Source organism: [Clostridium] citroniae WAL-17108 (assembly GCF_000233455.1).
Lineage (GTDB): Bacteria > Bacillota > Clostridia > Lachnospirales > Lachnospiraceae > Enterocloster > Enterocloster citroniae.
In genome coordinates this window covers 57,672-144,770 of the sequence record NZ_JH376432.1, presented here as the reverse complement: position 1 = coordinate 144,770, position 87,099 = coordinate 57,672, and the positions used below count along the sequence as shown (strand labels likewise).

The 87,099-nt window shown below is 48.4% G+C and carries 82 protein-coding genes, 6 tRNA genes, 1 rRNA gene and 1 pseudogene (1 of these 90 cut by a window edge); 67 read left to right on the top strand and 23 right to left on the bottom strand.

The window, feature by feature from the left end; genetic code table 11:
• From HMPREF9469_RS28530 to HMPREF9469_RS28495, 8 genes are all read left to right on the top strand, one after another.
• Positions 1-373: ribosomal RNA gene (locus HMPREF9469_RS28530) — 23S ribosomal RNA — on the top strand; the annotation flags it as partial.
• 75 nt (positions 374-448) lie between these two features.
• A tRNA-Asp gene (locus HMPREF9469_RS28525) sits at positions 449-522 on the top strand.
• 36 nt (positions 523-558) lie between these two features.
• Positions 559-631: transfer RNA gene (locus HMPREF9469_RS28520), tRNA-Val, on the top strand.
• A gap of 43 nt (positions 632-674) precedes the next feature.
• A tRNA-Tyr gene (locus tag HMPREF9469_RS28515) sits at positions 675-756 on the top strand.
• A gap of 52 nt (positions 757-808) precedes the next feature.
• Positions 809-882: transfer RNA gene (locus HMPREF9469_RS28510), tRNA-Met, on the top strand.
• Positions 883-909: 27 nt separating this feature from the next.
• A tRNA-Lys gene (locus tag HMPREF9469_RS28505) sits at positions 910-982 on the top strand.
• 6 nt (positions 983-988) lie between these two features.
• Positions 989-1,061 (top strand) — tRNA-Phe (locus HMPREF9469_RS28500).
• A gap of 172 nt (positions 1,062-1,233) precedes the next feature.
• Positions 1,234-3,033 carry a hypothetical protein gene (locus HMPREF9469_RS28495; protein WP_007870726.1) on the top strand — a complete coding sequence of 600 codons (1,800 nt, stop codon included), beginning with the start codon at positions 1,234-1,236 and terminating at the stop codon, positions 3,031-3,033.
• A 6-nt stretch (positions 3,034-3,039) separates the two neighbouring features.
• Here HMPREF9469_RS28495 and HMPREF9469_RS28490 read toward each other — a convergent pair whose 3' ends face one another.
• The 7 genes from HMPREF9469_RS28490 to HMPREF9469_RS28455 form a co-directional block, all read right to left on the bottom strand.
• Positions 3,040-3,966 (bottom strand): alpha/beta hydrolase, encoded by a 927-nt coding sequence (locus HMPREF9469_RS28490; protein ID WP_007870725.1) that lies wholly within the window; start codon positions 3,964-3,966, stop codon positions 3,040-3,042.
• 114 nt (positions 3,967-4,080) lie between these two features.
• The gene (locus HMPREF9469_RS28485; RefSeq protein ID WP_007870724.1) at positions 4,081-4,323 is read right to left on the bottom strand and encodes a hypothetical protein; all 243 of its coding nucleotides are present in this window, start codon (positions 4,321-4,323) and stop codon (positions 4,081-4,083) included.
• Positions 4,320-4,733 carry a DUF3842 family protein gene (locus tag HMPREF9469_RS28480; protein WP_007870711.1) on the bottom strand — a complete coding sequence of 138 codons (414 nt, stop codon included), beginning with the start codon at positions 4,731-4,733 and terminating at the stop codon, positions 4,320-4,322. The genes HMPREF9469_RS28485 and HMPREF9469_RS28480 overlap by 4 nt, the downstream gene beginning before the upstream one ends.
• A 217-nt stretch (positions 4,734-4,950) precedes the next feature.
• A complete protein-coding gene (locus HMPREF9469_RS28470) occupies positions 4,951-6,174 on the bottom strand; it encodes an FAD-dependent oxidoreductase (RefSeq protein ID WP_007870709.1) in 1,224 nt (407 codons plus the stop codon).
• A 171-nt stretch (positions 6,175-6,345) separates the two neighbouring features.
• Positions 6,346-6,894, bottom strand: a complete 549-nt coding sequence (locus HMPREF9469_RS28465) for a YeeE/YedE thiosulfate transporter family protein (RefSeq protein ID WP_007870708.1) — start codon at positions 6,892-6,894, stop codon at positions 6,346-6,348.
• 19 nt (positions 6,895-6,913) lie between these two features.
• On the bottom strand, positions 6,914-7,141 hold the full coding sequence (locus HMPREF9469_RS28460) for a sulfurtransferase TusA family protein (protein ID WP_007870707.1): 228 nt from the start codon (positions 7,139-7,141) through the stop codon (positions 6,914-6,916).
• Positions 7,142-7,169: 28 nt separating this feature from the next.
• Entirely contained in the window at positions 7,170-7,886 is a 717-nt protein-coding gene (locus HMPREF9469_RS28455; RefSeq protein WP_007870704.1) for a YeeE/YedE thiosulfate transporter family protein, read from the bottom strand.
• Positions 7,887-8,106: 220 nt separating this feature from the next.
• Between HMPREF9469_RS28455 and HMPREF9469_RS28450 the strand changes: the two genes are divergently transcribed.
• Entirely contained in the window at positions 8,107-9,006 is a 900-nt protein-coding gene (locus tag HMPREF9469_RS28450; protein WP_007870694.1) for a LysR family transcriptional regulator, read from the top strand.
• Between the two features lie 6 nt (positions 9,007-9,012).
• Here the strand turns inward: HMPREF9469_RS28450 and HMPREF9469_RS28445 are convergent, their stop codons facing one another.
• Positions 9,013-9,228, bottom strand: a complete 216-nt coding sequence (locus HMPREF9469_RS28445; protein ID WP_007870692.1) for a sulfurtransferase TusA family protein — start codon at positions 9,226-9,228, stop codon at positions 9,013-9,015.
• A 139-nt stretch (positions 9,229-9,367) separates the two neighbouring features.
• On the opposite strand from HMPREF9469_RS28445, the gene HMPREF9469_RS28440 reads away from it, so the two are divergent.
• The 5 genes from HMPREF9469_RS28440 to HMPREF9469_RS28420 are packed head-to-tail and all read left to right on the top strand — an operon-like array spanning position 9,368 to position 15,189.
• Entirely contained in the window at positions 9,368-10,516 is a 1,149-nt protein-coding gene (locus HMPREF9469_RS28440; RefSeq protein ID WP_007870690.1) for an aminotransferase class V-fold PLP-dependent enzyme, read from the top strand.
• A 31-nt stretch (positions 10,517-10,547) separates the two neighbouring features.
• The gene (locus HMPREF9469_RS30905) at positions 10,548-12,638 is read left to right on the top strand and encodes a glycosyltransferase (protein ID WP_007870679.1); all 2,091 of its coding nucleotides are present in this window, start codon (positions 10,548-10,550) and stop codon (positions 12,636-12,638) included.
• 24 nt (positions 12,639-12,662) lie between these two features.
• On the top strand, positions 12,663-13,637 hold the full coding sequence (locus HMPREF9469_RS28430) for an ABC transporter substrate-binding protein (protein WP_007870678.1): 975 nt from the start codon (positions 12,663-12,665) through the stop codon (positions 13,635-13,637).
• A 28-nt stretch (positions 13,638-13,665) separates the two neighbouring features.
• Complete coding sequence (locus HMPREF9469_RS28425; RefSeq protein WP_007870677.1) at positions 13,666-14,442, top strand: ABC transporter permease; 777 nt, start codon at positions 13,666-13,668, stop codon at positions 14,440-14,442.
• A 27-nt stretch (positions 14,443-14,469) separates the two neighbouring features.
• Positions 14,470-15,189, top strand: coding sequence for an ABC transporter ATP-binding protein (locus HMPREF9469_RS28420; RefSeq protein WP_007870676.1), 720 nt, complete (start codon positions 14,470-14,472; stop codon positions 15,187-15,189).
• Positions 15,190-15,194: 5 nt separating this feature from the next.
• Here the strand turns inward: HMPREF9469_RS28420 and HMPREF9469_RS28415 are convergent, their stop codons facing one another.
• Positions 15,195-16,775 (bottom strand): glycosyltransferase family 39 protein, encoded by a 1,581-nt coding sequence (locus HMPREF9469_RS28415; protein WP_082197815.1) that lies wholly within the window; start codon positions 16,773-16,775, stop codon positions 15,195-15,197.
• Positions 16,776-17,039: 264 nt separating this feature from the next.
• Here HMPREF9469_RS28415 and HMPREF9469_RS28410 point away from each other — a divergent pair, with 264 nt between their 5' ends.
• On the top strand, positions 17,040-17,954 hold the full coding sequence (locus tag HMPREF9469_RS28410) for a sulfurtransferase (RefSeq protein WP_007870674.1): 915 nt from the start codon (positions 17,040-17,042) through the stop codon (positions 17,952-17,954).
• 66 nt (positions 17,955-18,020) lie between these two features.
• Positions 18,021-19,013, top strand: a complete 993-nt coding sequence (locus tag HMPREF9469_RS28405; RefSeq protein WP_007870672.1) for a rhodanese-like domain-containing protein — start codon at positions 18,021-18,023, stop codon at positions 19,011-19,013.
• A 54-nt stretch (positions 19,014-19,067) separates the two neighbouring features.
• On the opposite strand, the gene HMPREF9469_RS28400 is transcribed toward HMPREF9469_RS28405, so the two are convergent.
• Positions 19,068-20,063 (bottom strand): MBL fold metallo-hydrolase, encoded by a 996-nt coding sequence (locus tag HMPREF9469_RS28400; RefSeq protein WP_007870668.1) that lies wholly within the window; start codon positions 20,061-20,063, stop codon positions 19,068-19,070.
• Positions 20,064-20,297: 234 nt separating this feature from the next.
• Here HMPREF9469_RS28400 and HMPREF9469_RS28395 point away from each other — a divergent pair, with 234 nt between their 5' ends.
• The 4 genes from HMPREF9469_RS28395 to HMPREF9469_RS28380 are packed head-to-tail and all read left to right on the top strand — an operon-like array spanning position 20,298 to position 25,404.
• Positions 20,298-21,209: a glycyl-radical enzyme activating protein gene (locus HMPREF9469_RS28395; RefSeq protein ID WP_007870667.1), complete on the top strand. Its 912-nt coding sequence runs from the start codon at positions 20,298-20,300 to the stop codon at positions 21,207-21,209.
• 29 nt (positions 21,210-21,238) lie between these two features.
• Positions 21,239-23,497, top strand: coding sequence for a pyruvate formate lyase family protein (locus HMPREF9469_RS28390; RefSeq protein ID WP_007870665.1), 2,259 nt, complete (start codon positions 21,239-21,241; stop codon positions 23,495-23,497).
• Positions 23,498-23,512: 15 nt separating this feature from the next.
• Positions 23,513-24,283: a hypothetical protein gene (locus tag HMPREF9469_RS30900; protein WP_007870663.1), complete on the top strand. Its 771-nt coding sequence runs from the start codon at positions 23,513-23,515 to the stop codon at positions 24,281-24,283.
• A gap of 23 nt (positions 24,284-24,306) precedes the next feature.
• A complete protein-coding gene (locus tag HMPREF9469_RS28380; protein ID WP_007870661.1) occupies positions 24,307-25,404 on the top strand; it encodes a type I phosphomannose isomerase catalytic subunit in 1,098 nt (365 codons plus the stop codon).
• An 11-nt stretch (positions 25,405-25,415) separates the two neighbouring features.
• On the opposite strand, the gene HMPREF9469_RS28375 is transcribed toward HMPREF9469_RS28380, so the two are convergent.
• Positions 25,416-26,276, bottom strand: coding sequence for a helix-turn-helix transcriptional regulator (locus HMPREF9469_RS28375; RefSeq protein WP_007870659.1), 861 nt, complete (start codon positions 26,274-26,276; stop codon positions 25,416-25,418).
• Positions 26,277-26,554: 278 nt separating this feature from the next.
• Between HMPREF9469_RS28375 and HMPREF9469_RS28370 the strand changes: the two genes are divergently transcribed.
• The 4 genes from HMPREF9469_RS28370 to thrS all read left to right on the top strand — a co-directional run bounded on the left by HMPREF9469_RS28370 (position 26,555) and on the right by thrS (position 31,549).
• Entirely contained in the window at positions 26,555-27,565 is a 1,011-nt protein-coding gene (locus tag HMPREF9469_RS28370) for a C4-dicarboxylate TRAP transporter substrate-binding protein (protein WP_007870658.1), read from the top strand.
• Between the two features lie 24 nt (positions 27,566-27,589).
• Positions 27,590-28,111 (top strand): TRAP transporter small permease, encoded by a 522-nt coding sequence (locus HMPREF9469_RS28365; protein WP_007870655.1) that lies wholly within the window; start codon positions 27,590-27,592, stop codon positions 28,109-28,111.
• The gene (locus tag HMPREF9469_RS28360; protein WP_007870653.1) at positions 28,108-29,394 is read left to right on the top strand and encodes a TRAP transporter large permease; all 1,287 of its coding nucleotides are present in this window, start codon (positions 28,108-28,110) and stop codon (positions 29,392-29,394) included. Before HMPREF9469_RS28365 ends, HMPREF9469_RS28360 begins: the two co-directional genes overlap by 4 nt.
• Before the next feature lie 400 nt (positions 29,395-29,794).
• Positions 29,795-31,549, top strand: a complete 1,755-nt coding sequence (gene thrS, locus HMPREF9469_RS28355; RefSeq protein ID WP_007870650.1) for a threonine--tRNA ligase — start codon at positions 29,795-29,797, stop codon at positions 31,547-31,549.
• 82 nt (positions 31,550-31,631) lie between these two features.
• Here thrS and HMPREF9469_RS30895 read toward each other — a convergent pair whose 3' ends face one another.
• Positions 31,632-32,339: a Crp/Fnr family transcriptional regulator gene (locus HMPREF9469_RS30895; RefSeq protein WP_007870648.1), complete on the bottom strand. Its 708-nt coding sequence runs from the start codon at positions 32,337-32,339 to the stop codon at positions 31,632-31,634.
• A 169-nt stretch (positions 32,340-32,508) separates the two neighbouring features.
• Here HMPREF9469_RS30895 and deoD point away from each other — a divergent pair, with 169 nt between their 5' ends.
• The 4 genes and pseudogenes from deoD to HMPREF9469_RS33950 all read left to right on the top strand — a co-directional run.
• Positions 32,509-33,231, top strand: coding sequence for a purine-nucleoside phosphorylase (gene deoD / locus HMPREF9469_RS28345; RefSeq protein ID WP_007870645.1), 723 nt, complete (start codon positions 32,509-32,511; stop codon positions 33,229-33,231).
• A 37-nt stretch (positions 33,232-33,268) separates the two neighbouring features.
• Positions 33,269-34,462: a phosphopentomutase gene (locus tag HMPREF9469_RS28340; protein WP_007870644.1), complete on the top strand. Its 1,194-nt coding sequence runs from the start codon at positions 33,269-33,271 to the stop codon at positions 34,460-34,462.
• 213 nt (positions 34,463-34,675) lie between these two features.
• A complete protein-coding gene (locus HMPREF9469_RS32220; RefSeq protein WP_007870643.1) occupies positions 34,676-34,876 on the top strand; it encodes a hypothetical protein in 201 nt (66 codons plus the stop codon).
• A gap of 279 nt (positions 34,877-35,155) precedes the next feature.
• Positions 35,156-35,269 (top strand): annotated as a pseudogene (locus HMPREF9469_RS33950) (ABC transporter substrate-binding protein); the annotation flags it as partial.
• Between the two features lie 121 nt (positions 35,270-35,390).
• On the opposite strand, the gene HMPREF9469_RS28325 reads toward HMPREF9469_RS33950, so the two are convergent.
• A complete protein-coding gene (locus HMPREF9469_RS28325; RefSeq protein WP_007870640.1) occupies positions 35,391-36,029 on the bottom strand; it encodes a GntR family transcriptional regulator in 639 nt (212 codons plus the stop codon).
• A 351-nt stretch (positions 36,030-36,380) separates the two neighbouring features.
• Here HMPREF9469_RS28325 and HMPREF9469_RS28320 point away from each other — a divergent pair, with 351 nt between their 5' ends.
• From HMPREF9469_RS28320 to HMPREF9469_RS28280, 9 genes are all read left to right on the top strand, one after another.
• Positions 36,381-36,878 (top strand): L-2-amino-thiazoline-4-carboxylic acid hydrolase, encoded by a 498-nt coding sequence (locus tag HMPREF9469_RS28320; RefSeq protein WP_007870638.1) that lies wholly within the window; start codon positions 36,381-36,383, stop codon positions 36,876-36,878.
• 28 nt (positions 36,879-36,906) lie between these two features.
• Positions 36,907-38,085, top strand: coding sequence for an ABC transporter substrate-binding protein (locus HMPREF9469_RS28315; protein WP_007870635.1), 1,179 nt, complete (start codon positions 36,907-36,909; stop codon positions 38,083-38,085).
• A gap of 126 nt (positions 38,086-38,211) precedes the next feature.
• Positions 38,212-39,099: a branched-chain amino acid ABC transporter permease gene (locus HMPREF9469_RS28310; protein ID WP_007870632.1), complete on the top strand. Its 888-nt coding sequence runs from the start codon at positions 38,212-38,214 to the stop codon at positions 39,097-39,099.
• Positions 39,096-40,112: a branched-chain amino acid ABC transporter permease gene (locus HMPREF9469_RS28305; protein ID WP_085952490.1), complete on the top strand. Its 1,017-nt coding sequence runs from the start codon at positions 39,096-39,098 to the stop codon at positions 40,110-40,112. Before HMPREF9469_RS28310 ends, HMPREF9469_RS28305 begins: the two co-directional genes overlap by 4 nt.
• Positions 40,109-40,930: an ABC transporter ATP-binding protein gene (locus tag HMPREF9469_RS28300; RefSeq protein WP_007870622.1), complete on the top strand. Its 822-nt coding sequence runs from the start codon at positions 40,109-40,111 to the stop codon at positions 40,928-40,930. Before HMPREF9469_RS28305 ends, HMPREF9469_RS28300 begins: the two co-directional genes overlap by 4 nt.
• On the top strand, positions 40,923-41,633 hold the full coding sequence (locus tag HMPREF9469_RS28295) for an ABC transporter ATP-binding protein (RefSeq protein WP_007870620.1): 711 nt from the start codon (positions 40,923-40,925) through the stop codon (positions 41,631-41,633). The genes HMPREF9469_RS28300 and HMPREF9469_RS28295 overlap by 8 nt, the downstream gene beginning before the upstream one ends.
• A 33-nt stretch (positions 41,634-41,666) precedes the next feature.
• A complete protein-coding gene (locus tag HMPREF9469_RS28290; RefSeq protein WP_007870615.1) occupies positions 41,667-42,461 on the top strand; it encodes an SDR family NAD(P)-dependent oxidoreductase in 795 nt (264 codons plus the stop codon).
• Positions 42,458-43,465, top strand: coding sequence for a dihydroxyacetone kinase subunit DhaK (locus HMPREF9469_RS28285; protein WP_007870613.1), 1,008 nt, complete (start codon positions 42,458-42,460; stop codon positions 43,463-43,465). Before HMPREF9469_RS28290 ends, HMPREF9469_RS28285 begins: the two co-directional genes overlap by 4 nt.
• Before the next feature lie 72 nt (positions 43,466-43,537).
• Complete coding sequence (locus HMPREF9469_RS28280) at positions 43,538-44,098, top strand: dihydroxyacetone kinase subunit L (RefSeq protein ID WP_007870612.1); 561 nt, start codon at positions 43,538-43,540, stop codon at positions 44,096-44,098.
• Positions 44,099-44,220: 122 nt separating this feature from the next.
• Here HMPREF9469_RS28280 and HMPREF9469_RS28275 read toward each other — a convergent pair whose 3' ends face one another.
• The 5 genes from HMPREF9469_RS28275 to HMPREF9469_RS28260 form a co-directional block, all read right to left on the bottom strand.
• On the bottom strand, positions 44,221-44,718 hold the full coding sequence (locus HMPREF9469_RS28275) for an L-2-amino-thiazoline-4-carboxylic acid hydrolase (protein ID WP_007870611.1): 498 nt from the start codon (positions 44,716-44,718) through the stop codon (positions 44,221-44,223).
• 157 nt (positions 44,719-44,875) lie between these two features.
• Entirely contained in the window at positions 44,876-45,016 is a 141-nt protein-coding gene (locus HMPREF9469_RS32215) for a hypothetical protein (protein ID WP_007870610.1), read from the bottom strand.
• A gap of 390 nt (positions 45,017-45,406) precedes the next feature.
• On the bottom strand, positions 45,407-46,150 hold the full coding sequence (locus HMPREF9469_RS28270) for a GntR family transcriptional regulator (RefSeq protein ID WP_007870609.1): 744 nt from the start codon (positions 46,148-46,150) through the stop codon (positions 45,407-45,409).
• A gap of 101 nt (positions 46,151-46,251) precedes the next feature.
• Positions 46,252-47,277 (bottom strand): uroporphyrinogen decarboxylase family protein, encoded by a 1,026-nt coding sequence (locus HMPREF9469_RS28265; protein ID WP_007870607.1) that lies wholly within the window; start codon positions 47,275-47,277, stop codon positions 46,252-46,254.
• 258 nt (positions 47,278-47,535) lie between these two features.
• Positions 47,536-48,288, bottom strand: a complete 753-nt coding sequence (locus HMPREF9469_RS28260; RefSeq protein ID WP_007870605.1) for an ATP-binding protein — start codon at positions 48,286-48,288, stop codon at positions 47,536-47,538.
• Positions 48,289-48,553: 265 nt separating this feature from the next.
• Between HMPREF9469_RS28260 and HMPREF9469_RS28255 the strand changes: the two genes are divergently transcribed.
• From HMPREF9469_RS28255 to HMPREF9469_RS28245, 3 genes are read left to right on the top strand one after another with little or no spacing between them, the layout of a single operon-like run.
• Positions 48,554-49,000: a DUF2975 domain-containing protein gene (locus tag HMPREF9469_RS28255; RefSeq protein WP_007870603.1), complete on the top strand. Its 447-nt coding sequence runs from the start codon at positions 48,554-48,556 to the stop codon at positions 48,998-49,000.
• A 15-nt stretch (positions 49,001-49,015) separates the two neighbouring features.
• Positions 49,016-49,243, top strand: coding sequence for a helix-turn-helix domain-containing protein (locus tag HMPREF9469_RS28250; protein WP_007870602.1), 228 nt, complete (start codon positions 49,016-49,018; stop codon positions 49,241-49,243).
• Complete coding sequence (locus HMPREF9469_RS28245) at positions 49,209-50,798, top strand: DUF4153 domain-containing protein (protein WP_227884770.1); 1,590 nt, start codon at positions 49,209-49,211, stop codon at positions 50,796-50,798. The genes HMPREF9469_RS28250 and HMPREF9469_RS28245 overlap by 35 nt, the downstream gene beginning before the upstream one ends.
• Positions 50,799-50,988: 190 nt before the next feature.
• Here the strand turns inward: HMPREF9469_RS28245 and HMPREF9469_RS31675 are convergent, their stop codons facing one another.
• Positions 50,989-51,153 (bottom strand): hypothetical protein, encoded by a 165-nt coding sequence (locus HMPREF9469_RS31675; protein WP_082197814.1) that lies wholly within the window; start codon positions 51,151-51,153, stop codon positions 50,989-50,991.
• Positions 51,154-51,355: 202 nt separating this feature from the next.
• On the opposite strand from HMPREF9469_RS31675, the gene HMPREF9469_RS28240 reads away from it, so the two are divergent.
• From HMPREF9469_RS28240 to HMPREF9469_RS28230, 3 genes are read left to right on the top strand one after another with little or no spacing between them, the layout of a single operon-like run.
• Positions 51,356-51,898 carry a P-loop NTPase family protein gene (locus HMPREF9469_RS28240; protein ID WP_007870597.1) on the top strand — a complete coding sequence of 181 codons (543 nt, stop codon included), beginning with the start codon at positions 51,356-51,358 and terminating at the stop codon, positions 51,896-51,898.
• A gap of 20 nt (positions 51,899-51,918) precedes the next feature.
• A complete protein-coding gene (locus tag HMPREF9469_RS28235) occupies positions 51,919-53,502 on the top strand; it encodes an aminotransferase class I/II-fold pyridoxal phosphate-dependent enzyme (RefSeq protein ID WP_040417639.1) in 1,584 nt (527 codons plus the stop codon).
• A gap of 42 nt (positions 53,503-53,544) precedes the next feature.
• Positions 53,545-54,141 carry a guanylate kinase gene (locus HMPREF9469_RS28230; RefSeq protein ID WP_007870592.1) on the top strand — a complete coding sequence of 199 codons (597 nt, stop codon included), beginning with the start codon at positions 53,545-53,547 and terminating at the stop codon, positions 54,139-54,141.
• Positions 54,142-54,307: 166 nt separating this feature from the next.
• Here HMPREF9469_RS28230 and HMPREF9469_RS28225 read toward each other — a convergent pair whose 3' ends face one another.
• A complete protein-coding gene (locus tag HMPREF9469_RS28225) occupies positions 54,308-55,114 on the bottom strand; it encodes a helix-turn-helix domain-containing protein (protein ID WP_007870589.1) in 807 nt (268 codons plus the stop codon).
• A gap of 277 nt (positions 55,115-55,391) precedes the next feature.
• Between HMPREF9469_RS28225 and HMPREF9469_RS28220 the strand changes: the two genes are divergently transcribed.
• From HMPREF9469_RS28220 to HMPREF9469_RS28200, 5 genes are read left to right on the top strand one after another with little or no spacing between them, the layout of a single operon-like run.
• A complete protein-coding gene (locus tag HMPREF9469_RS28220) occupies positions 55,392-56,576 on the top strand; it encodes a TolB-like translocation protein (protein ID WP_007870585.1) in 1,185 nt (394 codons plus the stop codon).
• 14 nt (positions 56,577-56,590) lie between these two features.
• Positions 56,591-57,994, top strand: coding sequence for an ABC transporter substrate-binding protein (locus HMPREF9469_RS28215; protein ID WP_007870584.1), 1,404 nt, complete (start codon positions 56,591-56,593; stop codon positions 57,992-57,994).
• 9 nt (positions 57,995-58,003) lie between these two features.
• A complete protein-coding gene (locus HMPREF9469_RS28210) occupies positions 58,004-58,921 on the top strand; it encodes a carbohydrate ABC transporter permease (RefSeq protein WP_007870581.1) in 918 nt (305 codons plus the stop codon).
• A complete protein-coding gene (locus tag HMPREF9469_RS28205) occupies positions 58,908-59,759 on the top strand; it encodes a carbohydrate ABC transporter permease (RefSeq protein WP_007870579.1) in 852 nt (283 codons plus the stop codon). Before HMPREF9469_RS28210 ends, HMPREF9469_RS28205 begins: the two co-directional genes overlap by 14 nt.
• A 54-nt stretch (positions 59,760-59,813) precedes the next feature.
• Positions 59,814-61,583, top strand: coding sequence for a glycoside hydrolase family 2 protein (locus HMPREF9469_RS28200; protein ID WP_007870576.1), 1,770 nt, complete (start codon positions 59,814-59,816; stop codon positions 61,581-61,583).
• 126 nt (positions 61,584-61,709) lie between these two features.
• On the opposite strand, the gene HMPREF9469_RS28195 is transcribed toward HMPREF9469_RS28200, so the two are convergent.
• A complete protein-coding gene (locus HMPREF9469_RS28195) occupies positions 61,710-62,630 on the bottom strand; it encodes a LysR family transcriptional regulator (protein ID WP_007870573.1) in 921 nt (306 codons plus the stop codon).
• Between the two features lie 198 nt (positions 62,631-62,828).
• Here HMPREF9469_RS28195 and HMPREF9469_RS28190 point away from each other — a divergent pair, with 198 nt between their 5' ends.
• From HMPREF9469_RS28190 to rsmI, 14 genes are all read left to right on the top strand, one after another.
• A complete protein-coding gene (locus HMPREF9469_RS28190; RefSeq protein WP_007870570.1) occupies positions 62,829-63,665 on the top strand; it encodes an MBL fold metallo-hydrolase in 837 nt (278 codons plus the stop codon).
• A gap of 18 nt (positions 63,666-63,683) precedes the next feature.
• Positions 63,684-64,964: an SLC13 family permease gene (locus HMPREF9469_RS28185; protein ID WP_007870567.1), complete on the top strand. Its 1,281-nt coding sequence runs from the start codon at positions 63,684-63,686 to the stop codon at positions 64,962-64,964.
• 323 nt (positions 64,965-65,287) lie between these two features.
• The gene (locus tag HMPREF9469_RS28180) at positions 65,288-66,421 is read left to right on the top strand and encodes an enolase C-terminal domain-like protein (RefSeq protein ID WP_007870565.1); all 1,134 of its coding nucleotides are present in this window, start codon (positions 65,288-65,290) and stop codon (positions 66,419-66,421) included.
• Between the two features lie 72 nt (positions 66,422-66,493).
• The gene (locus tag HMPREF9469_RS28175) at positions 66,494-67,372 is read left to right on the top strand and encodes a carbohydrate ABC transporter permease (protein WP_007870562.1); all 879 of its coding nucleotides are present in this window, start codon (positions 66,494-66,496) and stop codon (positions 67,370-67,372) included.
• Entirely contained in the window at positions 67,372-68,226 is an 855-nt protein-coding gene (locus HMPREF9469_RS28170; RefSeq protein WP_007870560.1) for a carbohydrate ABC transporter permease, read from the top strand. The genes HMPREF9469_RS28175 and HMPREF9469_RS28170 overlap by 1 nt, the downstream gene beginning before the upstream one ends.
• Before the next feature lie 136 nt (positions 68,227-68,362).
• Positions 68,363-69,730, top strand: coding sequence for an ABC transporter substrate-binding protein (locus HMPREF9469_RS28165; protein WP_007870558.1), 1,368 nt, complete (start codon positions 68,363-68,365; stop codon positions 69,728-69,730).
• Positions 69,731-69,814: 84 nt separating this feature from the next.
• On the top strand, positions 69,815-70,951 hold the full coding sequence (locus tag HMPREF9469_RS28160) for a mandelate racemase/muconate lactonizing enzyme family protein (protein WP_007870555.1): 1,137 nt from the start codon (positions 69,815-69,817) through the stop codon (positions 70,949-70,951).
• Between the two features lie 4 nt (positions 70,952-70,955).
• The gene (locus HMPREF9469_RS28155) at positions 70,956-72,092 is read left to right on the top strand and encodes a mandelate racemase/muconate lactonizing enzyme family protein (protein WP_007870552.1); all 1,137 of its coding nucleotides are present in this window, start codon (positions 70,956-70,958) and stop codon (positions 72,090-72,092) included.
• A gap of 51 nt (positions 72,093-72,143) precedes the next feature.
• On the top strand, positions 72,144-75,155 hold the full coding sequence (locus HMPREF9469_RS30890; protein ID WP_007870549.1) for a glycosyl hydrolase: 3,012 nt from the start codon (positions 72,144-72,146) through the stop codon (positions 75,153-75,155).
• Positions 75,156-75,181: 26 nt separating this feature from the next.
• The gene (locus tag HMPREF9469_RS28145) at positions 75,182-77,101 is read left to right on the top strand and encodes a sigma-54-dependent Fis family transcriptional regulator (protein WP_007870548.1); all 1,920 of its coding nucleotides are present in this window, start codon (positions 75,182-75,184) and stop codon (positions 77,099-77,101) included.
• An 80-nt stretch (positions 77,102-77,181) separates the two neighbouring features.
• Positions 77,182-78,171: a DNA polymerase III subunit delta' gene (holB, locus tag HMPREF9469_RS28140; protein ID WP_007870546.1), complete on the top strand. Its 990-nt coding sequence runs from the start codon at positions 77,182-77,184 to the stop codon at positions 78,169-78,171.
• A 154-nt stretch (positions 78,172-78,325) separates the two neighbouring features.
• The gene (locus HMPREF9469_RS28135) at positions 78,326-79,255 is read left to right on the top strand and encodes a PSP1 domain-containing protein (RefSeq protein ID WP_007870544.1); all 930 of its coding nucleotides are present in this window, start codon (positions 78,326-78,328) and stop codon (positions 79,253-79,255) included.
• Between the two features lie 54 nt (positions 79,256-79,309).
• Positions 79,310-80,038, top strand: a complete 729-nt coding sequence (locus tag HMPREF9469_RS28130; RefSeq protein WP_048931083.1) for a tRNA1(Val) (adenine(37)-N6)-methyltransferase — start codon at positions 79,310-79,312, stop codon at positions 80,036-80,038.
• Between the two features lie 42 nt (positions 80,039-80,080).
• Complete coding sequence (rsmI, locus tag HMPREF9469_RS28125; protein ID WP_007870541.1) at positions 80,081-80,926, top strand: 16S rRNA (cytidine(1402)-2'-O)-methyltransferase; 846 nt, start codon at positions 80,081-80,083, stop codon at positions 80,924-80,926.
• Positions 80,927-80,983: 57 nt separating this feature from the next.
• On the opposite strand, the gene HMPREF9469_RS28120 is transcribed toward rsmI, so the two are convergent.
• Positions 80,984-82,162 (bottom strand): sugar diacid recognition domain-containing protein, encoded by a 1,179-nt coding sequence (locus HMPREF9469_RS28120; protein ID WP_007870539.1) that lies wholly within the window; start codon positions 82,160-82,162, stop codon positions 80,984-80,986.
• A gap of 245 nt (positions 82,163-82,407) precedes the next feature.
• Here HMPREF9469_RS28120 and HMPREF9469_RS28115 point away from each other — a divergent pair, with 245 nt between their 5' ends.
• Genes HMPREF9469_RS28115 through HMPREF9469_RS28100 form a run of 4 tightly spaced genes read left to right on the top strand, consistent with a single transcriptional unit; the run spans position 82,408 to position 86,214 of the window.
• Positions 82,408-83,295 (top strand): alpha/beta hydrolase, encoded by an 888-nt coding sequence (locus HMPREF9469_RS28115; protein WP_007870537.1) that lies wholly within the window; start codon positions 82,408-82,410, stop codon positions 83,293-83,295.
• Positions 83,296-83,313: 18 nt separating this feature from the next.
• Positions 83,314-84,408, top strand: coding sequence for a sialic acid TRAP transporter substrate-binding protein SiaP (locus HMPREF9469_RS28110; protein WP_007870527.1), 1,095 nt, complete (start codon positions 83,314-83,316; stop codon positions 84,406-84,408).
• A gap of 34 nt (positions 84,409-84,442) precedes the next feature.
• Positions 84,443-84,940, top strand: coding sequence for a TRAP transporter small permease (locus HMPREF9469_RS28105; RefSeq protein WP_007870524.1), 498 nt, complete (start codon positions 84,443-84,445; stop codon positions 84,938-84,940).
• Positions 84,940-86,214, top strand: coding sequence for a TRAP transporter large permease (locus HMPREF9469_RS28100; RefSeq protein WP_007870521.1), 1,275 nt, complete (start codon positions 84,940-84,942; stop codon positions 86,212-86,214). Before HMPREF9469_RS28105 ends, HMPREF9469_RS28100 begins: the two co-directional genes overlap by 1 nt.
• A gap of 103 nt (positions 86,215-86,317) precedes the next feature.
• On the opposite strand, the gene HMPREF9469_RS28095 is transcribed toward HMPREF9469_RS28100, so the two are convergent.
• The gene (locus tag HMPREF9469_RS28095; protein ID WP_007870516.1) at positions 86,318-86,581 is read right to left on the bottom strand and encodes an AbrB/MazE/SpoVT family DNA-binding domain-containing protein; all 264 of its coding nucleotides are present in this window, start codon (positions 86,579-86,581) and stop codon (positions 86,318-86,320) included.
• 270 nt (positions 86,582-86,851) lie between these two features.
• Here HMPREF9469_RS28095 and HMPREF9469_RS28090 point away from each other — a divergent pair, with 270 nt between their 5' ends.
• Positions 86,852-87,099 carry the 5' portion of a beta-ketoacyl-ACP synthase III gene (locus HMPREF9469_RS28090; RefSeq protein ID WP_007870513.1) on the top strand. Its footprint extends 715 nt past the window's final position, so only the first 248 of its 963 coding nucleotides appear in the window; the start codon lies at positions 86,852-86,854; its stop codon lies off the right edge, out of view.

The window sequence follows — 87,099 nt, the reverse complement described above, 5'->3', positions numbered from 1 at the left end:
GGGGCTGTAGCAGGTCCCAAGGGTTGGGCTGTTCGCCCATTAAAGCGGTACGCGAGCTGGGTTCAGAACGTCGTGAGACAGTTCGGTCCCTATCCGGCGCGGGCGTAGGATATTTGAGAGGAGCTGTCCTTAGTACGAGAGGACCGGGATGGACAGACCGCTGGTGTATCTGTTGGCTTACCAAGGCCATGGCAGAGTAGCCAAGTCTGGACGGGATAAACGCTGAAGGCATCTAAGCGTGAAGCCCCCCTCAAGATGAGATATCCCATCGCAAGAGTAAGACCCCTTGAAGAAGACGAGGTAGATAGGTTAGAGGTGGAAGTGCAGTAATGTATGTAGCTGACTAATACTAATCGGTCGAGGGCTTAACCAAAAGGTTTAGGGAAAAGAAGAAAGTTTCAATTCGGTTTTCAATATGTGGTTTTGAAGGTATGTATATGCCTTTAATGGCCCGGTGGCTCAGCTGGTTAGAGCGCCGCCCTGTCACGGCGGAGGTCGACGGTTCGAACCCGTTCCGGGTCGTTTTTCTTTCATATACACGCTGAAGAAAATACCTATGGGGTCTTAGCTCAGCTGGGAGAGCATCTGCCTTACAAGCAGAGGGTCACAGGTTCGAGCCCTGTAGGCCCCACTAACGTATTTTTCTTAGAAATGTGTATATACTAACTTAATAAGGGCGAATTCCCGAGTGGCCAAAGGGGACAGACTGTAAATCTGCTGGCAATGCCTTCGGTGGTTCGAATCCACCTTCGCCCATTTAAAATGTTTCTTGACAAAACATTTTAAAACATTTATAATTATATATTAGCGCGGGGTGGAGCAGTCTGGAAGCTCGTCGGGCTCATAACCCGAAGGTCGTAGGTTCAAATCCTGCCCCCGCAATTTTTTTTGCAAAAACTTAAAAACTCTGGGCGTGTAGCTCAGTCGGTAGAGCACTTGACTTTTAATCAAGTTGTCCCGGGTTCGAACCCCGGCACGCTCATCAGATGCCCAGATAGCTCAGTTGGTAGAGCAGAGGACTGAAAATCCTCGTGTCGCTGGTTCGATTCCGGCTCTGGGCACGCAGCACTTATCCTTTATGGGTGGGTGCTTTTTTTGTTTTTTGTATTATTGTAAGATTTCCTTCATTGTAAAACAAAGCGAAGTCTGATACTATAATTATGTTTCAACATTTAAAAGTATTTTTGAATAGAACAAATGGCAATGAAACAAAAGAGACCAGAGGAAAATCAGATGAACAGACAACGTAAAAAGAAAGAGTCGGCAGTTAAGATGATATTTCTGATTCTCATAGCTGTTTTGGTTATGACAGCCGCCATCTATGTGGTGGTCAGAGTATTTGGTAAGATCAGCTCCGATTATAAGGAACTGGATTTTTCAAAGGCTGAGGAGACGACCCACATTGAGATTGATACGGACGAGGGTCCAAAAGCAGGATGGTATGAGACAGATGAGGGGTGGAGGTATTATCTGGATGAAAAGAATTTTGTTACAGATGCGTGGAAAGAGATTGGAGGATATCTGTACCATTTCGGTGAAGACGGTTTTATGATCACAGGGGAATGGAAACAGGAGGGACAGATATTTACATTCCATGATACAAAGGGTTATTTAAAGAAGATCGAGACGGATCTGGATTATGTGCCGGAGAGCACGGGAGAGAACCTGGACAGTTTGGTGCGCACCAATGCCTTCTGGTGCTTTTTAAAAGATGAAGAGGGGACAGGTCTTTTTAAGACCATCATGTACCGCAGGACAGTTGAGAATAAGATCATGGTGCTGGGGGGAGAATCGGCACCAGAACGCACTACAAAGAATTCTATGAGAGCTTACGGCGATTACGTATATTTCCTGCCTAAGGTCAAAGAAAGCCAGCTGTCACGTCTCAGTGAGGCTGAGAAGGGACTTTGTAATAAATTGTTCCGCATGATGCCGGGAAGGAATACAAAGGAGCTGATTGCAGAGAACGTAGAAGGGTATCTGGTCCTGGATGATATTATTTATTATTCCCAGGGAGGGAAGATCCTTTCCGCCACCTCGGGTACGGAAATGGCAACCGGTGAAGCCAGGTATTCTGTGGTCATTAAGGATGACAGCTGTTATCTGGTGGATGAGATAGGCAATCCGGCTGTGGCTGAAAGCGGAAACAGTGTGAATGTTGGGGACCGTATCTACAGGATCGAGGAAGACGGCCTGATCAAATATGTAAAACATGGACAGCTGACCATTGACGGCAAAACATATTATCTGGGAGGAAGCGGTACGAATACATCTGTGAATGTGAAGCAGGATGGAAGGGATACGGGGATTATCAAGGAAACCTATGGTGTACAAAGTTACTGTATTGTGGATAACCAGATCTATTACAGCAGTTATGTGGAAAAAACAGCCAGCGGAGAGTGGTACAGTCAGATATTCAAGACAGACATGGATGGGCAGAATAAGCAGGCTGTATCGGAGCGTTTCCCGGGAGTGATGCAGAATATGTATTACTATGAGGATGAGGGCCAGATCTATGGGGAATACCATCCTGCAATCTGGAAACAGGCATATGGTGTGGCTGCCGTTATTTCCCGCGATGGAAATATTTACAGGATCAATGACAGTTCCGCCAGAACAGGAAAGCATGTGGATGGCAATGACATGCTGGAGATCGTGATGGCCAGGGACGGTAAAGTCATCTGTTTGTGGCATGACTGTGACTGGAACAGAAGCAGCGGGATCACCAGCGTGCTTTGGAGTAAGGCTATTGAGTTAAACAGCGGGGATCGGGTACTTATTGATATGGCGGCCGGTACCGCACCGGAGGAAAGCAGTGCTACGGAGGAGACGGACGCAATTGTACAGCCCATTATTACTCCGCCATCCGACATATCACCATCCAATACCCCCACGGTGGCGCCTGTTAATCCCTCCATAAATAATGACCCGCTTATCAGCACGGATAAGCCGGGTCAGGAGACACTTCCCACGCCAACGGTTCCTCCTGTTTCAGAGCCTTCGGGCAATGTGCAGATTATACCCATTGGGTAGGATTGTTTATATATAGCTGTTGATAAATTGGAATACCTTGTTCCAGTATGCTGGGCCGCCAACCATGGCAGATCTTACATGGACGGCGCCTTCTACTGCAAGGTATTCCTTTTCGCTTTTACACGCATCATAGAGCATTCTGCACATTTCAAAGGGGACAAACCGGTCCTCTGTTCCATGGATGAACAGTATGGGGAGTTTTGTCCTGGACACGCTTTTCAGGGCATCAGCTTCCTTTAACCCGTAACCGGCTTTCAGACGGGTCATCAGGCCCGCGCAAGTGAGGGCGGGAAATGCAGGAAGGTGGAACTGGGCTTTTAACTGGTATTTCAGGACATCCCATGCAGATGTGTATCCGCAGTCCTCCACCGCAGCCTTTACATGATCAGGGAGTGGTTCCCCTGCAGCCATCATTACGGCGGCAGCACCCATGGATACGCCGTAAAGGACGATCTTAGCACGGGAATCCTGACGGATGATCCAATGTATCCAGTTTATAATATCCAGGCGGTCATGCCAGCCCATTCCCACATAAGTACCCTGGCTTTTTCCATGTCCCCTGGCATCGGGCAGGAGAAGATGAAAACCCTGTCTGTAAAATGCAAGGGCTTCCTCATGAAACCACAGACCCGAGTCGTCATAGCCATGTACCAGAATGGCCCAGCGATCTGTATCCTGGGAGGATCCTTTTTGTGTGCACAGGTATCCGTGGAGTTTTAGGTGGTCAAAGGATAGAATTTCCACATCCTGGTACTGCTCCCTAAGCTTTTTGCTTTTCTCCAGGTCCAGGGGGTGTCTTTGGGGAACCGGATTGGCGTGGGGAGAAGGCTTTAAAAGCCCGGATTTGTCTGTATGTGCATCTAGGGCCATATGGTACAGGCATGTACCTGTGATCAGGCAGGCAGCGCCTGCAGTCAGGGACGTTGCCAGCAATGATTTGGCCGCCTGGGATTTCCTGTGTTTTTGAAACTGCTTTATGTTTCATACCCCCTTTGTTTGCCGGCGGTTTGATTGGTATAGGGTACCAGGTTTGATTGGTACAGGGTATTAGTCAGGCTCATCCTCATCAAAGTCCACGATCACGTAGAATCCCCTGGAATTTTCACGGATATCCTTTACAATGCCGTATTCGGATTTGATGCGGTAGCGTGCGGCAAAACAGCCGGACATGGCCACTGCCGGGTCAATGATATAACTGTAGCTGCTGGTACCCTCGCGCTCAATGATCCTAACCTTGTCGCCTTTGTTTACAAGGCCCTGGCGTTCCATTTTAAATTCTATGGTCCTCATTTGGAATTCACTTCCTTTCCAACCTCATCACAAACCATATTGATATAATCGGATAAGGTACTGTTCTGACAGCCGACAATATAGTGATTGCAGCGGTTAACCGGAATCAGTATCTTATATGCGCTGCTGGACCCTATGGCTGTGGCCATGGCAGGGGTGATCTCGCCTAACAGGGAATTGGCCATGACAATGCCGATGGGACCTATAATGATATTGGCATCATGGGAATTTACGATCACTGGATTTTCACCCGTGGCTCCGTAAGTGGCCCCTGCCTTCAGCATGGCGGATGTGGCAATGCTGTTGGTGCCTATGGCATAGGTCTCCAGATCAGGAAAACGCTTTTTCAACTGCTCGATCACGGATTTTCCCATTTTGCCGCCCTGGCCGTCTATGATTACAATTTTCATGGTGTCACCTTCTTTTGTATTATGTTTTGCCCGAATGATAACAGGCTTTCTGAGGATATATTTTAACAGAAATAAGAAGGAAAGTAAATGTTATCCACAATTTGAACGGTATTTTACTCACACCGGTGGAAAAGTTATAAAAACAGCCCTGGATCTGTGTGCGGGAATAAGGGATCCGCAGGGCAGAAAGGGCTGTATGGATTTATATGTGGTAATACTATAAAGCAGCTTTAAGCGCTTCTTTTGTAATGTCCTCCGTAAGGACTCCTGCAAGTTTGCCGTCCTTGATAAATGCTACGCTGGGGACCGTGGTAATGCCCAGGCGGTTGGCAATGCCGGCAGATTTATAAATGTCCACCTTGGTCACCTTAACACTCCGGCCGTGTTCCTGCTCAAATTCCTCAATGACAGGCAGAAGGCCGCGGCTGGCAGTTTCTACCGCGTTCCAGATGTACACAAGGCCCGGAAGGGACGGGTCCATGATCTGATTTTCAAATATTTCGCTTTCTGCAAGGTATTTCTCAGCTGCATATCCTGCAATTGCACCATCGCCCACCGCGGTGGCCACCTGCTTTAAGAATTTGTCGCGCACATCCCCTGCTGCAAATACGCCGGGCATATTTGTTTCCATCTTCTCATTGGTAAGCACATAACCGGAGCGGTTCATGTCAATGATACCCTTAAAAATTTCAGTGTTTGGAACATAGCCGATAAACAGGAAACAGGTGTCCACAGGCACATCGATTATTTCGCTGGTCTTTAAGTTTTTCAGCGCCACGCTGTGAAGGTGTTCCTCATCGCCTCTGAATTCCTCAGGCAGGGTATTCCAGATAAACTCCATCTTGGGATTGGCCAGGGCTTCCTCCCTTGCAATCTCATTGCAGTCCATCTTTCCTTCCTCATGCATGACGCTGACGATCACCTTGCTGGCAAATTTGGTCAGGAACATGCCTTCCTCTATGGCCGCGTCACCGGAACCAATGACCATTACGGTTTTACCTGTGTTGGCAGCCGCGTCACAGGTTGCGCAGAAGGAAATTCCCTTGTCATAGAGGAATTTGTCCTCACCCGGCGCCCCTGTAAGCCTTGGTTTTCCGCCGCTGGCAATGATGACGCTGCGGCATTCATAGTTGGTGCGGAAGGTTTCCACCACCTTAGTGTCCCCTTCCAGCTGTACGGCGCGCACATCGGTGAGCTTAAATTTTACGCCGAATTTTTTAGCCTGCTTGTGGAACAGCTCCATCAGGCCAAGGCCGGTGCTGCCCTCGGGAAATCCCGGATAGTTTTCAATCTCATTGGTGTATGTGGCCAGTCCGCCTACCAGCGCTTTTTCAATTACCAGGGTCTTTAAACGGGCGCGCCCGCAGTAAATGGCAGCGGTGAGACCGGCTGCACCTCCTCCTATAATCACAACGTCATATTGTTCAGTCTTTTTTTCCAATGTTAAAACCTGCCTTTCAAATAAGATCGCCCAACTGGTCATGAATGAGATCATAAACCGAAAAGGCTTAAAATGCGTAATGAAATACAGACACAAAATATAGCGGCTTTTTCTACATTCTGTGTCTGCATTGATGTCCCCATATTTTAAGGTTTTGGGTTATCCCGTTATTTACATGAAGAATTTTGCCAGCAGCTTGCTTCCTATAAATGCCCCGATAAAAAGAAAGAACGCAAATACCCAGCCGGATACGGACATGGAGCCAATGGCTGAAAACAGCGCTCCGATATTGCATCCTCCGGCGAGACGGGCGCCATAACCCATGAGAAGCCCTCCAAGGGTTGCGGCAATTACCTGTTTTAAGGATTTGATCTTCTTAAATTTAAACTGGGATGCCAGCAGGGCCGCTGCCAGGGCTCCCGCGATGATGCCGAAATTCTGCCAGGAGCCGGGATGGTTCATGATCCCTGCGTTTAATGTGCTCTGGGCACCTTCAGAGGAAAAGTAATACCATTTATCCACGTTCCCGCCTACCAGCCGGTACAGCCATGCGCCCCAGTTGGCAAAGATCCCTGACACTCCCCAGGGAGAGCCGGTGGATGCAAACATGGCGATCTGGAAAATGGATAACAGGACAGCGCCGGTTACATATGTAAATGGATTTTTGAAAATTTGTTTGTAATATGGGTTAGAACTTAATTTATCCCAAAAAGCTTTCAAAATACCACCTGTATCCTTTCTATTTTGTCTTTTCGATCACAATCTCCCACTCGCCGTCATCCACTTCCTCGATTTCAACGTTATATCCCTGATTTCTTGCCCACTCGGGAACATTTTTCATTGCGCAGCTGTGGTCGATCTGTGCAACCAGAACATCACCAACCGCCATTTTTTCAATCTGTTTCTGAACCTTCATTAAAGGTACGGGGCAAGCCTCGCCTAAACAATCAATTGTAAATTCTGCCATAATAATCTCCTTTCATGAACACAGGGCCTTAGTCCTCTGTGTTTCCCATACGTTTTTTTTCGTACAAATCAGCTGCAATGTAGAGCAGCCCGATGATCACTAACTGTAAGACCACTGCGCCCGCCCATCCGAACACATCCGGAAGAAAGATCCTGGGAGCAGTCGCAATAAAATTCTCGGTCCACCATCCCATGTGGCCCGCGCCAATGAGGGAACCGATGACAAAGAACAAAAGACTTAACATCTGCATGGCAAATCCTTCGCCGACACGCATCAGGGTTCCGGACGCACAGCCGCCGGCAATGACCATACCGACCCCGAACATAATGCCTCCAACTGCTGTTGCAAGGCTGATGGGCATGATGTAGCTCTGGCCTGGAATTTCCTGGCCATTTACAAATGCGCCGTATTTAATTGCTGTAAATCCAATCGTGGTAATAGCGAATGCAATGAGCACCGCCCGGGTGATGGATGTGGAGCCGGTTATACAGGGGTCCCTTAGCGAGGCGGTAAAACAAAATCGGGACTTCTGCAGGATAAAACCGAAACAACAGCCAAATGCCCAGTATAGTGCAAGTGTGCCATTCTTAAGACCTAGAAGCAGGCCGATGATGATCATGGCCAGCAGCACGCCAAAGCCAATGGGAAGCTGGTTTTTCTTTTTCTTCCTTGGCCGGGAACTGCCCGAGCTTCCGGAACTGCGCCGGATGCTGCTTCCAGTTGTCTCAGTTGCATTATTCTGCATTCAATGCACCTCCTTTTTGTATAGATTTGAGGATCAGAACGCTTATCTACAGATTTCATTATAGCACATTGATAAAAATTTCACTATTTTAAATTCTTATACTGTATAAGATTTTGCTATAAGCAGATGCAATAGCTGATATTGTGTTTTTTTTAACATACATATATAATAGTAAATGAGAGCGCGTGTAAACCGGTTTCCGTATGGGGGAATGAATAATATGTTGATAGAACAGATAATCATGTTTGATCGGATCGCAAGAGAAAAGAGCATTTCCAAGGCTGCATCGGCCAGCCATATATCCCAGCCTGCCCTGAGCCAGCAGATGCAGAGGCTGGAGGAGGAACTGGGGGTTAAACTGTTTGAAAGGTCCAATCGGGGAATCACCCTTACAAAGGCCGGGGAAGTAATGAATAAATATTCGGCCCAGTTTCTGGAAACTTATTCGGATTTAAGGGAAGAGCTTGATAATCTTCAGACATACAGCGGAACATTCAGGATTGCAGCCACCCCGGTGGCATGCAACTATGCCCTTCCCTGCTGTCTTTACAAGGTAAACCACAAATATCCCAACTATTCCTTCAGCCTGAATTCCGTCTCCTCCAATGAGGTGATACACAGGATCGAGAGGGGGCAGGCAGACCTGGGATTTATCGTGGGTAAGATCCAGGAGGAAAAGATTGTGTGCAGCCCTGCGTTCAGCGATAAAATCTGCCTGGTGGCCAGCCACGGGTTTCACATACCGGACCGGGTCACCCTGGATAACCTGAAGCGGATCCCCATGGTGATGCTCAATGAGCAGTTCAGTTCCTACCGTCTGCTGAGGCAGTATCTGGACCAGCAGGGGCATCCGGTAGAGAAATTTAAGGTCATGTTCCAGCTGGATTCCACGGAGTCGGTAAAGAGCACGGTAATGGCAGGCCACGGCGTAGCCTTCCTGCCCTATATTACCATCAAAAAAGAAGTGTACCAAAAGCAGATCAAGATCATTCCGGTGACGGATTTTGATCTGAATTATGATGTGTATTCCATATACCATATGCATGAAGCTAAAGAGAACCAGACATTGGAGGAGATCGTTAAGTATTTTATCTCCATTGTAAGCAAAAGTATCTGCTGATGCAGATCAGTTTTCTATGTACAGCTCCCAGATCCCGTTCATGGGTTCTACCACATGGATTTGAAGCTTCTGCTTCCTGCAGTAGTCAGAGATGGATTCCACCACGCAGCTGTGGTCTGTGACCAGCTTTAACTGCCCGCCTTTTTCCTTGATCTGTTTGCATTGTTTTAGTTTCATGATAGGGATGGGGCACATGTCGCCCAGGCAATCCAGTTCGTACATACAGGCGTCCTCCTTTTGGGGTTTGTGTTCTCCCGTAAAGTCAGCCGCGAAGATGGGGCCGATGAATCTATGGGAGTGCACATTATAGGGATTGATAACAGTTTATCACAATTTTACAGCGTATGAAAGGGGGATTGGCATGAAAGTAAACTTCTATGGGCGTTGTCACGGGGAAGCAGAAAGCAGGTATGTTAATAACTGTCTGTCCTCTGACCTGGAGACAGATGGTTTTATTATGAACATGGTTATAAATAAATGGAATATGCTGTTTCCGGGGACCAATCCCCTTTTTACAACCAGCTGCACTACTGCCCTGGAAACAGCGGTGGGATGCCTGGGGTTAAAACAGGGGGACGAGGTGATCCTGCCCTCTTTTAATTTCCCCTCGGCGGCCAATGCCGTGCTTTTACACGGAGGAGTTCCTGTGTTCTGCGACATTGATCAGGAAACCCAGAACATATCTGTCAGGGATATGGCGAGAAAGATCGGACCAAGGACCAGAGCCGTGGTGGCGGTCCACTATGCAGGGGTATCCTGTCCCATGGAAGAACTTTTGGCAGCTGCCGGGGATGCAGGGATCGCCCTGATAGAGGACGCTGCACAGGGAATCGGAGCCTTCTATACAGGACGGGACGATCAGAGGCACGCACTTGGCACAATGGGGGATTTTGGGGCAATAAGCTTTCACCACACAAAGAATCTCACCTGCGGGGAAGGCGGTGTTTTGATGACAGGGGACCAGAAATTGTATGAAAAAGCCGGACAGTACAGGCTCCATGGGACCAACCGGTCCATGTATCTGCGGGGAGAGGTGGACCGTTATACCTGGAACATGCCTGGGTCATGTACGGCCATGGGAGAGCTGCCTGCAGCCATGCTGGCCTCCCAGCTGGAGATACTTGAAAGGGTTACCTTAAAGCGCAGGGAGATCGCACAGGGGTATAGGGAACGGCTTACGGCGCTGGATAAAGGCGGGACCATACGCCTTATGGGGATCCCGAAGTATGCCGGGTACAACGGCCACATTTTCTATCTCAGGTTTGAACATGAAAGGCAGAGAAACCTTGTAAGGGAGTTCCTTTTAAAAAACGGAGTTGAGTGCAGGACCCACTACGTACCTCTCCATATGTCTCCCCAGGGCGCAGCCATGGGATATAAAGAGCAGGATCTAAAAGAATCTGCCAAGTGTTCCTGTACACTGCTCCGCCTGCCGATTCATGGTCTGATGACCATGGAACAGGTGGAATATACAACCGATATGGTGATACGGGCGTGCACAGGACATTAAGCCCCAAGGGCAGAAGGGAAAGGCAAGAAATATGGCATATGATTTGGGAATTGTGATACCGGTCTACCGGTCCCGCGAATCGGTGAAAAAGCTGGTATTGGAGCTTGAAAAGACGTTCCTTCCGGATATCAAGATACGGATCTGCCTGGTGGATGACAGCAATGACGAAGATACGGCCCGATATCTGATGGAGAACTGCCTGAGGCCCGAGGTGACCCTGGCGGTGCTGGATGGAAATTTCGGACAACAGGCAGCCATCCTGTGCGGACTGAGACATGTGGGGTCCTGCCGGACCTATGGAACCATAGATGACGATCTGGAACAGCCGCCGCGGATGCTTAGAAAGCTGTACGGGCAGGTGGCGGATGGGAAATGTGATCTGGCCTATGGGATACCGGCTTATAAGATATCGGATCACAAGATGCTGCATCATGGGCGGGATCATGATGTTTTCAAAGGCAGGAAGAGGAACGGACGTCCTGTATACCGAAGGGTGGGGAGCGGGATGAGGGACCTGCTGTTCTCACGCCTGATCGGAGCGCCGCGGGGAATGAAGGTCAGCAGCCTCAGAGTCATGACGGCGCAAGTTGTAAAGGATGCCCTGGCCATGAAGCCCCGGGGATTTTTTTACCTGTCGGCCGCTGCTTTAAAAAGCGCGGAAATAAAGGGCAGGAAACTGAAGGTGGAAAACCTGTATTACACACCGGGCAGAAGACAATACGGCTTCAGCGGATATAATTTGGGAAAGCTGCTGCGGCTGTATGGAAATATTGCATGGTATTACGGACTGGACCGGGGCGGAAAGGGACTCGGACAGGATGAGAAGGAATGCGGACAAGGCGGAAATGGGCGCAGACAGACGGTTTACAGGATCAGGGACCTGATACGCCCTGAAAAGCTTTTGATGCTGGGAGGATCCAACTGTCAGCTTCACGGTGCCCAGAGGGCCAGGTCCATGGGAGTGGACACGGTTCTGGCTGATTATACCAAGAATCCCCTGGCAGCGTCTGTCTGCGGCGTGCATGAGAAGATAAGTACCTTTGATGTGCAGGCATGCATCAGGGCTGCGAAGAGGTACGGGGTGACAGGGGTCATGACCATGGGCACGGACCAGCCTGTTTATACGTGCGCATGTATCAGCAGGGAGCTGGGGCTGCCCGGTCTGCTGACAGTGGAGCAGGCGTATTCGGTCACAAATAAAAAGCAGATGAAACAGATCCTTTCACAGGCGGGGATCCCCACAGCCAGGTACAGGCTGGTGGACAGGAGTACCGGGGAGAAGGAGCTTAAGGGACTTAAGACGCCTCTGGTTATTAAACCTTTGGATTCCCAGGGACAGAGAGGGATCTATAAGTTAGATACGCCTCTGGAGGTAATGGAACATCTGGAGCATACCCTGTCATTTTCCCGATGCAGTCAGGCGCTGGCGGAGGAATTCTATGAAAGTGACGAGGTGACGGTAAGCGGGTGGATCAAAGACGGCAGGCTTCATATCCTTACGGTCACGGACCGGCTGCTGTATCCGGACCAGACCCATATAGGGGTCTGTACAGGGCACAGGTTTCCCTCCGTGCACATGGATCTGTATGAGGAGATAGAAGACATAAGCAAAAGGGTGGCAGATGCCTTTGAACTGGAGAACGGGCCGTTTTACCTGCAGATCCTAATTGGGGCTGAGGGAATAAAGGTGAATGAACTGGCAGCCAGGATCGGAGGGGCGTTTGAGGATGTGTTCATCCCATGGGTAAGCGGGTTTGATATTCTGGGAGCCGTGATGGACAGCGCAATGGGGCGCCGGGATCAGGTCCAAGTCCCGGATGGGTACAGGGCGGACCGCCGGGAAGGGTGTGTGGCGGTACAGCTGCTATTTTGCAGGCCGGGAACGATCGGCCATATCACGCCTGTTAAGGATATACTTGCCCTGCCCTATGTGCTGGACGCGGGATACAATTATAAAATAGGTCAGGAGATCCCGGTCATGGAAAATGCAACGGCCCGTTTTGGACACTGTGTGATCTGCGGCACAAAAGAGAATATCCGGGAAAGGGTGGATGATTTTTACAGGCGCCTGTCTGTTAAGTCTCAGTCAGGGGAAGAAATGATATGCAGATTTTATCCATAAAGCGCAGGGAAAGGAAGGACATCATTGAGGAACAGCAGCAGAAAGAAAAACAAGGTTTATATAACAGCCCTTTTGGCTTTTTGTACGGCGGTATTTTTATCAGCGGGATGTAAAAAACAGGAACAGGAATCCATTGGGATCGCAGAACAGTTTGGAATCGCATACGCCCCCCTTCAGATTATGAAGGAAAAGGGATTTCTGGAGCGCAGGCTTCCTGGCGTACAGATCAACTGGAAGCAATTCGGCGGACCTACGGGGATCCGGGAGGGGATGCTTAACGGGGAGATCGATTTTGGATTCATGGGAGTGTCCCCGGTTCTGATCGGAATTGACAATGGAATGAAGTGGCGCTATGCAGCGGGACTGAGCTCTAATGAGGTGGCCATTGTCACTTCCAGACAAGAGGTCAGGTCCCTCAGGGACATGACAAAGGAGGACCGCATTGCCATTCTTTCTCCGGCCTGCACACAGCATGTACTGCTTTGCATGCTGGCAGAGGAACAGCTGGGGGATGCCCATGCCCTGGACAGCCAGCTGGTGTCCATGAGCCATCCGGATTCGGTCAATGCCCTGCTTTCAGGAACGGAGATTACAGCCCATGTATCCACGCCCCCTTACATTTCCCAGGAGGTGGACGGAGGGGGAACTGTGGTGGCTACAGGGGAGGATATCATGGGTGAACCATTTACCTTTATCTCCTGTGTGGCCATGGAGGATTTTTATAAGGACCACAGGGATTACTATGACGCGTTCCAGGAGGCTCTAAAGGAGTCTGTGGATTTTATCAATGAAAATCCACAGGAGTCGGTCCGGCTTTTGGCGCCTGTGTATGGGATAACCCAGGAAGAGCTCAGCCGTCAGATGGGGTATCATGGGACCATCTACTCCACTGATCTAAACGGTGTGGCGCGCTTTAGCCAGCGGATGGCGGAGATGGGATTTATCAGCCAGGCCAGGCCCATGGACGAGCTGGTATTTGACAACGTGGTGTATCGGTGACATATCTCAGTGCATAAGGAGTTACACAATGAAAATGAGAAACAAATGGCTGGAGCGCATGGGCTGGATCATGGTATTTCTGGTTTTATGGGAGGGGAGCGTGAAACTATTTCACGTATCCCCGCTGTTATTTCCGTCCGTGGAGGAAGTGATGCGCACCCTGTATGAGGGTGCGGTCCATGGGGATCTGATCTGGCAGAGCATATATTCCGTGGGGATCATTGGATGGTCCCTGGTGATCAGTGGAGTGCTGGCAGTGGTACTGGCGCTTTTGTCCACCTGGTCCAACGTAATGGAAAGCCTGATAGACACCCTCACTGCCCTGGCCCATCCTTTGCCCGGACTGGCGCTTCTTCCCCTGATCATCATGTGGTTTGGCACGGGAAGCGGTGCGGTCACTGCCATTGTGGTCCATTCCGCCCTGTGGCCGGTTCTGGTAAACCTGCTCAGCGGTTTCCGGTCCATGCCTTCTATTTATGAGGACATAGGCAGAAGCCTTTCCATGTCCACGGCTGCCATCACACTGGAGATACGCCTGCGCGCATCCATGGCATATCTCATATCCGGCCTGAAGATAGGCTGGGCCAGGGGATGGAGGGCATTTATCAGTGCGGAGATGGTATTTGGCGCAGTGGGGGAAAAAGGGGGAATCGGGTGGTACATACTGACCCAGCGCACCTTTATGAACACGGCGGGGCTGTTTGCAGGCATTATCCTGGTCATTATTGTGGGAATGCTGGTGGAGGACGTATTGTTTGGCGCAATCGAAAAGCATACCTTGGAAAAATGGGGAATGAAAGCATAATAAGGCGGATCAAAGGAGGTAGGAAAAATGCTGGAAGTCAGGAATGTTTATAAGTCCTTTGAGGTGTCCGGCACGGAGCACATGGTGTTAGACGACCTGAGTTTTACGGTTCAGGACCGGGATTTTTATATCATCCTTGGCCAAAGCGGCTGCGGAAAGAGCACGCTGCTCAGGATGATCGGGGGATTTAATAAGCCTGGCAAAGGGGAGATACTGTTGGATGGAAGGGCTGTATCAGGCCCCTCCAAGGATATGATGATGGTGTTTCAAAGCTTTGACCAGCTGTTTCCATGGTTTACCCTGAAGGGAAATCTGGTCTATGCCCTAAAAAAGGCAGGAATCTTACCTGAGGGAAATGACTATGGCCAATGTGCTGTGAGATATCTTACAATGGCTGGTCTGGAGGAGTTTCAGGACAGCTATCCCCATCAGCTTTCAGGAGGTATGAAGCAGAGGGGGGCGCTGGCCAGGGCACTTTGCTTAAGGCCCAGGCTGCTGCTGATGGACGAACCGTTTTCCAGCCTGGACTATATGACAAAACAGGGATTATATAAGAGCATAAGGGAAATGGCAGATCAGACAGAGGCAACGGTTGTGATGGTGACCCATGATATTGAGGAGGCGCTGGTCCTAGGCACCTCCATTGGGGTATTGTCCCCTGAGACAGGCCGGTTTGCAGGTGTGTGGAACAGGGGAGCGGAGGGATTTGCCCCGGAGACCAGAAATGGGCTTGAGGCATGTCTGTAGGGGATTTACGGCTCCTCAACCCTGTACACGCGGATGGATGCGTATTCTTTTGTACCCAGCAGGGAGATGATCCTGGGACCGTACATGGGATTTTCAAAGGTTCCTACCAGGGTACAGTCTGATTCGCAGTAGGACTGCAGATCCTTTATAAAGGAGGCATTTCCATAAATAACATTGTAATTAGGACGGTTTTTATAGATATAGTCCAGTTCATCCGTGAAACAGATGTACTGGATCTTATTTATTTCAAGATAGTTCTCAAGCTCCCGGCGGCTTGCCATGTAGGGCAGGTTTCTGTAGTCCCTGAGCACTCCCTGGTCAAAGTAAAATTCCGTGTTCAGATTGGCAATAACTCCGGCATCCCGGGGAACCAGCCGGCTGAGCTGTTCCAGATAGGAGTCATAGGTGGGCATGTTTATATAGGGAGTTAACTGAAGGCTGCCGTTCCACAAAAGGCCGGCCATGGCGGCGGCGATGGACAGGAGACGTCCTGCGGGGCCAAACAAAAGCAGAAGCTGCATCACCAATATCCAGCCTAACAGGATAAAGAAAACAATGGAGGTCTGGTTATACCGCCCAATGACCACCATACCAGCCGCCAGGCCGGCCATGGCAGACAGAAGAACCCTGGTATGGCTGCACCAGGAAACCACATCCTCATCCAGGCTGCTTTTGAGAAAGAGCCATGCCAGCAGCAGGAGGATGAGGAAAATGGGAATAAGGATAAGCTCCAGCCGCAGATCCGGTATGTAATAGGTTCCGCTCTCCTGACGGAAGATACTTTTAAAGTAATATAAGAACTGGGCAATACGCCCGGATGCGCTTCGGCTCAGTTCAAATTCCTGTTCCCCGTACAGGAAGTAGTTGGGAATAAAGCGGGGGTCATAAAGAAAGCTGATCCCTATAAACAGGGCCGCAAATATACCGGTGGCGCAGGTGTAAAGAATGAGAGGACGGTTATGGGGCCGTGGACAGGAACATAACATCACAGAGCCGCAGACCGCTGCACACAGAAAGCTGTTGGGATGTATACCCACGGAAATGCCGGTGAGCGCAGCCAGGCACAGAGACTGCCTGGGGGAGGGAAGACCCTGGCATTTCAGCAGGAGAAACAGGCAGCTAAGAAGACTGATTCCCAAAAGGATCTCCTGACGGGCAAAGTGGGAGGCATAGATAAAAGACATGTCCAGGCTTACCAGGATCATAAGTCCGGCGCCTATCCATGCTCCTCCCAGCCTTTTACCTATATAATAGAGGATCAGAAGGCAGGCCAGACCGGCTGCCAGGGACAAAAGCCGGACCGAGCTGATCTCATACCCAAATAAGCGGATAAACACAGTCTGGAGGGCGTGGAACAGTATACGGACGGCGTGGGGGACCCGGGGTTTTAGGTCAAAAAAACTCTCTGTCACGCCAAATCCGCCGGCTGTCTGCATATCACGGCTTAGCCCGGCCAGCCATGCCTCATCGGAATGGACAAAGGGGAATCGGGTCAGGAAAGCGCCCGATATAAGGCCATAGAATAAAATGTATATGAGAGTGGGGATCAATTCAAATGTTTGGTGCTTGGCGTTCCGATTCATCATTGTTCCTTTCTGTACATCCGCCGGTTACCTTTGAATGTTCAACAATTATTGTTATTATTTTACCATAGCATTCCGGCATAAAAAAGCTACTATCCAATTAAATGATGCAATATAAAGAAGTCTTATGCCACATTATTACAAATATCAAGTATAATGAAAGATGAAATCTGTACGAAATAAGATTGAGGCCCTTATTTTGTGCTTATGATGGAACGCTGACTACAACTAATACTAGAAACAATCCGCTTTAAGAGGGAGGATTTTATGGGTTCGATTGCTAAAAAATTAACAATCTTTTCCTTCTTGGCAGTGCTGGCGGCCGTGATTACAGGCTGCAGCTCCCACACATTTGTTCAAGGTGAATCCCTGATCATGCCAACCAAGGACCTGACCGCTTACACAGGACAGGAAAAGGTGGTAATCGTGGATACACGGACCGCTGATGAGTACGGCGCAGGCCATGTGGCAGGCGCGGTAAATATTCCCACCGAGGATATTGTGATCAATGTTCCGGTAAAGAATATGCTTACCAGCAAAAAGAAGATTGAAAAGGTGATGGGGGAGAACGGCATTTCCAATGATACTCTTGTACTTGCTTATGATTCCAACAGGATGGGCGCGTCCCGTCTGTTATGGTCTTTATTCATGTACGGGCACCAGAACGTGAAGGTGATCGATGGAGGCTTTGATGCGATCCAGGGCGCGGGGATTCCCATGACAACGGATGTATCCGCCCCGGAACCGGCAGTATTTACTGCCCGCGAACCGTCACGCAGCTGGCTGGCTGATATGGATGATGTGAGAAAGCAGGCGGAGCAGCCGGATTCCCATGTGATACTGCTGGATGTGCGTACACAGGAGGAGTTTGCTGAAAAGGGAAAGGTTCCCGGCTCTGTTATCATCCCCTATGAGACTAACTTTTTCTCAGACGGGACCTTTAAGACAACACAGATCACCAGGATCAATTATCTGGAAGACAAGATCTATCCGGAAGATGAGATCATTGTATATTGCCAGACATCCATGCGGGCGGCGCCTGTATTTGTCCAGCTTTATGAGGCAGGATACCGGAATATCCGCATTTATGACGGCGCTTATCTGGAGTGGTCCTCCAACAGTGACAATCCTGTGGAAATGCCTGCAGGAGGAGCTGCGCCCGTTAAAAAGAATGCATCATAGGATTTGGGATACATGGTTAATAGTAACGAGTAAATAGAGAAGGACGATTAAAGAGAGGATTTTATTATGAAAAAAATGATTCCTGTTTTACTGGCGGCCATGGCTGCTGTCTCATTAAGCGCATGTGCCACAAAGACCGTGACAGAGACAGCCACAGCTGCCCCGGCAGCCACAGAGGCCCCTGCTGAAACTTCCGCAGATACAAGGGAAGAGACAGAGGCGGCGGAAGAAACTAAGGCAGAGGAGAGCAAGACCGATACGGTAAAGGAAGCTGCCATGGCTTACTTTGCAGAATTTCCGGATGATAAGCATATGATTGTTGTACCGGACCTGTTTGAGAAGATCGATGCAGGCGAGGATATGTTTATTATTGACATCAGAAGGCCGGAGGATTATACCCAGGGACATTTAAAAGGCGCCGTCAACCTGCCCTATGGAGCGGATGTGGCGGATAATCTGGATAAGATCCCTGATGATGTTCCGGTTTATGTAAACTGCTATACGGGCCAGACCTCTTCCCAGACCGTTGCCCTTCTCAATGTGGCAGGGAAATATGCAACCAACATCCAGAGCGGGTGGAATAACGGAATATCCCAGACAGAAGGATATGAGGCATATATTGATACGGAGGAAACAGCTCTTCCCCAGGATACATATGAGGTTGACCCTGCTGCTTTAGAGGCCATTGCGGCTTACTACAAAGAGGCCACCAGTAATACTATTTCATCCTTTAATTTTAAGCCTGAATCTCTGATGGAACTGGTAGATGCCGAGAGTGAGGATTACACCATCCTGTCCGTGCGCCAGGCAGAGGATTATGCAAAGGGCCACATTGCGGGAGCAATCAACATCCCATTTGCAAAGGGAATGCAGGAGCAGTTCTCCCAGATTCCAACAGATAAACCAGTGGTGGTTTACTGCTACACAGGCCAGACATCTTCCCAGACAACGGCGATCCTGCGTCTTTTAGGATATGAGGCATACTCTCTTCAGGGCGGTATGGGCAAGGAAGGCGGAGCTGGATGGCTGGGCGGCGGTTATCCGGTGGTGACGGAATAGCCAACGAACAGGCAAGTGAAAAGAATAAAATGCGATAAGCGGGCAGGCTCCTCATCAGTGAGGGGCTTGCCCGCTTAATTCATATGTCCAGATGTGATTGCCCTTATCACAGATGACCTTGCCCTGCTTTACAAGATGATCCAGGTGGGCCAGACATTCACCTACCGCAAAGAATTTCTGTACAGGCGGAAAGTCATCCCAGTTCCTGGCACGGATCTTCCACCGCATCAGACCTGTAATATCATAGGCGTTCATGCCGGGGGTCTGGGAAAGAATCTGTATGACCTCATCCAGCCTTCTGTGATGATGGGCGGTCAGATCCCGGAGCCTCTGGTGGTAGTCCCCCTCCTTCCTGTGTCCGGGGAGAGCCAGGGTTACAGGATAGGTGCCGGCAGCCCTTAGGCTGTCCAGATAATTTCCCAGGGAGTCCTCCACACCATTCCATGCAGTGATATTAGGTGAAATATCAAAGAGGATATGATCACCGGTAAACATGATCCCAGGCTGTTCCATCCAGAACATCATGTGTCCGGGCGTATGGCCCGGGGTTGAAACCGCTGTCAGTATATGGTCTCCAATCTCAATCTTATCCTGATCCCCAATATAACAGAAGTTGCCTTCCGGTGATTCAATGGCCATCTCCGAGGCCGGGTTAATGGAATCGGCATATTCCAGCAGATCCTTGGGAAAACCTTCACGGATATATCTTTGATGGCGCAAATGGGAGCCATCCCCAAACAGATGGTCCTTCATGATCGTAAAATCAGTCTTGCTTATATAGATTTTGCTGTCTTTTCCCGCAATGCGCTGACACAGGCCCGTGTGGTCCGAGTGCAAATGGGTGGTGATGATATCCAGGCGGGAGGAACCGCTTCCCAGTTCCTTAAGCCCTTCCCTCAGCGCATCCTCACATTCCCGGCACCGGAAGCCGGTGTCGATCAGCAGATCCCGCTGTGTTCCGCGGATCCAGTAACTGTTTAATTCTTTTAAAGGGTTGCCGCTGAGCGGTACGCCGATACTGTAGATATCTTCTGTAATTTGCTTTACCATAATAGTTGATACTCCAATTTGAAATAAGACATGCCTGCAATTTGTAGTTTATCACGGTTTTGGGGTGGTGTAAAGCGGAGCGGGATCTTATGATATTGCAATGCCTATTTTGCAAAGATATGCAAAATAAATATAGTGGATAGTGAAAAAAAATAAAAACTTTTCTGTATGATAATAACATACAAACAAAGGAATACGGATAAGGTTTTATATCCACTATGAAGGAGAGCTAATATGTCTGAGACAGCTTTAATTACAGAAATAGAGCGGTTTGCACTGAATGACGGACCGGGAATCAGAACTACAGTGTTTTTTAAAGGCTGCAATTTGAAATGCAGCTGGTGCCATAATCCGGAGACCCTCAGCCTGCGCCAGGATCTGCATTATTATGCTGATAAATGCATCAGATGCTATAAGTGTGTGTATGCCTGCCCCTGTAAAGCCCAGAAACGCATTAACAATGAACACAGGTATTTTAGAAATTTATGTGTCAGATGCGGTAAATGTGCGGAGATCTGTTATGCAGGAGCCATGGCTGTCAGCGGAAAAAAGATGACAGTGGATGACGTCATGGCTGAACTTGTTCAGGATAAGTCCTATTATCACGCCAGCGGCGGAGGGATTACCCTAAGCGGCGGGGAGGTGCTCTGTCAGATGGAGTTTGCAGAAAAACTGACAGATGCCTGTCACAGAGAGGGGATCCAGGTGGGAATTGAGACAAACTTAAGTTATCCATGGGACAGCATAAAAGGATTTATTGGAAAACTGGATCTTGTTATGTGTGATATTAAGATAATGGACAGCACTGAACATAAAAAATGGATTGGCGCCGGAAATGAAATGATACTGGACAATGTCAGCCATCTGGATGAATGTAATATTCCTTATATTGTAAGGACACCTCTGATACCGGGGGCATCAGATTCAGACCGGAATATTAAAGGAATAGCAGAGTTTCTGTCAGGGCTTAGAGGGAGGGATCTGAAGTATTATGAGCTTCTGAACTATAACCCGCTGGGGGCTTCAAAATACGAAAGCCTGGATAAAAAGAACCAGTTTAAGGATGACAGGCCGCTTCCGGTAAAAAGACTTAATGAATTAAAAGCCATAGCGGAATCATATGGCATTGATGTCCGTATTGCATAAAGGTCCAAAGGACAGAAAGGAGTAATATAATGGGAAAAATCCAATTTATTAATGAGTTTGAGGAAGATGAGTCCTTTGATTATAATAAGCGTATCAGGCTTCTAAAAAAAAGAAAGCTGGATCAAACGCAGGAAAAAATTGATATGGAGGGAGGGCTGGATGAGGATGATTACGGGCGGGTGGTTGCCCCGGATGATTTTTTCTTTGAATGTGTTCCCAATCATGAAAACGGATCCTACTATGGATATGAGGGCTGGAGGACTAACTATTGTAAACTTTTAGATGAGCATCCCCTGTACTGCGATCCGCTGGATGCATTTGTGGGAAGAGGATTCTTTTTTATGACAAGGCAGAAAGGGGCCATATGGAATCCTGATATACCTTATGACGAACTGAAAGAGGCATTTGACCAGTATAACATAGTGTGCGGTATCGGATCCGATGGACATTTTACACCGGATTTAAGAATGGGTTTTGAACTGGGATGGGGAGGTATCCTGGAAAAGCTTAAGAAATATCAAAATGTGAACCATGGGGAAGAACACAGGGAATTTTACGAAAGTGAGATTATGGTAGTGGAGGCCATTATACGGTTTTTAAACCGCATATCCCGGGAGATCAGGGAGCTGTCCTGTGAGGAGCGCAATCCATACTTAAGAAGAAATCTAAGAGAGATGGCTGAGACCAATCAGAAAATCGCGTGTGAAAAACCTGAAACCTTAAGGGAATGTATTCAGTGGATGTGCTGGTTTAGTTTTTTCAGCCGGCTTTACAACAGAGGGCCATCGGGAGGGCAGTTGGATGAGCTGCTCCGTCCATTTTATGAACATGATATAGATGCAGGTATTATTGATGATGAAACAGCTAAATTCTATATTGCCTGCCTGTTTTTAAATGATACCAGATACTATCAGCTGGCAGGTCCTGGTGATGATGGAAGGGATATGGCCAGTCACATTTCCTATCTGATTCTGGAGGCTGCGGACTGGATCAATATTGCCTGCAACCTGACAGTACGGGTCCATGACAATATGAATGAGGACTTTTTCAGGACATCTGTCCGATACCTCTTTAAGAATAAGAATGCATGGCCACGGTTCTCTGGGGACAACAGCCTTGTAAAAGGATTTATGAGGTGCGGATACGATCAAAAGCTGGCAAGAAAACGTCTGGCAGCAGGGTGTTCCTGGATGAGTATACCGGGCATGGAATATACCTTAAATGACCTGGTGAAGATCAATGTTGCAAAAGTGTTTGAGGTGGCCTATTTTGAGATGATGGAGGAGGCGTACCGGAGAGAACCCTCATCCGGAGTTTTATGGGAACATTTTGAAAAGCACCTGAGACGTGCGATAGAGACTACTGCAAAGGGAATTTTGTTTCACCTGCACAATCAGGACAGGAATGAGCCGGAGCTGGTCTGCAACCTGTTAAGCCGGGGACCGGTGGAAAAAGGGGCGGATGTAACAAAAAGCGCCATGTACTTTAATATGTGTATGGATGGCGCTGGAATTGGGACAGTGGCAGACAGTTTTGCAGCATGTGAGCAGAGGATAGAGAAGGAAGGGAAAATCACTTGGAAAGCCCTTACCAGGCAGCTGGAACTGAATTGGAATGATATTGATGGGGAATATGTACGCCAGATGATGCTCCACAGTGAACGGTACTGCGGAGGAAATACCCTGGGTGATCAGTGGGCGGAGCGGATCAACCGGCTTTATACAAGGCTGGTCCGGGAACAGGTGGATCCGGCCAGGAGAGAAAATCCTGATTATCCTGAGATCCAGTTTATACCGGGGTGGTTCAGCTGGTCCAATACCCTGGAATTTGGAAGTCATGTAAGGGCAACACCAAATGGCCGTCTCAATGGGGAAGCCATTAATCACGGCGCAAATCCTACCTTTGGTTTTAGAAGGGATGGGGCGGTAACTGCCATGGCCAATTCCATTGCCCGGGTACAGCCGTTTTATGGGAATTGCGCCCCTGTGCAGCTGGAACTGGACCCCGGTATTGCAGATACCGAAGAAGGGGTTGAGAAAATGGTGGCAATGATACGAACCATACTGGAAGATGGAAATACCCTTTTAAATATTAATATCATTGATAAAAATAAAGTTCTGGAAGCGCACAAAGACCCATCAAAATATCCGGATCTGGTTGTCAGGGTAACTGGATTTACTGCTTATTTTGCCATGCTGAGTCCTGAATTCAGGCAGCTTGTGGTAGACCGGATATTGGCGGTTAATGGAGAAAATGAATGCGGACAGGCTTACAGCTGCGGATGCTGAGAAAGGAAAATTCTTATGAAAAAAGAAGATATCATGGAAGAAACATTGGAGATCAATCATGGAAACCGTTCGTCAAAGCTGATGCTGGAACATGAGATACCAGGCGCAGCCGTGTACCATCATGTGATGATGGAAGGGGATTCTGTTACATTTATGGCGGACGGTACCTATATCAGGGTTCTGTTCCTGTGTTCAGGATCAGTGGATTTTGTGGTGGATGGGGAGGTCTGGTCATACAGTGAAAAATCGTTTATTGCCTTAAAACCTGAACAGAGTATTAAAGTACTGGTAAAGAAACATTCAAATCTTCTTGAGATCCGATGGGATATGAATACGGAAGACAAAGCAGAGATAGGATCAGGATGCACTGTCTATCCCGTAACGGGAAGGTATGAGGATGCATTACAGTACAGGGATCCTTTTAAAAGTGAAAAAACCATTAGCCGCGCCCTTCTTCCACAGAGGACTATTCCACGTTTTGCCATGGGCAGTGTGGAGACATATGGGGATGATTTGATAGGACAGCATGCCCATCCGCTTTTGGATCAGTTCTTTTTCAGCTTTCCGGAAAATGATATGGATTTGCTGATCGATGACATTGTATATCCTATGAAGGGAAATTCACTGGTGCATATTCCCCTTGGATCTGATCACGGCGTAAGTGTAAAGGGGAAACAGACTGCCCATTACATCTGGATTGACTTTATACAGGATCCGGAAAAAGCAAATCAGTATTTGGATGAAGTGCACAAGCCCACAGGCTCTATGCGCAGATTTTCCAAATAATGATTCGACAGGGGGTAAAAAACATGATGGAAAAAACAGATTTTTTCTTAAAGCTGGATTCTCCACGTGTATGGAGGACCTACACGGGCGGAGCTTTGATTGATATGCTCCATGGGAGAAAAAAGGGGGAAATCTCGCATTTTCCTGAGGAATGGATCATGTCTGTTGTGGCGGCAAGAAATGCCGGAAGGGAAGATATAAAGGAGGAGGGAATGAGCCGCCTTCCTGAAAAGAGCGATATGCTGTTAAAAGAACTGATTGAAAGTAATCCCTCCTCTTATCTGGGCGAGAAACACGTGGAAAAATATGGATCCCACACAGGCGTCCTGGTCAAATTGATTGACAGCAGCGAGCGCCTGACGGTACAGGTACATCCAGATAGGGAACTGGCCTTAAAGCTGTTTGGATCCAGATTTGGAAAAACAGAGAGTTGGCATATACTGGACACCCGGGAGTCAGGCGGACGTCCGGCCTGTATTTATATTGGTTTTAAGCCCGGAATAACAAGGGAATGCTGGAAAACGTTATTTGACAAACAGGATATTCCGGGAATGCTGGAATGGATGCATTGTATTGAAGTACATAAGGGGGATACTGTCCTGATCCAGGGCGGTGTTCCCCATGCAATAGGGGCAGGCTGTTTCCTGGCAGAAATCCAGGAACCCACGGATTACACTGTGCGCATAGAACGGATCACGCCCTCCGGGCTTAAGGTAGCGGATACAATGTGTCATCAGGGGCTTGGATTTCAGAAAATGTTTGACTGCTTTCATTATGAGGGGGTCACACAGGATGAGGCAGTAAAACGTTGGTTTATACGTCCGGCCATGTTAAGGGAACAGGAGGGGGGAAGCGTTATCTCTGTTCTTGGTTATGATGCAACTGCATTTTTCAGCATGGAAAAGATTGAGGCGAGGGCTGGAATGGATATGGAAAAGGAGTCTGTTTTCTCAGGGATTTATATTCTGGAGGGACAGGGTACACTCAGTATGAATGGAAAACGAAGAAAGACCAAATGCGGTGAGCAGTATTTTATCCCAGCAAATGCCGGAGAGTGGCATGTGGAGCCGGACCGGGATGATCGTCTTATTATACTTAGGTTTAGGGGACCGCAGATATAATAAAAGGATTGCTATATCCTGTATTTGATCTGGTACTGCTTAGGGCTTTCGCCCACCAGTTTTTTAAAGGTCCGGCTAAAGTGGGACAAATTATTAAAGCCGGTCTGACTGCATACATTTTCCACACTCATGTCATTTATCAGAAGCTCCTTTGCCTTCATAATACGGCAGTTGATGATATATTGATTAGGAGAATAGCCGGTAACCTCCTTGAAAAGTGTGCAGAGATAAAATTTATTAATGTAAAATTTTTTTTCCAGAAAATCCAGGGACAGATCCTCATAATAGTAACCATGTATAAAGTTCATTATATTATAAACAATGGAATAATGGGAGTTTAGTATGGTCTGGCGGATATTGTGGTATTCCCTGTAGTAGGAATTGATGTTGATCAGAAGTTCAGCCAGCTTAAGTTTGAGAAAAAGATCCTGTCCATATAGTTGTTCCGGTGTGGCCTTGGATATATTAATGATCTGATTCATGGTAGTCACGGCATAGTCCAGTTTCCTGTCTTCCAGCGGGAGAATATGGGCATCGTCAAAGGGGCGGAAGAGAAAACATTCCAGCAGGTCTGTCTGAGCCGAGGACTGAGAGCGTATATAGTCGGGTTTAAAGAACAGTACATACCGGTCGTAGTCCACAGTATTGGATACCACATAATTGTGGTGCAGATCCATATTGTTAAATATAAGCAGGGTTCCCGGATTCAGGTGATAATACTTATTGTTGACCATGGTAACCAGACCAGGGGTAAGGTTTAGGAATAATTCATAATCATCATGATAGTGAGGACGTGAAAGTTCATTAACCCGGGTGATCTTATGTTCAATTGAAAAATCATCTGTAAATTTCTGATTATATTGTGTATCCATCTATATATCCTTTCCTTTTTGCTTTATTATACAGTACATTCATTTCCAGACTTTGCATATCGTGCTTAAAATTTGCATTATATTTAGATTATATCAAAAACAGTCAAAAAAATCACTGTAAAGGAGGGGGGATAAGAACAGAAAAATAAAGATAGTGCAAATTTTTAATAAGCAAAGTCAAAAAAGAAAAAGAAAATCGTGATACAATGATTTCATCAAAAAACCTTTGTTTGTATGATCAATGTGATATAAGAGAATAGGAAAAGGAGAGAATACTTATGAAAAAACAGTTATTACTCGGGGCTATGATACTATGTCTGGCAGGAAGCATGACGGCATGCAGCGGCACCAGCAAGGCGGCGCAGGATAACAAGGCACAGGAAAAAGAGACATACACATTAAAAGTATCCCATGTACAGGGAGATAATGCGCCGGTTGTACAGGCTCTCTACCAGTTTGAAAAGGATGTGGAGGCGGATTCTAACGGAAGGCTTCAGATCGAGGTATTTCCAAATGGCACTCTGGGGGATACCGTTGACCTGGTAAACCAATGTAAGACAGGTTCCAATGTGGCGTTTATGACGGATGCAGGCCGGTTTGCAGATATTATACCGGATATCAGCGTGATCTGCGGTCCCTACCTGTTTGATGATTATGAGACAGGAAATAAGATGGTACAAAGCGGCGTATTCCAGGAATGGTGCGGGCAGCTTGCTAAGGAAGGATATAAACCCTTGAGTTTTAATTATTACGAAGGGGACAGAAATATACTTACCACCAAGCCGATCAATTCAATGGCTGACTTAAAAGATGTGAAACTGCGCACCGGATCTACCGTGCAATGGATTGATACACTTAACGCATTTGGCGCTATCCCCACCTCCCTGGCGCAGAGTGAGGTATATACAGGCATTCAGCAAAAGGTGGTGGACGGAGCAGACCAGCAGGTGATCACTGTTCATGATATGCAGCTTTATGAAGTTTGTAAAAATTATACCATGACACATCAGTATCAGCTTATGCTGGGGCTTGTACTGAGTAATGACTGGTATGAAAAACTTCCGGAAGATCTGCAGAAGATCCTGGTAGACAACAGTATTAAAGCAGGGGAGTATTCATCCCAGCTTACATTGGAACTGGTGGATACACAGCTGGAAGAAATGAAGAGCCAGGGGTTGGTTGTAAATGATACCATTGATCTAACTGAATTTAAGGCTGTAGCCGATAAGGTTTATGAGGCCGAGGGACTTACAGAGGCACGCCAAAAGCTTCTGGATGCCGTAAAATAAGATGGATGCAGGAGAGGAGATACTATGAAGGCTTTAAGTTCCTTGTACAGATGGATTGTGAAAGCGGAAGAATTTTGTTCCAAGCTGCTTCTGGTAGCTATTATCATTTTATGTTTTATCAGCGCCTTGGCAAGATATATGAACTTTACCGTGACATGGTCCCTGGATCTGGTGCTTCTTCTTTTCTCATGGTTTGCGTTCCTGGCCTGCTGCCAGAGTACCAGAAGAAAGGCAAATCTTGGGGTAGACATATTGACGCGCCATTTCAGCAAAAGACTTCAATGCGGCATAGAGCTTTTTAACAGGTTTGTCATGTTGGTATTTATGGTGCTGATGACTGGCTGTGGAGCTTATATGGCACAGCTGAACTGGAAGACAAAGATCACCACATTAAATATCAGCAATTCCTATATAACCCTAAGTCTTGTGGTGGGAGGAGCGCTGATCAGCATTGCCCTTATAATCCAGGTGGCACAGGATATCTTGGTCCTGACCGGAAGGGCCAGTATGGAAGATTTTACGGAGGAAAGGGGTGAGATACAATGACCGTAGTGTCTCTGGTTTTTATTGTGTTACTGCTTTTAAATATGCCCATTGCCTATGTGATCGGCATATCCTCTTGCCTGTTTTTTCTGCTGGAGCCAAATGTGGGTTTTAGTATTGCAGCTCAGAAAATGGTAGTGTCCACACAAAGTTTCACCTTTTTGTCAGTACCATTTTTTCTTACCGCCGGATGTATCATGAACGCGGCAGGAATCACGGACAGACTGGTAAATTTCGCTAAGACCCTTACAGGCCATCTGGTAGGCGGCCTGGCCCAGGTATCCATTATGCTTAGTGCCCTTATGGGAGGCATTTCAGGTTCAGCGGTGGCTGATGCATCCATGGAGGCCAGGTTTTTAGGGCCATCCATGCTGAAGGATGGCTATTCAAAAGCATTTACCGCAGCGGTACTTTCGTTTGGCGGCCTGATAACAGCAACGATCCCGCCCAGCATGGGGCTTATCATGTATGGATATGTGGGAAATGTATCGGTAGGAAAGCTGTTTGTAGCGGGAATCATACCCGGGATCCTGATGACCGCGGTTTTGATGATCCCGACACATTTTATCAGCAAGAAAAGAGGTTACAAGCCGGTAAACCAAATGCCTCCCACTGCAGGTGAGCTGTGGATCAGTTTTAGAAAAAGCTTTTGGGCCCTGATGTTCCCGGTTATTTTGGTGGTAGGTATCCGGTTTGGAATCTTTACCACATCCGAGGCAGGAGCATTTGCCATTGTGTATGCAGTGTTTGTAGGAAAATTTATATACAAGGAACTGAACTTTAAAAATTTCATGAAGGTACTGGACAGCAGTATCACGGATAATGGGTCGATCCTGATGATTGTCATATGCGCAGGGATATTCAGCTACATACTGACGTACAGCGGAGCTCCGGCATTCCTGGCGGAGGCAATAGGCGGAGTGACAAAAAATAAGTATATTCTGCTGCTGGGAATCACACTGTTTCTTACTTTTATGGGGATGATCATGGATTCAGCGGTCAACACACTGATCTTCACACCCATTTTCCTTCCGATCCTTCAGTCGGTAGGAGTAAACGGGGTCCATTTTGGAATCATTATGATGACTGTGGTGACAATGGGATGTATGACTCCTCCTGTGGGAACCGCAATGTTTAGTGTGTGTCATATATTGGACTGTCCTACGGATGATTATATGAAGGAGGGAATGCCTTATCTGATCGCAATCCTGGCCGAAGTGCTGCTGATTATATTTGTACCCCAGATAGCCACTGGCCTGGTGACACTGATGTATGGGAGCTGCTGACAAAACCGCCGACAAAACCGCTGTTAACAAAATACAATACTTATCCTTGACAAATCATCCCCAGATGCTATAATCAAGGTTAGCAGAAATGCATAAAATGGCGTTGATGGAACCAGTAGTCAGTGGAATGTATCCAGAGAGCGGCCCAGGTGGTGGAAGGGCTGTATACATGAGATTGATGAAGACCAGTCCGGAGCCGTGTCAGGGATGTCCCGGAATGATCAGAAGGAATCATTGGACCGCAGTGATTCGGGAGGAACCAGGGAGGGAAATGGCACCGTGTCCCGCGTTAAGGGATGAATGAGTGAAAATCAAGGTGGAACCGTGTAGATGCACCCTTGGACATAGCGATATGTCCAGGGGTTTTTTAATTTCCCAAAGAGGATGAAAGGAGTTTCTAATGAAGATTATTTTACCAGACGGAAGCGTACAGGAAGCAGAGGATGAGTTAAGGGCGATCCGCCACACTGCATCCCATGTGCTGGCACAGGCAGTAAAGAGGCTGTATCCTGAGACAAAGCTGGCAATCGGACCGGCCATTGACGATGGATTTTACTATGATTTTGACAGAGAGGGAGGATTCACACCTGAGGACCTGGAGAAGCTGGAATCAGAGATGACAAAGATCGTCAAGGAAAATCTTCCGGTGAAGCCTTTTGTGCTTCCAAGGGACGAGGCCATTAAGTTTATGGAGGAGAAGAGCGAGCCTTATAAGGTGGAGCTGATCCAGGATCTTCCTGATGAGGAAACCATCAGCTTTTACCAGCAGGGGGAGTTCGTGGACCTGTGCGCAGGACCCCATATCATGTATACAAAGGGCGTAAAGGCATTTAAACTGACCAGTATTGCCGGCGCTTACTGGAGGGGCAGCGAGAAGAACAAGATGCTGACCAGAATCTACGGCACTGCATTTTCCAATAAGACAGACCTGGAAAGCTACCTGACCATGATGGAGGAGGCCAAGAAGCGGGACCACAGAAAGCTGGGCAAGGAGCTGGGACTGTTTATGTTTGCTGAGGAAGGACCCGGATTCCCGTTCTTCCTTCCAAAGGGCATGACACTTAAGAATACACTGATTGATTACTGGCGCGAGATCCATCAGAGGGATGGATATCAGGAGGTATCCACACCGATCATCCTGAGCCGTAAGCTGTGGGAGAATTCCGGCCACTGGGATCATTACAAGGATAACATGTATACCACGGTGATCGATGAGGAGGATTACGCGGTTAAGCCAATGAACTGTCCGGGCGGTATGCTGGTATATAAGAACCAGCCTCATTCCTACCGTGACCTGCCCCTGCGCGTGGGCGAACTGGGTCTGGTTCACCGCCATGAGAAGAGCGGACAGCTTCACGGTCTGATGAGGGTGCGCTGCTTTACACAGGATGATGCTCATATTTTCATGAGGGATGACCAGATTGAGGATGAGATCAAGGGCGTAACAAAGCTGATCAATGAAGTTTACACTCAGTTTGGATTTGAATATTTTGTGGAGCTGTCCACAAGACCGGAAGATTCCATGGGATCTGACGAGGATTGGGAGATGGCTACCAACGGACTTAAAAAGGCGTTGGAGGACATGGGCCTGGAGTATATTGTAAACGAGGGAGACGGCGCGTTTTATGGTCCTAAGATTGATTTCCATCTGAGGGATTCCCTGGGCAGGACATGGCAGTGCGGCACCATTCAGCTGGATTTTCAGATGCCTCAGAGATTTGACCTGGAGTACACGGCAGAGGATGGTTCAAAGAAGCGTCCTATTATGATCCACCGCGTATGCTTTGGATCCATTGAGCGTTTTATCGGTATCCTGATCGAGCATTTTGCAGGCAAGTTCCCGGTATGGCTGGCTCCAGTACAGGTAAAGGTAATCCCTGTGTCTGAGAAGTCCATGGATTACGCAACAGGCGTGTACGAAAAGCTGAAGGCTGCCGGTATCCGCACAGAGCTGGATCACAAGGATGAGAAGGTGGGATATAAGATCCGTCAGGCTCAGCTGGAAAAGGTTCCGTTTATGCTGGTTCTGGGTGAGAAGGAAGCTGCCGAGGGCGCCATTACGGTGAGAAGCCGTGACAAGGGTGATCTGGGCGCCGCACAGCTGGAAGACTTTATTGCTGATATTAAGAGGATGGTTGAAGCAAAAGAGAAATAAGGTTCTGGATTTAAGGGCTGGGCTGAAAAATATAAGCTCAGCCCTATTGATTATGGAAATACGATCTAGGAGGACTGCACTTCTATGAGTACGGATCCAGGCCGTTCATCATGTTCTCCAGCTGTGTTGAGGTCAGAAGGATCTTTCCGCCGGACAGGGCCAGCATATCCTTATGTTCCATTTCCTTTAGAAGGCGGTGGATTGTGCGCAGGGAACATCCGGTCTTGGTGGCCAGGAACTCCCGGTTTAGTTTCAGCCGGAAAATGCCGTCCACAGGGGAAACCTTGCCGGCTTCCTGACAGATAACGTATGTACACCTCTCTTCATAGGACATGAGCAGGTAACGGCGGCTGGAATTCAGCTGCAGGGAAAGCTTTTTCATCAGCAGCCTGGTGCGGAAGAACAGCGCCGCGCTGTCAGCGCTGATCCACTGAAGGTAAAATCTGGCAGGAATGGTAAGGCACACTGAGGGTTCCCTGGCCTGGACCGTGACAAAACTTTCCGTGTCCTCTGAAAACAGCTCGTAGTCACCTACAATATCAAAGGGAACAATATCAAAAAAGCTGTACGGTACTTCACCTGCTTTTTCCTCAATGGCCTGCAGCCGTCCGGATACCAGGATATATACAGTACCGCAGGGGGAGCCTGCTTCAATGAGAAGCTGCCCTGCCGGGAAAGAACTGAGTGTCAGATAGTTGCGGATCAGGATGGGGCATGCTGAAAAGAGGCGTTCCACGGATGGAAAACACTCGTATTTGCGGCAGGCGGATAGTATGTTATCCCATTTCATAGTATCTCCCTATACAAAATTAGTAACTGTTCAGAACACCCATTGTCCCTCCGTCCTGAACTGTTACCAAAATAATTTATAAAAAAAGTGACATTTGGCATTTTCTATTATTTACTTACAGTTTAAAATAAAAGCATATGAATTGCAAGAGAAAGAGGAGGTTATTCTTATGGGAACACCACACAACAGCGCAATGCCGGGAGAGATTGCCAAGACCGTATTAATGCCGGGAGATCCGCTGAGAGCGGAATTTATTGCAAAGAACTGGCTGACTGATGTAAAATTGGTGAGTAAGGTGCGCAATATTTATGCATTCACAGGCAAATTTGAAGGAAAAGAAGTAACTGTTATGGCCAGCGGAATGGGAATGCCAAGTATCGGCATCTATTCTTATGAGCTGTTTACACAGTATGGTGTGGAGAGAATCATCCGCATTGGTTCAGCAGGTGCTTACAGTGAACGGTTGAAACTGTATGATGTGGTTCTGGCAGAGGAGTGCTGGAGCGAGTCCAGTTTCGGACAGACCCAGAATGGGGATACCTCAGACATCAAATATCCGGATCCTGAGTTGAATCAGGTGATTTTGGAAGCGGGAAATAAATGCGGGATCGAAGTGATACCAGCAAAAATCCATTCCAGTGATGTATTTTACAGTGAGCCGGGAATGGACAGCTTCCAGGAGATCTATGCCAAGCACGGCAGTGAATGTGTGGAGATGGAGAGCTTTGCCCTGTTCCACAACGCAAAGGTGCTGGGAAAAAAAGCGGCGTGCCTGCTGACAATTTCCGATTCCTTTATTACCGGGGAAAAGGCCACTGTGGAGGAACGTCAGGAAGCATTTGGCAATATGATGAAGGTTGCTTTAAAGACAGCGGCCATGATGGCGGATTAAGTAACAAGTTGTATTGATGGATAGGAGAATGGAAAGAATGGGAAAATTCAAACGTATATTTGTGATCGTAGTTGATTCATTTGGCGCCGGAAACGGCAGGGATGCAAAGGCTTATGGGGATGAGGGCACTGATACCATGGGTCATATTGCCGAGAGTGTGGACCATTGGGAAATCCCCAACCTGCAGAAATTGGGAATGGCTAATATGCATCCCCTTAAGGGAGTTGCGCCCGTGGAAAAGCCCATGGGATACTACACGGTAATGAATGAGAACAGCTGCGGCAAGGACACCATGACCGGACACTGGGAGCTGATGGGGATCAAGACCGTGAAACCTTTTGTGACATTTACGGAGACTGGATTTCCAAAGGAGCTGATTGAGGAGCTGGAAAAGCGCACCGGTCATAAGGTGATTGGAAACAAGAGCTCCAGTGGAACCACAATTTTGGATGAACTGGCAGAGGAAGAGATTGCAACCGGCCATATGATCGTGTATACCTCCGCTGATTCCGTACTTCAGATCTGTGGCAACGAGGAGACATTTGGACTGGATGAGCTGTACCGCTGCTGTGAGATTGCAAGGGAGCTGACCATGAAGGACGAATGGCGTGTGGGACGCGTCATTGCAAGACCTTATGTGGGAAAGAAAAAAGGTGAATTCAAGCGTACCAGCAACCGCCACGATTATGCCCTTAAGCCCACGGGCAAGACGGCTCTTGACGCGCTGAAGGAACATGGATTTGAGGTTATCTCTGTTGGCAAGATCCGCGATATCTTTGACGGAGAGGGCATTACAAAGGCATATAAGTCCAAGAGTTCGGTCCATGGCATGGAGCAGACCATTGATATTATCAAGGATGAGGATTTTGAGGGACTTTGTTTTGTGAACCTGGTGGATTTTGACGCTCTGTGGGGACATCGCAGGAATCCCCAGGGTTATGCAAAGGAAGTGGAAATGTTCGATGTGAAGCTGGGAGAGGCATTGGCGGACTTACGGGAGGACGATCTTTTGATGATCACAGCCGATCACGGAAATGATCCCACCTATTCAGGCACCGACCACACCAGGGAGCAGGTTCCACTTTTGATTTATTCCAAACAGTTTGAGGGAAGCGGAGCGCTTAAGGAGACCGATACATTTGCGGCAGTGGGAGCTACTATTGCAGAGAACTTTGGGGTAAAGATGCCGGAGGGTACCATTGGATCATCGATCCTGGGTCAGCTGTCTTAACACTGTTATCAGATTAATTATTAAGAAGGAGATGCATCGAATGCGTCTGTCTACGAGTACACAAAGGTGGTGCCGGGTTGATGCCCGGCGCCATTTTTGTGTATTTCCATATAGATACTAACCTAATACTTGCATAATTTATGGTTTTTATTTATGATACTACATACGAAGGTTCTTACTTTGGGTGAGAAAAAGCGGTGAAGGGGGAATATAATGCGCAAGATAATCCATATGCATATTTCCTGTCATAAAGAAGAGAAGAGGGAGTTTATCTATAAATATAAGAATAAGCTGCTATCACTGCAAGAGGATAAAGATGATCACGGGCTGGATCTGAAATGTATGGAAGGGGTGCCTGAACATGATATTTGGGAAAGAGCGTGGTATTGCCCTGGCCAAGGGATTATCAATTGATTATACCCAGGAAGAACTGAATAAGATTCCATATTATAGTTTGGATATTAGAAGGATAAGCAGTCCGGACAATACCCGGGAAGCAGGTGTAAAATATGAGTTCAGATGCAAGTCCTGTTTCCGGGAATACGATATTTTTTGTATAGAACTGGAACTCTTTATTAATCGCCGTGTCAAGGAAGCGTCTGAACAGGCTAATATTACAGGCTTAATGACTTTAAGGAAGGCTATGATCTGTATTTGACAAAGGAATCTTTTTTCTTAGATTACCGGGTATATTCCGGATGGGAGCACCTGGTGAACATGCTTTACGCAATGGGAGGCGGGGATACGGAAGATGCATGGAGCTTAGTAGAAAAGTTCTGTGAGAACTTGGACGGCAAGCCGTTAGGCAAACTGGATCGAGCACTTTACGGATATTTATACCAATGTCCAGTAAATACCTGATATAAAAACAGAAAGAGGAATTTTGATCTCCTCTTTCTGTTTTTTTGCCTGAACCCCACGTCCGTTTTTACATGGTAGTCCGGTCCTCAATATCAGCCTTCAAAATATTGGAGGCCATACTGTAGTTTTTCTGCTTCAGGTAATCCACAATCGCCACATGAAGCCCGTCCGCATCATAAAAAATGGGGGAATGCCACTGGCGGGAACGCTTTTGGGCATAGAAGCGGGTCTGGGTGGTCATGGATTCCTGAAGCTTTTTGTATGCATAGTCGTTCTGGTAGTTGGAAAATAACAGCAGGTGGAATCCAATGTTGTCCAGCCAGTGTTCCAGTGCTGTAAGCCCTTCTCCCTGGCGCTGCTGGTGGTACAGATTGTGATGTTCCAGCTTTTCAATGAGTCCGTCATCAATGTATCCGCCATACTGCTGCATAAAGCCGCATTCCAGAGAAATACGGTACCGTATGATATTCTGTATATCTCCCTCACTTATCTCAGTCACTTCATAACCGCGCTTAGGATAGTTGCGCAGCACATCCTCACTGCACAGCTGGATCAGGGCTTCCCGGATGGGGGCGCGGCTGACGCCGTACTTCTCCATCAGGGATTTCTCGTGGAGAATGGCTCCGGGCTGGTATACTCCATTTACTATATCTGAAAATAAATTATCATGTATCTGCTCTTTCAGGTTCAGCTCTGAACTAATCATATCAGATGCATCCTTTCTTGATCTTAGGTCATGAATTATGTGTATGAACTCAGTATAGGTTATATCCGGATGAAAATCAAGACTTTGATAAAATATATAAAAAGGCAGGAAAATATATTATAACCCCCCTGGACTGAAAAGTAAATAGTCATATCAGATTTTGCTGAAATATAGAGAAAAACATGATATAAGTAGGTAATATTGATAGTTTTGACTTTATTATATGAGGTTCCATGTAAATATTAACTAAAAATGCTTGACATTTAGATGAAAACTGATATGATTAGTTTTGTGAGATACAGTATGACATATGAAAAAAAACTGTATAAATGAAAGGAGATAAAAGAAATCATGGGAGAGATCAAGAATGTAGCAACACTGACAAAGGACGAGCAGGCAAATATCAACAGGGCGGCCATTGAGCACAGGGCAACGTGGATGGGCCTTATCTATGATGAGTTCAGAAAAGCGGGGATCGATCCTGAGCCTATATTCAGAAAAGCGATCCGCAAATGCGGAAACATCCACGGTGAGAATTTTAAGGCGGCCTGTTCTGATCCGGAGGACTGCAGGGATTTTGCAAAGGTGTTCTTAAACGATTTGGGAAGAAAAACCTTTGAGCAGGAGGTGCATCAAGTGACTGAAACTGAGGTTCCTGTGGATTTCCATTACTGCGCGCTGTTAAATGCTTGGAAGAAGCTGGGATTTGATGATGAGACATGCGCTGTTCTTTGCGATATTGCCATGGATGGGGACCGGGGCATTGCAGAGGCAATGGGACTGGATCTGGAATTAACAGACACACTGGCAAAGGGATGTCCTACATGTAAGCTTTGCTTCCACAAATAAATCAAAAGGAAAAAGGAGGAGTTTTTTTATGAAGAGGTTTAAATCAATGGCAGCGCTGGCCCTTTCTGCAGCACTGGCAGCAGGTCTGCTGGCAGGGTGTTCAAGCACAACAGGAGCCAAGACAGAGGCTGGAGAGAAATCAACCATTAAGCTGGGCGGCCTGGCACCCCTTACAGGCAACTATGCCGAGTACGGAAAGGGATTCCAGATCGGATTTCAGAAAGCCATAGACGAGATCAATGCAAAGGGCGGGGTAAACGGCCATAAGTTTGAGATTGAAATCAAGGACACCCAGGGAGATGCTGTGGTATCTTCCAATATGGCAACCAACTTTGCAGAGGATGAAAGCGTTATGGCTATTTTGGGGGATTTCACCTCAGGTGCCTGTAAGGCCAATGCGGAGATCGTGGACCGGTACGGAATCGTCCAGCTGAGCCCCACCGCATCCGCTCCCGACTATGCAAATATGAGCAAATACTGCTTCAGTATCATGGGGCGCCAGGATGTGGAAGCTCCTTACCTTGCAAAATACATACTTAAAAAGTATCTGGGCGCGCAGAAGATCGCAGTGATCCGTGTGGACAGTGACTGGGGCCTTTCCTGCTATGATAACTTCATGGAGCAGGCGGAAAAGGAAGGACTGGATGTGACCGCAGAAAAGTACGCCACCGGCGAAAAGGACTTCAGCTCCCTTATTACAAAGATGAGATCCATTGATCCGGACTGTCTGGTAGTGATGGACCAGGGAGACGCCGTTGCAGCCATCTTTAACCAGGCGGATGCCGCGGGCTGGGATATCCAGCATGTTTCCTTAGGGCCTGGCACCTCTGAGCAGCTGATTAACCAGCTGACCACTCCGGATAACCTGATCGTGACTTCTCCTTTCTTCTTTGATGAGAACAATGAGACCCTGTCCAACTGGGCCAAATCCTTTGAGGAGGAAGCCGGATTTAAGCCAACCATCCACCCTGCATGTGCATATGACTGTGTATATCTGATCGCCAATGCAGTGGAGAGGATCGGGGATGGGGAGATTACCCGTGACGCGATCCAGCAGGCGCTGGCTGAGAGCGAGAACGAAGGCGTGACAGGGGCACTGAACTTTACACCGGACGGCGATATTGAGCGCCAGTACATGATCTGCGGCGTTAAGGATGCCAAGTGGGTGGTGCTGGAAGGATTTGAATACGGCGCAGAAGGCCTTTAAGAACGGCTAAGGGCAATTGCAGACACGCTCTGGGGCGGCGCACAGGAACAAGATACCATATAGATGCTCCTGTCTGCCGCCCTTTTCTAAAAAGCGGGCTTCTGCGTGTGACGAGGAGGTATGGATATGGAATATATATTAAATCAGCTGGTTAACGGCTTGTGCCAGGGCGCAATATACGCACTGATGGCAATCGGCTATTCTGTTATAGTCGGTGTGGTAGGGATGGTTACATTTACATATGGCGAGATCATGATGATTGGAGCCTTCTCCTCCTATTATATTTTTTTACTGTTTGGCAACAATCTTCCGCTGGCGATCCTGGCGGCATTTACCGGATCATTTTTAATAGGAATTGTTGTCTACAAGCTCTGCTATGAAAAATTCTTTAATGCGCCCAGGCACATTTCACTGCTGTGTACCATTGGTATCAGTATGCTGATCAAAAACCTGGCTCAGATCGTCTTTGGGCCTGAGACAAAACCTGTTCTTGATATTGTTGAAAATAAAACATTCACCTTTATGTTAGGCAGCGTCCGGCTGGATATAAAACTGCTTCAGATCGTGGTCATTGTCCTTGTGGTGGTCCTGGCGTCTGCCCTGACCCTGTTTTTTAACAGGACTAAGTGGGGAATTGCCTTAAGGGCTGTAAGCCAGAACAAGGATGCCGCATACCTGGTGGGCATCAATGTAAAGCGCATGGCCATGATCGGCAACTGTATTGGTTCCGGTTTCGGCGGGATTGCAGGTATCCTGCTCTGTATCTATTATTATTCCGTATCCGCCACCATGGGCGGTATCTACAGCATGAAGGCGTTTGCAGCCAGCGTGCTGGGGGGCCTGGTGGATATCCGGTTCTCCGCCCTGGGCGGTCTGTGCATCGGCGTGATCGAGAACCTGGGGATCGCTGTGTCGGCCGCTACCTTCAGGGATGTGTTCGCCTTTGGGTTCCTGATCCTGGTGCTGCTGATCAGACCTCAGGGATTTGTCAGTAAGAAAGGGGTGAGAGTATGATGAACAAGGCAAGGGATTTTTATGAAAAACATAAGCTGCCTGTATTGCTGGCCCTTCTTGTCATATCCATCATTCTTCCCTTTGTGGTAAAACAGGCATTGATCTTACGGTATATCTGTACCATTATGATGTACGCCACCCTGGCCGGATCCCTGAACGTGATCAATGGCTACAGCGGCCAGACCTGTCTGGGACAGGCGGGATTTTTTGCCATTGGCGCTTATACCTGCGCGTCCCTTTCCAAGAATCTGGGAATTGATTTCTGGATCGTGCTTCCCATTGCAGGAATACTCGCAGCCCTTGTGGGACTGATCGTAAGCCTTCCCACCCTGAAGCTGTCCGGAATCTACCTGTCCATCGTAACCTTGGGCGCTTCTGAGATCATCAGGATCATTGCCCAGACCTGGACGCCTGTGACCGGCGGTGCCCTTGGGATCAAACAGATCCCCTATCCCAATTTCTTTGGACTGGAAATGTTCAAGCCCAAATACTACTATTTTATTTTCCTTATCATTGGGGTGGTATTCCTGTTTGTCACAGGAAGGGTATTAAAATCCAGGGTGGGCCGCGCCTGGATGGCGATCCGCGAGGACCAGGTGGCTGCTAAATCACTGGGAGTTGAGACAAGCGTGTGCAAGTGCATGAACTTTATGTACGGCGCGTTCTGGGCCGGGATCATCGGAGCGGCCTATGCTCCTTTTGTAAACTATATTGAGTCCTCACAGTTTACCACGGATACAGGATTTAACGTGCTGGCCATGGTGGTGATCGGCGGACAGGGAACCCTTTTGGGACCCATTCTGGGATCGGCCATTGTCACCATACTCACAGAAGCCCTGCGCTTCCTGGAAAACTGGAGATATGTGATCTATGCATTTATCATTATCCTGATGATGTGGGTACGCCCTCAGGGGCTGATGGGCGCATCTGATTCCATCCTTGCAGGAGGTGAGATTCAGAAAAAGGACAATGGTAAAAAAGGCAAAAAGGCTCCGGAGGTGAAAAAGGCATGATTGATTTTAATTCCATTGATAAAAATGTACCGATTCTTGAGTCCAGGGGCCTGTGCAAGTATTTCGGCGGCCTGAAGGCGGTTGAGAACGTGGATATGAAGGTCATGGCAGGGGACATTTTCGGTATCATCGGGCCTAACGGCGCGGGAAAGACCACATTCTTTAACATGTGCACCGGTATGTATACGCCCACCAAAGGAAAGGTATATCTGATGGGGGAGGATGTGACCGGGTTTTCATCTGAAAAGGTGGCCAGGAAGCGCATGGCCAGAACGTTCCAGAACCTGCAGCTGTTTAAGTTCATGAGCGTTCTTGACAATGTTAAGATCGGGTGCCACATCAGGACAAAGAGCAATATGCTGGATGCCATTATCCACACCAGGACGTATAAACAGGATGAGGAATATGCGGTCAGCAAAAGCGAGGAGATATTAAAAGCCATCGGCCTGTTTGAGTACAGGGATACCATGGCAGGGAATCTGGCATACGGCATGCAGAGGAAGGTGGAGATCGCAAGGGCACTGGCCCTGGAGCCGTATATCCTTTTGCTGGATGAGCCGGCAGCGGGTATGAACCCCCTGGAGACCCAGGAACTGATGGAATTTATTAAAATGCTTAACGAGGGCGGTTATACCATTGCCGTGATCGAGCATGATATGAAATTTGTTATGAACTCCTGCAACCGCATTCTGGTGCTGAATTTTGGTCAGAAGATCTGTGAGGGTACGCCGGACGAGGTAAAGGCCAACCACCAGGTACAGGAAGCGTATTTTGGAAAGGGTATCATAGCAGGAGAGGCGGTGAAGGTTCATGCTTAAGGTTGAGAATCTTTCGGTGAATTACGGATATATCACAGCGCTGACAAACATCAGCTTCCATGTGGAGAAAGGGGAGATCATTACCCTGATCGGTTCCAACGGCGCGGGCAAGACAACCACCCTGGGCGCGATCTCCGGACTGGTTCCAAAGGCAGGAGGAAGTATTTCCTTTAAGGGCCAGGACATTACAAGGATGGCTCCAGACAAGGTGGTTAAAATGGGCATGTGCCATGTGCCTGAGGGAAGGAAGATCTTCCCGGCCCTGACCGTGTACGAAAACCTTATAGCGGGTTCCCTTGGAAATCCCAAGCTTTCCAAGGCAAGGATAGGGGAACTGGTGGAGGAGCAGTATGCCCTGTTCCCTCGTCTCAAGGAGAGGATCGGCCAGGCGGGAGGAAGCCTTTCAGGCGGAGAGCAGCAGATGCTGGCCATATCCAGGGGGCTTATGATGGATCCGGATATCGTGATGCTGGATGAGCCGTCCCTGGGTCTTGCGCCGATCATTGTGGAGGATATATTTGAACTGATCATGAAGATCAGGGATATGGGAAAAACCATTCTTCTCATTGAGCAGAATGCTTCCATGGCCCTTTCCATTGCGGACAGGGGATATGTTCTGGAGACGGGCAAGATCATCATGGAGGGCAAGGGCAAGGAACTCCTTGTGGATCCAAAGGTGAAGGCGGCATACCTGGGCGCCTAGCGACAAAGGGAAAGATGAAAGCGGGGGTTATATATGGATTTAGGTTTAAGGGGAAGGACTGCCGTGGTCACCGGGGGCAGCAAGGGCATCGGCTATGCGGTGGCTAAGACCTTTCTGGAGGAAGGGGCCAATGTATGGATCTGCGCCAGGAAAGCGGATGAGGTGGAGGACGCGGCCAAACGTCTCAGCCCATACGGACCTGTGGGTGCGGCGGCGGCCGATATGACTGTGGAGGAAGATGTATACAGAGCTGCAGAACAGGCCTTTAAACGGTTTGGGTCCCTGGACTTCTGGGTCAACAATGTGGGAGCCAGTTTTCCAAAAAAGGGGGAAGAGTATGGGGAAAAGGAGATTGAGCAGATAACTAAGGTCTGTTTTTTCAGTACCATATACGGGACCCAGGCGGCATTCCGCTATATGAAGGACAGCGGGGGAAGTATTGTGAATATCAGTTCCCTGGCGGCCAGATGCGCCACCGTGGGCGCCAGCACCCTGTACGGACCCCTGAAATCAGCGGTGGCCAAGCTGGCCGTATCCTTTGCCGGCGAATATGCTGCTTATGGGGTCAGGGTAAACTCCGTACTGCCCGGTTTTACAGCCACGCCTGCGGTGGCCGCAAACATCAGTGAGGAATACTTGCAGCGAAATGCCAATGACACCCTTCTCAGGAGGGTGGCCAAACCTGAGGAGATCGCAGGGCCTGTGGTGTTCCTGTGCAGCGAACAGGCGTCCTACATAACGGGAACCAGCCTGGAGGTTTCAGGAGGACGCAGCATTGTATTGAATCCGGAATACTCATATCTTAAAAAACAAGGAGAATCAGCATGAAGAAATTAATCAACAGACCGGAAGATTTTGTAAAAGAGACCATGGAAGGCATTATCTATGCATATGGGGATAAGGTAAGGCTGCTGGACGGTGATGAGAGGATCCTTCTCACCAATTACCCGGTTGAACAGGGCAAGGTGGGGATCGTCACAGCAGGCGGCAGCGGCCATCTTCCCGTATTTCTGGGGTATGTGGGCCAGGGAATGCTGGATGGCTGCGCGGTGGGCAATGTGTTTGCCTCCCCTTCTGCAAAAAAGATGGCGGATATGATCAAAGCGTGTGATCACGGCAGCGGCGTACTCTGCCTGTACGGAAACTACGGCGGGGACAACATGAATTTTGACATGGCATGTGAGATGGTGGAAATGGATGATGTTGAGACCAGGACCGTGCGTGTAAAGGATGATGTTGCCAGCAGCCCGAAGGAGACAAAGGAAAAACGCCGCGGTGTGGCCGGAATGGTCTATGGGTTCAAGGTTGCGGGCGCTGCTGCGGAGCGGATGATGTCCCTGGATGAGGTGGCTGCCGTGGCTGAAAAGGCCCTGGACAATATCCGGACCATGGGAGTGGCCCTGTCACCCTGTATTGTGCCACAGGTAGGCGAGCCCACCTTTAAGATCGGGGATGATGAGATTGAGATCGGAATGGGGATCCACGGGGAAAAAGGCATTGAAGTGAGAAAGATGATGACCGCGGATGAGGTGGCCAAAACCCTGGTGGACAGGATCACCCAGGATATGCCTCTGACACAGGGGGATGAGGTATCCGTGCTGGTGAACGGCCTGGGAGCAACCCCCATGGAGGAGCAGCTGATCGTGTACCGCTGTGTCCATGAACTGTTAACGGAAAAAGGAGTGAAGATCATCATGCCCCATATAGGTGAATATGCCACTTCTATGGAGATGGCAGGTCTTTCCGTGACCATCTTTAAACTGGATGAACAGTTAAAGGAGCTTTTGACAGCACCTGCAAAGACACCGTTTTACACAAACCTGAACAAATAATCGCTAATAAGGAGACTGGAATCATGGATGCATCATCTGTAAAAAAAGGCATAAAAAAAATAAAGCGGCATTATGACTGAGAACAAAGATTACCTGATCAAGCTGGACCAGCAGAACGGAGATGGGGACCTGGGAGTTTCCATGAGCGAGGGGTTTGCGGCGGCAGCCCGGTTTGTGGAGGAAACCCAGGAGACAGACCTGGGCAAGCTCCTGATGCAGACAGGCGGTGTGTTTAATGAGGCGGCGCCCTCCAGTCTGGGGACCATTATCTCCTTTGCCTTTATGGGAATGGCAAAGTCCTTAAAAGGCAAGACCGAGACAGACCCGGCCGGGTTTGCCGAGGCGGTGATGGCCGGAGTGGAAAAGATTATGGCCAAGGCCGGTTCTAAGCCGGGGGAAAAGACTATTTTGGATTCCATTTATCCGGCGGCCCAGAGCCTTTTGGAGCACAGGGACTGCAGCTTTGAAGAATCCTTCCGGGCAGCGGCAAAGGCAGCGGCAGAGGGATCGGAGGCAACCAGGGAAATGAAATCCGTGCACGGAAGGGCTGCTTACTACGGGGAGAAATCCATCGGTATCCTGGACGGAGGATCCGTGGTAGGGAAATTGATCTTTGAGGCTTTATCTGAGTAAATATTCCCGCATCTTTATAGAAAAAAAGGATATCCCTCGTGTATAAGAGGCGATATCCTTTTTGCACCCATTTTCACATTGGATGTCCTGAACAGTTACAATTTGTTTTAACAGATGTACGATTATTTATAGAAGCGAAGCTTGCAGATCGGACATCCCTCAGCCAGGGTCTCGGTCAGATCCAGCTGTAATCCCATGCCTTCCGCAATACCGCGGTCCCCGTCCATGGCAATGTCACAGAATAATGCACATGTCTCGTCATCAAAGCCTAACTTTTTCCAGGCAGTTAACAGCGGGCAGTAATGGAAATCTACAAGAACCTCTGATTCCTTCATTTCGATGATTTCCTTTTCAAAGGTCTTTCTTCCCAGCTCATTTAAAAATACGTTTGCAAAATCCCTGCAGTCATCAGGATTTGCGCAGGCTGCTTTGTAATTCTCACCGTGGATCTTTCCGCATTTCCAGATCGCCCTTCTGATCGCAGGCTCAGGATCAATTCCATCCTTCTTCAGCTCGTCATAGATCAAAGCCATCCAGGATGCCCTGAATTCGATGGCCGACCTGTTGATGTTTGCCTGAACATCATCGGTTAATGTTGCTACGTTTTTGATTTCTCCCATAATACTTATTCTCCTTTCGTTTATACAGCTATAATTGCTTATTCCAAACTCCGGCAATATGACATTGTTATATGTATTTCCTTTGTTCTTATAAATAGTATACTACATAAAGAATTGTTGCTACAAGGCTAAAGAGATACAGAGTGGAAAAACGCAGTTAAAGTATTCCCTCATTTAAGAACACGGAAAGTCCGCCGGCTATGATACTGATGCCAAGGAAAAATCCTTTTTTCGTATTATCCAGGACACCTAAAATTTTGCCGCCGATCGATTTGAGAAGTATTGCTTGACTGAACATAATAAAATCCCCCTTTAAAATGCATCTGAAGCAGATACCTGACGCGATCCGGAATCTTCTGGATCCGGTCTCACCGCTGTTATTAAAAACTCAGCCGTTAACCTCCTTTTATGAACGATTTGTTATCTTTTTCTGGATATGTAAAGTAGACATAACAAATATATGTATTAGCAACTTATCAACCTGGATTCATTATACACATTATCCTAATGAAAGTAAACAAAAAGTTTTATTTTTGTAATGTTGCACAATTGGCAGGCTTTAATTTGGGCAGTTTGATGAATTGTCAGGAAATACAGGAGGGGGAGTGTATCAAACAGGAGTGAAAATAGAAGGAAAACAGGGCTGGATACAAAAAAGGCAGGCGCCATTACGGCCCTGCCTTAAGCTTTAAAATTCTAATGTAATAAATGGCTTATTTAACTGTGATGCACAAACGGTAGTGGTGATAGCCAGGACCTCGGTATCTTTGTATACAAAATTATCCCATGTAAACAGTTCCGCATTTTTTTCCAATTTAAGAGGGGAGATGTCCATATCCCTGGTGATCTGTGTGTTGATAAAGATCTTTAAACGGGTAGGCTTTTTGTTGAAATATTTGCGCACATATTCGTGCAGGAATATCCGTTCAAGCGCCTCGCTGTCAAAGGTGTGGTTGCTGCATACGGAAAGAGGAATATAGTTATAATCCAGCTCGATGGGCAGGCCGTCCTGACACACGCAGCGTACGATCTTATACACATAAGCTCCCTGATCCAGGTTGAGTTTGGCACACAGCACCGGACCGGCCTGTATAATGCCGTGCTCAAGCAGCTTATGAGGCCGGTGGGCCGACTGCTCAAAGGGTTCGATCTTGATTTCGCTGGCAAATGCAAAGGGCTGTTTGTCGCCGCTTTTATCAGGCGAAAGGATAAAGGTTCCCTTTCCCTGGATCCGCTCCACCACCCCTGCGCTTGCAAGCTCCTTGATGGCAGTGTTGACCGTGATCCGGCTGACATCAAACTGCTTGGAGAACTCCGCTTCCGATGGAATCCTGTCACCGGGCAGAAAGATGCCGTCTTTAATCTTTTGCAGGATATAATTTTGTATCTGAACATATTTTGGTATGTAAGAAATATTATCTTCGGTTATCATCAACTATCCCCTCTCTCATCACTGTCCTGTTATTCAGGCACCGAAGACGTCAAGGCACAGTACGTAAAAGCAGGATAGCCGGAAGATATGCCAGATCAGTCTTATTCGTGTGCGGCTGCAATAAATGCCCTCAGCTCATCATCATAGGTATTCAGGGCCAGAGAGCAGTCCGGAGCTAAAATAAACGGTATTTCCTTCATGCGTTTTAAGGTGTGTCTGGTTGCGGCGCCAATCTCCTCCGCCTTATGCTGTCCGAACAGCCTCTCGTCACAGCCGCCCATAGGCGTTATGGATTTATCCAGCCATAAAGGCGCGCTGTCCAGGGAAGGATTGCCTGTTGCGCTCTCCGGCCAATGCAGGATATCAATGGGATAATGGGCAAAATACTCCGGATTGACTTCCAGTCCGCAGGCATGCACCATGATCTTGCAGGGTTTCAGTACCTCCATCAACATCAGGTCGTAGGGTTTTACAAATTCTTCCCACTCCTCCTTTGTCAGGTAGGTGGAACGGGAAAGGCCGGTTGCGCCGTAAAATACGCCGAACAGCCCGTTGTCGATCATCTTCTGAGAGTAAGCCGCCATGGTATCGGTGATATTCTTTAAGGTACGGTGTACCAGATCCGGCTGCTCGTGCATCAGTGTAACCATAAGATCATCACGGCTGGCAGCACGGTAACGTCCGATCGGGTTTACCGCACACAGTTTCTGCAGGATACTGGTGGGGCACATCATGGTCTGGAAAATAGGAGCGCCGTCAGTCACACCCTCCTGTATTGCTTTCACTGTTTCGATCTGCTCTGCAAAGGGGCCGTGATCTCCGGGCAGTACAGTAATCTTTTCCAGATCCTCTGCGCAGCCGATGGGTCCTTTTACACATTTGGGAAGAACCCCTTCATAGTTATCAAAATCAAATACGCCGCCCCAGGCTTCCTCATAGTAAGACGCCCTTGGCTGCAGCTTGACATAATCCCAGTCATACGTATGATGCCAGTCCAGCATGGCTTCAACAAAAAGTGCAGACCCGCTGTGCTCTTTATCAACAAAATGACGCCATGCCGAAACAGGCGGGCGGTCTGCCAGCTCACCATTTAATACTGCTAAAACTCGATCCTTTTTTGTCCACATAATAAACGCTCCTTTAAGCTTTTGGATTTTAGGTTTGATAAGCTGCCAAAGTCTTCAAAGGCGCTACAATTACGAATGACATATTGACAAGTATAGTTATCACAATTCTAATATAAGTATAAAGCAGTATAGTTGACATGTCAATTATTATTTCAATTCCCGGGAAATGTTTTTATATGTCCGGAGCACAGGGCACACAGCCCATACCACAAAAAAATATGCCGGTTTTATGACCGGCATTATACATAAAACTATTCTTTACAACTCCTTTAAAGTACCGTCCGTCCTGACCGTGACCACCTGCCATGGAATGAACTTGCCGCTGGCCTGAAGGGCGTTCCTGACCGCGTTCTCCAGCCCGCCGCAGCAAGGCACTTCCATGCGGACAATGGTTACATCCTTTATATCGTTGAGACGGATGATCTGGGTCAGCTTTTCCGCGTAGTCTACCATATCCAGCTTGGGACATCCGATCAGGGTGATGCGGCCGGCTATGAAGTCATTGTGAAAATTACCATAGGCAAAGGCAGTACAGTCGGCAGCAACTAAAAGGCGGGCATCCTTAAAATAGGGGGCCTGGACTGGGACCAGCTTGATCTGCACCGGCCACTGGGACAGCCTGCTTTCCATGGAGTCAGGATCGTGGGCCTGTGAGGGGGATGCCTCCTGCGCCGGTTTCCCGGCAGGTCTGGAAATGGACTTTGACTGGGTGCCCGGGCATCCGCAAGGAAGAGGAGCGTCACTGCGGTCCCTGTTTACAGCGGATTGCTTTTTTTGTGCCATGCGCGCCTTTACAGCAGCCTCATCATAGGCAGCGGCTTCCCTTTCCTCAAATGTAATGGCGCCGGTGGGGCAGGTGGGCAGGCAATCTCCCAGGCCATCGCAGTAATCATCCTTTAAAAGTCTGGCCTTGCCGTCAACCATACCGATGGCGCCTTCATGACATGCGGCCGCACATGCGCCGCATCCGTTGCAGAGTTCTTCATTTATCTTAATAATTCTTCTTATCATAATAGATCCTCCTGTTTTTTATTTAATGATGGTACCCTTAACCACTGATGGTAAGATAATCGTTTGTTTTTCTGACATAAGTATACCATGGAAGGCCGCGTATGTATGTTGTTGGAACAACATACAGCGGTTTTTTACATAATTCTTAATATTTATCTACAATCAATATTAATTTATTGATAAACGATAAAATAATATTGATAATTAATAATTTAGGTGCTATAGTGAATACTGTAGATAATGATATTAGGAAGGTGGATGTGGTATGAATACTCGTCTTGTTCGGTTTACCAAATGGTTGTTGGACGTAATGTTTTATGGCGGTTTTGGGGTTACCCTGGGGATTCCCGTGATTTTTCGTTATGTGGGGAAGTATATGGAGTCCTTCCGGATCCACTATATACCCCAGTGTATCCTGTATATTGGCTCCGGAATCCTCTGTCTTCTGATCGTGCTAGAGCTGAGGAAGATGTTTGACACAGTGCTGGCGGACCGCGCTTTTGTGATGGAAAATGCCGATTCCCTGAAGCGTATAGGAAAGTTAAGCTTTTTCCTGGCGGCCCTGTCCCTGGTCAGGCTTCCTTTGGCAACCACCCCGGCCACGGCTGTTGTGATCATTGTATTTTCCATTGCAGGACTGTTCTGTTTTGTGCTGTGCCAGGTATTTGAGCAGGCGGTTCGGTTAAAAGAGGAAAATGATCTGACTATATAGGAAGGTAGGGATATCATGGGAATTGTGATTAATCTGGACGTTATGATGGCCAAACGAAAAAAAGGTCTTAAGGAATTGGCTGCAGAGGTGGATATCACCATGGCAAACCTGTCCATCCTTAAGAATAACAAGGCAAAGGCGGTCCGCTTTTCTACCCTGGAGGCAATCTGCAGGGCGCTGGACTGCCAGCCCGGGGATATACTCATATATGAACCTGAGAAAGGAGATGACCCTGATGTATGATGAGATTCTGATACAAAAGACGCCCCCGGTGCAGGGGCAGGCAGATGCGGCAGAGGGGCGGGAGGGCGGATATGCAGGCGGGCAGGTATCTATGGCGGACCGGCGTGCGCTGTCCAGGCGGGAAGTGAGGCTTAGGGAACTGGGAAATGATTTTGGATTTTTGGGCATTCTCAGTATTGCTTATGGAATCATGGCCAGCTTTTGCTTGTATCACAACCCGCTGGGGATTGCCGTTCCTGTGTTTGCCGCGGTTTCCTACGGTGTCATATTCCTTGTGCTAAAAAGGATAAAGGTGAAGATCAAAAAAGGATCCCTGTTCCTGGGGGCAGTAACCTTCTTGATCGGGCTGTCCACCTGTTTTACCACCAATGTAGTGGTGGGGTATCATATGAACCGTCTTGCCATGGTGCTGCTGTTCTGTATCTTTATCCTCCACCAGTTCCATGAGGACGGGAAATGGAATGTGGGAAAATATGTTACATCCATCCTTATCTATCTGGCCCAGGCGCTGAGTATGATATATTGTCCCTTTACCCATCTGATCCATTTTATCAGATCCATTAAAAGCAGGAAATACAGGACTGTGTTAAGGCTCCTGGCAGGCGTGTGTGCGGCGGTCCCTGCCATGATCATCCTCAGCCTTCTGCTTGCCAGTGCGGATATGGTATTCCAGAATATGCTGGATACGGTCATAGAGGAATTTTTAAACCCGTTCACCCTGTTTCCTGTGACGCTTCAGGCCGTTGCATGGACACTTACCCTGTACTGCCTGGTATGCAGCGCGTGGGCCGGGGAAATAAGCGATGATACGGCTGACAGGCAGTGCTGTTCCCCTGTGGCTGCCATCAGCTTCATGTCCATGATCGCAGCCGTTTATCTGGTATTCTGCGGCATTCAGATCGTATATCTGTTCATGGGGCGGGGGAGCCTGCCCTGGGGGATGACCTATTCGGACTATGCAAGACAGGGATTTTTCCAGCTTTTGTTTGTGGCGGTCCTAAACCTGGTCATGGTTTTGATGTGCATTAAATATTGCAGGGAACATGTCCTGCTAAAAGCCATACTTCTGGTGGTCAGCCTTTGTACCTACGTGATGATCGCATCGGCAGTATACAGGATGATGCTTTATGTACAGCAGTACCATCTCACGTTTCTGCGGGTGCTGGTACTGTGGTTTCTGGCCATGCTGGTGGTTCTGATGGCAGGTGTGGTGCTGCTGATATTTAACCGCGCATTCCCGCTGTTCCGTTTCTGCCTGGTGGCCATAAGCGTATTTTATCTGGGATTTGCATGGATAAAACCAGACTATGTCATTGCACGATACAATGTGGAGCACGGTGCGTGCCAGGGGGAGGAAGGTCTGGGATACTTTGCCGCGCTGTCATCGGATGCCGCGCCTGCGGTGGCCGGTCTTAAGGACCTGGAAAAAAGGGATGAACTCCTGCGCAGGTACGCCTGCATATATGATTATGTTGACAATGGAGCCATGGGGCTTAGAACCTGTAATTTCTCTGCGCTGAAGGCAAGAAAGCTGTGGGTGCAGGTGCAGGAGTAATGATCGAGGGGGAAAACCGGAGAGAAACGGTTTTCCCTTTTTCAACCTTCAGAACCGTTAACGCTTTATAAGGGATGCATACCTGGCCCGAAGGCTTTCCAGATACCGGCTGCTGTCAACGCTTCCGGTCTGCTGGTGCATCAGGGTTAAAATGAGGATATCCAGGAGGGCCATGGGCGCTTCTGATTCTCTATGGTCCAGTGGCTGAGGGGCTGATGTGAAGCGCCTCTGTCAGGTCTTCTATGGTGACGTAAGACAGCTGTTCTTTGTTGCGGAGAAGATATTCCATGATCTTGTGGTCTGATTTGCTGGAAATACCGTCATCGGAATTTTTGGCCATGCTGTCATTGTGCAAGAAATACAGGGTCCCCGTACTTGTGAGCAGTGACGCCCATATTTATTATGCCGTTTACCTGCGTTCCCTTGTTTATTAAGGGTAACGTCAGTGGACGGCGCTGTTTATTGATTAAAACTCTTTGAATCCAATGGGTTTTCATGTATACTATGATATGGTAATAAACGCTTGATCGGATCATGTCACACAGGGAGGTATGGGAATGAAGGTTGCAGTTATAGGATACAGCGGTTCCGGCAAGTCCACACTGGCCAAGAAACTGGGCCGGATCTACCAGTGCCCGGTCCTGCATCTGGACAGGATCAATTTTGAACCCGGATGGAGGGAGCGCGATCCTGAGGATGCCAGGCGGACCATCTCCGGTTTTTTGGATGAGAACGGGGAGAACGGATGGATCATTGACGGAAATTATTCCGGTCTGTGCCAGGAGCGGAGACTGAAGGAGGCGAATCTGATCGTGTTCATGGATTTTCCCAGAAGGATCTGTCTGTGGCAGGCCATGCGCCGCTATGTAATGTACCGGGGCAGGGTGAGGGATTCCATTGCGGACGGATGTGAGGAAAAGATGGATCTTCCATTCCTCATGTGGATCCTGAGGAATGGAAGAAGCCGGAAATATAAGAATAGGTACAGGGAGATACAGGAATGTTATCCTGAAAAGACACTGGTCATCAGGAATCATAAAGAGATGTCGGACAGCCTGATCCGTCTGGCACCCAGAAGCAGGTTAAAAGCATGGAAATGAAAAAGATAACGCAAAGGGAAATGCAAAGGGAAGACCTGCTGGTCAACCGCCTGGTAAGGTATGGGAAAACCAATATGTACCCATTCCACATGCCCGGCCATAAGCGGACCGGAAGCATGGGATTCCCGGATCCCTTTACAGTGGATATAACGGAGATTGACGGATTTGATAATCTCCACCATCCGGAAGGAATACTGAAACGATCCATGGAATGGGCGGCCGGTGTATACGGTGCGGACAGGACGTATTACCTTGTAAACGGCAGCAGCAGCGGTATTCTGTCGGCCATATGCGGAACGGTTCCAAGAGGCGGCCGGATCCTGGTGAGCAGGAACTGCCATAAGGCCGTGTATCATGGAATCTTTTTAAACCAGCTGAAAGCGTCCTACGTTTATCCACAGGAGGTTCCCGGATTGGGGATACAGGGAGGGATTACGCCCCAGGATGTGGATCAGATGCTAAGGCGGTACATGGATACCAAGGCGGTTCTCATCGTTTCACCCACCTATGACGGCGTGGTGTCGGATATCAGAGGAATTGCCCAGGTGGTCCACCAGGCAGGGCTTCCGCTTATTGTGGACGAGGCCCACGGCGCACATTTCAGGTATGGGGAAATGTTCCCGTGTTCCGCCCTGGATCTGGGAGCGGATGTGGTGATCCAGAGTGTGCACAAAACCATGCCCAGCCTGACCCAGACCGCACTGCTTCATATTAAGAACAACCGGCCGGAGGGAGGCTGCTATGCCAATGCACAAAAGATCGACCGCTATATTCACATGGTGCAGACCACCAGTCCCTCCTATGTGCTGATGGCCAGTATTGAGAACAGTATCTATCAGATGGAGCACATGGACCTGGAACCATACAGCCAGAGGCTTGGAACGCTGAGGCAGAGGCTTTCGGGCCTTAAATGCCTGCGCCTTGCGGGTCTGGACCTGAAGGGAACCAGCGGTATATTTGACCTGGACTGTTCCAAGATCGTACTATCTACCAGAGGGACTTCGCTGGCGGATGCGACCGGCTGGGAAAAGAGCGGAATAAACAGCGGAATAAACAGGGGGGATAACGGACCGGGGAGCGGCCAAGGGAGAGGACCAGGCATCGTGTCAGGAGCCGGGCCGGGCAGCGACTCCCTTCCCTGTTTTACAGGCGCCATGCTGGATGATATACTGAGAAGGGTGTACAGGCTGGAGATGGAGATGTGCGGTGCGGATTATGTGACAGCCATCAGCACGGTCATGGACAATGACCAGGGGCTCAGCCGGCTGGGGGACGCCCTGTGTGAGATTGACAGCCGGTTGAAACCGGTATCCTGGGACACTACGATCAGCAGTGTATACAGTATGCGGAGCGACACGGCCATGACCATAGCAGATGCCATGGACGGGGAACTGCATGACGTAAAGCTGAAGGACAGTGCCGGATGCATTTCCGGGGAATTTATTTATATCTATCCGCCGGGTATCCCCATTGTGGCGCCGGGGGAATGGATCAGCAGGCGGGCATTGGATATCATATTGGAATATATGGATAAAAAGCTGCCGGTGCAGGGGCCTGAGGACCAGGAACTGACGTATTTGAAGGCAGTGAAAACAACAGACTGATATGGGACAGTAAAAGTACTGAATATAAAGACGGAGAATGAAATGGGAAAGATATTTTATGTAATGGGAAAAAGCGCATCGGGAAAAGATACCATATACAAGCAGCTTCATGCCAGGATGCCGGAGCTTAAGACCGTGCGTATGTATACCACCCGCCCCATCCGGGACGGGGAAACAGATGGCGTGGAATATTTCTTTGTGGATGACGGTCGGTTGGAGCAGTGCCGGGAAAATGGTACTCTGATCGAGTGCAGGACCTATGATACGGTGTATGGGCCATGGAACTATTTTACAGTGGATGACGGGCAGATCGATCTGGAACATGGTTTCTACCTGGTCATGGGTACTCTGGAGTCCTACGAAAAAATGCGCCTGTTTTACGGGGCGGAGGCACTGGTCCCCCTCTACATTCACGTGGAAGACGGGCTGAGACTGAGGCGGGCCCTGGAGCGGGAAGAACAGCAGAAGGTGCCGCGGTACAGGGAAATGTGCCGCAGATTCCTGGCGGATGAGGAAGATTTTAAGCTGGAAAACCTGGAACGGTGCGGAATTGAAAAATGGTACCAGAACGTGGTGTTGGAAGATTGTCTGAAAGAGATCATTGATGATATTGGGATGTTTATGGGGAGTGGGAAATAGATCCATACGGCATGGGGAATCCTGTGCCGTATGGATTTTTTTATCATTGAAAATCCCCCTGGAATGCCCTATGAAAAAATGCCCCGCAGAGATCGCACTGGGCAGAAAGGAAAATGTCTCTGAAGCGATACGCCGCGGGTGGGGTAAATGCTGTCTAACAATAGTCCTACAAAGGTGTTCTGGAAGTATTGCGGTAATTAGACGGTGTAATGCCCATGCTTTTTTTGAAAAAACGGGTAAAGTGGCTTTCATCATAAAAACCCAGCTTTTCGCTGATATCCCGGATGGAACTTTCGGAATTTTGGAGTAGAAAGCAGGCTTTCATGATCTTCAGCTTATTATAATACTCAACAGCGCTGCACTCAAACTCATCATGGACCAAACGTTCCAGATGGGTTTTACTGATGTTCAGATAAGAACACATCTGGGGCAGGGTGAAGGTCAGTCCATCATCATGGGCGATCATATCCAGGAACCGGTCCCTGAAGCTTTTGTCCGCTGTATCAGATGCCTGTTCAATAAAAGACAGCACCAGGGCTTCTGCATTGTTCTGAAGTTTCAGCAGGTTTAATTTAGTCAGGTCACGCACGGACTTGATCATCTCCTCAAAATGGGTGGGGAGCAGATGCATCTTAACAATGGAAAAACCGGAGGGAAAGGTCTGATTCAAAAGGGCGCAGAGATCATTTTCCTCCGTGTCAAAGATGTCCACGCCGATCTGGCAATACCCCTTCTTGGAATTTAATGCATGCGGGACATAGGGCGGGAGTATGACCGCATGGTTCTCATGTATAATGTGGGTACTCCCCTTGATGTCTACTTCCAATGTACCGGATGTGACAAATATAATGTGAAAAAAGTTGTGGCTGTGGGGGCGGAGCTGAAAGTCCGGCAAGCGTTTGATCACATGGATCAGCCGGAAAGGACTTGAGAGCTGGATCATGGCTCCTGTTACAATGCTGAAATTATCCATATAAGACCTCCGTTTACATAATCTCCTGATTTGGGTTAGTAATTGTAAAAATTAAATGGTCTGAATATACAATTTTATGGGTATATTGTGAATTGAAATGCAAAGGAGATTACTATATAGTAGTGATATAGATAAAAAACACATGGATATCCATAGAAAATATGTATAAAATGTAGGGTGAGTTTTATGGTATAAACTAATATTATGGTAAAAAGATATGAAAGTCAAGGGAGAAATGTATAATATTTGAAAACTCCAAAAAGAGGAGAAATTTACAATGAATGGTATATTAGATGCAAATCATATCAAAGTCCGGAGGATTTCCCCGGATGATGGGGGGCAGTATTTTTTTGGCTACTATGACAACAGGGCATTCCACCCTGACGGGAAGCTTCATCTATGTCACCGGGTCCCGTTTATGGACCGTCTTCCCACTGGAGAGGACGAATGTGAACTGGGGAGCCTGGACATGGATACCGGTGTATTCAGTCCAGTGGCGTTAACCAGGTCCTGGAATTTCCAGCAGGGCGCAATGCTTCAGTGGAATCCGGTGAATCCGGATGAGATTATCTATAATGTTTATACGGATCATGGCTACCGGGCTGTGGTAAAGAATATCCACAGCAAAAAGGAACGCATGCTTCAACGGCCCTTGGCCAATGTATCTGCGGATGGGAAATGGGGTTTGTCCATTAATATGAACCGCGTATATGATTTCAGGGCCGGATACGGATACTGCAATGAAGTGGATGCCTGGAAGGATCAAAATGCGCCTGAGGAAGACGGGGTATTCCTGGTAGATATGGAGAGCGGGCAGGCAAAACAGATTATTACATATGCACAGCTGGACCGGATCTATAACTGGGAGAACGGACATCACATAGACAGGAAGATCGTTATCAACCACATTACCTTTAACCAGGAGTCGGACCGCTTTTTATTTTTGGTAAGGTTTTTCCCTGAGCCGGGCGGAATGTGGCGGACAGGACTGGGGACCAGCGATCTTGGCGGGAATATTTACAAGCTCCGTCCCTATACCTTTGCTTCCCATTACTACTGGGGAAAACAGGGGAAACTGATGCTTTACGGGGACTGCGCAGAGGGGGACGGACTGTATGTAATGCAGGATGAGACACAGAATTATGCGGTCTATGACAGGGCGTTATTCCATGAGGACATTCACTGCAGTTATTCCCCGGATGGACAGTGGCTGATCGGAGATGGTTATCAGGACAGGGATCAATACAGACCTGTGTATTTGTACCATATAAACAGCAAAAGGGGCATGGTGGTCGGCAGGTTTTATTCCCCCCATCTTTCCTCTATGGATATAAGATGCGACCTGCACTGCAGGTGGGATCCAAGCGGCACAGGCGTATCCTTTGACTCCATCCACGAGGGGAAACGCAGGGTTTATATGATGGATCTTATAGAAGCAATGAGTGTAATTAAAAACAAATAAAGGGAGGATACATTATGAGAAAACACAGATTGGCAGTTATGATGCTTGCGGTTGCTATGTCATTGTCCGCATGTGCAAAGGGCGCTTCGGAGCCGGCAAAGACAGAGGGCGTTCAGACAGAAAAAACGCAGGCGGCAGGAGACCAGGCAGCAGGGGGACAGGAGGCAGGCACCCGGGCCGATGGCACCCAGGCAGCCGGTGCACAGGGACAGTCGGACCAGCCTGTAAAGATCACGATCTGGTATGAGGGGAATGATTCCAGGCTTCCTTTCTTTAAGGCGGCAGAGGCGGAGATGCAGAAGGATTATCCCAACTACTCCATTGATGCCATTACCTTTGACAATGCTACACTGACAACAAAAGCATTGCAGGCAGTTACCACAACAGGCGGTGTGGACCTGATATTTAATGAGGCATCCCGGCTTCTGGTGACCCATCAGCAGTCAGGGGGCGGATTTGAGGCGCTGGATGATGTACTGGCAGCATCTGAGAACCATGATGTGGTGACGAACAGCGACATGAAGATCATATCAGCTGATGGACAGCTGATCGCATTTCCCATTAACCGTTCTGTAAACGGTCTGGGATACAAAACTGATGTGGAAGGCGTGGAAGTAACTGAGGATAAGATCCCGACCACCTTTGATAAATTCCTGGCCCTGGGAAAGGAGTATAAGAATGCAGGTATATCCGGTTGGACCCTTCACCTGGGAACCGATCCGGGACAGGCGTTCAACCTGTTCCTTACCGGAGGAAATGGAACCTCGGATGTATGGATCAACAATGTGCCTGAGAGCCGGATTGAAGCCCATAAAGATCAGTTTGAGAAGATCATCCAGCTGTATGCGGGGCCTGATGCCATCTGGGACAAAGATGCTGTCAACGAGGATTTCTCAGCCATGTATACAAAGATACAGAGCGGCAGCGTGGGGATGTTCCGTGTGGGCAACTGGAATGCAGCGGGATGGGACCAGCCGGACAGCGGCGTGGGCGAATATTCGGTTACGACCTGGCCCACATTTGACGGAAGCGGAAAGGGCGGCCTGTTCCTGGGCGGTGTAAGAGGGATCGCAATGCCTAAAAATGCGCCTGAAAAGGAAGCTGCAAAAGTATTCTTAACCTATTGCCTGTCAGAGGCAGCGCAGAAAGCCAGTTTTGATACCATGGGTTCCTGCATGGATTACAGTGTTGTGGATACAGAGCAACTGAGCAAGAACCAAAAGATCTTTTTTGACTCAACCATCCCCATTTACCCCAGCGATTCTTATGTAGGCGTATTCCCATACTATCCGGATATGCTGGAAACATATGAAAAGGGTCTAATGAACGCATTCAGCGCAAAGGATGAGGCCGGTATACAAAGCGCTATTGAAAAGCTGCACGGGGATGTGAACGCAGTGATTCAGGAAAATAAGTGAGGTTAATGGATGAAAGGAACCCGGAAGATTATCCCGCACCGCAAGTGCGGGGTGATCCTTAAAAAGTATTGGATGTTATATTGCTGCATCGGCGTATTTGCCGTGGTATCCATTGTATTTGGCGTGTATCCTATGATATGCAGTATATTCTATTCCTTTTTTAAGACCAACACCATATTGACAGAGCCTGTATTTGTGGGGCTGGGAAATTATATGAAGCTGTTCAGGGATTCCTATTTTTGGGATTCCCTGAAGGTAACCCTGCTTTTTACTGCCTTAAGTGTTCCTCTCAACATGGTTGCGGCACTTTTGCTGGCTCAGCTTTTGGATTATAAGGGGATCTGCCGGGGGGCCCAGCTCATATTCAAGCTGGCGATCTTTATTCCATTTATTACACCGGACGTGGTCAGCGCTGTTGTATGGAAACACTTTTTTAACAGTAACGGCGCCATGAACAGCCTTCTTGAAATATTGGGGCTTTCGCCCCTGGGATGGCTGACAGAGGCTAACCTTGCCATTGGGGTCTTGGCTTTTGTGGAGTTGTGGAAGCATGTGGGTCTGTACACCATTATATTCCTGACCAATTATCAACTGATAGACAGAAGCATGTATGAAGCCGCCACCACGGATGGGGCGAACGGATGGCAGACGTACGCCTACATTACTCTTCCTTCCCTGAAACCGGCGTTTATGCTGAATGCAGTCTATGCAATCATTCAGTTTTTAAAGACATACACGGTGTCTAGGATCATTACTTTTGGCGGGCCTAATTATGCAACCAATTTCTTGTCGTATTATGCGTACAGTAAATATGAGAAAATGGATTTCGGATCAGCCACGGCAATTGCCACATTTCTATTTTTGTTAATAGCACTTTTGACACTGGTTGGTTCAGCAGTAGGGAGACGGTTAAATGAAGCAAAATAGATTCATAACATGGATAGTTTATGGGGTACTGATCATAATTTCCTTTATTATGGTGTATCCATTTCTCTGGATGCTGTTCGGTTCATTTAAGACCAACCAGGAGATCATACAGTATCCGCTGTCCCTGATCCCGCAAAAGTGGGTGTTAAATGGATGGAAGGGAATCCTTACATTATCCGGAAATTCCTTGTGGCATTACTTTAAAAACAGCATCATTATTTCAGGGGGCAGCACCCTTTTGGTGGTCCTGGCAACATCCCTGGGCGGGTATGCGCTGTACAGAAAGGGCAGCCTTCCGGGGTTTTCCATGATCCAGACCTCTTTTTCGGTAAGCATGATGTATCCGGCCGTGCTGCTGCTCATACCCCTGTATGTGATCGTGGTTCAGCTGGGGCTGTATGGAACCAACAATTTCTGGGGGATCATATTGGCGTCTTCCACAGGCGCATGGGGAGCGGCCCTTCCCTTTTTCCTGTTTAAGAATTTTTTCCAGTCCCTTCCCTATGACCTGATTGAGTCCGCCACTATAGACGGAGCCACGGAATTCCAGATATTTTTTAAAATTGTCACACCGGTCATGTATCCTGTTTTTACCACAGCCACCCTTATATCATTTTTGTCCAGCTGGGGTCTGTGGCTTCCGGTACTGATGCTGTCAAAAGATATGAGCACTTATAATCTGGCAGCCATGCTGGTAAACCTGAATTCGGATCTGGGAGTTGATTTGTCCATGACCGCGGCACTGTCGACCGCCATATCGCTGCCGGTTGTATTGATATTTTTAATTACCCAAAGAAAAGTAATGGAAGGAATTGCTGCGGGCAGTGTAAAGGGATAGTGCTTTATTCCGGCGGCCGCCAGCAGAAGGCGATGAGAAAAAGGAGATAAGAAAATGGATCGGATGAAGGATGATTACAAAGATATATTGGATTTTCAGTTTGACAAAAAAAATCAGATCGCATTTACCACAGTCCAGTCCTGTGTGTACACAGATCACCGGAAACCGGAAAGCCTGGACGGCGTATGGGGGTTTACGCCGGATGTGTTTCGCAGCGTAACAAGAAAGAACCTGTTTTCTGCCTCTGGAAAAGATGAGCAGGGCAGGGAGGTTCCCATGGACCTGGATTTTTCATCCATGGAAAAGATACAGGTCCCCGGATGCTGGAACTGTCTGGATGACAGGTATTGGCTGTATGAGGGGGAGGCGGTTTATTCCAGGACCTTTGTCTATTCAAAGGAAAAGGAAGGGGAACGGATCATACTTCGGGTCGGGGCAGCCAACTATGAGTGCAGGATCTGGCTGAATGGAACACTCCTGTCCAGGCATCAGGGAGGATTTACGCCTTTTTATACGGAACTGACCCAGGATCTTAAGGAAATAAACCACATTGTGATCACTGTTAATAACAGGAGGGAACCGGACCAGGTACCGTCCATGAATTATGACTGGTTCAATTATGGGGGAATTACCCGGTCAGTGGAACTGTTCCGGCTTCCTGCCGTGTATATTAAAGATTTTACAGCATCCCTTGTACCTGACGGTACATACGGGAGGATTGAACTGAAAATAAAACTGGATGCCCCGGTGCAGGGAGCCTGCTGTCATTTTAAGATCGAAGAACTTGGAATATCCCGGGAAGTTCTGACTGATGAACGGGGAGAGGCGAGATGTGTAGTCCAGGCTAACCCCCAATTATGGGACTGCGAACATCCAAAGCTGTATGAGGTTCAGGCGCGGTGTTTAGAAGACCAAGTCAAGGACCGGGTGGGGTTCAGGGAGATCAGGTGTGATGGAAAGGATATTCTTCTAAACGGCAGGAAGATCTATCTAAAGGGGGTATGCTGCCACGAGGAGAGCAGGAACAGGGGCAGGATACAGACTGATGAGGAGCGCCTTGAGATCCTGAACACGGCCAAGGACATGGGCTGCAATATACTGCGGCTTACCCATTATCCCCACAGTGAGAGGATGGCTGTGCTTGCAGATCAGGCCGGAATGATGCTGTGGGAAGAGATCCCCGTATACTGGGCCTTGGATTTTGAGAATCCAGAGACTTACAGCAATGCAGAAAATCAGATGAGAGAGCTTATGTTCCGGGACAAAAACAGGGCCAGCGTAGTGATCTGGAGCGTGGGCAATGAGAATCCGGATATCCAGTCACGCCTTGATTTTATGAAAGGGCTTTTAGAGACTTGCAGGAATTATGATCCCACAAGGCTGACCAGCGCCGCCTGCCTGGTAGATGTGAATACCATGTGTGTAAAGGACCGGCTGGCGGAATTTGTGGATGTGGTTGCGTTTAATGAATATTACGGCTGGTATTACAGGGATTATGAAGGTGTGAAGGTGATTCTTGACAACACGTCCATTGACAAGCCCATGGTCATTACTGAGACCGGTGCAGGTGCAAAAGCAGGCCACCACGGAGGAGCGGAGGAATTGTTCACGGAAGAACACCAGGAACGGGTATATGAAAACCAGATCCGGTACACGGACGGAAGAATACAGGGTATGTTCCCATGGGTACTGTTTGATTTTATTTCCCCCATACGCAAGCATCCCATGCAGGGAGGAAAAAACAGCAAAGGTCTGGTTGCCATGGACAAGGCGACACGCAAAAAAGCCTTTTATGTAATGCAGGAGTATTATAGGAATAAGTAAAAGAACAGAGGACACGGAAGATCCCCGGGCGCTGCAGCTGTCAGGCAGCGGCCGGGAATTTTTTACGTTCCGGCAGAGAGAAAGACAAGTCATGCCTGGGCAAACCATGCCTGCCTCCTCTCCTTCCTACACAAGCGGCTTTCCTTGTGTATACAAAGTACACAACCTAAGAAAGGCCTTTTCCGGCTTTGTAAGATAGGTACCTTTCAGATACGCCATGCACCGCATCCAGCTCTGTCTGGGAGAGACTGAGAAGTAGACAATAGGGGCATTGGCCTCCACGTAGGATTGAGGAAAGAATGCGGGACAGACCTGGTTTTTTACCATGTTTACAACGGTCAGGGTGCTGGTGGATTCAAACAGGATCTTGGGATGAAAGCCAGCCTGCTCAAAGGCCAGGTTGATCATGTCGCGCATTCTGGTCTCCTTGGAGATCAGGGTAAAGCATTCGTTTCTGAGAAGCTTTAAGTCCAGTTGGGGAAATGTTTCCCAGCTCCTCTCCCCTGCCAGATATGCCAATGGGTGGCTTTTGGGCAGTCCCAGAACCATCAGTTCCTCCGCCATATCCAAGTATTCCAGATCCGGGTTTTTAAAGCTGCCTGAATAGGTCAGTCCGGCCAGGGTCACTTCCTTTTTCAGGAGCAGCTGCTCCATCTTCTTGACCCGCGCTTCCTGGATGCGGAATGTGACATTGGGATATTTTTGATGAAATACGGGGTAGACGTAGGAGAACATAAGGGAGCCACGCTCAGGGGTGTATGCCAGGGAGATCTCTCCGGTATTTTCCTCCGAAATATCGTGGATGATCTTGTACGTTTCTTTTTTCATATCCACCATCTGATGGGCAGTTGCCAGATAGATCCTGCCCGCAAAGGTGGGGATCATGCCGGTCTTCCTCCGCTCAAAAAGCCGGGTGCCAAGCTCTTTTTCCAGGCGGAGAAGCTGCTGGTTCAAGGCGGACTGGGTGAGGAACAGCTTTTGGGATGCTTTTAATATGCTCTGTTCCCGCTCAATGGCGATGATGTTTTCAATCTGATGAATGTCCATGGTATCTCCTTTTTATCATTTGTGATAGGGACGGTGCAATAGAGGCAGGTGTATGACTTAATTCAATTAAGTCTGATAATAAAAATGCATAAGTTGAAATAAGTTTATGTCTCCATTATAATCAAAACAGACAGATAACTCAAGCCGGTTGAGAAATGTGATCCGTATTTACCCATACCTAGATAGGAGGAACAACAAATGGCATTTCGATGCACAAAACCAACGCCCCATCCTGTAAAGACCCTGGCATATGAGCCCTGGGCCCTGACCGTCAAACCGTTTCAGGTATCCCCCAGGACCTGGTATGTAGCAGGACAGACCTGGGTGGGCTGCTATTTGATCGATACCGGCAGCGGACTGATCCTGATTGACACAGCCATTCCGGAAAGCATGTATCTGCTGGTGGATTCCATCTACCGGCTGGGATATAAACCAGAGGACATTAAGAAAATCCTTCTCAGCCACGCTCATTTTGATCACTGCGGGGCGGCCAGGGCCATGAAAGAACTGACGGGAGCTTCGGTGTACCTCTCCTCTGAAGATTATGAATTTTACCGGAAATGTCCCAAGGAAACCTTGGTACTGGATCCTGATTCTCATCCCCAGGATTTTACAGTGGATGCCTTTTACTCAGATGAAGAGCCGGTTACATTAGGGGACATATCCATCCGGACCATGCTTACCCCAGGGCATACCATCGGATGCACCAGCTTTTTCTGGGAGGAGAAAAACCCTGTGAACGGGGAAACGTATGTGGTTGCCATGCATGGGGGCGTGGGGGCCAACACGATGAATGACGACTATTATGCCTCCAGTACCTATCTGACCCCGGATCTGAGGACCAGGTTCCTGGGGGATGCAGAAAAATTAAAGGGGATCCATGTGGATATCGCCCTTCCAAGCCATCCCAACCAGATTGAGATTGTGGACAGGGCAGGACAGTATACCCATGAGACCCAGCCGTATCTGGATGACACGGTGTGGGCAGAGTTTGTTGAGGAGAGAACACGCCAGGTAAGGGAACTGATGAAATAAACACAGGGGAGAAAAACAATGGAAATGTACATAGTATTGGCGGTAACGCTGTTTATGATGATATCATTTATACTGCACAAGGTACCCTTTGGAGTTACCACCATGGCATGCTGTCTGATCCTTGCAATGACGGGGATCATGGATGTCCAGTCAGCGTTCAGTGGTTTTGGAAATAAGATCGTGGTGCTGATCGCACCCATGCTGGCCCTGAGTTCCGTACTAACAAAGACCAGCCTGGTTGCCAGGATCAGTTCGGTCATGAATACCATTAAAGGAAAGCGGGGTATGCTGCTGGTGGCGTCATTTTTCCTGATCGGCGCCATATTTGCCCAGTTTATACCGACCACAGCAGCGATCACGATTTTGGTGGTGTTTTTATCAACCCTGGATAACACAGGGGATATTACGGCCAAGCGGGTCCTGCTTCCGCTGTTAGGCGTCATGGTTGCCTGGAAGTTCCGTTTTCCCATTGGCCTGGGTGCATCAACCTTTGCCACGGTCAACGGCATGTATGAGGGGATCATACCCAATCCCGAGTTTCAGCTGACCATGCTGGATCCATTTATCTTCTCCATTCCAGCCATGATCTTACTCACCCTGTACTGCCTTTTTTTCTGGAAGCTGATGCCAAGAAGTGAGGAGGATATCGACCAGTCAAAATTAAAGGAAACCAAAAAGGCGGAAATGCTGTCCCACGGGCAGGAAGTACTGGTATACGCTGTGTTTGCAGTGGTCATGCTCCTGATGATGCTGAATAAATGGACCGGTAACATGCTGTATCTGGCGCCGGGACTGGGTGTCCTGATCCTGATCTACGCCAAGATCCTCAGGGTGGATGAGGCTGTAAAAGGCATGACCTCCGACATGGTGTGGATGATAGCCGGTGTATTGGTGGTTGCGGACGCCCTGGGAAAATCCGGGGCAGGTAATGCGGTGGGAAATCTGATCCTCAGAGCCCTTGGCAGCAATCCCAGTTCCCTGACCGTAATGTTGATGTTCTCTGCAGCAACCGTTGTAATGACCACATTTTTATCCAATATGGCAACGCAGACGGTCCTGATCCCCATTGCCGCATCGGTGGCTCTGGCAGGAGGATGGGATCCAAGAGGGATCGTATTGATCATAGGTACCTGCAATTACTTTGCACTGGGATTTCCCTCAGGTTCAGGGGAGGCGGCCGTCTGTTTTGCCGCAGGTGGATATAATCCGGTAAAGGTGTTAAAATTCACATTCCCATTTATGATAGTGGCCATTCTGACATGCGCATTCACGGCAAATGTCATGTATCCTATTTATTGATGTGTACTGTAAAAAGGGAATCTATGCCGACTTAAAAATATGATAAACGGATTTTATGAAGAACGGTGCAGCCAACGGGCTGTGCCGTTTTTCTGTCTTTGAATTTTATTTTATAGGGATCGTAAAACTTCCGTGCATTCATTTCATTGCAAATATATATTTGAAAAGGAAATGAAATGGATTAGAGGAAATTCTGCAATGAATGTAGATCATGCACAAAAATGAAGGAAAAATACCAAATGTTTAACAATTGCCCCCTAAATCAAAAACCATTACAATTTATATATATTTTTGATAAAAAACAGATAAAAAGGGGGATAAAAATGTTTGAATTTACCCATAGGATTCGGTTTTCTCATGCAAAATATTATAGTTTTCGTCCGATCCCTCTTCCCAAGCCCTTTAAAGATGGTACGGGAGGATTTGGTAATTTTGCACCAGAGCGGGGATGTATCGAATTATATGACAGTGAAGGGGCATGCGCCCATTTGGCGTGTACAGGCCGTTTTGTTGAAATGATCCTGCCTTTGATATTAAACAATGAGACAAAATCTTTTAAGGAGTGGAAGCAGAGCCTGTATTGGAAATTCCGCAATGAGGGTTTCCAAAGCGGACCGGCAGTGGAGGTGGGGCAGTTGGAGATCATGATGATGGATATCCTGGCCCAAAGAGCAGGATTGCCTTTACACCGGTTCATGGGTGCTGAGAAGGATTGGGCGGCTGCCTATAAGGGAGGCGGTTCCCTGCTGCTTTCCGATGAGGAACTGGTTGAGGATATGCAGAGGTATGTGGAGGAGGGATACCGTACCGTAAAGTTCAAGGTAGGAAGCGATGAGGGAACCAATATGGGGCGTGACGTAAGACGCCTTAAAAAGGTGAGGGATGCTCTGGGAGAAGAAGTTGCGATTGCTGTGGACGCAAACCAGAGATGGAGCGTGGAGGAGGCCTGCCAATTTGGAAAAATGATAGAGGAGTATGGTCCGGCCTGGTTTGAGGAACCGATACATGCCCATGATATGAACGGTATCAGGAGGCTGCATGAGCTGCTGCCGGATATACAGCTGGCGTTTGGGGAGTCCATGAGGATCTCCTATGCGTATGAAACATATGCGGAAAAAGGTGTGGGCCATTTGCAGCCTTCCTTTGGGCGGATGACCAGGATGGACGATCTGCTGCGTATCCGGGATATGGCCAGGGATAAGGGGATCCGGTTCTCCTCCGGGGGGAGAGTTTACATGAATGCCAGTTTTGGATGCCTCTATGGGCCGGAAGAGTATATTGAGTTCCATGAGCCTCCTACTGTGCCGGTAGGCGAGTATACCATGTTTTGTCCTGAGGAACGGAACGGGAGGTTTTATGTATCAAAAGACGCGCCTGGAATTGCCCAGAGGATAAACGTGGAAAAGCTGGAGAAGGACGGGCTGCTACAGGGATATGAGATCTACCGTCCAATGTGACAAACAGGAACCGTACATAGCAAACATAGAAGAAAGGGGACTGGAAACGGAATGGGAAACAGGAGACGTATTATGAACCGGAAAAGCGCGCCGTACCTGATGATTCTGCCGTCTATGGCAATGATCGCGCTGTTTATGTTTTATCCGATCTTTATGACATTTTTTAACAGCTTCCACAATTATATTCTGACGCGGCCAAAGGATTATGGGTTTAACGGGCTTGACAATTATGTAAAGCTTTTTGAGGATCCCGTATTCTTTAAGGCGCTTAAGAACACCGTGGTGTGGACTATATGGAATGTGGTGCTTCAGGCAGGCTTTGGCCTTATGGTGGCTATTCTGATGAATACTGATTTTAAGGGGCGTAAGCTGTACCGCATGGTAGTATTTTCACCGTGGGCCTTTGGAGGCATGATCGTGGCGCTGGTGTTCAGTTACATGTTTACAGGTCAGACTGGAGTCATCAATGATATATTGATGCGGGCCGGGATCATAAAGGACCGTATCCCCTGGTTTGCCACAGGGACGCGGGCCATGGGGGTGCTGATCTTTACCACCACCTGGAGGGGCATCCCCTTCTTTGCAGTATCCTTTTTGGCCGCACTGCAGTCCATTCCTCATGATTATTATGAGGCGGCGGATGTGGATGGGGCAGGGGTAATATACCAGTTTCTGCATATAACCATGCCCCTGATCCGGAATACAGTGATCCTTACCACTATGCTGCGTACCATATGGACATTTAATATTGTGGATATCATTGCGGGTATGACGGCTGGAGGGCCCAACAACGCTACCATGACCCTGCCTATGTATCTGATGTCCAAGTTTAACGAGGGCATGGATATCGGATATTCCAGCTGTATGGCTGCTGTTATGGCGGTGATCCTGGCGATATTTGCAATCGGCTACTCCCTGGTGGGAGGATTTGGGAAGGAGGGAGATCTGTGATGACCTATGGACAAAAGAAACGGCTGAAAAAGAGACTGCTTAGGATCCTGACCGTCAATATACCATTGATCCTATTGTTTGTGGTCATCGTGTTCCCGGTATATTGGACCGTAGTTACTTCATTAAAGGATGAATCTACCATATTGGATATTCCCATTAAGTATCTCCCAAGCCCTGTCACATTCAGCAATTATAAATATATCTGGGAGAATATGGGGTTTGATCACTATTTTTTCAACAGTGTACTTGTGACCGGAGTCAGCACCATTGCAAGCACTGTTATATCGGTGTTTGGCGGATATGCTATTTCCCGGTACCGGTTTAAGGGGAAAGGCCTATCCTATGGGGTGCTTCTGGTATCCCAGATGTTTCCTGGTGTGGTGTTAATGATCCCCCTGTTTGTTATTTTTAAAAACCTGGGGATCGTAAACTCCCCCTATTCACTGATGATCACCTATACAACGGTGCGGATCCCTTTTTGTATGATTATGATCAGCGGATTTGTATCCGGTGTATCCCCTGCATTGGAGGAAGCGGCGCAGATTGACGGCTGTACTATAATGCAGTCGGTTTTCCGGATCGTGGTTCCTACGATCGCGCCGGGGATCGTGGCTGCAGGCGCCTTTTCCTTTGTAAGTTCCTGGAATGAATATGTTTATGCATTTACCTTTTTAAGCAGTGAAAAGTATTTTACCCTTCCCATTGGTTTAAAACTGATGCAGGGGGAATTTACCGTGGCCTACGGAAGCCTGGCGGCAGGATGTGTGATGGCCCTGGTGCCTGTGCTGATCCTGTTTGCATATATTCAAAAATATCTGGTATCGGGATTGTCCTCAGGGGCTGTGAAGGGATAGGCTCCGGTTGGATTTAATAGATAACGGGCTTCCGGCCGGGATGCCTTTTATCATAGAGAAATGTTACTACAAAGGCATGCTGATAAAAGGCCCCAAAAGGCCGGCAGCAGATGACTGAAAGAAGGGAGAATAATTTATGAAGAAATTATTGGCGGTAACACTGGCAGCGGCGGTGCTCGCAGGTATGACAGGATGCGGCGGGAGTAAAGGCGAACCTGCATCATCCGCGGCGCCGGCCGCGGCAGCTCAGGGGAATGGAAATGAGATGGCTGAGACCACAGCACCAGAGACAGGGAAGGAGCCTGTAACCATTACATTCTGGCACAGGGACGGCAATACCACCTCAAATCCTATTTATGCGGAGGTGATCAAAAACTTTCAGGAGAAATATCCATGGATCACAGTGGAATACACGGGCCTGGCCTCTGATTCCTATACCCAGAAATTTAACACCGCGGTGGTGACGGAAAGTACGCCGGATGTGGGTACGATCAGCGATAAAGACCTCTACGCCCTGGTGGCCCAGGACGCCCTTATGCAGTTGGATGATGCCTTTAATGCCTGGGAGGAAAGGGATAACCTGCTCCCCAATATCGTAGAGCAGGCCAGGTTCTATGCACAGGATGGAAATCTCTACCTTTTAGGCTATGGCAAGACCCAGGAAACCTCCTGGTACAACACAAAGTGGCATGAGGAAAAGGGCATTGAGCCTGCCGGATCCATTGCGGACTTGAGAACGTATTGCGAGGAGTACGCGGAGGATGGAACGTACTATTTCTCTCTGCGGGGCGGTTCCGGATCTGCGGAAAACCTGTTTATGTTTATTCTGTCCTACGGCGGGGAGAAGGCTTTCTTTAACGAGGATGGGACCAGCACGCTGAATAACCCGAAGGTAGTGGAGGGGCTGGATTTTTACGCCAACCTGTATAAGGACGGCCTGGTATCCCACGATGCGATCTCCAACGGTTACCGTGAGATGGTGGCGGAGTTTGGCGCCGGAACAGCACAGTATATCATGCATAACTCTTCCTCTGTATCAGAGCATACAAAGAACCTGGGCGAGGGAAATTTCCTTCCGATCCGGCCTCTGGAAGGTGAGGATGGGATCGCTGTCTGCAAGGCTCCTACATTTATGGGATCTGTTGTGTTCAAGAACACTGAGCATCCGGAGGAGGCCGTTCTTTTTGCTGAATACCTGGCTTCCGCAGAAGGAGCAGGCTATGTGGACAGGAATGAGGGCCGTGTACCTGTAAACACAGGCATCTATGACCAGGATTGGTATAAGGAAAATCCCTACTTCCAGATCTATGCGGAATTTGAAAACGATCCGAACCTGGTGTTTGCACAGTTTCCCATCTATCTGGATGGGTATGCAGAGTATGCGTCAAATGATATTGTAGCGGATCTTCAGGCTGTGATGATGGGGGATAAGACAGCACAGGAGGCCTGCGATAAGTGGGCCGCGGATCTGACCAGGCTGCAGCAGGAGTGGATGGCGGATTAACCTGACTGCAGGGCCGCTTATATGACAGATAAAAGGGACTGCCTCCGCGTATTGCCCGGAGGCGGACGGCTATAGAGGGTGTATATGAAAAGAACAACGGAATACAGGCAGACAAAACTGAGCTTTTCAAGGGCAGTTATATATGGACTGAGTCCAATTCCACAGAAGGAAGTATTCTATGATGCCACAGGAGGCCCCTTTACTCACACAAAGGTGGAGTTTTTAATGGAACTCTATGACAAGGAAGGGATTGCAGGGGTGATACCCTGCACATCCCTTATGGAGGAGCGCCTTCTCCCCTTGGTGCTTACAGGTGAGGAAAGGACGTTTGAGGAGTGGAGCCGGTTTCTGTATTGGAAATACCGCAACAATGGATTGGCGGGAGAAACCGTCCGGGAGATAGGCCGTTTTGAATTCGCCCTTCTGGATCTTATATCGAAGCGGGCGGGACTGCCGGCCCATCGGTTTCTGGGATCGGACAAGGATTGGGTACCCGTCTATGGAAGCGGCGGCAGCACCCACTTAGAGGGGCTTTCCCTGGCAAAGGAGATGGAAGGATTCCTTTCACATGGACATCGGATCGTAAAGATGAAGGTGGGTACGGATTTCGGGACAAGGCTTGACCGGGATGTGGAGCGGGTAAAGCTGGCCCGCGGTGTCATAGGACCGGATGTGGGCCTGGCCCTGGACGCCAACCAGGTGTTTACCGTGGGGCAGGCGCTGGAGTTTGCCAAGCGGGTGGAGGAGTATGACATTGCGTGGTATGAAGAACCCCTGCACAGTCTGGATTACTTTGGCTATCGTGACCTGGCAGAGCAATGCCCCATCCCTGTATCCTCAGGGGAGAGTTTTTATAACCACTATATGTTCCAGCCGCTGCTGGAAACAAAGGTGAGGCATTTTCAGCCGGTGGCAGCAAGTTTTGATGGGATTGAGGATTGGTTTGAGGTAAATGCCATGGCCAAGGAATGCGGCGCCGTGATATCATCCGGCGGCCTGCCCATGCTTTCCGCAGTGATGATCGCAAATGCCGGGGAAAACGCAATGGTAGAATTTTTAGAGCCCTGCAACCAGCCCCTGCTTGATTATATGGATATCCGGGTGGAAAGAAAAGACGGCAGGTTCTACTTCCCGGATGCGGCCGGGCTGCCCTGCCATTTTGATATGGGCAGGCTTGACAAAGAAGGATTTTTAAAATCTAAAAAAATAATAGGGGCATAAGGATATGTTTGATAAGGGATTAGATGTAATGCTGAAATTCGATGGGGCGGCGGTGTATACCTTTGTTCCCAAGGAACTTCCGGTGGATTTCTGGGATTCCACGGGAGGGCCTTTTCACTACTGGAATATGACACATCTTGTGGAACTGTATGAAGCCGGCGGGATCACGGGAACCATGATCTGTACTGAGCGTATGGAGAAGGTAATACTGCCCCATATCCTGACCGGAGAGACAAAGACGGCAGGACAGTGGCTTGACCGGGTGTACTGGCAGAACCGGAACAATGGATTTAACGCAGAGAGCGCTTACGAATACGGAAGATTTGAATTTCTGATCTATGATATATTGGCCAAAATGGATGGAAAGCCCCTGCATCGTTATCTGGGGGCGGAAAAGGACAGCCTGGCGGCCTATGGGAGCGGCTGCGGTACTAACCTGACAGATTGTCAGATGGTACAGGAACTGGAGGATTTCCTAAAGGCCGGATACAAGACAGTGAAGATGAAAATTGCCTCAAATTTCGGCGCGGATCTGGACAATGATATCCGGCGCATTGCCCTGGCCAGAAAGACCATAGGGGACAGCATTGGACTGGCAATTGATGGAAACCAGTATTTTAAGCCGGAGACAGCCCTGGAATTTATAAAGAGGGCCAATGAGTATAACATTGAGTGGTATGAGGAACCGGTCCATTGCTGTGATTTTGAAGGCCTGTCCTGGTTGACAAAGCGTTCCCCTGTGGATATCGCCATGGGAGAGTCCATGAGAAACCACTATATGTTCCGGGAGTACTTAAACAGAGGAGTGAAGCATTTTCAGCCATGTCCTTCTAATATGGCGGGGATCAGGGAGTGGATGGCTATCAGGGATATGGCCCGGGAAAACAAAATTAAGCTGACTTCCGGCGGCCTTCCGTATATGGCATCCCCGTTGATCGCTACGGCGGATGATGAGGCCAGGCAGGAGTATCTGGCGCCCATTGAAAGCCTTCAGAGGGAGTATCTGTCGGTGAAGTGGGAGATTAAGAATGGAAGATTCTATCTGCCGGACATTCCCGGGGTTCCTTTTGTGGTAGACCTGACATCCATGAGAAGGCATTGCCTGATTGCGAAAAAGGAGTATTTTTATCCCGGGAAATAGTCCTGGTATTACATAGACAGCGGCGGCCGGTGTTGGAATTTGGGAGAAGATATGGGACTTGAGACAGGATATGAGGATCTTAGATTAGGAATCCAGCCCTTCTGGTTTTGGAACGGAGGGATGGAAACGGAGGAGATCCTGCGGCAAATTGAAGAGATGCATAAGCAGGAGATCCAGGGCTTTATCATCCATCCCCGCCAGGGGATGGATGTTCCGTATTTATCGGAACTTTTTATGGAAAAGGTGGAAATTGCCGTCCAGGCGGCCGGGGAGAGGGGAATGGAGGTATGGCTCTATGACGAGTATCCTTATCCCAGCGGCGTGACAGCGGGCCAGGTGCTTTTAGACCATCCGGAGTACCAGTGTAAGAAGCTGGAGATGAGGTCGTGTACGGCAGAGGGCAAAGAGCGTGTTGTCCTTGACCTGCCCTGGGGCCAGGTGCTGTCGGCCATGGCCTATCCTTCTAAGGAAGGGAAAATTGAATGGAAAAAGGGGATCGGGCTTTTGGAATATACGGGAATCTCCTACAGCCAGGAGATCTTCCAGTTCAGCGGCCTGACAGATTATAACAGGAAGCGGTATTTTACAGGGGGACAAAAGAAACAGCTTCAGTGGGAGGCGCCGGAGGGAAGCTGGCAGATTTATGTGTTCACAGAGGTGGTAATGACAGGATTTAAGTATTTTGGAACGTATGTGGATACCCTGAATCCCAACGCTGTGCGCGCTTACCTGGATACTACCCATGAGCGGTATGCCAAGAGGCTTGGGAGGTATTTTAAAACGGTGATCAAGGGGATCTTTACCGATGAGATCACGGCTTTTCCTCCGGACAGGCCCTGGTCAACTCTGCTGCCTGACCTTATAATAAAGCGGACAGGCATAGAGATCCTTTCGTACCTTCCGGTGCTTTTTGGGATTTCCATGGGGGACATGACGGACCGGGTCCTGTATGCATATTGGGATACCTGCACAGAGGCTTTTACAGAGAGCTATGACAGGCAGGTATCCCGCTGGTGTGAGGACCATGGACTGCTGTTCATAGGAGAAAAGCCTATTATGAGAAGCAGCTCTCTCCGCTATATGCACTGCCCGGGCGTGGATGCCGGGCATCAGAAAGCGGGGGTGCATCCTCTGATCGCTCCTGGCAAATACAGGGCCAACGCCAAATTCGCTGCATCAGCAAGACATTTTTATGGAGGCAGGGCGGCTCTGTGCGAGGCTTTTCACAGTATTGGCTGGGGAATGACATTACAGGATATGAAGTGGACATTTGACTGGCTGGCCGTTCAGGGAATCCAATGGTTTGTGATCCACGCCTTTTACTATACATCCAACGGCCTGAAAAAATATGATGCCCCTCCCTCCGCTTTTTATCAGATGCCCTGGTGGAAGGATATGAAGGAGTTGAGTGCGTATGCCGGCTACATTACAGAACCAAACCGCACGCTCCGCCGCATCGTTCCCCTGCTCCTTGTGGATCCGGTCACCTCCTTGTGGACGGCAGGGAAGGGGCAGGATGAAAAGAAGAAGCAGTTTGGCCGGCTTCAGGAACTGTTTTTAAAATACAGGCTGGACTACTATGTGATCGATCCGGGGCTTCTTGCAGCGGGAGAGGTCTGCCGGGATGAGGAGGGGGTGGGGATCCGCATCAATGGGGAGCGGTTTTCAGCAGTGGTGCTCCCCTATCTGGATAATCTGGAGGATGCATGTTTCCGGAAGGTGGAAGAGTTCACTGAGGCAGGTGGGATTACAGCGGCAGTGGGAAGCCTGCCGGAGAAACAGATCCAGACACTGGATCCCGGACCGTGGATGAAGAAGTGGCTGGAAATGGGCAGAGGCAATGGTTTTTATGTGAGAGAGGGGGAGACACTGTGCCGCTGCCTTAAGGAACGCCTGGGTGGATACAAGCTTGAGGCAGCCGATGGCCGGGGAATGGAGGACGTGTTCTCCGCGGAATACGGCAGAGCGGATGGAAGAAGGGTCTATCTTCTGGTAAATGCAGGCCCGGCGGAGCGGTGGATTAGTGGTAATATAGTGGATGGATCCCTGCGCCTAGCACCCTTTGGATCAGGTATCTTTACCGCGGATGGAAATGGAATGATCCGGGGAGGGATGGGAACAGAGGAGCGGACCGTGGAGCTTTCCCTGGACGGGGAATGGCGCCTGGCATTAAAAAGGCCCAATGTACTGCGCCTTGGAAGATGGTCTCTGCGGGCGGAAGGCACCGGACAGAAGGCACCGGACGTGGAGCCCATGCCGGTGGTGGATCAGTTGGAAAAAGGAAAGATGCTGATTCCGGTTGCGCTGAAACGGCAGTTCGGCTGTCCAAAAGAGCTGGAACTTTCAGAGGATGACTATGAGTACCAAACATCATTTTCAGTAGATGATCCCTCCGTGCTGACAGAGCCGGTCTATTTGGCCATGGAGCCGGAGGCTGTCAGGGGTTCCTTTCGGATATGGCTGAATGACCGGCCTTTGGATGAGATGTTTGAGACAAAGGAGCTGTGGCTTCCTGATAATCTGGCGGTGGAGTGCGGCAAACGGCTGCAGATGGGGGAAAACAAACTGCGGCTTGTGGTCCGTTGCAAGGAAAACTTTGACGGGCTGCGCTGTCCGCTGTACCTGGCCGGTGCATTTTCCGTAAGGATCAAAGGTCTTGGCTGGGGGATCGGGGCACTTAAGAAGTCCGTGCCATTAAAGGATCCGGAGGCCGGGGGGATCCCCTTTTACGGTGGAGTGGCTGAATATGAAAAGGATATCATAATGGAAGGGGCTGCTGCGGGGGAACCGTTCACTCTTGCCATAAGGGATTCCTGGCTTCAGGACAGCGTGGAACTGTGGGTAAATGGCGTATGCCTGGGAACGCGGGCCTGGTCGGAGTATGGCTGGAGGATTCCGGGAACACTTTCCACGGACGGACCGGTTGCAGTCAGGCTGGTGATAGCCGGTACACTGCTGGGCCTGAACGAGGGGCAGCGCTTTTGCCCAAAGAGCCATCGATACGTGAATTACCAAGGGGAAGAGGAGGAGATCCAGGCTTATGAGGCGGTAATCTATAAATAGGGGCGATAACAGAAAGTAGGGATAGGATGGCAGGAATTGCATTTTTTGCACCGGATCAGGGCGTATATGATATGGCAAAGGAGGTTCTGGCAGAAAACCCGGGAAACATTTCCCTTCTAAAGAAGATTGAAGGAGGACCAGATGCGGTGGCGGAGGCGAGAAAGGCGGTGTCGGATGGTATCACCATCATTATTGCCAGGGGCCGCCAAGCCAGGCTGATCGAGCAGTATACCAATATCACGGTGATCCATATTGTCCTGACAGCCCAGGAGATGGGACTTTTAGTCATGGATCTGAAGGAGAAGATAGGAAAAGAACATCCACGCATCGGGCTGGTGGGGGATCCCAATATGTTCTGCGATACCACATGCTTTGATCAGCTGTTCGGAGTACAGCTGTTCCGATATTATCTGGATGAGGGGTACAATTTCCAAAAGGTGCTGACAGATGGGATCTTTGAGGAACTGGACGGGATCATAGGCGGAGCGGATGTGCTGGCTTATACAAAGAATTTCCGCAATGATAACATTGCGTCGGGATATTTTTACTCCACAATGGAATCAGTGAGGAATGCAATTATCCAGGCGGAGGCTTTGTACCAGGCCATTCAGAAGGAGAAGAGCAACAGTGTTCGGTTTGCCGCCGCCATGGAGGGGGCGGTAAACGGTATGCTGCAGGTTGATAAAAAGGGCGCTATCACTGTAATGAACCATGCCATGGAGCTGATGCTGCGCCAGTCCATCACTGATGTAAAGGGAAAAGCCGTCACGGCTGTCCTGGGTGATATGGATAAGAAAGAGGTGGAAAAGGTCCTGGGAAGCACGAAGGAAACTTACTGCTCCATTGCCTGTATCGGCCGGGAACGGGTGATGATCATGATGACGCCCATTGTCATTGCGGATCAGGCGGACGGGGCGATCATTTCCTGTAATAAGATTAAACGCCCGGTCAGTGCTGATGAGACAAAGCGGATGAAGGACCAGTACCTGTGCGGATATATTGCCAAACATTCTTTTTCAGATATTGAGTATCTCAGCCAGGGAATGCCAAAAACCGTCCAGCTGGCAAAATGTTATGCCATATCCGACAGCCCTGTGATCATCTGGGGAAACCCTGGGGATGAGAGGGAAGAGATGGCCCAGGCGATCCACAACCACAGCCTGCGAAAGTCAGGCGCCTATATCTCTGTAAATATTGCGGGGCTTTCCGATGAGGCCCAGATCGACCTGCTGTTTGGGAAGCGTTTTCTGAACCCGGATTCCAGGGAACAGACCAAAGGAGCGCTTTTGGCTGCGGAGAACGGTACCCTGTGCATCAATGCGCTGGATAAAATGGGGACCAGAACCCAGTACTTCCTTAATAATATTATCCAGAACAATACCCTTCTCTACAATGATCTGGACCGGATCCAGAATGTAAATACCCGTCTGATTGGCACCACCACCAAGGATATGAGGAAACTCCTGGAAATGGGGCTGTTCAGGGATGATCTGTATTATGCGTTCTGTTCCATGGCGCTGCGGATTCCGCCTCTGAGGGAGAGAAAGCAGGATATTGAACGGCTTGTTACGATTTACATCTCCCATTATGTGGAAAAATATTCCACCTTCCATGTACTCACGGACAATGCCAAGAGGATCCTCATTGAGTATTCATGGAAAGGAAATCTGGTGCAGCTGAAGCATTTCTGCGAGAGATGCGTTCTGACCTCAGGGAGGCGGATCATGACGGACAGGTATGTTATGGAGCTTCTGGAGGAGTTATACGGGAGGGAGGAACAGGTTCCCGGATTGGAAGCCGGAAACAGGAACATGGAGGAGGCGGACCGGGAACTCCTGTACCTGACATTACAAAAATATAACGGCAACAAGACATTGACTGCCAAGGCTCTGGATATCAGTACCACCACATTGTGGAGAAGGCTGAAAAAATATGGGATCGATTAGGAAAAACTTAAGGGTATACATTAAAAATATCTTATGTTATACTAATTTAGTATATTTTTGCGCCAAGGGGGACCATCAGAATGCTGGGTTTTAACGATATATTAGGTCATGAACAGATAAAGGATCATTTCCGGAACGCGGTTCAGACAGGGAAGGTTTCCCATGCTTATATATTAAGCGGAGAGGCCGGCATGGGGAGGAAATCCCTGGCCAATGCGTTTGCGCTGAACCTGCTGTGTGAGAAGGGGCTGCCGGATCCATGTATGCAGTGCCACGCATGTAAGCAGGTGCTGGCGGGAAGCCATCCGGACCTGATCTATGTGACCCATGAAAAGCCGGCCAGTATTGGCGTGGATGATATCAGGGAACAGATCAATGACACTATTCTGGTAAGACCCTACAGCAGTTACTATAAAATTTATATTGTGGATGAAGCGGAAAAGATGACGGTCCAGGCCCAGAACGCCCTTTTAAAGACCATTGAGGAGCCGCCCTCCTATGCGGTGATCCTGCTTCTGACCACGAATCCGGACGCATTTCTTCCAACCATCCTTTCACGGTGTGTGCAGCTGAAGCTGAAGCCCCTTAAGGATGTGGTGGTAAAGGAATATCTGATCCAGTCCCTTGGGGTGGAGGAGAGCCAGGCTGAGATCTACGCTGCTTTTGCCAGGGGAAACCTGGGCAAGGCCATTCATCTGGCGGAGTCAGAGGATTTTAAACGGATGTATGATGAGATCCTTCATATGCTGAAGCACTTGAAGGAGGCGGATATATCGGAGCTTTTAGATTATATCCATAAGCTTCGGGAGGAGAACCTGGATATCTACAGCTGTCTGGATTTCATGCAGATGTGGTACCGGGATGTTCTCATGTATAAGACCACAAAGGATATTAATCTGCTGATATTCAAGGATGAGTTTTCAACCATTAAGTCCATGAGCACGGTCAGCGGATATGAGGGACTGGAGCGCATACTGGAAGCCATTGACAAGGCCAGGATACGCCTGGATGCCAATGTTAACACAGAGCTTGTGATGGAGCTGATGCTTTTGACCATGAAGGAGAACTAGTATTAGGACAGACAGTATTAGGACAGACGATATTAGGACAGATGATATTAGGACAGACGGTTTTTAGGATAGATGCGGATTGAGATGGATAGATGGCCTGGGAGCGCGACCTGAGCGGGTCGGCAAAGGGCCGGCAAGAGAAGGAGAACACGGAATGATAACAGTGATCGGAGTGCGTTTTCGCACAGCGGGAAAGATTTATTATTTTGACCCGGCAGGCCGGGAAGTTAAGACTGGGGACCACGTGATCGTGGAGACTGCCAGGGGAATTGAATATGGATATGTGGTACTGGGCAACCGTGAGGTGGATGAGTCCAAGGTGGTACCGCCGTTAAAGCCTGTGATCCGTATGGCGACCGCAGAGGATGAGGCTGCGGAGAGCAGGAATAAGACAAAGGAAAAAGAAGCGTTCAGGATCTGCCAGGAGAAGATCAAGAAGCATAACCTGGAGATGAAGCTGATCGATGCTGAATATACATTTGACAATAATAAGGTGCTGTTTTATTTTACGGCTGACGGAAGGATCGACTTCAGGGAACTGGTAAAGGACCTGGCCAGTGTGTTTAAGACCAGGATCGAGCTGCGCCAGGTGGGCGTAAGGGATGAGACAAAGATCATGGGTGGGATCGGCATCTGCGGCAGGGCCCTGTGCTGCCATTCCTATCTGTCCGAGTTCATACCTGTGTCCATTAAGATGGCAAAGGAGCAGAACCTGTCCCTGAACCCCACCAAGATATCCGGCGTGTGCGGAAGGCTGATGTGCTGCCTTAAGAATGAGGAGGAGACATATGAAGTCTTAAACAGCAGGCTGCCCAACCAGGGTGATTATGTGACCACCAATGACGGTTTAAAAGGTGAGGTCCAGAGCGTCAATGTGCTGCGCCAGCAGGTAAAGGTGATCGTCACCGTTGACAAGGATGAAAAAGAGATCCGAGAGTATAAGGTAGACCAGCTGAAGTTCAAGCCCAGAAAGAAAAAGGGCAAAGGCGGGGAGAAGCAGGCGGCCGATGGGCCGGACGCGGAGCTGAAGCAGCTGGAAGCCCTTGAGAAAAGGGAAGGTAAGTCAAAGCTGGATAATAATTAAGGCTGCCGGGAGGATGATCGAGTGGAACATACATGGACCCAGGCAGGCCCGGTGATGCTTCGGGATGATGAGCGCATCGATGACCTGCAGAGGAATCATTATGGTATTATCCAGAGAAAAGGCGCTTTTTGTTTTGGTATGGATGCAGTGCTTTTATCAGGATTTGCAGTGGTAAAAAAGGGGGAGCGGGTGCTGGACCTGGGAACAGGGACAGGCATCATCCCCATCCTTTTAACTGCAAAGACAGAGGGAGAGCATTTTACAGGGCTGGAGATTCAGGAAGAATCTGCGGATATGGCCAGGCGCAGCGTTCGATACAACCATCTGGAGGATAAGGTGGAGATTGTCACGGGAGACATTGTGGAGGCCGGCGGTCTATTTGCCCTGGCCTCTTTTGATGTGGTCACATCCAACCCGCCCTATATGAATGATGCCCATGGGCTTAAGAATCCCGGGGATGCCAAGGCCATTGCGCGGCATGAGGTCAAGTGCACCCTGGATGACGTGGTGCGGGAGGGGACCAGGCTTTTGAAGCCGGGAGGACGGTTCTATATGGTCCACAGGCCCAGGCGCCTGATCGAGATCATCCAGACCATGAAGCAGCATGGGCTGGAGCCAAAGCGGATGAAGATGGTCCACCCGTATGTGGACCGGGAGGCCAATATGGTGCTCATTGAGGCGGTGAGGGGCGGCGGAGCTCTTTTAAAGGTGGAGCCGCCGGTGATCGTGTTTGACCGGGAGGGGGAGTACTCCCGGGAGATACGCACCACTTATGGATATTGAGGCCGGACATTATAACACTATAGTAATAGAAGGGAGCGGCTTATGGCAGGCAAGTTATATCTGTGTGCAACGCCCATCGGCAACCTGGAGGACATTACCTTCAGGGTACTCAGAACATTAAAGGAAGTGGATCTGATCGCGGCAGAGGATACCCGCCACAGCATCAAGCTTCTGAACCATTTTGAGATTAGGACACCTATGACCAGTTATCATGAGTATAACAAGGTGGATAAAGCCAGGTATCTGGTGGAACAGCTGCAGTCAGGGGTGAACATTGCACTGATCACCGATGCAGGAACCCCCGGCATATCGGATCCCGGGGAGGAGCTGGTGCGCCAGTGCTATGAGGCGGGGGTTGAGGTCACATCCCTTCCAGGGCCTGCGGCCTGTGTCACGGCCCTTACCATGTCGGGTCTGTCCACAAGGCGGTTTTGTTTTGAGGCATTCCTGCCCGCTGAGAAGAGTGATAAGAAGGAACGGCTCAGGATTCTTAAGGAGCTAAAGGATGAGACCCGGACCATCATTATATATGAAGCGCCCCATCATCTGGTGAAAACACTGGATGACCTATACGGGACGTTGGGGAACAGGAGGATAACCATTCTCAGGGAGCTGACCAAGAAATTTGAGACTGCCTTCAGAACTACCTTTGAGGAGGCCCTGTCAGTCTACGGACAGGAGGAGCCAAAGGGGGAATGTGTGATCGTAATAGAAGGAAAATCCCCTCAGGAGCTTAAGCAGGAACGGATCAGGACTTGGGAGGAAATGTCCATAGAGGAACATATGGACCATTATATATCCATGGGACAGGATAAGAAGGAGGCCATGAAGTCAGTGGCCGGGGACCGGGGGATCAGTAAGAGGGATGTGTACCAGCAGCTTTTGTAGGGCTTATGTTTAATTGCCGGGTTTAGGACCCGGCAATTTGTATTATGGAAAGAAAATTTATTGTGTCAAGGAATGGGTATAAAAGTGGTACAATTGCTGGGTAAATTCTCGCCCAACGTTATCATTGACAGGATCCACCCCGAATAGCTGCTTATACCGGTTGATCCAGTTAATCAGCGTATTGCGATGCAGGTATAAATCCTTAGCGCTTTGGGAAATGTTCATATTATTATGGAGCAATGAGCCCATGTTTCGGGAGAAGGAATCCCATTCCCTGTTCAGCAGGACTTCAGAAAACACATTAAAAATCATAGAGGTTTCTTCCATATTAATTTGACTCTGTATATATTCAAATACGTAATCATAAAAATAGTAAGTCATTGTTTCATGTTCATAGGTTACATCTGCACAATTATTACACACCCATAGCGTATGCCGGAAAGCCCTGTGGTAATTCAGCAGTTTATTTTGCAGGGAACCAATGGTACAGATAAAGGGCTGCCCATTGTTGATGCTTAATTGCTGGGCATTTTTGATATAGGTATCCACAGACTCCCGGTACTGGGAGACCGCCAGGGATGGATCCTGGGACAATGCCCGGAAGACTACGGCGTTTTGCCCGCGGGTGATGCATATGATATCCTGACTTGTATGGGAGGGATTCTTTTTGAATTCCGTAATCAATTTATCTTCACTTAACTCATTATATCTGAGAATGAAAAGTATAGGGATGCGGACCAGCGTAGTGTCAATGTTGAATTTTTCTGTGATATGGTGCACCTCGGAAGGAAATGGATCTTCCTCGCAGTACAGAAGGATTTTAGTGAAAATATTTCTCTGATCCAATTTTCCCCAGTAGGACTCTTTATAGAACTCCATTTCAAAAAAAGATTTTGCAGTCAGCAGGCACATGGATTTAAGAGAGAATGCCTGTTGGAGGTTTCCTTCCAGTCCCAGCGCCCCCAGAAGGTTTTGTCCGTGATGCAGAGGAATGTAGATCCCCTCCCGAGCATTGGAGAATTCAGGAGAATCATTACAGGAAACGAGAACGGTCTGGTTTTTATCAATGGCCCGAAATGCGGGTTCACAGAACTTTTTAATGGAATCCTCGCAGGAACTGGCAATGATCATTCCGCGTTGGTTGGTTATATTCAGGTTGATTCCATGCTCTGCCAGAGCCCCCTGAAGATATTGAACAAATTTCTGGGATACATGGGCCATTTCGTAAGCGTTCAAGCTGTAACCTCCAAATGTTTAAAGCCATTTTGAACATATAGTAACATGTATAAAATAAACTTTCAAGCTGTAGGGGGGACACCAGGGGATGCTTGAAACTATGCAGAGTGCACATTATTAGATGGAAAAAGAAAACAGTGTGTATATTGTCTAAAAATGGTGAATTAAATATAATTAATTTATACAAATTCATTGGCTGGCCGGCCCTGAAGTTATATAAGTTCAATATGCAAGGAGACAACAATATGGTTTTAATCGAGAGTGAAGAAACAGCATCTGTTTTGGAGACTCCGGAGCTGCATCGAAAATTTTTAAATGTCAGATATGCAGAGTGCACAGAAGATGAGGTAATGGACATTTATTTGCCGGAACAGGGGAAAGGCCCGTTTCCTGTAATTGTGGACATTCATGGAGGAGGGTGGTATTACGGAGCAAAAAGTTCACTGAAGATCAAGCCGGTGCTCCAGGGGCTTAAGAGGGGATATGCAGTGGTGTCACTACAGTATACCTGGAGTGTCCATGGGCGGTTTCCCATACAGATATATGATATCAAAGCAGCGATCCGTTATATCAGGGCCAATGCTTCTCTCTATCACATGAATCCGGAAAAAATCGGCTTGTGGGGATTATCTGCGGGAGCGCATCTGGCTTCGCTGGCAGGTACAGGTGCCACGGTGCCCCAGCTGGAAGACCTTAATATGGGAAATCCACAGGAGAGCTCCGCTGTCCAGTGTGTAGTAGCCCTGTATCCAATCATCGACATTTTAAAGCTGGAACATCAGCATAGGCAGTATGGAATGGATCCTAATGAGGCATGTACGAATGATGAGTCTATGGGCGGCATGCTGCTGGGGAAGGCTCCCTGTAAGGTTCCGCATTTGTGTGAACTGGCCAATCCAGAGAATTATATCACAAAAGACTGTCCGCCTTTTTTTATCCAGCACGGATTGGCGGACACCGTAGTTCCCTTTCAGCAGAGTATATTATTTGCCGATAAATTGGAACGTATGATCGGACCGGATAAGGTTACATTGGAGCTGTTTTCGCAGGTGGACCATGCGGAGGAATTTTTTAGGACTCCAGAAAATACAGATAAAATTTATGCATTTTTTGATCAATATTTAAAGTCATAAGGAAAGGAAAATATAAATATGAAAAAATCAAAGTTTTTTTGCTCAATAGCCATATCGCTTATAGTATCAGCAGCTATGGTAACCGGGTGTGCCTCCTCTACAAATAAGGCGGAGACCTCTGGTGCAGGTTCTGAACCAGCCAAGATGACGGAACCAGCCAAGGTGACAGAGGCGGATGGAAAAACAGCCGAATCTGAGCAGAAAGAAGTCACGCTTCAGTACAGTACAACGTCCACACCGGGAACTGTTTATGTACAGGCATTTCAGAAGATGGCTGACGAGGTGGAGGAAAAGACTGGAGGAAAAGTCCATGTTGTTGTGTATGATTCCAGCCAGTTGGGAAATGAAAGCGATGTGGATACTAATGTCCTGGATGGGAGTATTGATATGTGTAACACTGGTTCCGGAGAATTGGGAAAACGTTATCCGGCATTTAACGTATTTCAGGCCCCCTATCTGTTTGGGAGCTATGAGCATTTTGAGAAATTTATAGGAAGTGATGTGGAGGCGGATTTATTCAAACAGGCGAGCGAACATCTGGGGGCGATTGTGTGTGGAACTCAAACAATGGGGGCCAGGTATGTTATTACAACAGGATTAAAAGCAGCCACACCGGCAGAATTTGCAGGGGCTAAGATACGATGCCCGGATATGCCTTCTATCATTGCCACGGTTAATGGGTTGGGGGCGGCGGCAACACCAATGGCAGCCACAGAGCAGTATCTTGCAATGCAACAAGGGGTAGTCGATGGCGCAGAACACACCTTATCCGGTTTCTCAGCGTGGAATATACAGGAATTATGTAAGGAATTGATGCTTACAAACCACGCCCGTGAGGTCACTTTCACCCTTGTATCACAGAGCTGTCTGGATAAACTGACGCAGGAAAACCAGCAGATTCTTTTGGATGCCATCCACCATGCGGCATCCTGGGCTAATGAGCAGACGAACCAGGAGGAGGAAAGGTTTATGAAATGCTACCAGGAGGAAAATGGAATTGAATTGGTTGAAGTAGATGACAATGCCTTCAGAGAGGCACTGGCACCAGTGGCAGAAAAGCTCAGTGCGGATGATCCAAAGTTATATTCTGAAATACAGAATCTGGCGCAGTAGAAAGAATATTTCAATTGGGTAAAGGAACATTATTATGGAAAAATTAGTTAAAAGAATCATCCGCAAAATGGAGTATGGAGAGCGTTTAGTCACATCGGTTATCTTCTGTTCCATGATGGCGGTAGTCACGGCACAGATTGTCATGCGCTACCTTTTCAACAGCCCCTTGCTGTGGAGTGAGGAATTTGCAAGATATGTTTATGTGTGGCTTGTGTTTATCGGATCAGCATATTGCGTGACCCAGGACAAGCATGTGGCAGTCACTCTGGTTACGGATCGTATGCCGTCTATGGTGCGGAAGGGAGTCAAAATTGTGTGTAATCTTCTGGTGGCAGCGGCACTCATTTATATGTTGCCCCATGCTTTCCAGTACGTAAGAAAGCAGTCAGGTCTTCTATCAGGATGTATGCAGATTCCAATGAGCTGTGTATTTGCCGCTGTTCCTGTGGGATATACACTGATCGTTATCCATATGTTGCTTCAGACAATCCTTATAGTAAAAGGAACACCGGAAAAGGAGGTGTGCGGGTAATGGCAGCAATGGCAGCGGTATTAATAGTCCTTATGGCGTTTGGAATGCCCATTGGTTTTTCGCTTTTGCTGGGGTCATTGGCGTATTTTTTATCATCGGGAGCATCTCTGAACATAATCATACAGAAAATGACCATGACAGTGGGAGATTCATTTTCCATGATGGCGGTACCCTTTTTTATGTTTGCCGGAGCGGTAATGAATCACAGCGGCATAACGGAGCAAATTTTTGGGTTTGCTGATAAACTGGTGGGACATATCCGAGGGGGAATGGGACATGCCAACATATTGGCATCGGTCATATTCGCGGGAATGTCAGGGAGCGCTATTGCAGATACAGGTGGTCTGGGTGCCATTGAATTAAAAGCCATGAAAAGTGCCGGATATGACGATGACTTTTCACTGGCCATTACCGGGGCCTCCAGTTGTATTGGACCAGTGATCCCGCCAAGTGTACCCTTTGTCATGTATGGGGTGATCGCTGGTGTATCTATTGGGTCCTTGTTTATGGCCGGAGTTGTTCCGGGATTATGTATGGCCTTTGCAATGGCTGTTGTAGTATGGTTTCAGGCTAAGAAGCGGGGGTACGAACCGCATCCCCGGGCAGGAATAAAAGAAATTGCCAACTGTTTTTCCCATTCCTTTTGGGGGCTTTTGGCCCCGGTCATATTAATAGGAGGCATTGTGTCCGGGGTATGTACACCGACAGAGGCGGCGGTGGTGGCAGCGGTTTATTCACTAATCGTTTCATTTGCCACACACAACATCAAAGTATCAGATATCCCGTCCATAATAGATGAAACAGTAAAGACAACGGCAATGGTTATGCTGATCGCATCGGCAAGTTGTGTGTTTGGCTGGATCCTTACGGTAGAACAGATACCTGTACATGCGGCAGCAGCAATATCATCCATTGTACCCAACAAAATTGCAGCAATCTTATTGGTTAATCTGCTGTTCCTTATAGTGGGAATGTTTATGGATGGTACTGCATCAATTATTATTTTAACACCGATATTGGTACCTCTTATGAGTTCTTATGGTATGAATTTGGTCCATTTTGGAGTACTTATGACGGTTAATGTAATGATCGGATTGCTTACGCCTCCGGTTGGGATGGTGCTTTATGTATTATCTGGTGTTTCAGGGGTAAAGGTGGAATCCATATCAAAAGCAATGGTACCATATATCATAACATTGATCATTGTTGTCCTTATATTGTCCTTTGTACCTCAGTTGGTGCTTTTCCTGCCCAGTCTTATGGGGGCGATGTAAGCTAAAAATGAAACCTGTTAATAAAACACATTAATATAAGAAAGAACCCATGGCTATCCTCCCTTTTAAGGGATGCCGTGGGTTCTTTCTATGTAGATTTGTTTTACTCAGCCACATTCAGGCCGGCCAGCTTAGCCAGGGCGATAACGGACTGTTTGGAAACCTTCTTACCTTCGTATTCAAGCAGTTCATCGGTACTGCCGGTAAAGATATCGGCACATTCCGCTTTCTTGAGGATGATACAGTCGTCCTGGACCGTAATTTCCAGGCCATCCTTAACGTCCAGATCCAGACTTCTTCTTAATTCAATGGGAAGAGTGATTCTGCCAAGCTCATCCAGTTTACGAATAACACCTGTAGTCTTCATGATTTTCAACCCCCTTATATAAAGATTTATCCCCTTTTACAAATTAAACTTACCAAATTTAGTAATGAAAGTCAATATATGTAAATGTTAGAAATGGTAAGAAATGGCAAAGTGCAGTAAACTTTGCAAAAAGCGACAAAAAATATTTCTTGACAAATAGATATCTTTCCTGTAGTATTACTTTGATGTTCAAAGTATTTCCGTTATGGAGACAAAAAAGGAAGGCGAGAGTCCGCTTATTGCTGGAAGGATTCGGGACGGGTAAGAAGAATGACAACAAGAATCATAGGAACCGGTTCATATGTACCGGAGCAGATAGTGACCAACGGCGACCTTGCAAAGATTGTGGAGACCAGTGATGAATGGATCCGCAGCCGCACGGGTATCGGTGCAAGAAGGATTGCAACAGCCGATAGTACCTCCCATATGGCGGCCTGCGCGGCACAGGAAGCATTAAAGCAGTCTGGCGTAAAGCCGGAGGAGATAGACCTGATTCTTCTGGGAACCTCCTCACCGGA

Bases quoted from the DNA above. Each gene is read 5' to 3' on its own strand.
- HMPREF9469_RS32220 (WP_007870643.1), top strand. From the start codon at position 34,676: ATGCGCAAGATAATCCATATGCATATTTCCTGTCATAAAGAAGAGAAG.
- HMPREF9469_RS28225 (WP_007870589.1), bottom strand. From the start codon at position 55,114: ATGGATAATTTCAGCATTGTAACAGGAGCCATGATCCAGCTCTCAAGT.
- HMPREF9469_RS28485 (WP_007870724.1), bottom strand. From the start codon at position 4,323: ATGAGGACCATAGAATTTAAAATGGAACGCCAGGGCCTTGTAAACAAA.
- HMPREF9469_RS28325 (WP_007870640.1), bottom strand. From the start codon at position 36,029: ATGATTAGTTCAGAGCTGAACCTGAAAGAGCAGATACATGATAATTTA.
- HMPREF9469_RS28155 (WP_007870552.1), top strand. From the start codon at position 70,956: ATGTTTGATAAGGGATTAGATGTAATGCTGAAATTCGATGGGGCGGCG.
- HMPREF9469_RS28100 (WP_007870521.1), top strand. From the start codon at position 84,940: ATGGCAGCAATGGCAGCGGTATTAATAGTCCTTATGGCGTTTGGAATG.
- HMPREF9469_RS28210 (WP_007870581.1), top strand. From the start codon at position 58,004: ATGAAAGGAACCCGGAAGATTATCCCGCACCGCAAGTGCGGGGTGATC.
- HMPREF9469_RS28165 (WP_007870558.1), top strand. From the start codon at position 68,363: ATGAAGAAATTATTGGCGGTAACACTGGCAGCGGCGGTGCTCGCAGGT.
- HMPREF9469_RS28360 (WP_007870653.1), top strand. From the start codon at position 28,108: ATGACCGTAGTGTCTCTGGTTTTTATTGTGTTACTGCTTTTAAATATG.
- HMPREF9469_RS28115 (WP_007870537.1), top strand. From the start codon at position 82,408: ATGGTTTTAATCGAGAGTGAAGAAACAGCATCTGTTTTGGAGACTCCG.
- HMPREF9469_RS28185 (WP_007870567.1), top strand. From the start codon at position 63,684: ATGGAAATGTACATAGTATTGGCGGTAACGCTGTTTATGATGATATCA.
- HMPREF9469_RS28145 (WP_007870548.1), top strand. From the start codon at position 75,182: ATGGCAGGAATTGCATTTTTTGCACCGGATCAGGGCGTATATGATATG.
- HMPREF9469_RS28315 (WP_007870635.1), top strand. From the start codon at position 36,907: ATGAAGAGGTTTAAATCAATGGCAGCGCTGGCCCTTTCTGCAGCACTG.
- HMPREF9469_RS28190 (WP_007870570.1), top strand. From the start codon at position 62,829: ATGGCATTTCGATGCACAAAACCAACGCCCCATCCTGTAAAGACCCTG.
- HMPREF9469_RS28420 (WP_007870676.1), top strand. From the start codon at position 14,470: ATGCTGGAAGTCAGGAATGTTTATAAGTCCTTTGAGGTGTCCGGCACG.
- HMPREF9469_RS28230 (WP_007870592.1), top strand. From the start codon at position 53,545: ATGGGAAAGATATTTTATGTAATGGGAAAAAGCGCATCGGGAAAAGAT.
- HMPREF9469_RS28395 (WP_007870667.1), top strand. From the start codon at position 20,298: ATGTCTGAGACAGCTTTAATTACAGAAATAGAGCGGTTTGCACTGAAT.
- HMPREF9469_RS28495 (WP_007870726.1), top strand. From the start codon at position 1,234: ATGAACAGACAACGTAAAAAGAAAGAGTCGGCAGTTAAGATGATATTT.
- HMPREF9469_RS28340 (WP_007870644.1), top strand. From the start codon at position 33,269: ATGGGAAAATTCAAACGTATATTTGTGATCGTAGTTGATTCATTTGGC.
- HMPREF9469_RS28375 (WP_007870659.1), bottom strand. From the start codon at position 26,276: ATGGATACACAATATAATCAGAAATTTACAGATGATTTTTCAATTGAA.
- HMPREF9469_RS28110 (WP_007870527.1), top strand. From the start codon at position 83,314: ATGAAAAAATCAAAGTTTTTTTGCTCAATAGCCATATCGCTTATAGTA.
- HMPREF9469_RS28275 (WP_007870611.1), bottom strand. From the start codon at position 44,718: ATGGGAGAAATCAAAAACGTAGCAACATTAACCGATGATGTTCAGGCA.
- HMPREF9469_RS28295 (WP_007870620.1), top strand. From the start codon at position 40,923: ATGCTTAAGGTTGAGAATCTTTCGGTGAATTACGGATATATCACAGCG.
- HMPREF9469_RS30895 (WP_007870648.1), bottom strand. From the start codon at position 32,339: ATGAAATGGGATAACATACTATCCGCCTGCCGCAAATACGAGTGTTTT.
- HMPREF9469_RS28220 (WP_007870585.1), top strand. From the start codon at position 55,392: ATGAATGGTATATTAGATGCAAATCATATCAAAGTCCGGAGGATTTCC.
- HMPREF9469_RS28280 (WP_007870612.1), top strand. From the start codon at position 43,538: ATGACTGAGAACAAAGATTACCTGATCAAGCTGGACCAGCAGAACGGA.
- HMPREF9469_RS28095 (WP_007870516.1), bottom strand. From the start codon at position 86,581: ATGAAGACTACAGGTGTTATTCGTAAACTGGATGAGCTTGGCAGAATC.
- HMPREF9469_RS28405 (WP_007870672.1), top strand. From the start codon at position 18,021: ATGAAAAAAATGATTCCTGTTTTACTGGCGGCCATGGCTGCTGTCTCA.
- HMPREF9469_RS28380 (WP_007870661.1), top strand. From the start codon at position 24,307: ATGATGGAAAAAACAGATTTTTTCTTAAAGCTGGATTCTCCACGTGTA.
- HMPREF9469_RS28310 (WP_007870632.1), top strand. From the start codon at position 38,212: ATGGAATATATATTAAATCAGCTGGTTAACGGCTTGTGCCAGGGCGCA.
- HMPREF9469_RS28105 (WP_007870524.1), top strand. From the start codon at position 84,443: ATGGAAAAATTAGTTAAAAGAATCATCCGCAAAATGGAGTATGGAGAG.
- HMPREF9469_RS28480 (WP_007870711.1), bottom strand. From the start codon at position 4,733: ATGAAAATTGTAATCATAGACGGCCAGGGCGGCAAAATGGGAAAATCC.
- HMPREF9469_RS28200 (WP_007870576.1), top strand. From the start codon at position 59,814: ATGGATCGGATGAAGGATGATTACAAAGATATATTGGATTTTCAGTTT.
- HMPREF9469_RS28130 (WP_048931083.1), top strand. From the start codon at position 79,310: ATGCTTCGGGATGATGAGCGCATCGATGACCTGCAGAGGAATCATTAT.
- HMPREF9469_RS28445 (WP_007870692.1), bottom strand. From the start codon at position 9,228: ATGTACGAACTGGATTGCCTGGGCGACATGTGCCCCATCCCTATCATG.
- HMPREF9469_RS30900 (WP_007870663.1), top strand. From the start codon at position 23,513: ATGAAAAAAGAAGATATCATGGAAGAAACATTGGAGATCAATCATGGA.
- HMPREF9469_RS28460 (WP_007870707.1), bottom strand. From the start codon at position 7,141: ATGGCAGAATTTACAATTGATTGTTTAGGCGAGGCTTGCCCCGTACCT.
- HMPREF9469_RS30905 (WP_007870679.1), top strand. From the start codon at position 10,548: ATGGCATATGATTTGGGAATTGTGATACCGGTCTACCGGTCCCGCGAA.
- HMPREF9469_RS28170 (WP_007870560.1), top strand. From the start codon at position 67,372: ATGACCTATGGACAAAAGAAACGGCTGAAAAAGAGACTGCTTAGGATC.
- HMPREF9469_RS28290 (WP_007870615.1), top strand. From the start codon at position 41,667: ATGGATTTAGGTTTAAGGGGAAGGACTGCCGTGGTCACCGGGGGCAGC.
- HMPREF9469_RS28205 (WP_007870579.1), top strand. From the start codon at position 58,908: ATGAAGCAAAATAGATTCATAACATGGATAGTTTATGGGGTACTGATC.
- HMPREF9469_RS28400 (WP_007870668.1), bottom strand. From the start codon at position 20,063: ATGGTAAAGCAAATTACAGAAGATATCTACAGTATCGGCGTACCGCTC.
- HMPREF9469_RS28270 (WP_007870609.1), bottom strand. From the start codon at position 46,150: ATGATAACCGAAGATAATATTTCTTACATACCAAAATATGTTCAGATA.
- holB (WP_007870546.1), top strand. From the start codon at position 77,182: ATGCTGGGTTTTAACGATATATTAGGTCATGAACAGATAAAGGATCAT.
- HMPREF9469_RS28260 (WP_007870605.1), bottom strand. From the start codon at position 48,288: ATGATAAGAAGAATTATTAAGATAAATGAAGAACTCTGCAACGGATGC.
- HMPREF9469_RS28215 (WP_007870584.1), top strand. From the start codon at position 56,591: ATGAGAAAACACAGATTGGCAGTTATGATGCTTGCGGTTGCTATGTCA.
- deoD (WP_007870645.1), top strand. From the start codon at position 32,509: ATGGGAACACCACACAACAGCGCAATGCCGGGAGAGATTGCCAAGACC.
- HMPREF9469_RS28135 (WP_007870544.1), top strand. From the start codon at position 78,326: ATGATAACAGTGATCGGAGTGCGTTTTCGCACAGCGGGAAAGATTTAT.
- HMPREF9469_RS28300 (WP_007870622.1), top strand. From the start codon at position 40,109: ATGATTGATTTTAATTCCATTGATAAAAATGTACCGATTCTTGAGTCC.
- HMPREF9469_RS28240 (WP_007870597.1), top strand. From the start codon at position 51,356: ATGAAGGTTGCAGTTATAGGATACAGCGGTTCCGGCAAGTCCACACTG.
- rsmI (WP_007870541.1), top strand. From the start codon at position 80,081: ATGGCAGGCAAGTTATATCTGTGTGCAACGCCCATCGGCAACCTGGAG.
- HMPREF9469_RS28425 (WP_007870677.1), top strand. From the start codon at position 13,666: ATGAAAATGAGAAACAAATGGCTGGAGCGCATGGGCTGGATCATGGTA.
- HMPREF9469_RS28285 (WP_007870613.1), top strand. From the start codon at position 42,458: ATGAAGAAATTAATCAACAGACCGGAAGATTTTGTAAAAGAGACCATG.
- HMPREF9469_RS28250 (WP_007870602.1), top strand. From the start codon at position 49,016: ATGGGAATTGTGATTAATCTGGACGTTATGATGGCCAAACGAAAAAAA.
- HMPREF9469_RS32215 (WP_007870610.1), bottom strand. From the start codon at position 45,016: ATGTTCAGTCAAGCAATACTTCTCAAATCGATCGGCGGCAAAATTTTA.
- HMPREF9469_RS28440 (WP_007870690.1), top strand. From the start codon at position 9,368: ATGAAAGTAAACTTCTATGGGCGTTGTCACGGGGAAGCAGAAAGCAGG.
- HMPREF9469_RS28410 (WP_007870674.1), top strand. From the start codon at position 17,040: ATGGGTTCGATTGCTAAAAAATTAACAATCTTTTCCTTCTTGGCAGTG.
- HMPREF9469_RS30890 (WP_007870549.1), top strand. From the start codon at position 72,144: ATGGGACTTGAGACAGGATATGAGGATCTTAGATTAGGAATCCAGCCC.
- thrS (WP_007870650.1), top strand. From the start codon at position 29,795: ATGAAGATTATTTTACCAGACGGAAGCGTACAGGAAGCAGAGGATGAG.
- HMPREF9469_RS28195 (WP_007870573.1), bottom strand. From the start codon at position 62,630: ATGGACATTCATCAGATTGAAAACATCATCGCCATTGAGCGGGAACAG.
- HMPREF9469_RS28160 (WP_007870555.1), top strand. From the start codon at position 69,815: ATGAAAAGAACAACGGAATACAGGCAGACAAAACTGAGCTTTTCAAGG.
- HMPREF9469_RS28255 (WP_007870603.1), top strand. From the start codon at position 48,554: ATGAATACTCGTCTTGTTCGGTTTACCAAATGGTTGTTGGACGTAATG.
- HMPREF9469_RS28365 (WP_007870655.1), top strand. From the start codon at position 27,590: ATGAAGGCTTTAAGTTCCTTGTACAGATGGATTGTGAAAGCGGAAGAA.
- HMPREF9469_RS28370 (WP_007870658.1), top strand. From the start codon at position 26,555: ATGAAAAAACAGTTATTACTCGGGGCTATGATACTATGTCTGGCAGGA.
- HMPREF9469_RS28320 (WP_007870638.1), top strand. From the start codon at position 36,381: ATGGGAGAGATCAAGAATGTAGCAACACTGACAAAGGACGAGCAGGCA.
- HMPREF9469_RS28235 (WP_040417639.1), top strand. From the start codon at position 51,919: ATGCAAAGGGAAGACCTGCTGGTCAACCGCCTGGTAAGGTATGGGAAA.
- HMPREF9469_RS28305 (WP_085952490.1), top strand. From the start codon at position 39,096: ATGATGAACAAGGCAAGGGATTTTTATGAAAAACATAAGCTGCCTGTA.
- HMPREF9469_RS28390 (WP_007870665.1), top strand. From the start codon at position 21,239: ATGGGAAAAATCCAATTTATTAATGAGTTTGAGGAAGATGAGTCCTTT.
- HMPREF9469_RS28455 (WP_007870704.1), bottom strand. From the start codon at position 7,886: ATGCAGAATAATGCAACTGAGACAACTGGAAGCAGCATCCGGCGCAGT.
- HMPREF9469_RS28265 (WP_007870607.1), bottom strand. From the start codon at position 47,277: ATGTGGACAAAAAAGGATCGAGTTTTAGCAGTATTAAATGGTGAGCTG.
- HMPREF9469_RS28450 (WP_007870694.1), top strand. From the start codon at position 8,107: ATGTTGATAGAACAGATAATCATGTTTGATCGGATCGCAAGAGAAAAG.
- HMPREF9469_RS28245 (WP_227884770.1), top strand. From the start codon at position 49,209: ATGAACCTGAGAAAGGAGATGACCCTGATGTATGATGAGATTCTGATA.
- HMPREF9469_RS28180 (WP_007870565.1), top strand. From the start codon at position 65,288: ATGTTTGAATTTACCCATAGGATTCGGTTTTCTCATGCAAAATATTAT.
- HMPREF9469_RS28175 (WP_007870562.1), top strand. From the start codon at position 66,494: ATGAACCGGAAAAGCGCGCCGTACCTGATGATTCTGCCGTCTATGGCA.
- HMPREF9469_RS28415 (WP_082197815.1), bottom strand. From the start codon at position 16,775: ATGATGAATCGGAACGCCAAGCACCAAACATTTGAATTGATCCCCACT.